The organism is Streptomyces narbonensis, assembly GCF_014649015.1.
Classification (GTDB): Bacteria; Actinomycetota; Actinomycetes; order Streptomycetales; family Streptomycetaceae; genus Streptomyces; species Streptomyces narbonensis.
The window spans coordinates 1-110,208 of sequence record NZ_BMSF01000018.1 but is presented as its reverse complement, the minus strand read 5'-3'; the positions used below and the strand labels follow the sequence as shown (position 1 = coordinate 110,208).

Genomic DNA, 110,208 nt, shown 5'->3' with positions numbered 1-110,208 from the left:
GTCACCACCGTGACACCCATGACGTCCATGACGTCCACGACGACACCAGACATGAAGGAACGTTTCTTCAGCGAGCGTTGAGCCTGTGACGGAACAGGCGTACCACTGACACGACCGCGCCCACGCGCGCGTGGCGCAGTGCCTACGCGCGCGTGGCGGCGCGGGTCAGCTCGGTGAGCGTGGCCGCGACGGCCGGCACCTGGGCCAGGTCCGGCAGGGTCAGGGCCACGATCTCCCGCTCCACGGCAGGCTCCACGGCCACGGTCCGCGCCCCCTTGGGGCGCACGGACTCGATGGCGAGCTCGGGCAGGACGGCGACGCCGAGCCCGGCGCCGACCAGGCCCACCACGGCCGGGTAGTCGTCGGTGGCGAAGTCGATGCGCGGGGTGAAGCCCGCCTCCTCGCACACGTCCACGAGCTGGCGGCGGCAGCGCGGGCAGCCGGCGATCCAGGACTCCTCCGCGAGCTCCGCGATGCCGACCGAACCGGCCTCGGCGAGCCGGTGCCCCTCGGGTACGAGGCCCACGAGCCGGTCCGCGAGCAGCGGGCGGACGACGAGGTCGTCCCACTCGGCCTGCCCCGCCCCGTACCGGAAGGCGAGGGCCACGTCGCAGTCGCCCTCCCGGAGCATCTCGATGGAGCGCGGGGGCTCCGCCTCGACGAGGGAGACGCGGGTGCCGGGGTGCGCGGCGCGCAGGGCGGCGAGCGCGGTGGGGACGAGGGTGGAGCTGCCGCTGGGGAACGAGACGAGGCGGACGCGGCCCGCGCGGAGTCCGGCGATGGCGGCGACCTCCTCCTCGGCGGCCGTGAGGCCCGCGAGGATGCCGGAGGCGTGGCGCACCAGGACCTCGCCGGCCTGGGTGAGGCGCATCTCGCGGCCCGTACGGATCAGCAGCGGGGTGCCGGCGGAGCTTTCGAGCGCCTTCATCTGCTGGCTGACGGCGGGCTGGGTGCAGCCGAGTTCGCGCGCGGCGGCCGAGAAGGAACCGGTGGCGGCGACGGCGCGCAGGACGCGGAGGTGGCGGGCCTCGATCATGGGGACAAGCATAAGCGAGTCTTGGGCGAAGCGGCGAATGCATAGAGCTTCCTTTGAGGTGGATATTCGCGGAAGCGCCCGCATCAGGTGCCTGCATAAGGTGCCTGCATGACCTTGTTGAGCGTGAACGCGGGCCGTGCCCGGCCTGCGGAGTACACCGAGTCCGCGTCGAAGAGGACGGCCATCGACAAGCGGCCCGTCGACGGGCCCGTACGGATCGAGGCCCCGGGGCCGCCGGGTGTCGGGGGCAGCGGGGTGGCCGGGGACGAGGTCTGCGACCTGCGGTTCCACGGCGGCCGCGACCGGGCCGCGTACGCCTTCGCCCGGGAGGACCTGGACCTGTGGGAGCGGGAGCTCGGGCGGGAGCTGACCAACGGCTCCTTCGGCGAGAACCTCACGACGCTCGGCCTCGACGTGAACGGGGCCCTGATCGGGGAGCGCTGGCGGATCGGCGAGGACGTCGTCTTGGAGGTGACCGGCGGGCGCATCCCCTGCCGGACGTTCGCGGGCTTCCTGGAGGAGAAGGGCTGGGTGAAGCGGTTCACGCAGTCGACGGCCGGACCCGGCGCGCTGCTGCGGGTGATCGTGCCGGGCGAGGTGCGGGCGGGCGACCCCATCACGGTCGTGCACCGGCCGGACCACGAGGTCACCGTCGCGCTGCTGCACCGCGCGGCGACCACCGAACGCACGCTGCTGCCGGGCACCTTGGTCGCCGCGGAGTGGATGGAGTCGGGGCTGCTCGCGCTCGCGCGCCAGTACGCGGAGAAGTACGGCCGGGCGGGGCACTAACGTGCCGGTATGACGACTGCACTGATTACGGGCGCCACCGCGGGCATCGGCGCCGCCTTCGCACGGAGGCTGGCGGCGGACGGTCACGACGTGGTGCTGGTGGCCAGGGACGTGAAGCGGCTCCGGGAGCAGGCCACCGAACTGCACGACCGGCACGGTGTGGAGGCCGAGGTCCTCTCGGCGGACCTGGCCGAGGAGAAGGGCATCGCGGCCGTCGAGGCGCGGCTCTCGGACCCGAGGCAGCCGGTCGACATGCTCGTGAACAACGCCGGCTTCGGCAACAAGGGCCGCTTCCTCGAGGTGTCCATGGCCGACGAGTTGAAGATGCTGACGGTGCACTGCGAGGCGGTGCTGCGGCTGACCTCGGCGGCGGCCGGCTCGATGAAGGAGCGCGGCCGCGGCGCGGTCGTGAACGTCGCCTCGGTGGCGGCCTTCGTGCCCCGCGGGACGTACGGGGCGTCGAAGGCCTGGGTCGTGCAGTTCACCCAGGGCGCGGCGCGGGACCTCGCGGGCAGCGGGGTGCGGCTGATGGCGCTCTGCCCCGGCTTCGTCCGGACGGAGTTCCACGAGCGGGCCGGGATGGGGACGGAGAACATCCCGGGCTGGATGTGGCTCGACGCGGACAAGCTGGTGACGGCGGCGCTCGGGGACCTGGAGCGGGGGAAGACGCTGTCGATCCCCGACCCCCGCTACAAGGCCCTCATGGGTGTGGTGAAGCTGGCGCCGCGCGGTCTGCTCGGCGGGGTCTCGTCCAAGGCGGGACGCAAGTACGGCCCCAAGTAGGGCCGTTCCGCCTGCGTCCGGGGTCGGTTCACGCCGGGACGAGGGCGTCGAGGTCCAGCCGGGTGGTGGTGCCGGGGGTCCCGGTGGCCGTGCTGTCGTGCTGCCAGGTCACGTGGAGGGTGTGGCCGGTGACCCGGACGTTCGCGAGGGCGGCCACGGGCGCCGGGGCCGGGTCCGCGGTCAGTGAGGCGAGGGCGACGAAGAGGGTGGCCGGGCCGGTCGTCGTGCCGTGGAGGGCCAGGGTGCGGGCCCCGGGGCCCTGGAGGGTCTCCCCGGTGGGGAGTTCGCCGGCCGCCGTGTCCTGCGGGTAGCCGTGGACCGGGTGGAGCTCGGCGCGCGGCCCTTCGGGAGTCGTGGCCCAGCCCGTCTGCCGTACGGGGGTCCCCTCCGGGGCGCCGAGCACGAGGTGGGCGCGGACCTCGGCGCGGCCGTGGGCGAGGGTCGCCGAGAGGACCCGGACGCCGGGGCGGGGGGTGTGCAGGGAGGCCGCCCAGTTCTCCCCCGCGCCCGCCGGGGCCGCGGGGCCGCGCGTGGTGGCCCGGCCGTCCGCCGCGAGCAGGGCGAAGTGGTTGTCGGCGGGGGCCGGGGCGATGCTGGGGCCGGTGCGGGTGGAGTAGGCGTGGCGGGCGTAGCCGGGGTCGTCCTCGGCGCCGGGTGCGCTGTGGACGTGGTTGCTGCCGTGGTTGTGGAGGCGTACGAGCCCGTCGGCGGCGGTCGTCTGGACGAGCAGCCCGGCGGGGGCGAAGGGGCGGACGGTGTCGGTACGTTCGGCGGGAAGGGCTTCCTCCGGATCGGTCCAGGCAGGATGGTCCGCGGGGAGCAGGAGGCCGAGGAAGCCCTTGGAGGCCCAGTAGGGGGAGCCGGGGCCCGAGTACTCCTGGACGAGGGGCGGGTACGGGCCGTGCCAGCCGAGGGTGAGGAGCCCGTTCGGGTCGGTGGCGCCGCGGTCGAGGAAGTGGCGCAGGGACCCGGAGGCGAGGCGGCGGGTGGCGCCGGGGGTGAGTGGGGTGTGGCCGGTGAGGGTGCCGAGCCAGGGGGCGGCGGCCGCGGCGAACCGGTAGATCAGGGAGCGCCCGTACGGGAGGGGGGAGCCGTTCGCGTCGAAGAGGTGGACGTGGTCGTCGAGGTGGCGGCGCAGGCGGGGGCCGTAGCGGTCGAGGAGGGTCCGGTCGCCGGCGAGGTAGGCGTGGAGGACGGGGTAGAAGTGCAGGGCCCAGGCGTTGTAGTGGTCGAAGGCGCGGTTGTCGCCGTCGCTGTACCAGCCGTCGCCGAGGTACCAGTCCTCGATGCGGGCGAGGGAGCGGTCGACGGTGGCGGCGGCCCGGTCGGTCTCGATGCCGGCGTCCTGGAGGAAGCCGGCGACGGTGAGGCCGAAGAGCCACCAGTTGTTGTCGACGGGGGACGGCCGGAGGGCGGGGCGGAGCCAGTCGACGACGCGGTGGCGGGTGCGCTCGTCGAGGCGGTCCCAGAGCCAGGGGCGGGTGAGGCGGAGGCCGAGGGCGACCGACGCGGACTCGACGACCGCCTGGCGGGTGTCGGTGGTGAGGGGCCAGGAGTCGGGGTCGTCGGTGCCGGGCTCCGCCGTGCCGGCCGCGAGGCCTTCGGCGTACCGGGCGAGGTGGCCGTGGGGGTCCTCGCCCTGGCTCCCCGCGACGCGGAGGGCAGCGAGGAGGAAGGTGCGGGCCCAGCCCTCCAGGCCGTCGGAGCGGGCGCCGGACCAGCTGGGGCGGGGTCCCGGGAGGTCGATCAGGGCGCCGCGGGGGGAGGCGTACGGGCGGACGGCCCGGAGGAGGCGGTCGGCCGTGGTCTCCCAGTGGGCACGGGTCCAGCCGGTGTACGGGCTGAGCTCACGGTTCTCGGGCGGGGTGGGCATGATGCTCCCTGAGGACTCCCTGGGTGACGTCTGCGTCGCCGGGAATCCTGAACAGGCTTCGATCGAACGTCAAGGGAATCAGAGCGAATGATCGAAACTCCCGTCGTTCGATCATTCGTGGACTAGAGTCGAGAGACCCGGTCCCGGGACCATCACCACCGCGAGGGGGAACCGCACCGTGCGCGAGAGTGCCGCCGAACGACACGACCGACTGCTGGCCCTGGTCCGCGAGCGCGGCACCGCCCGGGTCGCCGAACTGGCCGAGCGGCTCGGGGTCTCCCCCGTCACCGCCCGCCGGGACGTCGAGGCGCTGGCCGCGCAGGGCCTGCTCGACCGGGTGCACGGCCAGGTGTCATGGCCCGGCGGACAGGGCACCCCGGGCGCGGCACGGCCCGGCGAGGGCCTGGTCCTCGGCCTGCTCGCCCCCTCCGCCACGTACTACTTCGCCGAGGTCATCCGGGGTGCGCACGAGGCGGCGGCCCGGGCCGGCGCCCGGCTGGTGCTGCGGGTGTCGGACTACCGGCCGGAGGAGGACCGCGCCCGCACGGAGGGCCTGCTCGCGGCGGGCGCGGAGGGCGTCCTCGTCGCACCCGGCTGGCGCGGCCCCGAGGACCGGTCGGCCTACGGGGACTGGCTGGCCGAACTCCCCGTACCGGCCGTGCTCCTGGAGCGCAGGGCCGAGCCCGGCAGTCCGCTCGACGGCCTGGACCGGGTCGTCTCCGACCACGGCCACGGCGTGCTGCTCGCCCTGCGCCACCTGCTCGGACTCGGCCACGCGACGCCGCTGCTCGTGGCCCGCGGGGACTCCCCGACCGCGCTCGCGGTGCGCGCCGGGTACGCCGAGGCGCTGGGGACACTGGGCCTGAAGGAGCCCCGGCCGGTCATCGAGTCCGTACCGGCCGAGGCCGACCCGGAGGGCTTCGAGCGGGCCGTGCGCGCGCTGCACGAGGCGGTCCGCTCGGGTCTCGCGGGCGCGGCCCTCGTCCACAACGACGTGGACGCGATCGAGATCGTGCAGCGCCTGGCCGAGCTGGGCGTCCGGGTGCCGCAGGACCTGGCCCTGATCGCGTACGACGACGAGGTCGCGGCCCTCGCCGACACCCCGCTGACGGCGGTCGCCCCGCCCAAGCGGCAGGTGGGGCGGTACGCCGCGGAGCTGCTGGTGGAGCGCCTCACCGAAGAGGGCGCGGGCGCGGCGGGAGACGCGGGCTCCGGCGAGGAGGCGCCGCGGCGGCACCTGAGCCTGCTGCCGCGGCTGCGGGTGCGGGACTCGTGCGGGGTGCGGCTCACGCCCTCCGCCTGACTCCCCCCGGGGCGCACTTCACGCCCCACCGTCTGATCATTTTTCGATCAATCAATCTTTCGCTCTTGACTTCGGTCATGAACGGTCACAGGATCACGGCCACAACCTCCCCGCCGCCCTCAGGAGTCGTGTCGTGAGCCTCAGTCGGAGCAGAACGTCCTGTGTCATAGCCGCCACCGCCAGCGCCCTCGCCGTCCTCACGGCCTGCGGCGGCAGCGGTGCGGACTCCGCGAACAAGCCCGCAGGGCCCGTGACCATCACCTTCTGGGGCTGGGCCAAGGGCTCCAAGGACGTCGTGGACGCCTTCAACGCCTCCCACACCGACATCCAGGTCAAGTTCGAGGAGATCCCCTCCGGCACCGCCGGCGGCTACGCCAAGATCTCCAACGCCGTGAAGGCGGGCAACGCCCCCGACCTGGTCTCCATCGAGTACTCCTCGCTCCCCGAGTTCGTGAGCTCCGGCGCCCTCCAGGACATCGGCGACCAGTTCACCGAGGCCGACCGGGCCAAGCTGCTCCCGCAGTCCGTCGAACTCACCACGCTCGGGGGCAAGTCCTGGGCCGTGCCCTTCGACGCCGCCCCGCAGGCCTTCTTCTACCGCAAGGACCTCTTCGCCACGTACAAGGTCCAGGCCCCCGCCACCTGGGACGAGTTCAGGAAGGCCGCCGAGCAGGTCAAGAAGGCCGACGCCAAGGCCCGTATCGCCACCTTCTTCCCCGACGACCCCACCACCTTCGAGGCGATGGCCTGGCAGGCCGGCGCCCAGTGGTTCAAGGCCGAGAACGACACCTGGAAGATCGACACGACCGACGCCGCCACCACCAAGGTCGCCGCCTACTGGCAGGGCCTCCTCGACGACGGTCTCGTCCACAAGAACGCCTCGTTCAGCCCCGAGTGGACCGGCTCCCTCAAGAACGGCACCACCATCGGCTACCTCGGCGCCTCCTGGGGCGCGGGCGTCCTCAAGGGCACCCTGCCCGAGCAGAGCGGCAAGTGGGCCGTGGCGCCCATGCCCAGCTGGGACGGCAAGCCCGCCAGCGGCATGCTCGGCGGCACCTCCTTCGCCGTCACCAAGGACAGCAAGCAGAAGGCCGCCGCCGTCACCTTCGCCGAGTGGATGTCCACCACCGAGGAGGGCGTGAAGGCCCGCATCGCCTCCGGCACCTCCTCCGCCTTCCCCGCCGCCGCGGCCCTGCGCCCCGTCGCCAAGAAGGCCTTCGACGCGAGCTACTACGGCGGCCAGGACATCTACGCCCTCTTCGAGGCCTCCGGCGCCTCCATCAACCCCAACTGGGCCTGGGGCCCGACCACCGGCACCACCAACACCACGATCAAGGACCACTTCGGCAAGATCACCCAGGGCGGCCCCGGCATCACGGACGCCGTCAAGGCCGGCCACGACGCCACCGTCGCCGAACTCACCAAGCGCGGCCTGAAGGTCGAGGGCTGACCGGATGAAGGCCCGCACCCGCGCCGCCGCGATCCTGCTGACCCCCTTCTTCGTCCTCTTCACCGCGGTGATGGTGGTGCCGATCGGCTACGCGGTCTGGCTCAGCCTCTTCACCGAGAAGCAGTCCGGACTGGGCTTCGGCGGCACCGAGACCATCTTCACCGGCCTCGACAACTACACGGCGGCGCTGGGTGACCGGGCCTTCCGCGAGGGCTTCGGCGTCCTGCTCGGATACTGCCTGTTCTACATCCCGCTGCTGCTCGTCGGAGCCCTCGGCCTCGCCCTTCTCCTCGACTCGGCCCTCGCCCGCGCCCGCCGCTTCTTCCAGCTCGCGCTCTTCCTGCCGCACGCCGTCCCCGGCATCATCGCCGCCCTGATCTGGGTCTACCTCTACACCCCCCAGCTCAGCCCGGTCGTCAAGGCGATGGAGGCGGGAGGCATCGGCTTCGACTTCTTCTCCCCCGAAGGCGCCCTGCCCTCCATCGTCAACATCGCCCTGTGGGAGTGGCTCGGCTACAACATGGTCATCTTCTACGCGGCCCTCCAGGCCATCGACCGCTCCGTCCTCGAAGCGGCCACCGTCGACGGGGCCGGCGCCTGGCGCATCGCCTTCTCCATCAAGGTCCCGCTGGTCAAGGCCTCGCTCGCGATGGTCGGCCTCTTCACGGTCATCGGCTCGCTCCAGCTCTTCACCGAACCGCTGATCCTCAACAAGGGCACCGGCTCCGCCGTCACCTCCACCTGGACGCCGAACATGTACGCCTACACCGCGGCCTTCGACCGCAACGACTACGGGCTCGCCGCCGCGGCCTCCGTACTCCTCGCCCTGACCGCCGCGCTGCTCTCCTTCGCGGTGACACGGCTGACGGCCCGGAACCGGAAGGGGAAGGCGGCATGAGCAAGCCTCGTACCGGCAACGTCTGGCTGTCCAAGGCCGCTGTCAACGGCGCTCTCGTCCTCGCCGTCGTCTACATGCTCTTCCCCCTCGTCTGGCTGCTGACCGCCGCCACCAAGGACGCCGGCGGCCTCCTCGCCGGCGACGCCTTCTCCTTCGACGGCTTCGACCTCGGCGGCAACCTCTCCCGGCTCGCCGAGTACAACGACGGCATCTACTTCCACTGGTACGCGAACAGCCTGCTCTACGCCGGATTCGGCGCCCTCGCCTGCTCGTTCGTCAGCGTCGCCGCCGGATACGCCTTCCACGTCTACGACTTCCGGGGCAAGGAACAGCTCTTCGGCGTCGTCCTCCTGGGCGTGCTCGTCCCCACCACCGCGCTCGCCCTGCCGATGTACCTCCTCGCCAGCGAGGTCGGCGTCGTCAACACCTACTGGGCCGTCCTGATCCCCGTCCTCGTCAACCCCTTCGGCGTGTACCTCTCCCGGGTCTTCTGCGCGGGCTACATCCCCGACGAGGCCCTGGAAGCCGCCCGGATCGACGGGGCCGGCGAGCTGCGCGTCTTCTGGTCCATCGGTCTGCGCATGGTCATGCCCGGCTTCGTGACCGTCTTCCTCTTCCAGTTCACCGCCATCTGGAACAACTTCTTCCTCCCCCTGGTGATGCTCTCCGACCAGAAGCTCTACCCCCTGAGCCTCGGCCTGTACGCGTGGAACAGCAACGCCCACGCCGAACCCGACTTCTACCCCCTCGTCGTCACCGGATCCCTGCTCGCCGTCGTCCCCCTCGTCGTCGCCTTCGTCTCCCTCCAGCGCCACTGGAAGGCGGGTCTGACCGCCGGCAGCGTCAAGTGAGGAGCACACGTCCCACGATGCACCCCGCCACTGACAACCGCCCCGCCCTCCTCCTCGCGATGGGCCCCGACACCGCGGACCGCCTGCTCACCGACGCCCACCGGCGGCGCCTCACGGCACTCACCCGCACCGACCCGCACCTCGTCGCCCACGACCTCACCACCCCCGACGCGCGCACCGCCGCCGCCCTCGCCGAGGCCGAACTCCTCCTCACCGGCTGGGGCGCCACCCCCCTCACCACCGAGGTCCTCGACCGCGCCCCCCGCCTGAAGGCCGTCGTCCACGCCGCCGGCTCCGTCAAGCACCACATCACCGACGCCTGCTGGGACCGCGGCCTCCGCGTCACCACGGCCGCCGCCGCGAACGCGCTGCCCGTCGCCGAGTACACCCTCGCCGCGATCCTCTTCGCCGGAAAGCAGGTCCTCCGCTCCGCCCGGCGCTACGCCGAACTCCGCACCGACGACGCCTGGCTCACCGAATCCGCCGCCTGGGGCAACCACCGCCGCACGATCGGCATCGTCGGGGCCTCCCGCATCGGCCGCCGGGTCATCGAACTCCTCCGCCCCTTCGACTTCGAGATCCTGCTGTACGACCCGTACGCCGAGGTCCCGCCACCCGGCGTGGAACTGACCGACCTCGACGACCTCTGCGCCCGCAGCACGGTCGTCTCGGTCCACGCGCCGCAGCTCCCCTCGACGTACCGCATGATCGGCCCGGCCCAGCTCGCCGCGATGCCCGACGGCACGACCCTGATCAACACGGCCCGCGGCTCCCTCATCGACGAGACGGCCCTCCTCCCCCACCTCCTCTCGGGCCGCCTCCACGCGACCCTGGACGTGACGGACCCGGAACTCCCGCCCGTCGGATCGCCGTTGTGGACCCTCCCCAACGTCCTCCTCACCCCCCACGTGGCCGGCTCCCTCGGCAACGAACTCCACCGCATGACCGACCAGGCGCTGGAGGAGGTGCGGCGGTACGTCCACGGCGAGCCGTTCGCGGAGGAGGTCCGGGCGTCAGACCTCCAGCACTCGGCGTAGGCGCGCCGCCTCGGTCTCGACGAGCTCCAGGGTCTCCGGAGCCACGTGGAGGACGGCGGGCAAGGTGTCGGCCCGGAGCCCGAGGCCCAGGGCGCAGGCGGCGAAGCGGCGGGCTCTGACGGGATCCGGGTGCATGCGGGCAAGGGCGGCGTACCCCGCACCGCACGGAGCGCCGAAGTGGTGCAGTTCGGCGAGCAGGGTCGCGGTGCGGTCGTACTCGCCGGCCCGGAGCAGCTCGGCGACGAGCCCGGGGAGGGCGACCCAGGCCTCGTCTGTCCCCAGAGTCCGTACGTGGTCGGCCGCTTCGTCGTACTCGCCGGCGACGGCCAAAGCCTCTGCGGCGTGGAGGGGCGAGTAGTCGGCCGCCCCGAATACGAGGCCCTTCGCGACGGCCCGCCCCTCGCTCAGCCGGGACCAGGCAACGGCGGACACCAAGTCCGAACCGGTCGCGCTTCCCTCGTCGGCGGCAAAACCCAACAGCCTCTGGGCCGCGTCCCGTTCCCCGGATCGAGCGAGCTGCAGCACCATCAGGACGCGCTTCGCCTCCAGGCCGGATGCAAGGGAGAGACGGGACAAGAGGTCCGCCGCGCGCGACCGTGCACCCGCCCGCGCGAACGCGACGGCCGCGGCCCCGACCACGTACGACGGCGTGGCGGGATGGCCGATCAGGCGGTCGACACCGTCGAAGTCCCCTTCGGCCACGTAGGCCGCCGCGACCTCGGAGAGCAGCGGGGCGAGGTGGAAGGAGTCGGCCCGCCGGGCACACCGTTCGGCCCGCTCGGCCTGCCCCGCGCCCAGCATCGCGGACACGACGGCCGGAACGTCGAGGATCCAGTCGTCACCGATGGCCCGGACAAGACGTGCCGCAGTCTCGCGTCGGCCGGCGGTTCCCACGGCACGAGCGATCCACGCGAGTTCGCCGACCAAGGCCGCACGGGTGGGCGCGCGATGCCTGCGTTCCTCCTCCACGAGCAGCTCCCGCGCCTCGGTCACGCGGCCGACGCGATGAAGGGCGTCCGCCAGAGCGACGGCTACCGCCGGGTCCCGGTTCTCGGCCATCAGGGCCCGGGCACGCTCGACCCGCCCCTCCTCGACCAGTCGCCGCATGAGGGCGCCCAGCACCCGCACTCCGGCGGCGCCGGCCACGAGGCGGTCGGCCAACGCCGCCACCCCGTCCAGCCTGCCGGACGCCATCAGGGCAGAGCCGATGGCCGCCCACGCCCCGAAATCCGCGTCCCCCGGCAAGCCGGCCGCGAGAGCCAAGGCCTCCTCGACCTCGCCCGCCGAGGCCAGCCTCCGGGCGAGCCTGCCCCGCACGCCCGCCGCGCTCGTGGCTTCCAGCGTCTCGGCCGCGGCCAGCGCACGCTCCCGCTCGCCCCGCTCCGCCAGCACCTCAGCGAACAGATCCGGGCCCACCTTGCGCGCGTGCTCACGTGCCGCGTCGAAATCCCCTGCCGCCACAAGGGCGACGACCCGCTCCCGCCATGCAAATCGGCTGGTCGTGATCGCGTCGGTCGCCCAGTGGACGCGCTCCTCTCCCAGGCGCAGAGCCGCCTCGGCCTGCTCCTGGCGCCCCGCGTCGCTCAGCACGACCGAGACACGAAGCGCGACCTCCCCCAGCACGTAACCGACCGGAACGCGGACGGCCCCCACTCCAGCCGCGATCCCGGCCCGGATCAGCGACTCACCGATGTCGGCCGCCGCCATGGCCCGGGTGGAACGATCGGGCTCCGCACCGGCCAGGGCGTGGGCCCACGCGTGTTCCCCCGCCGCGCACAACGCGCGAACCAGCGCCAGGAGGACCTCGGGCCGGGCGGACCCGACCGTCGGCACCAGTCCGGCGGCGCGCTCGTACGCGCCGAGCTCGATCCACAGCATCGTGGTGGTCCTCGCGGCCTCGTCGTACGTGTACCCCGACCGGAACACCCTGGTCGCGGCCTCCGCGTCCTCGGCCAGTCCGACGGCCCGCTCCCGCTCGCCGAGTTCCAGAAGCCGCGCCGCCATCGCGCACAGCGCCTTGACCGTGGGCAGGCCCCCCAAGCTCCGCGCCAGTCCCACCGCCCGGTCGAACTCACCGACCCCGACCCACCCGGCTGCCAGCACCGGCGGCACTCCACCGCTGCGGCGCTCCAGCTCCCCGCGGTGGAACGCCAAGCGCAGCGCCACCGTCACCAGGTCGGCCCGGTCATCCCCGGCCACGAGCACGGCCTCCGCGGCCCGCACTTCCCCCAGCGCCACCCCGTCCGCGCCGGTCCTGGCCAGCAACCGGTCATGTCGTACGACGTCCAGCGCGCAGCCCACCAGCCGGTCCACCTCGCTGGCCGCGCGCAGCATCGGGACGTACTCATGGAGCAGATAGGCCGGGCTCTCCTCGGGCCAGCCGCGGCCACGCCAGGTCCCGGCCCAGACGCCCAGCGCGCTCCTCCACCGGTCGAGCTCCCGGTCGCCGAGCATCTCCCGTGCCCGAACGGCCAGTTCCTCGTGCGCCAGCAGGCAGGCGTCGCCGCGCAGCGTGAAGGTGCGCGCGAGACCCGTGCGGAGCAGGTCCCGCACCCGGTAGGGCACGTCGCCGGTCAGCTCGGCGAGGTCGTCGGCGGTGAGACCGCCGCCCGCCGCGGTCACCAGACCCAGCAGTTCGTACGCCAGACCTCCCGACAGCAGCAGGGACTTCAGTTCCCGCTCGGCCTCGGCCCGGATCGCGCGGGCCCTCGGGGACGGGGTCAGGAACCGTACGGCCTCCGGGTCCCGGAGCGGGTGGTTCTCCGGCACGTCGGCCGGGAGGGGCGGGTTGAGGCGGCCCGAGACGATCACCCGGAGGTCGTGCGGCAGCAGGCTCGCGATCGAGTGGGCGTCCGGGCCCGTCGTCACGCCCCGGTCCTCGTCCAGGCCGTCGACGAGGAGGACCAGGCGCTCGCCGCGCGCGGCGCAGGCCGCGGCGGCCGAGGCGTACAGGCGTAGCAGATGGGCCTCGCGGGTGGCGGGGGTCAGGAGGGCGGGGAGGCCTTCGCCGGACAGTTCCGCCAGCTGCTCCAGGACGACGTCCACGTACGCGACGACGTCGTTCTGGGCGCCGAGGCGGGCCGTGATGAAGAAGGGGACGATCCGTACGCCCGGCGGTGGGTTGAGGGCGAACCAGGAGAGCAGCGCGGTCTTTCCGGCCCAGGCCTCCGCGCGCCACCAGGCATACAGGGGGTCGGAGTCGGCCGAGCAGAACGCCGCGAGCTCCGCCAACTCGGCCTTACGGTCGACGAGTTCCGCGGGGGCGATCCGGCGGACCTGCTCCCGGTACGCGGAACGCACCGCGATCGGCTCCGGCGGTCCGATCCGGTTGCCGTCGCCGATCACGACGACGCCCGCCCCGTTCTCGACCGTGATCGGCGCCCGCCGCTCTCCCCCTGCCCGCTCCATGCACCCAACCTAGACTGGAAGGGTCCTACCGGGGTCGGGAGGCGCCATGACCTTCGTACAGATAATCGACTGCAAGACGAGTCGGGTGGACGACCTGAACCGGCTCATGGACCAGTGGGTCGAGCAGACCGAGGGCAAACGGACGGCGACCCACAGCATCGTCGGCAAGGACCGTTCCGACGGCTCCCACATCGTGGAGATCGTCGAGTTCCCCTCGTACGACGTGGCCATGCGCAACTCGCAGCTGCCCGAGACCGACCGGATCTTCCGGGAGATGGTCGCGCTCTGTGACGAGATGCCGACCTTCACCGACCTGGACGTGGTCCGGGACGAGGCGCTGTACAAGACCAACGCCCGGCGGCTCATGGAGATGTTCTCCGACCAGCCGGAGCTGGCGCTGCTCGACGAGGTGCTGGCCGAGAGCTACCACGACCACGATCCGACCAACGAGCAGGACGTCATCGGCATGGACGCCGTCCGGCGCGAGGTGGAGATGTGGCGGGGCGGCTTCGACTTCGCCTTCACCGTCGACGACCAGATCGCCGAGGGCGACCGGGTCTGCACCCGGTGGACGTGGCGGGGCAGCCACACCGGCGACTTCATGGGGCTTCAGCCGACCGGCATGGACGTGAGCATGACCGGCACGGTCATCCACCGCTTCCGGGACGACGGGAAGATCGTCGAGGGCTGGTGGCAGTACGACCTGCTCGGGCTCATGGGGCAGCTCGGCGCCGTGGAGGGGTGAGACGGACGGAGACGCAGCGAGGCCCGGTGCCCCCGCGACGGGGGCACCGGGCCTCGGTGGTCAGCTACGAGCTAGGACACGCGTCAGTGCGAGTGACCGTGGCCGTGGCCGTGGCCCGCGTCCGCCGGCTCCTCTTCCTTCTTCTCCACCACGAGGGTCTCGGTGGTGAGCAGGAGGGAGGCGATCGAGGCGGCGTTCTCCAGGGCGGAGCGCGTCACCTTCACCGGGTCGATGACGCCGGCCTTGACCAGGTCGCCGTACTCGCCGGTCGCGGCGTTGAAGCCCTGGCCCTTGTCGAGCTCCGCCACCTTCGAGGTGATGACGTAGCCCTCGAGGCCGGCGTTCTCGGCGATCCAGCGCAGCGGCTCGACGGCGGCGCGGCGGACGACCGCGACACCCGTGGCCTCGTCGCCGGTCTTGTCGAGGTTGCCCTCGAGGACCTTGACGGCGTGGACCAGGGCGGAGCCACCACCGGAGACGATGCCCTCCTCGACCGCGGCGCGGGTCGCGGAGATGGCGTCCTCCAGACGGTGCTTCTTCTCCTTCAGCTCCACCTCGGTGGCGGCGCCGACCTTGATCACGCACACGCCGCCGGCCAGCTTCGCGAGGCGCTCCTGGAGCTTCTCACGGTCCCAGTCGGAGTCCGTGGACTCGATCTCGGCCTTGATCTGGCCGACGCGGCCCGCGATGTCCTCGGCGTTGCCGCCACCGTCGACGATGGTGGTGGAGTCCTTGGCGATGGTCACGCGGCGGGCGGTGCCCAGCACGTCCAGACCGGCCTGGTCGAGCTTGAGGCCGACCTCCTCGGCGATGACGGTGGCACCGGTGAGGGTGGCCATGTCGCCGAGCATCGCCTTGCGGCGGTCGCCGAAGCCGGGGGCCTTGACGGCCACGGCGTTGAAGGTGCCACGGATCTTGTTGACGACCAGGGTCGACAGGGCCTCGCCCTCGACGTCCTCGGCGATGATCAGCAGCGGCTTGCTGGCGCCGGCCTGGATGACCTTCTCCAGGATGGGCAGCAGGTCCTGGATCGAGGAGATCTTGCCCTGGTTGATCAGGATGTACGGGTCGTCGAGGACGGCCTCCATACGCTCCTGGTCGGTGACCATGTACGGGGACAGGTAGCCCTTGTCGAAGGCCATGCCCTCGGTGAAGTCGAGCTCCAGGCCGAAGGTGTTGGACTCCTCGACGGTGATGACACCGTCCTTGCCGACCTTGTCCATCGCCTCGGCGATGAGCTCGCCGACCTGCTGGTCCTGCGCGGAGAGCGCGGCGACGGCGGCGATGTCGGACTTGTCCTCGATCGGGCGCGCGGTGGCGAGGAGCTCCTCGGAGACGGCCTTGACGGCGGCGTCGATGCCCTTCTTCAGGGCGGCCGGGGAGGCGCCGGCGGCGACGTTGCGCAGACCCTCGCGGACCAGGGCCTGGGCGAGCACGGTGGCGGTGGTGGTGCCGTCACCCGCGATGTCGTTGGTCTTGGTCGCCACCTCCTTCACCAGCTGGGCGCCGAGGTTCTCGTACGGGTCCTCGATCTCGACCTCACGGGCGATCGTGACACCGTCGTTGGTGATGGTGGGGGCGCCGAACTTCTTGTCGATGACGACGTTGCGACCCTTGGGGCCGATCGTCACCTTCACCGTGTCGGCAAGCTTGTTGACGCCGCGCTCAAGGGCGCGACGGGCGTCCTCGTCGAACTTCAGGATCTTCGCCATGGGAGCGGTTCAGCCCTCTCGGAATGGGGTGGAAACGAACCGCGCCCCCGGACGCCCTGTGCGGGGTCAAGGGGCGCAGCTCAAAGCATCTGCTTCAGATACTTCGGTGAATTACTTCTCGATGATCGCGAGCACGTCGCGAGCCGAGAGGACGAGGAACTCCTCGCCGTTGTACTTCACCTCGGTGCCGCCGTACTTGCTGTAGAGCACGACGTCGCCGACCTGAACGTCGAGCGGCAGGCGCTCGCCGTTCTCGAAGCGGCCCGGGCCCACGGCGAGAACAGCACCCTCCTGGGGCTTCTCCTTCGCGGTGTCCGGGATGACCAGGCCAGAGGCGGTGGTCTGCTCGGCGTCGAGCGGCTGGACCACAATGCGGTCCTCGAGCGGCTTGATGGCAACCTTGGAGCTGGTGGTCGTCACGATCCGACCTCCCCCTTCGGAGATTACGGGGTCAACTGTCTGAGGTGGCGACCAGGTGGATCCGTCGTCGCGGGTGCCGGACCTGCCCGTCGCTGTGTTGGCACTCTCCAGTGGGGAGTGCCAGAGCCGAGACTATGACCGCGATTAGCACTCGGTCAAGCGGAGTGCCAATTCCACGCTGTCGCGCGTCGCCCTGGGTCGTCTCGCGTCGGGTCGCGTCGCCCTGGTCGCGTGGTCACGCGTCGCGCCGGTCCGGTCCCGCGTCGCCACGCGTCGCGTCGTTCCGGTCCCGCGTCGTTCCGGTCTCGGTACGGGTAACGCCGGGGCGGACCCCGCGGTTCCGTACGACGGTGCGGCCATGACGACCTCCCCTCCCCCGGTACGCCCGGCCGGCGACGCCCTGTTCGGCGTCCTCCTCCTCGTCCTGGAGGGCGCGATCGTCCTGATCGCCGCTTTCACCCTGGGCATGCGGCGGTGGGCCGGGAGCTACGACCCGCGCCCCGCCGGACCTCCCCCGATGGACTGGGTGCCGGTGCTGGTCTTCGGGGCGGTCACGGCCGGCGTCCTGCTGCTCGCCTGGGCCATGCTGCGCGGCGGCCTGCCCTGGACCGCGGGGGGCCAGTTCCTGGCGGCCGCGCTGCTCGGCATCGGCACGCTGGCCTTCGGGATCCAGGAGTGGGCGCGGGCGCACCCCGCACCGCCGGGGCCGACGGCCCCGGCGTCCCCGTCCGCGTCACGGTGCGTCTGCACCAGCGGGGGCGGGCCGTGCGAGTGCCCGGGAGGGTGACCCTCCGGTGTGGCCTGAGCGGGGCTCAGGGACCCGCTGAGATTCCCGTACGCCCTTCCGCGCCCTCCGCCACGGTCGCGCCCTCCGCCACGGCCGTCGAGTCCGCGCCCTCCACCACGGTCTTCGAGTCCGCGCCCTCCACCACTGTCTTCGAGTCCGCGCCCTCCGCCACTGTCTTCGAGTCCGCGCCCTCCGCCATCGTCGTCGAGTCCACGCCCGCGTCCCCGTCCCGCGTCCCCATCCGCTCCGCCGCCTTCCGCCCCAGCCGCTCGATCGGGTCGACCGAGGAGGCGCAGCCGGAGGCGGCGAGCAGGACGCCGGCCAGCGCCGCGCCTGCCGCGGCCCGGCGCAGCCGGTTCACGCTCCACCCTCGCGTCACACGTAGTCCTCGAGCTTCGCGACCGCGTATCCCTTGGCCGTGATCACGTTCATGACCCGCCGGATCATGTCGGGCATCGTGCCCTTCCAGTCGCCCTTGCCCCGGAAGTGGGTGAGCACGATGTCGCCGGGATGCAGGTCCCGGTCCCACTCGCGCCACTCCATGTGGTCGGGGAAGGCCTCGGAGGCCCACAGCGGGACCGCCTTGACCCCGCAGGACTTCGCGGCGCGCAGCGTGTCCTCGTTGTAGTTGCCGTACGGCGGACGGAAGAGCGGGGGCCGCTTGCCGAACCGCTTCTCGATGACGTCCTGCATCCCGCAGATCTCGCGCTTCTGCTGCTTGTACGAGAGTCCGGGCAGGTAGCGGTGGTTGAGGGTGTGGTTGTGCAGGGCGACCCCGGACTCCAGCGACTTCTGCATCCTCGCGAAGTAGCCGTAGTCGTCCTTGACGACGTAGTCGCTGAGGAAGGCGCTGTAGGGGATGCGGAGGTCCTTCATCATCCGCAGCAGCTCGGGGTCCTTCTCCGCGCCGTCGTCGATCGTCAGGAAGACGACCTTCTCCTTGGTCGGCACGGTGGTGAAGACGGGCGGCAGGCCCTCGCCGTCCGTCTCGAACCCCTTCCGGGTGGTGATCTTCGGCTTGACCTTCGGCGGGGCCGGCGCGTCGAGCGGGGTCTTGGCGAGGCCCCACTTCTTGGCGGCGAGCGCGCGGGCGGCCTTCTGCTGACGGACCCTCTCGACGTACGCGTTGAGCGCGCCGGCCGAACCCGGAGCCTGCGCCCGGCCCTGCTGGCCGGGGCCGGGCGCGGGGGCTTCGCGCTCGGCCCCGGCTGGCCCGGCTGGCCCGGCAGGCCCGGCAGGCCCGGAGTCGGAGCAGGCCGTGGCGGCGGAGGCGAGGGCTGCGACGACGAGAGCGGCCCCTAGGGTCCGCCGGAAAGGGTGCGCGCTGATCACCATAAATTCTTCCTCTTGTCGTACAAGCTGTATGGCGCCGCATACTGTCAGTGCTCACGCGCCCTCCGGACCACGACACCGCCGGACGGCCCCCACCGTCCCCCGACCGGCCCACAGCGCCGCAGGGCCCACAATGGGACGGGTGACCGACCTCGCCCAGTTCACCGCCCTGCTCACGCCCGAGGGGCAGGCCCTGCTCGCCGCCCTGCGCGACTACGACCCCGCCCAGGAGCTGGCGGTCGTCTCCCGGCTGCGCCGCGACCACCCCGCCGAGCTCGTCACCTCGGCGGTCGGCCAGGCCCGGCTGCGCCAGCGCGCGGTGGCGAAGTTCGGCGCCGAGGACGCGTACCGGATGTACTTCACGCCCAACGGCGTCGAGCAGTCGACCCGCGCCTCGGTCGGCACCTACCGGGCGTCCCGGCTCAAGGCGCTCGGCGTCGGCAGCGTCGCGGACCTCTGCTCCGGGATCGGCGGCGACGCGATCGCCCTCGCCCGCGCCGGGATCGCCGTCCTCGCCGTCGACCGCGACCCGCTCACCGCCGAGGTGGCCCGCGCCAACGCCGAGGCGCTCGGCCTCGCGGAGCTGATCGAGGTCCGGTGCGCGGACGTGACCGAGATCGACACCGGCCCGTACGGCGCGGTCTTCGTCGACCCCGCGCGGCGCGGCGGCCGGGGCAGGATCTTCGACCCCGAGGCGTACTCCCCGCCGCTCTCCTGGGCCGTCGAGGCCGCCCGCAAAGCCCCGCACGCAGCCCTGAAGGTCGCCCCCGGCATCCCGCACGAGGCCGTCCCGGAGGACGCCGAGGCCGAGTGGATCTCGGACGGCGGGGACGTGAAGGAGGCCGTGCTCTGGTTCGGCACGGAGCCGGGCGCCCGCCGCGCCACGCTCCTGCCCTCGGGCGCGGGCCTCACCGGCCGGGGACTGCCCGACCCGGCGGTCCGCCCCGTCGGCCGCTACCTGTACGAGCCGGACGGCGCCGTCATCCGCGCGCACCTCGTCGCCGAGGTGGCGGAGGAGCTGGACGGCGGCCTGATCGACGAGACGATCGCGTACGTCACGGCGGACGCGCTCACCCCCACCCCGTACGCGGCCGCATACGAGGTCACCGACGAACTCCCCTTCAACCTCAAGAAGTTGAAGGCCCTGCTGCGGGAGCGCGAGGTCGGCACCCTGACCGTGAAGAAGCGCGGCTCGGCGGTCGAACCGGAGGAGATCCGGCGGAAGGTGAAGCCGAAGGGCCCCAACTCCGCGACGGTGCTGCTCACTCGGGTCGCGGGAGCCCCGACGATGCTCATCGGCCGGCCGGCGGGCGGGGGCCGGTGACCTGGCGGCCCCTGGCTAGAGTTCCGTAGACGGAAGGATCCAGACCTGGGGGGGCGGAGCGCCATGGCGCTGCATCCGGAGGGCATGTTCACCACCGGTCCGATCGCTCACCTCGTCGGACTGGCCGCCGGCGGACCCGATCCGCTGGAGTGGGAGGTCCTGCGCTTCGACCGCGTCACGCGGACGGAGTACTGGGACCCCGCCTGGCGGCACACCCCGCAGCACCTCGCCTCCCAGCTGGACTACCTGTCGACCGTCTTCAGCGAGGAGTTCCTCGACACCTGCCCGGAGGCGGACCGCAGGACCTGGCGGGCAGCCGCCGGAGCGCAGGGCGTGCCCGCGTTCATGACCGGCCTCGCGACGCTGCTGCGGCTCGCGGACCGCCAGAAGGACGCCACGTACGAGGAGGTGCCGCTCGCCGCGTGGGAGGTGCGGGCGCGCTTCCCGCTGCTGCTGTCGCTGGACGGCTGGGCGTACGACGGCGAGTACACCTCGTACGAGGAGAGCCTGCGGGCGTTCGTCGAGGCCGAGCACCCGTACTGCTCCTACGAGGTGATGCCCCGCCTCAACCAGGCCCTGGAGGCGCGCACGCTCTGCGCGGAGTCGGCGGCCTTCGCCGCGTCCTTCCGGGTCCTCGCGCCACAGGCGACGCCGGAGACCCTGGCGGTCCTCACCCGCGTCACGTTCACCCACATGACGGAGCACCATGCCTGAGCAGCCGACGGCCACCCCCCGTGCGGTCTTCCACGAGGAACCCTTCCCCGAACTGTTCGGGCTCGCCACCGACGCCGCCGTCAGCGCCGACGGTCAGTGGATCGCGGTCAGTTCGGTGCTGTCGGATCTGAGCCGGGTGGCGGTCTACCGCGCCGCCGACCTCTCCTGCGCGCACGTCCTGACGGTGGCCATGGAGACGGACACGATGGCCTTCCACCCCGAGCTCCCGCTCCTCGCGATCGGCTTCGACAACAGCGACGCGTACATGCGCGAGGGACTCCTCGTCCTCCTCGACCCCTCAAGCGGCCACCGCGTGGACTTCGCCGATCCCCAATGGGGTGTCGAGCTGGTCCGCTGGACGGCCCCGATCTCCCTCGAACTCACCTTCTGCGCCATGCACGACGGGGCGGAGTTCGAGCGGTCCGGGGCCGTCGTGGCCCGCGAGGAATGGCTCGGCCTCGCCCCCGACGCCCTCGACCTGCCGGCCCTCCGGAAGCAGCCGGTCGACCTGGACGCCCCTCTCCCGTACCCCGCCGACCGGGATCCCGCGCCGCAGCTCCTCCAGGCGCTCGCCGAGCGGGCCGGCCGGAGCTACGAGGGCAGGGGCGGGGTCCGGGCCGTGGCGGGGCTGAGGGACGGCCGGGTGCTCGCCACCCGGAAGGACACCGCGCTCGAGTGCTGGGCCCCCGACGGGACGCTGCTGTGGAGCGTGCCCGCGCCGTCGGCGGCCGGCGGCCGCCGGATCGAGGTCTCGGCCGACGAGCGGACGGCCCGCGTCACGGTTCCCGGCCCCGACTCCCGTACTCGCACCGGCTTCCCTCGCGTCGACCTCTCCGACGGCACGGTCCTCGACGACCCGTCGGTGCCCTTCGCTGCGGCGCTCTCGGCCCGTACGGACGGGGTGTGGGCGATCAGGGACACGTACGACCGCAGCAGCGAGAAGGAGGATCCCGCCCCCAACACCCGGATCTTCGCCGCCGACGGCACCCCGCTCGTCACGGTCCACGAGCCGGACCGGTACGACCTCGTCCCGGTCGACGCCCGCCGCTGCCCCGAGCTGCTGTACGGCCGGCGCCGCCGGGACGTGATCGCGCTCGATCCCCGCACCGGCGCCGAGACGACGCTCTTCCCGCTGGAACCCTTCTGGGTCGACCGCCCGCTCGGCCGTGCGGTGTACGTCTCCGACGACGGCGGTCCCGCGCTCCTGCACGGCCGGACGGAGCTGGTCCGCCGGGCCTTCCCCGCCGGGAACGTCGTCTGGACCCTGCCCCTGGGGCCCGAGGACGGGCCCGGGTCCGTCACGGTGGTCGACCTCGACGCGCACGCCGGCGTCCTGCACTCCCTCTGCACCGACGGCACGCTGCTCTCGGTCGACGCCGCCGACGGCACCGTCCTCGACCGGCGGCTCCTGCCCCCGCACGGTCCGCTCTCGGTGCACGCGGCCCCCGACGGCACTGTCCTCGTCGGCACCGCCGCCGGCCGGATCCTGCGCTACTGAGCGCCCGGCCCGCCGTCCGCCCGGCGCGCCCGCCCGAGGAGCAGCTCCCGCTCGCGCGCGTTCCGGGTGAGCGAGGCCGCCCGCTCGAACTCGGCCCGGGCCTCCGCCGTCCGCCCCAGCCGGGCCAGCAGGTCGCCGCGCACGCTCGGCAGCAGGTGGTAGCCCGCCAGGGCGGACCCGTCGGCCAGGGCGTCGACGAGCGCGAGACCGGCCTCCGGGCCGTCGGCCATCGAGACGGCGACCGCGCGGTTCAGCTCGACCACCGGGGAGGGCGCGACGGCCGCGAGCCGCCCGTACAGGGCGGCGATGGTCCGCCAGTCCGCTCCTCGTAGGTCACCGCCCGCGCGTGGCAGGCGGCGACGGCGGCCTGGAGGGCGTACGGGCCGTAGGTCCGCCCGTCGCCGGCGCGCTCCAGGGCGGCGAACCCGCGCCGCATCAGCAGGCGGTTCCAGCGGCTCCTGTTCTGGTCGGCGAGGAGCACCGGCTGCCCGTCGGGCCCGGTCCGGGTCGCGAAGCGGGAGGCCTGGAGCTCCAGCAGGGCCGCCAGGCCGTGGACCTCGCCCTCCCCGGCCATCAGCCCTTCGAGCACCCGGGCGAGCCGCAGCGCGTCCTCGCACAGCGCGGGCCGCAGCAGGTCGTCGCCCGCGGTGGCCGCGTACCCCTCGTTGAAGATCAGGTAGACGACCTCCAGGACGGAGCCGAGCCGGGCGGCCCGCGCCGCCCCGTAGGGCACCTCGAACTCCACGCCCGCCTTAGCCAGCGACCGCTTGGCGCGGGTGATCCGGGCCGCGACCGTCGCCTCCGGGACGAGGAAGGCACGCGCGATCTCGTCGGTCCGGAGCCCGCCGACGAGCCGCAGGGTGAGCGCCGCGCGGGCGTCGGCGGAGAGCACCGGATGGCAGGCGGTGAAGACGAGCCGGAGGACGTCGTCGTCGATGTCGCCGGGACCGGACGGCTCGGGGTCGTACGACGCCTCGTCGAGCGTCCGGCCGACCTCGGCGAGCTTGCGCGCGTACGTCTCGCGCCGCCGCACGAGGTCGACGGCGCGGTGCTTCGCCGCGGCCGTCAGCCAGGCGCCCGGACGGTCCGGGACCCCTGACCGCGGCCACTGTTCGAGGGCGGAGACGAGCGCGTCCTGGGCGATCTCCTCGGCGATGCCGACGTCCCTGACGATCCGCGCCACCGTGGCGATGATCCGCGCCGACTCCATCCGGAAGACCGTCTCAAGCGTGCTCTCCACCGTCACATCCCGTAGGAAAGCACAGCGAGGGTCAGCCCTCCGGCATCTCCTCGACCTCGCGGACCTCCAGTCCGACCTTCCACTGCGGCGGGTGGACGGCCAGGAAGCGCCGACCCCACTCGACGGCCTCGGCCATGTCCTTGCACTGGAGCATCGCGTAGCCGCCGACGACCTCCTTGGTCTCGGTGAACGGCCCGTCGGTGTACGACAGCTGACCGTCCGACCAGGTGATCCGGGTGGCCTCGGCGGTCGGCCGGAGTCCGGCGGTGTCCACCATGGCGCCGGCCTTGGTGATCTCCTCGAAGAGCGCACCCATCCGCTGCTCGAAGCCGGGGTCGGCGCTCTCCATGTCGATCGTGTTCTCCTCGATGCGGACGAGGGACAGGAAGCGGGGCATGACGACTCCTCGGTGGTGCGGTGGCGGGGCCGTTCCCCGCCTTCCACACATACGTCGAACGGCCCGGCCCCGCATCGACACCGCGCCGAAGAATCTTCCCGACGGTCCCCGGGCGCCTACACGTAGTCCTCCAGACGGGCGACGGTGAAGCCCTGCTCCTGGATCCTGCGCAGCATCGTGGCGGTCATCTCGGTCATCGTCCGGCCCTTGAGCTCGGACGGGCCCCGGAAGTGGGCCAGGATGATGTCGCCGGGGTGCAGCTTCCTGTCCCCGCGCTGGTACTGCATGTTCTTGATCTGCATGGACTCGCGCCAGAGCACGATCGCGTCCACCCCGCAGGTGCCGGCCGCGGCGCGGGTGTCCTCGTTCCAGTTGCCGTACGGCGGGCGGAAGAGCCGCGGGGGCGTGCCGTACTCCTTCGCCAGCCTGGTCTGCTGGCCGCAGATCTCCCGGCGCTGGGCCTCCCGGGAGAGGGTGCGGAGGTTGGGGTGGGTGAGTGTGTGGTTGGCGACGCCGTGGCCCTGGGCGGCGAGCGGGGCGAAGTAGCGGTAGTCCCCGCGGATCGCCGAGTCGGTGAGGAACATCGTCACCGGGACCTCGAGGTCCTTCATCATCCGCACGAACTCGGGGTCCTTCTCGGCCCCGTCGTCGATCGTGATGAAGACGATCTTCTCGTTGGTGGGGATGTCGCTGATGACGGGTACGGGGCCGCCGGCGGCGCGGACGACCGGCTTGACGGCCGGCGGCGCGGGCGGGGCCGCGAAGGGCTTGAGGCCCCATTTCCGGTACGCGGCGGCCGCGGCGCCCCCGGGCACTCCGGGCGCCTTGTGCCCGGCCTCCCCGGCCTGCCCTGCATCCCCGGCCTGCCCCGCTTCCCCGGCCTTCCCCGCGCCCCCGGCGTCCTGGGAAGCCCTGGGAGCCGCCGGGGCGGGAGCGTCACCGGGTTCCTCCGCCGAGCAGCCGGTCACCAGGAGGGCGACGGCGGTCAGGGCCGCCCACAGCGCGATCGTCTTCTTCACGCGCTGTGGGATGCCCGATCCGGTCGAAAGGTTGCTCTACTTTCGACCTGGTGTCCCTCTTTCGATCGATTATTCGACCGGTTCGAAGCGCCAGCGGTGGACCGGACGGGTGATCAGCTCCGCGTCCGGTTCGGGCAGCTCGGGCAGCTCGGCGTCGAAGGCCCCCGCCTCCCACCAGGTGAGGACCAGGACCCGGTCCTGCGGGGCGCGGAAGATCTCCCGGCGCAGCGGCTCATGGGCCAGGACCTGGGCCCTGGCCCACTCCAGGAGCTCGGCGCCCCGCCCCTGGGCGGCCCGCGCCTCCCACATGAGGGTGAGCCTCACGAGTACAGGTTCTCCTTGCTGACCTCGTGCACGTGATCGTGGTCGTGGGAGTGGCCGTGCGCGTGGCCGTGGCCCTGCGCGCCGGGCACGTGCGGGTCCGTCACCGGCAGGGACGAGTCCGCCGACAGCTCCAGGTCCGAGGCCGGCCGGTTGCGGGCGACCATCTCGGCACCGAGCGCCGCGACCATCGCGCCGTTGTCCGTGCACAGGCCCGGGCGCGGCACGCGCAGCCGGATGCCGGCCCGCTCGCAGCGCTCCTGCGCGAGGGCCCGCAGCCGCGAGTTGGCGGCGACGCCGCCGCCGATCATCAGGTGGTCGACGCCCTCGTCCTTGCAGGCCCGGACGGCCTTGCGGGTGAGCACGTCCACGACGGCCTCCTGGAAGGACGCGGCCACGTCCCGGACGGGCACGTCCTCGCCGGCCGCCCGCTTCGCCTCGATCCAGCGGGCCACGGCGGTCTTGAGACCGGAGAAGGAGAAGTCGTACGCGGGATCCCGCGAGCCGCTGAGCCCGCGCGGGAAGGCGATCGCCTTCGGGTCGCCCTCCTTGGCGAGCCGGTCGATGACCGGTCCGCCGGGGAAGCCGAGGTCGAGGACGCGGGCGATCTTGTCGAAGGCCTCGCCGGCCGCGTCGTCGATCGTGGCGCCCATCGGCCGCACGTCGGAGGTGATGTCGGAGGAGAGCAGCAGCGACGAGTGCCCGCCGGAGACCAGCAGGGCCATCGTCGGCTCGGGCAGCTTGCCGTGCTCCAGCTGGTCGACGCAGATGTGCGAGGCCAGGTGGTTGACGCCGTACAGCGGCTTGCCGAGGGCGTAGGCGTAGGCCTTGGCGGCCGAGACGCCGACGAGCAGCGCGCCCGCCAGACCGGGCCCGGCAGTGACGGCGATGCCGTCGAGGTCCTTCGCGGAGATCCCGGCCGTCTTCAGGGCGCGCTCGATCGTCGGGACCATCGCCTCCAGGTGCGCGCGGGAGGCGATCTCGGGCACGACACCGCCGAAGCGGGCGTGGGTGTCGACGCTGGAGGCGACGGCGTCGGCGAGGAGCGTGGTGCCGTGGACGATGCCGACTCCGGTCTCGTCGCAGGAGGTCTCGATGCCGAGTACGAGGGGTTCGTCAGCAGCCATCAGAATCAGTCTCAGTTCCTTGAACGGTCAGTCGCATCACGAGCGCGTCCACGTTTCCGGGCTGGTAGTAGCCGCGCCGGAAACCGATGGGCTCGAAGCCGAAGCGCTCGTAGAGCTTCTGGGCCCGGGTGTTGTCCACGCGCACTTCGAGGAGGACCTCGTCGCACTCGAAGGCGGTGGCGTGGTGGAGCAGGTCGGTGAGGAGCCGGGCGCCGAGGCCCGTACCCCATTGGTCGCGGGAGACGGCGATCGTCTGTACGTCCCCGAGTCCGCCGGCCGCGGCGAGTCCCGCGTACCCGACGAGCTTCCCCTCGCCGTCCTCCGCCACGATGTAGCGGCGGGTGGCCCGGGGCCCGCGCGCGTGCGCGAGCTCCGACCAGAACATCCCGGCCGACCAGGCGTCCTCGGGGAACAGCTCGTCCTCGAGGGACAGCACCGGGGCGATGTCCCACCAGCGCATCTCGCGCAGTTCCACGCCGCCGGTCACTTGGGCGTGACCACCTTGTAGTTCTTGGGCACCTGCGCGTCGGGGCGGCGCAGGTACAGCGGCAGCGGGTCGAGGAAGCCCTCGCCGCCGGCCGCGAGCTTCTCGGCCGCGAGCGCGGCGAGCGCCGCGGCCGACTGGTGCTCGGGGTCACGGGCGTCGGGGAAGGCCTCGGGGTAGAGACGGGCGCCCGCGCCGACGACGGGCAGGCCCGCGAGGCGCCCGGCGATCTCGGCGGGCCGGTCGACGGCCGCGTCGGTCACCCGGGTCCGGTGGTCCTCGTACCGCGCCCAGTAGACCTCCTTGCGGCGCGCGTCCGTCGCGACGGCGAAGGGCTCGTCGATCCCGGAGGCGTACGCGAGGCCGTCGAGGGTGCACAGGCCGTGCACGGGCACGCCGAGCGCGGACGAGAAGGCCGCCGCCGTGACGAGACCGACGCGCAGGCCGGTGTACGGGCCGGGGCCGACGCCGACGACGACGCCGGTGACCGCGTCGAGGGCCAGACCGGCCTCCTTGAGGACCCGGTCGACGGCGGGCAGCAGCAGCTCCCCGTGGCGGCGGGCGTCGACCTGGCTCGACGAGGCGAGGACGGTCTCGCCGTCGTGGAGGGCGACGGTGACGGCGGGGGTGGCGGTATCCAAGGCGAGCAGCAGCACGCGAACAGCCTACGGCTCCTGGGACGGGCGGCGCCCCGGGAGCCGCGGGCGGGCGCCCACGGGCACGGCGCCCGGCCCGCGGGGGCACCGGCTGCTACCGTCACCCTTCGATACGTTCGTACGAGAGGTGGGCACGGTGGCAAGGAGCAGCTCGGGATTCGTGGCCGGGCTCACCGCGGCGGCCGTCGTCGCGGTCGGCGTCCTCGCGTACCAGGCTTCGGCCAACGCCCCCGCCGATGTGTCGGCGAAGCCGACGAAGCCGGGGACGGCCGTCCCCTCCGTCTCCCCGAGCGGCGGCCCGAAGCAGCCGTCGAAGGACCCGCTGGCGGTCCCGGCGGCCTCCGGCAGCGGCGAGCGGGTCGTGTACGCGCTCGCCGACCGCAAGGTGTGGCTGGTGAACGCCAAGGGCAAGGCCGACCGGGCGTTCTCGGTGATGCCGAGCACGGTGGACCCGCTGCCGGGCTCCTACACGGTGACGTCCCGCTCGGGCTCGGTCACCGGCTCGGACGGGGTGCGGATCGAGCACGTGGTGCGGTTCGCGACGAACCAGGACGTGGTGATCGGCTTCAGCGCGGCGGTGGACGGCTCGACGCCGAAGCCGGACCCGTCGAAGAAGACCGGCGGCATCCGCATGAAGAGGGCGGACGGGGACGCGCTGTGGACGTTCGCGTCGATCGGCGCGAAGGTCGTCGTCGTCGCCTGACCACCCGACGACGGCCCCCTCCGGACCGCTGTCGGACAGCAACGGCTACGAACCACTGCGGACGGCTACGAGTCACTACGGACGGCTACGGACCGGTCCGAACCGCCATCGGCCAGACACCCCCCTAGGCGGCGGCACCCCGCCGCAGGACGGCCTCGACGACTTCATCCTGCGTCTGCTGCTGCCTCTGCCCTTGTCTCTGCCCCTGCTCCTCGGCACCGGGGCCGGGGCGGCGCGGCGGGGTGGACAGGGCGCGCGCGGCGGCGCAGGACGCCAGGAGCTCACCCATCGGTACGTGGTTCCGGCCGTGTGCCGCTTCCACTCCCGCTTCCGCGCGCTGTGGCGTGGCCATGCATGCCTCCCGTAGGTTAGGTACACCTAACCAGCTCGTGCATCCATGTCACCACGGCACGTACGACCCACGCAATATCTTCCCGACACGTTGTCGGAAGCTCCTACGATCAGACGTACGCGCCGCCGCCGGGCACCGCCGCGCTTCCTCAGCCGAGGTCGAGGTCCTCGTCGGCCCAGCGCGAACCGATCCCGCGCAGCACGACCGTGCGCCGGTCGTCGTCGGTGTCGCCGGTGACGCGGTGGATGAGGACGTGCAGCCGGTCGTCGGTCAACTCCTCGACCTTGCCGTCACCCCACTCCACGACCACCACGGACTCGGGCAGCGAGACGTCCAGGTCGAGGTCCTCCATCTCGTCGAGACCACCGCCCAGGCGGTACGCGTCGACGTGGACCAGGGCCGGGCCGCCGACCAGGGACGGGTGGACGCGGGCGATGACGAAGGTCGGGGAGGTGACGGCGCCCCGCACGCCCAGGCCCTCGCCGAGGCCGCGGGTCAGGGTGGTCTTCCCGGCGCCGAGCTCGCCGGTGAGCATGACGAGGTCGCCGGGGCGGAGGAGTTTCGCGAGCCGGCGGCCGAGGTCCCCCATCTGCTCGGGGGAGTCGATGGCGAGGGTGGCGCCGGAGACGGGCGGGTGCGCTGCTTCCATACCCGTCAACCTAACTCTTGCGGGCGTCGGTCCTCACCGTCGCGGGGCCCTGTCCGAGGACGACACCGGCCCGGACGAGCAGGTCGGCGAGGCGGTCGGTGACGGCCTCGGGGTGCTCCAGCATCACCAGGTGGCCGCCGTCCGGGACGATGACCAGCTCCGCGTCCGGGAGGAGACCGGCGATGGCCTCGGTGTGCGAGCTGGGGGTGACGAGGTCGTTGTCCCCGGCGAGCGCGAGCACCGGCAGCTCCGCGAAGGCGGCGAGGGCGGCGGCCTTGTCGTGCTCGGCGAAGGCCGGGTAGAACTCCGCCACCACGTCGATCGGGGTCGCCTCGATCATCCGCTCCGCGAAGCGGGCGACCGCCGGGTCCACGTCCTTCGAGGAGAACGAGTACTTCTTGATCAGCCCCGCGAACAGGTCGGCGGTCGCCCGCCGCCCCCGCTCGACCAGCTCCGCCTGCGAACCGAGCGCCCGGAGGACCCCCGGCAGGACCCGCCGGACGGCGTTGACGCCGGCGAGCGGCAGCCCGTACGACACCTCGCCCAGCTTCCCCGCGGAGGTGCCGACGAGGGCGACGCCCACGACCCGGTCGCGCACGAACTCCGGGTACTGCTCGGCGAGCGCCATCACCGTCATGCCGCCCATCGAGTGCCCGACCAGGACGAGCGGGCCCTCGGGTGCGGCGGCATCGAGGACGGCCTTGAGGTCGCGGCCGAGCTGCTCGATGGAGACGGGCACCGCGTCGGGCCCGGACTGGGCGACGCCGTGGCCGGAGCGGCCGTGGCTGCGCTGGTCCCAGTGGACGGTACGGACGAGGCCGCGGAGCGCGGCGCGCTGGAAGTGCCAGGAGTCCTGGCTGAGGCAGTAGCCGTGGCTGAAGACGACGGTGCAGGGGGCGGGCCGCTTACGCCCGAAAAGCCGCCGCAGACGCCCGTCGGAGCCGGCGGGTGCACCACCGCCCACGCCGCCGGCCACCTCGGCCTCGTCGGCCTCGTCGACCTCGTCGACCTCGTCGACCTCGTCGACCTCGTAATGAAGAACGGTCGAGTCGTCGGCGAGCGCGCGGCCGGAGGCGCCGCGGAGGCTGCCGTAGGGCCCGGTGGCGTCCAGGGCGAGCCGGGCCTTCTGCCGCACGGAGCGGCCGACGGTGAGCCGCTCGACGGCGACGCCGGCGGCGGCTCCGGCGGCGAGGACGCCTATCGCGGCCCCGGCGAAGCCGGCCCGCCGCCAGTTGGTGGTGCCGCTGGACTCGCCCACGCCGTGCCCCCTCGGTCGGTTACTCGCCCAGGTAGACGCGCGGGACGCGCGCGCCGATCCGGGTGACGATCTCGTACGCGATGGTGTCGGCGGCCACCGCCCAGTCCTCGGCGGTCGGCTCGCCCCGGTCGCCGGGACCGAAGAGCACGGCCTCGGAGCCCGGCTCGATGTCGTCCCCGCGGAGGTCGACGACGAACTGGTCCATGGCGACGCGCCCGGCGACCGTCCGGACGGTGTCGCCGACGAGGACGGGACCGCGGCCGGAGGCGTGCCGGGGGACGCCGTCGGCGTACCCGAGGGGGACGAGACCGAGGGTGGTCTCCTCGCCGGTGACGTAGTGGTGGCCGTAGCTGACGCCGTGCCCGGCCGGTACGTGCTTGACCAGGGCGACGCTCGCCTTCAGCGACATGACGGGCCGGAGCCCCAGCTCGGCGGAGGTGCCGAGCTCGGGGCTGGGCGAGACGCCGTACATGGCGATGCCGGGCCGGACCAGGTCGAAGTGGGCCTCGGGCAGGGTGAGGGTGGCCGGCGAGTTCGCGATGTGCCGGACCTCGGGACGGACGCCCGCCTCCTCCGCGTGGGCGAGCATCGAACGGAAGACGTCGAGCTGCGCGGCGATGGAGGGGTGGTGGGGCTCGTCGGCGCAGGCGAGGTGTGACCAGAGCCCGGTCACCTTCACGAGCCCCTCGGCCTCGGCCTTGAGGGCGGCGCCGACCAGCTCGGGCCAGTCGGCGGGCTGGCAGCCGTTGCGCCCGAGCCCGGTGTCGGCCTTGAGCTGGATCCGGGCGGTCCTCCCGACCGCCTTGGCGGCCGCGACGACCTCCTCCAGCGCCCACATCCCGCTCACGGACATGTCGAGACCGGCCTCGATGCCCTGGTCCCAGGGGTCGCCCGGGGTCCAGAGCCAGCACATGACGGGGACGTCGGTGATCCCGGCGGCCCGCAGGGCGAGCGCCTCGTGCGGGGTGGCCGTACCGAGCCAGTCCGCGCCCGCGTCCAGGGCGGCGCGGGCACAGCGCACGGCGCCGTGGCCGTACGCGTCGGCCTTGACCACGGCCATGATCCGGACGTGGGGGGCGACGCGGGCGCGCAGCGTGCGGACGTTCGCACGCAGCGCACCGAGGTCGATCTCGGCGCGGGCTCTGCGGGGCGGAGGTGTCTCAGTCATCGCGCCCAGTCTCTCAGGTGTCAGCCACCGGGCCGCTTACCCCAGATGTAGACCCGGTCACCCTGTCGGAGGACATCCCAGAGTTTCCGGGCGTTGCCGTAGCCGAGATTGACGCAGCCCCGGCTGCCGGTGGGCGTGGCGATCTGCCCGTAGACGGCGTGGAAGGCCTGGCCGCCGCTGAAGAACTGGGAGAAGGGCATGGGGGTGTTGTAGATGGAGGACCAGTGGTCCTTGTGGCGCCAGTAGACGGAGTGCCAGCCGGTCCGGGTCGCGTACCCGGGGCGCCCGCTCCTGATGTTGACCACCGGGAAGGTGATCTTCTTGTCCTTCCGCACCCACATCAGCTGCCGGTCGAGGTCGACGCAGGCGACGGCGTACTTCTTGACGGGGCAGCGCCGCCCCGGGTCGAGGGCTTTCCGCGCGGCGAGCAGCTCGGCCCGGGCCCAGGTGACGGGCCCGGCGTACCCGTTGGCGGGCTTGATCTTCTCCCGCACCTGGAAGGCCCTGATCGCCTGGCAGTCGGCGGTCGACTGCCTGCCGTCCACCCTCAGCTTCAGCAGCCGCTCGACCTGCCGCTGATGGGTCCCGGCGGTGGCGGTACAGGCGGCACCGACGACACTGCGGGGCAGATACTCGACCAACTCGTCGACGTCCTCCTCCGGCTCGGGCACGGGCACGTCGTCCTCGGACTGCAGCGGAGGCAGCACCTGATCGGGAGTGTCCATCGGATACTCGGCCCGCCCGCCCCCGGCCACCCCGGGCACGAGGGGATCGTCGGGCCCGGCGGCCGGCGACGGCGGCGGGGCGGGCTCGACGGCTGCGGACCCCGACGGAACGGTCCCGGGCGAATCGGCGAGGGCCACCGTCGGCCCGAGGGCCAGGACGGCGGCAAGACCGAGCAGCAACGGCGCGGCGGTACGGCTTCTTCGGCAACTGATCACCCACCCACCCAATCCGCGCCGAGCGCTCCCAGCGCGCCGGATCCCACGCCTGGTCCAACGGGTTCGCCCGACTGGCTGCCGCCGAGCTCCACGCCAGGGGGCCGCGAAGCGGGCGCGGCGGGGGGGTTCGGGGGCGGAGCCCCCGGGAGCGGCCTGGCTGCCCACCAGCCCCCGGCAGGGTTCCGGGAAGGGGCGGGGTGGGGGAAAGGGAACCGCCCACCTACGACGTCGGCGCCACCACATCCCGCCAAGCCCCCCGCAGGGACTCCGCCACCTCTCCCGCCGTCACCGGCCCCGCCCCCACCGCAGCTCCCCGCCCCGCCGCCGCCCGTCGCGCCGCCAGGCCGTGCAGGTACGCGGCGGCCGAGGCCGCGTCGACCGCCGGGAGCCCCGCCGCGAGGAGGGAGCCCGCCAGGCCCGAGAGGACGTCCCCGCTCCCGGCCGTCGCGAGCCACGGCGTACCGGTCGGGTTGACCCGTACGGGCCCGCCCTCCGGCCCGCACACCAGCGTCGTCGACCCCTTGAGCAGCACCGTCGCCCCGAAGCGCCCCGCCAGCTCCCGTACCGCCGCGAGCCGCCCCGCCTCCACCTCCTCCCGGGCGACGCCCAGCAGCGCCGCCGCCTCCCCAGCGTGCGGCGTGAGCAGGGTCGAGGCGGGGCGGCGGGCCCGTACGACCGCCGGGTCGAGTCCCCGCAGGCCGTCGGCGTCGACGAGCACCGGCACGTCGGAGGCGAGGACCTCGGCGACCGCGACGACGGGCCCGGGCCCCTCGCCGAGCCCGGGCCCGACGACCCAGGCCTGGACGCGCCCGGCCTTCTCGGGCCGCCCGGAGTGCACGAGGGTCTCGGGGTGCCGCGCGAGCACCGCGTCCCCGGCGGGCCCGACGTACCGCACGGCCCCCGCCCCGCCCCGCAGCGCCCCGGACACCGCGAGGACCGCCGCGCCCGGGTAGCGGGCGGAGCCGGCGACGACGCCGAGGACCCCGCGCCGGTACTTGTCGCTCTCGGCCCCCGGCACGGGCAGCAGCCGCGCGACGTCCTCGTGCTGGAGTGCCTCCAGCTCCGGCACCCCGGGGAGGTGGGGGTCGATCCCGATGCCGACGAACCGCAGCGCCCCCGCGTACTCCCGCGCAGGGTCGACGAGCAGCGCCGGCTTGTACGTCCCGAAGGTCACCGTCACGTCGGCGCGCAGCGCCTCCCCCGTCACCTCGCCCGTGTCGGCGTCGACGCCGCTCGGCAGGTCGACGGCGACGACGACGGCGTTCGAGCCGCGCGCGGCCCGGGCGATCGGGACGGCGTCGGGCCGGAGCCCGCCCCGCCCGCCGATACCGGTGATGCCGTCGAGGACGAGGTCGGCGGCGGCGAGCGCCTCGAAGGGGTCGTCGGGGGTCCGCCCGCCCGCCGCCCGGAAGGCCGCGAGCCCGCCCTCATGGGCCCGGCCCCCGAGCAGTACGGCCGTGACGCCGGCGCCCCGCCGGGCGAGCCGGGCCCCTGCGTGGAGAGCGTCGCCGCCGTTGTCGCCGCTGCCGACGAGCAGCACGACCCTCGCCCCGTACACCCGCGGCAGCAAGCCCGCGCAGGCGGCGGCAAGTCCGGCGGCGGCGCGCTGCATGAGGGCGCCTTCCGGGAGGCGGGCCTGGAGTGCGGCCTCGGCGGCCCGGACGGTCTCCACACGATGAGCGGTACGCATGGTCAGCAGTCTGCCGCAGTCCTCAAGCCGCCGCCCGGGGGCGAGGGTTGACGCCCCCTCATCGATCAACTTAGGTTTGCCTTACCTAACTAGCCACCGCCTGGAAAGGCAGCTTCGCCATGCGCACCAGCCCCCGCAACCGCACCACCCACAACACCCGCACCCTCGCCCGCACCGCCCTCACCCTCGCCTCCGCCGCCGCCCTCACCGTCGGCCTCGCCTCCACCGCCTCCGCCGCCACCGCGAACCGCACGGTCACCGACGGCACCCGCACCTACGACCTCTCCCTCACCGCCCCGAACACCGCCCCCGCCACGGGCGCCAACGTCACCGTCACCGGCTCCGGCTACAACCCCGACCAGGGCGTCTACGTGAGCCTCTGCGCGATACCCGCGGGGGTGAACACCTCCGACCCGGCCACCTGGAACAGCAAGCCCACCCCCTGCCTCGGCGGCCAGGACGAGACCGGCACGACCGGCGCCTCCCACTGGGTGAACAGCGACTGGTACTGGATGTCCCCGTCCAACTCCTCCCCGTTCACGGAGTCCGGCGGCCTCGGCTCCTTCTCCGTCCAGATCCACGTCAAGGCGAAGCTCTCCGACACCGTCACCTGCGGCACGTCGGGCGTGACCTGCGCGATCGTCACCCGCGCGGACCACTTCGACAGCTCCGACCGGAAGTACGACGTGTACGTCCCGGTGACCTTCCAGTGAGAGTGAGAGCACCCCTCCTGACGGCCGCCGCCGTGCTCGCGCTCACGAGCACGGCGGCGACGCCGCCGACGTCACCGCCACCGCCACTCCACGAGACCCTCCGCACCCTCACCCCGCCCTCCGGCAGCGCCCTCGACGCCGAGGTCGACCCGGCCGCCGACCGCCTCTACGTGAGCAGCAGCGACGGCACGGCCCACCGCCTCACGACCTACTCCACGACCACCGGTGACCCCGTCGGCGAGCCCGTCGCCCTCCCGGCACCGGCCACGGTGATGGCCCTCGGCGCCTCCGGCACGCTCTACCTCGGCCTCTCCACCCGTATCGCCGCCTACGACACCGCGAGCGGCACCCTCACCGACCACCGCATCACGATCGACGGCAGCGTCAGCCACCTCGCCGCCGACCCGGGGCAGGGACGGCTGTACGTCGGCAACCAGGCCGCCAAGTCGGTGACGGTGTACGACACGGCCACCGGCGCACCCGTCGGCGAGCCCGCCGTCCTCCCCTTCCACCCGGCCGGCCTCGCCGTCGACACCACCCACCACACGGGATACGCGACCTACGTCGGCGGCGCCGTCGAGAACGGCTCCGTGGTCTACCGCAACGTCCTCAACGCGGTGGACGGCACGACAGGCCGCCTCACGGGCACGGTCAGCCTGGGCTCCACCGCCCTCGGCAGCATGGGCGTCACGGTCGACCCGGTGGGCCGCACGGGGTACGTGGCCAACCTCGCCGCCGGCACGGTCTCCGTCGTCGAACTGCGGGAACAGAAGGTCACCGGCACGCTCACCGTCGACGGCAACCCGAAGGCCCTCGCGTACGACCCGGGGACGTCGACCCTCTACGCGGCACGGACCGGCGCCTCGTCCGTGGCGGTCGTCGACCCGGCGAAGGGCGAGGTGACGGAGACGATCACGACGGGCGAACGGCCCGCCGCACTCGCCCTGGACCCGCAGGAGCACACGCTCTACACGGTGGCGGGCGGAGCGGTCACACAGACGGTACGGAAGGCACCCCCGGAACCGACCCCGACCCCGACTCCGACCCCGACCCCGACGAACCCCACCCCCACGGCGACCGCGACAGAACCGACGACCGAACCGACGACCGAACCGACCGATCCCCCCACCCAGGAGCCGACGGACACTCCCGAACCCCCCACGCCCTCCCCCACCTCCACACCCACGTCCCCCACCTCCCCGACGCCGACCGCCCCGCCCGCCGAACCGACGCCGACGGACTCGACCTCCCCGGAGCCCGTCACGGGAGAGACCACCGGAAGCGAAGGCACCACTGGCACCACCGGCACCACGGGGGCCACCGACACCACCGGCACCACCACTGCCGGCGGCGCCAACCCCCGTACCCCCGACCAGCCCGCCTCCTCCGGTGGCCCCGCCCCCACCGGCGGCCTCGCCGCCACCGGCAGCCGTACCCTCCCCGTCGCCCTCACCGCCGCGGGACTCACCGCCCTCGGCGGCGCGGCCCTGGTCCTGAACCGCCGCCGAGCGGCCCGACAGGACACCCCCTAGACGCGCACGGCACACGCAACCCGCCGCCGGCCCTGGCAGCCGTGCGCACACGGCCAGGGGCCCGACCGTCTTCCGGCGGCCGGGCCCCTGGTCCGTACGAGCGCCTCACGGCGCGCACCTCACCCCTCCGCGATCACCACCGCCGAGGCCACTCCCGCGTCATGGCTCAGCGAGACGTGCCAGTGCTTCACGCCCAGCTCCGCCGCGCGCGCCGCCACCGTCCCGCGCACCCGCAGCCGCGGCTGCCCGGTCCCCTCGACGTACACCTCGGCGTCCGTCCAGAGCAGGCCGCCCGGCGCGCCGAGCGCCTTCGCGAGGGCCTCCTTCGCGGCGAACCGCACCGCGAGCGAGGCGACCCCGCGCCGCTCGCCGCTCGGGAGCAGCAGCTCGCTCTCGACGAAGAGGCGCTTGAGCAGCCCCGGTGTGCGCTCGATCGACGCGGCGAAGCGGTCGATCTCCGCCACGTCGATCCCCACCCCAATGATCATTTCCCACTCACTCCACGGTCACCGACTTGGCCAGGTTGCGCGGCTGGTCGACCTCGTTGCCCCGCGCGGTGGCGAGCTCGCAGGCGAAGACCTGGAGCGGCACCGTGGAGACCAGCGGCTGGAGCAGCGTAGGCGTCGCCGGGATCCGGATGAGGTGGTCGGCGTACGGGACGACCGCCTCGTCGCCCTCCTCGGCGATCACGATGGTCCGCGCACCGCGCGCCCTGATCTCCTGGATGTTGGAGACGATCTTGTCGTGGAGGACGGACCGGGCCTTGGGCGAGGGCACCACGACGACGACCGGCAGGTCCTCCTCGATGAGGGCGATCGGCCCGTGCTTGAGCTCTCCGGCGGCGAAGCCCTCGGCGTGCATGTACGCGAGCTCCTTGAGCTTCAGCGCGCCCTCCAGGGCCACCGGGTAGCCGACGTGCCGGCCGAGGAAGAGGACGGTGTCCTTGTGGGCGAGGGAGCGGGCGAGGGCCCGGACGGGCTCCATCGTCTCCAGGACCCGCTCGACCTCGTCGCCGATCCTCGCCAGCTCGCGCACGACGGCGTGGATCTCGTCGCCCCACTTGGTGCCGCGCACCTGCCCGAGGTAGAGCGCGAGGAGGTAGCAGGCGACGAGCTGCGTCAGGAAGGCCTTGGTCGACGCGACGGCGACCTCGGGCCCGGCGTGGGTGTACAGCACGGCGTCGGACTCGCGGGGGATCGTCGACCCGTTCGTGTTGCACACGGCGAGCACCTTGGCGCCCTGCTCCCGGGCGTGCCGCAGGGCCATCAGCGTGTCCATGGTCTCGCCGGACTGCGAGATGGCGATGACCAGGGTCTTCTGGCCGAGGATGGGGTCCCGGTAGCGGAACTCGCTGGCGAGCTCGACCTCGCAGGGGATGCGGGTCCAGTGCTCGATGGCGTACTTGGCGATGAGCCCGGCGTGGAAGGCGGTGCCGCAGGCGATGATGACGACCTTGTCGGCCTCGCGCAGTACGGCGTCGGGGATGCGCACCTCGTCGAGGGTGAGCCGTCCGGAGCCGTCGATCCGCCCGAGGAGGGTGTCGGCGACGGCCTTGGGCTGCTCGGCGATCTCCTTGAGCATGAAGTAGTCGTAGCCGCCCTTCTCGGCGGCGGAGGCGTCCCAGTCGACGTGGTAGGCGCGGACGTCGGCGGGGGCCCCGTCGAAGTCGGTGACGGTGACGCCGTCCCGGGTGAGCTCGACGACCTGGTCCTGGCCGAGTTCGATCGCCGAGCGGGTGTGGGCGATGAAGGCGGACACGTCGGAGGCGAGGAAGTTCTCGCCCTCGCCGACGCCGACGACGAGCGGGGAGTTCCGGCGGGCGCCGACGACGACGTCGGGCTGGTCGGCGTGGACGGCGACCAGGGTGAAGGCGCCGTCGAGCCGGCGGCAGACGAGCCGCATGGCCTCCGCCAGGTCTCCGGCGGAGGAGAACTCCTCGGCGAGGAGGTGGGCGACGACCTCGGTGTCGGTCTCGGAGGCGAGGTCGTGGCCGCGGTCGGCCAGCTCCTCCCTGAGGGCGGCGAAGTTCTCGATGATGCCGTTGTGGACGACGGCGACGCGCCCGGCGTTGTCGAGATGGGGATGGGCGTTGACGTCGGTCGGCCCGCCGTGGGTGGCCCAGCGGGTGTGTCCGATGCCCACGGAGCCGCCGGCCAGCGGCCGGTTCACGAGCTCCTTCTCCAGGTTGACGAGCTTGCCCGCCTTCTTGGCCGCGGCGAGTCCCCCGTCGGAGAGCACCGCGACACCGGCCGAGTCGTAGCCCCGGTATTCGAGCCGCTTCAGGCCCGCGACCACCACATCAAGTGCCGACTGCCCGCCGGCGTATCCCACGATTCCGCACATGTCGGAAGCCTAGGGGTGAAGGTGCCGGGAAGGGAGGAGTCGGCCGGGTTCGGCGGCTGCGCGTCGGCAGCCGCCGAACCCGCGATCAGCCGAGCTTGGCGGCCTGCGCGTCGACGATGGCCTTCGGCAGGGCCTTGACCGTGCCGCCGAAGCTGAGCGTGGAGAACGAGGCCAGGGTGCCGCCCTGACGGAAGACGACCGCCTTGGTGACGAACGGCTTGCCGTCCAGGTCGGTGGTGATCGTCCAGGCGAGCGCCTCCTCGCCCGCGGTCACCGTCTCCGGCGCGACCGCGGAGATCTTCGTCCGCTCGCCGCCGCCGATCAGCGTGAAGCCGCCCGCGCAGTCGGCGCCGGCCTTCTTCAGCGAGGCGAAGGCCTCCTGGGCGCCCTGCCCGTCGTACGAGCCGAGGGTCACCCCCGTCACGGGCGCCGCCAGCGCGCCCAGGGCGTCCTCCGGCGAGCCCGTCGCGCCCTCGGCCTTCGGCACCTCGATGGCCTTGCGGGTCGCGGTGGCGCCCGGCTTTCCGGGGGCGACGTACGACATGACGTCGGCGAGCGGCTTGCAGGACGGCTTGTCGGTGGAGACCGCGGCGGCCAGGGGGATCTCCCCGGCCTTCGCCTTCTGCACCTGGTGGCCGGGCAGGTCGGCCTGCGCGACGATCAGCTTCTCCAGCGCGGCGGCGGACAGCGCCTCGGCCGGGGGCGCGCTCGTGGCGGAGGCGCTGGGAGCTCCCTTGCCGGCGTCCTTGCCCTGGTCGCCGTCGCCGCTCTTCTCCCCGCCACCGCAGGCGGTGACGAGCAGCGCGAGGGAGACTGCGGTGACGGCGACGGCGGCGCTTCTCTTGGACGTACGCATGTGTGGTGTCTCTCTGCTTCTCTTCGCGTGCTCTACGTGTGCGGCATGAGCATGATCGCCCTCCCCCGACGGCGGGACAAAGGCTTTTGTCGCGTGACCGACCCCACGGTCCACGGAGGCCCCGGACCCACGACAATGGCTGGGTGATCACTTCGCCGCCACGAAGCGCCAACGGAGACGGCCCCGGAGACGGCCCCGGGCAGTTCCCCGGGCACGGGACCCCCCGGAACGGAACCGGCACCCGCCGCCCGTCCGAGCCGACCCCGTACGTCGACTTCACCCGCGCCGAGTGGAGCGACCTCCGCGACAAGACGCCCCTCCCCCTCACCGCCGACGAGGTCGAGCGGCTCCGCGGCCTCGGCGACGTCATCGACCTCGACGAGGTACGGGACGTCTACCTCCCGCTCTCCCGGCTGCTCAACCTCTACGTGCAGGCCACCAGCGGCCTCCGTGGCGCCCTCAACACCTTCCTCGGCGAGAGCGCGGAGCAGCGCGGCACGCCCTTCGTCATAGGGGTCGCCGGATCCGTCGCCGTCGGCAAGTCGACGGTCTCCCGGCTCCTCCAGGCCCTCCTGGCCCGCTGGCCGGAGCACCCGCGCGTGGAGCTGGTGACCACGGATGCCTTCCTCTACCCGATGGAGGAGCTGAAGGCGCGCGGCCTCATGGCCCGCAAGGGCTTCCCCGAGTCGTACGACCGGCGGGCGCTCACCCGGTTCGTCGCGGACGTCAAGGCGGGCAAGGAGGAGGTCACGGCCCCGGTCTACTCGCACCTGATCTACGACCGCGTGCCCGGCGAGCGGCTCGTCGTCCGGCGTCCCGACATCCTCATCGTGGAGGGGCTGAACGTCCTCCAGCCGGCCCTGCCCGGCAAGGACGGCCGCACCCGCGTCGGTCTCGCCGACTACTTCGACTTCTCGGTGTACGTGGACGCGCGGCCGGAGGACATCGAGCGCTGGTACCTCAACCGCTTCCGCAAGCTGCGCGACACCGCGTTCCAGGACCCCGACTCCTACTTCCAGCGGTACACCCGGGTCTCCGAGGAGGAGGCCCTGGACTACGCCCGCACCATGTGGCGGACCATCAACAAGGTGAACCTGCTGGAGAACGTGGCCCCGACGCGCGGCCGGGCGACGCTCGTGGTCCGCAAGGGCCAGGACCACAAGGTGCAGAGGCTGAGCCTCCGCAAGCTCTGACGTCCGTAAGCTCTCCCCATGCTGCACCTCCGGATGATCGTCCCGCCCGGGCGTACCGCGGCCGCCGTCGAACTGATCACGTCGACGGTGGGCACCACGCACCTGGTGGTGCTGCCGGGTGCGGCCCGTGACCCGGCCGGCGACGTCGTCATGTGCGACGTGGCCCGCGAGGCCGGCGACGAACTCATCGGCGGGCTGCGCGAGCTGAAGATCGATCAGGACGGCTCGATCGCCGTCGAGAACATCGACCTCTCGCTCTCCCGGCGCGCCGAAGCCGCCGAGGAGGAGGCCCCGGGCGAGCCCGCGGACGCGGTCATCTGGGAGCAGCTGACGGGCGCGACGCACGAGGAGTCGACGCTCTCGATCACGTACAGCGCGTTCATGATCCTTGCGACGATGATCGCCGCCTGCGGTGTCGTCCTCGACAACGCGATCCTGATCGTGGGCGCGATGGCGGTCGGCCCGGAGTTCGGCCCGCTGGCCGGAGTCTGTACGGCGGTGGTGCAGCGCGCCCCGAAGCTGGCGGGGCGCTCGCTGACCGCCCTGCTCGTTGGCTTCGCGGCGGCGATCGCGGCCACCACGGTCTTCAGTCTGGGGATGGACGCGCTGGACCTGTTCAGCAGGGAGCAGCTGGACGCGGACCGCCCCAACACCAGCTTCATCTGGCAGCCGGACCCGTTCTCCTTCGTCGTGGCGCTGCTCGCGGGCGTGGCCGGCACGCTCTCCCTCACGTCCTCGAAGTCGGGTGCCCTGGTGGGCGTGGCGATCTCGGTGACGACGGTCCCGGCCGGCGCGAACGCGGCGGTGGCGCTCAGCTACGGCGAGATCGGCCAGATGTGGGGCTCGATCGAGCAGCTGCTGCTCAACCTCTTCGGCATCATGCTGGCCGGCGTGCTGACCCTGTACGGCCAGAAGTTGCTGTGGCGCACCCAGCGCGGCCGCTGGCGGCGCGACACACCAGCGGCCCCGAAGCCCTGAGGGCCCGGGAGAGAACGAGAAGGGCCCAACCGCTCCCAACGGGTGCGGCGGGGCCCATCCTCTGCATGACGGTGCTTCAGAAAGCCTAGCCCAGCGCGGACTTCACGACATCCGCGAGGCGCTGCGCGACGGCACGGGCCTGCTCGATGTCCGCGGCCTCGACCATGACGCGGACCAGCGGCTCGGTGCCGGAGGAGCGCAGCAGCACGCGGCCGGTGGAGCCCAGCTCGCGCTCGGCCTCGGTGACGGCGGCGGCGAGCTCGCCGGAGGTGTTCACCCGCGACTTGTCGACGTCCTTGACGTTGATGAGGATCTGCGGCAGGCGCTCCATCACGCCGGCGAGGTCCGCGAGGGACTTGCCGGTGGCGGCGACCCGGGCGGCGAGCATCAGGCCGGTGAGGGTGCCGTCACCGGTGGTGGCGTGGTCGAGCACGATGACGTGCCCGGACTGCTCGCCGCCGAGCGCGTAGCCGTTCTCCTTCATGGACTCCAGGACGTAGCGGTCGCCGACCGCGGTCTGGACGAGGTTCAGGCCCTCGCGCTCCATGGCGAGCTTGAAGCCCAGGTTGGACATGACGGTCGCGACGACCGTGTCACCGCGCAGCGTCCCGGCCTCGCGCATGGCGAGGGAGAGGACGGCGAGGATCTGGTCGCCGTCGACCTCGTTGCCCGCGGCGTCCACGGCGAGGCAGCGGTCGGCGTCGCCGTCGTGCGCGATGCCGAGGTCGGCGCCGTGCTCGACGACGGCGGCGCGGAGCAGCCCCAGGTGGGTCGAGCCGCAGCCGTCGTTGATGTTGAGGCCGTCCGGCTCGGCGCCGATGGTGACGACCTGGGCACCGGCCCGGGCGAAGGCCTCGGGCGAGACGTGGGCGGCGGCGCCGTGGGCCTCGTCGAGGACGACCTTGAGACCGTCGAGCCGGTTGGGGAGGACGGCGAGGAGGTGGGAGACGTAGGTCTCGAAGCCCTCGTCGTAGTCGCGGACCCGGCCGACGCCGGCACCGGTCGGGCGCGCCCAGGGAGCGCCGGTGCGGTGCTCCTCGTACACGGCCTCGATCTTGTCCTCGAGGTCGTCGGCGAGCTTGTGGCCGCCGCGGGCGAAGAACTTGATGCCGTTGTCGGGCATCGCGTTGTGGCTGGCGGAGAGCATCACGCCGAGGTCGGCGCCGAGGACGCCGGTGAGGTGGGCCACGGCGGGGGTCGGAAGGACGCCGACGCGCAGGACGTCGACACCGGCGCTGGCGAGACCGGCGACGACCGCCGCTTCCAGGAACTCTCCCGACGCGCGCGGGTCCCGTCCGACCACGGCGGTCGGCCGGTGTCCCTCGAAGGTGCCCGCTTCGGCCAGCACGTGCGCCGCCGCGACCGAGAGGCCGAGCGCGAGCTCCGCCGTCAGGTCCGCGTTGGCGACGCCGCGTACGCCGTCCGTGCCGAAGAGTCGTCCCACAGCTGTCCTCCGAGAAATACGTGCCCAAGCTGACGAAAGATGAAGAAGGTTATGAAAAAACGTACGCCCCGACGGCACGGGCAGTGCCGCCGGGGCGTACGAGAACAGTCCGAGCAGGCGTGATTAACGCTTGCTGTACTGCGGGGCCTTACGGGCCTTCTTGAGACCGGCCTTCTTGCGCTCGACCGCACGGTCGTCGCGGGAGAGGAAGCCGGCCTTCTTCAGCGCCGGGCGGTTGTTCTCGACGTCCGCCTCGTTCAGCGCACGGGCCACACCGAGGCGCAGGGCGCCGGCCTGGCCGGAGACACCGCCACCCGCGATGCGGGCGATGACGTCGTAGCGGTTGTCGAGCTCGAGCACCTTGAAGGGCTCGTTGACTTCCTGCTGGTGCACCTTGTTGGGGAAGTAGTCCTCAAGGGTGCGACCGTTGATCTTCCACTTGCCGGTGCCCGGAACGATCCGGACGCGGGCGATGGCGTTCTTGCGACGGCCCAGGCCGGCGGCCGGCTGCGGGTCGCCGAAGCGGGACGCGAGCGACTCGGAGGTGTACTCACCCTCGACGAGCTCGGTCTCGGTGGTGTACTCCTCAACGCCCTCGAACTCGTCGACGGGGGTCTCGGGGGTGGTCTCGGCCACGATGCTCCTCAGATTTCTTTCGTTCTTAGGGGGTGTGGCCGGAACTACTGCGCGACCTGGGTGATCTCGAACGGGACCGGCTGCTGCGCAGCGTGCGGGTGGTTCTCGCCCGCGTAGACCTTCAGCTTCGAGATCATCTGACGGCCCAGGGTGTTCTTGGGGATCATGCCCTTGATGGCCTTCTCGACGGCCTTCTCGGGGTTCTTCGCCAGCAGCTCGTCGTAACGGACGGAGCGCAGACCACCCGGGAAGCCGGAGTGGCGGTACGCCAGCTTCTGGGTCTTCTTGTTGCCGGACAGGTGGACCTTGTCAGCATTGATGATGATGACGAAGTCGCCCATGTCCATGTGGGGCGCGTACACGGGCTTGTGCTTGCCTCGCAGGAGGTTCGCAGCCGTGGTCGCCAGACGGCCCAGGACGATGTCCTGCGCGTCGATGATGTGCCACTGGCGAGTGACATCGCCGGGCTTGGGGCTGTACGTACGCACTTCGTAGCCTTCGCTTCTTCAGTGGATGGAGTCCAGACACACCTGAAGCGATCATGCAGCTGGGGCCTGCACTGCCGGGACACCGCCCGTATGCGAGCCACTGGTAACTGCTCCAGGGAACCTGCGTAAGGGCCTTCGCGCGAGAACGGCGAAGCCAATACGCATAACAAACCGCAACACTACCCGCGCCACCCCCGAAGGGTCAAAACGCCGCGGGACACCAGGTCAGCGCACCCGCTCGACCCGCCGCTCGTCCCACACCGGCTCGGGCGACCCCACTCTCCACGCCCCCCTCGCGCGGCTCGGCCCCGAGGGGCCTCCCCGGCTTCGGCAGGCTGCGTCGGACTCCGTCCGCCGACGGGCGATCCGACGCCCACCACCGCCCCGGGTCAGCGCGCCCGCTCCACCCGCCGTTCGTCCCACACCGGCTCGGGAGTCTCCCGCACGACCCCGTCGGAGCCGAAGACCAGGTACCGGTCGAAGCTCTTCGCGAACCACCGGTCGTGCGTGACGGCCAGCACGGTCCCGTCGTACGACTCCAGACCGTCCTGAAGGGCCTCGGCCGACTCCAGGTCCAGGTTGTCCGTCGGCTCGTCCAGGAGCAGCGCCGTCGTGCCCGCCAGCTCCAGGAGCAGGATCTGGAAGCGGGCCTGCTGCCCGCCCGACAGCTTGTCGAAGGGCTGGTCGCCCTGCCGCTCCAGCTCGTACCGCCGCAGCATCGACATCGCCGCGCCCCGGTCCTTGGCGTGCTCGGTCCACAGGATGTCGACGAGCGGCCGCCCGGTCAGCTCCGGATGCGCGTGGGTCTGCGCGAAGTGTCCGGGCACGACCCGGGCGCCCACCTTCCAGTCACCCGTGTGGGCGACCGTCGGGTCCCCCGCGAGCAGCCGCAGGAAGTGCGACTTCCCGGAGCCGTTCGACCCGAGGACCGCGACCCGCTCCCCGTAGAAGATCTCCAGCGAGAACGGCTTCATCAGCCCGGTCAGCTCGAGGTTCTCGACGGTCACGGCCCGTACGCCCGTCCGGCCACCGCGCAGCCGCATCCGGATGTCCTGCTCGCGCGGCGGCTCCGGCGGCGGACCCGCCTCTTCGAACTTCCGCAGCCGGGTCTGCGCCGCCGCGTACCGCGAGGCCATGTCGTGGCTGACCGACGCCGCCTGCCGCAGGTTGAGGACCAGCTTCTTCAGCTGGGCGTGCTTCTCGTCCCAGCGTCGCTTCAGCTCCTCGAAGCGCGCGAACCGCTCGCGCCGCGCCTCGTGGAAGGTGTCGAAGCCGCCGCCGTGCACCCACACGTCCGAGCCGGCCGGGCCGGGCTCGACCGCGACGATCTTCTGCGCGCCCCGGGAGAGCAGCTCCCGGTCGTGGGAGATGAAGAGCACGGTCTTACGGGTCTCCCGCAGCCGCTCCTCCAGCCACCGCTTGCCGGGCACGTCGAGGTAGTTGTCCGGCTCGTCGAGGAGCAGGACCTCGTCGGGGCCGCGCAGCAGGTACTCCAGGACCAGCCGCTTCTGCTCGCCGCCGGAGAGCGTCCGCACCTCCCGGAACTGCGCCTTCTCGTACGGGACGCCCAGCGCGGCCACGGTGCAGATGTCCCAGAGGGTCTCGGCCTCGTAGCCCTGCACCTCGGCCCAGTCGCTGAGGGCCTGCGCGTACTTCATCTGCGCGGCCTCGTCGTCGACCGTCATGATCAGGTGCTCGGCCTCGTCGACCGCCTTCGCGGCCTCCCGGATCCGCTTCTGCGCCACCGAGACCAGCAGGTCGCGGACGGTGGACGCGTCCCGGACGGAGCCGACGAACTGCGGCATCACGCCCAGGCCGCCGCTGACGGTGACCGAGCCGCCGTGCGGCTGGAGCTCCCCTGAGATCAGCCGGAGCAGTGTGGTCTTGCCGGCGCCGTTGGCCCCGACGAGGGCGACGACCGCGCCCTCCCCGACCCGGAAGGAGACGTCCCCGAGCAGGACCCTCCCGTCCGGAAGGTAGTACTCAAGATGTGCGGCCTCGACATGTCCCATGAGGTGCATTGTCACCGCTCGCATCCCCTTCGCCCAAGCGGATTAGGATGCGCGGCATGAGCTTTGGGGGACCGCAGTGGCCACAGGAGCCGCAGCAGCAGGGGCAGGGACAGCAGGGCCACGGGCAGCAGCCGGGGTACGGGCAGCAGCCCGGCTTCGGCGGGCAGCCCGAGTACGGGCAGCAGCCGTACGGGGGCGGGCAGCCGTACGGCGGGCAGCCCGGCCCCGGGCAGCAGCCGGCGCAGCCGAACCCCTTCCCCGGGGCGCAGGGCGGCGACACCCCTGACTGGGGCGCCCTCGCCGACGCCTCCGCGAACCGCAACCGCCGCAAGCGCTGGCTGCTGATCGGCGGCGGGACGCTGGCCACGCTCGCCGTGGGCGCGATCGTCGCCACCGCGATCGTCAGTACGAACAAGACCGGCGACGAGGCGAAGAACGGCGGGGTCCCCACCGTCTCGGTCTCCCCCACCGGCTCCCCCACACCGGATCCGACCTTCTCGTCGGTGGCGCCCCCGCCCCCGCCGAACCCGAAGGACTACATCTCGGACCCGAAGAAGGACAAGGCCCCGCTCTCCGCGGAGAGCCTCTTCCCGGGCAAGAAGATGAGCATGAACGGCCGCCCGTACAAGAAGGGCGCGACCTCCGCGACCGCGAACTGCGCGGCCGTCACGCAGGGCGGCCTCGGCGCCGTCCTCAAGAAGAACGGCTGCCAGAAGCTTCTGCGCGCCACCTATGTGAAGGACGGTGTGGCGATCACCGTCGGCGTCGCCGTCTTCCCCTCCGAGGCCGCGGCCCTCAAGGCGAAGGCCCAGGCCAGCGGCGGCATCGCGCCGCTCGCGGGCGCCGGCGTGCGTGAGTTCTGCCGCGCGACGGTCTGCCTGCGCCGCTCGAACTCGATCGGCCGCTACGCCTACTTCACCCAGGCCGGCTTCGCCAACGGCAAGAAGGTCACCAAGGCCGACAAGCCGATCTTCCAGGCCAGCGACGACCTCGGGACCTTCGCCTTCAACCAGATCTACGCCCGCGGCCGGACGCAGGCCTCAGCAGCAGCCAACGCTCCCGGGGAGTGACCGCTTGTTGCGCGCCTCCTTGCTGCGGGCGGCGAGCAGCGCGTCCTCCGGGTAGCCGACCTCTTCGAGGGTGAGGCCGTGCGGCCGCACGACGTGGACGGCCGAGTCCCGCACACCGGCGGCGAGCACCTTGCCGGGCCAGTCGACCGGCCGGTGCCCGTCGCCGACGAAGAGCAGGGCGCCGACGAGCGAGCGGACCATGTTGTGGCAGAAGGCGTCCGCCTTCACGGTCGCTTCGAGGACGCCGTCCGGCCGCCGGTCCCAGCGCAGCACCTGAAGGGTCCGGATGGTCGTGGCCCCTTCCCTCTTCTTGCAGTACGCGGCGAAGTCGTGCTCGCCGACGAGCGCGGTCGCCGCCTCGTTCATGGCGTCCATGTCGAGGGCCCAGTCGTGCCACAGGACGTGCCCGCGCAGGAGCGGGTCGACGCCCCCGGGGTTGTCGGTGACGCGGTAGGCGTAGCGACGCCAGATCGCCGAGAACCGGGCGTTGAAGCCGCTGGGGGCCTCCTCCACCTTCCACACCCGCACGTCGTGCGAGAGCCGCCCGGCGAGCCGCCTGACCAGCTTGTCGCGGTGCTCGGCCCACAGCTCGACGGGCAGGTCGACGTGGGCGACCTGCCCGCGCGCGTGGACGCCGGAGTCGGTCCGGCCGGCGACGGTCAGCTCGTACGTCTCCGTGGACCGCGTCACGGTCCGCAACGCGGCCTCGATCTCACCCTGCACGGTGCGCCGCCCCTGGGGCTGCTTCGCCCACCCGGAGAAGTCCTTGCCCTCGTACGAGAGATCAAGGCGTACCCGCACGAACCCGTCCTGCACGTCATCGCTCACGGAGAAATCCTCTCAAACACACGGGAGCGGGCCCGCACCCCAGAGGGATGCGGGCCCGCGCACGAGAAACTCGTCGGAACGCTTACGCGTCCTTCGACTCCTCGGCCGGAGCCTCGGCGGCCGCGTCGGCCTCCTTGACGGCGCGCACGGTGGCGGCCTCGGCCTCGGCGACGGTCGCCTTCTTGGCGATCTCGCCCTCGACCAGCTCGATCACGGCCATCGGGGCGTTGTCGCCACGACGGTTGCCGATCTTGGTGATACGGGTGTAACCACCGGGACGCTCCGAGTAACGCGGGGCGATCTCGGTGAAGAGGGTGTGGACGATGCCCTTGTCGGTGATCGTCTGCAGCACCAGGCGACGGTTGTGGATGTCGCCCTTCTTCGCCTTGGAGATCAGGCGCTCGGCGACGGGGCGCAGGCGGCGGGCCTTGGCCTCGGTCGTCGTGATGCGGCCGTGCTCGAAGAGCGACTTCGCCAGGTTGGCGAGGAGCAGCTTCTCGTGCGCGGCGGAACCGCCGAGGCGGGCACCCTTCGCGGGACGCGGCATGGTGTTTCTCCTTGCGTTCTGCCCCGGCCGTATCAGGTACCGGAGTCAGTATCCGAGCGGGCGGTCGCCCGTCGAAGACCCCGCGCCCCCATCAGGGGCGCGGGGAACTGCGCGACCGGCCGGAGCCGGTCCGCAGCAAAATCTGGACCGTCGGTCCCGAGCTCTCAGTACTGCTCGGTCTCGACGAACCCGGCGTCCGCGTCGTCGTCGGCGCCGAAGGCGTCGGCGGCGGCGGTGGGGTCGAATCCGGGCGGCGAGTCCTTCAGCGCGAGGCCCATACCGGCCAGCTTCGCCTTGACCTCGTCGATCGACTTCGCACCGAAGTTGCGGATGTCGAGCAGGTCGGCCTCGGAGCGCGCCACGAGCTCACCCACGGAGTGGATGCCCTCGCGCTTGAGGCAGTTGTACGAACGAACGGTGAGCTCGAGCTCCTCGATCGGCAGCGCCAGGTCGGCGGCAAGGGCGGCGTCCGTGGGGGACGGGCCCATGTCGATGCCCTCGGCGTCGATGTTGAGCTCGCGCGCCAGACCGAACAGCTCGACCAGGGTCTTGCCGGCGGACGCCATGGCGTCACGCGGGCGCATGGCCTGCTTGGTCTCGACGTCGACGATCAGCTTGTCGAAGTCGGTGCGCTGCTCGACACGGGTCGCCTCGACCTTGTACGTGACCTTGAGCACCGGCGAGTAGATGGAGTCGACCGGGATACGACCGATCTCCTGGCCCACCTGCTTGTTCTGCACGGCGGAGACGTAGCCGCGACCGCGCTCGACGGTCAGCTCCATCTCCAGCTTGCCCTTGCCGTTGAGCGTGGCGAGGACGAGGTCGGGGTTGTGCACCTCGACACCGGCCGGGGGCGCGATGTCGGCGGCGGTGACCAGACCCGGGCCCTGCTTGCGCAGGTACATCACGACCGGCTCGTCGTGCTCCGAGGAGACGACCAGCTGCTTGATGTTGAGGATGAGGTCGGTGACGTCCTCCTTGACGCCCGGCACGGTGGTGAACTCGTGCAGGACACCGTCGATGCGGATGCTGGTGACAGCGGCACCCGGGATCGAGGAGAGGAGGGTACGGCGGAGGGAGTTGCCGAGGGTGTAACCGAAGCCCGGCTCCAGCGGCTCGATCACGAACCGGGAGCGGAACTCGTCGACGACCTCTTCGGTCAGCGACGGACGCTGAGCGATCAGCATGTCTCTTTGTCCTTCAGTCGTGGACGCCCACTATTTGACGCCCGACGGATCACTTCTGTACTGCAAGGGTACGGGCGGCACGGTCCGAAGAGCCGTACCGCCCGAAGTCCTCAGGTCAAGCAGCCGTGCGTCAGACGCGGCGGCGCTTGGGGGGACGGCAGCCGTTGTGCGGCGTGGGGGTGACGTCCTGGATCGAACCGACCTCGAGGCCCGTGGCCTGGAGGGAGCGGATCGCGGTCTCGCGGCCGGAGCCCGGACCCTTGACGAAGACGTCGACCTTGCGCATGCCGTGCTCCTGCGCGCGGCGAGCGGCCGACTCGGCGGCCATCTGCGCGGCGAACGGGGTGGACTTGCGCGAGCCCTTGAAGCCGACGTGGCCGGCGGAGGCCCAGGAGATCACGTTGCCCGAGGGGTCCGTGATCGAGACGATCGTGTTGTTGAACGTGCTCTTGATGTGCGCGTGGCCGTGAGCGACGTTCTTCTTTTCCTTGCGGCGCACCTTCTTGGCAGCGCCCTGACGACCCTTGGGGGGCATCTATAACTCCTACGGGAGGTGGTCGGTCCTACAGCGAAGACCGCTTGGTCAAGCGTCCGCTGAGGACTACTTCTTGCCCGGCTTCTTCTTGCCGGCGATGGCGCGACGCGGGCCCTTGCGGGTACGAGCGTTCGTGCTGGTGCGCTGACCGCGAACGGGCAGGCCACGACGGTGGCGCAGGCCCTGGTAGCAGCCGATCTCGACCTTGCGGCGGATGTCGGCGGCGATCTCGCGGCGGAGGTCACCCTCGGTCTGGAGGTTGGCGTCCACGTACTCACGGATCTTGACGAGGTCTTCCTCGGCAAGGTCACGGACACGGGTGGACGGGTTCACGCCGGTCGAGGCGAGAATCTCCTCGGACCGGGTGCGCCCGATGCCGAAGACGTAGGTGAGTGCGACCACCACACGCTTTTCGCGCGGGATGTCAACACCGGAAACGCGTGCCATTCAATGGCTCCTGTGTTCTCGGGGGTCTGCTGCAGAACCGCTCCCGACTGCCGTATGAGGTACAGATCGGGTCCCCGGCCCCCGCCGGAGGTGCCGTCAACCGTGGAACACGGCCCGACGGGCTCTGCGTATGTACGTATTGCTATGCGTCGCGCGAAGAACTGCGAAATGCAGGTCGGTCGGCGTGCGTCAGCCCTGGCGCTGCTTGTGGCGCAGGTTGTCGCAGATGACCATGACCCGGCCGTGACGGCGGATCACCTTGCACTTGTCGCAGATCTTCTTGACGCTCGGCTTGACCTTCATGGGATGTGAGGTTCTCCGGGTCAGTGCCACCACCCGCGCGCGGAGGCGGGGTGCGGGCAAGATCTACTTGTACCGGTAGACGATCCGGCCACGCGTCAGGTCGTACGGAGAGAGCTCCACGACGACCCGGTCGTCCGGGAGGATTCGGATGTAGTGCATCCGCATCTTGCCGGAGATGTGCGCGAGGACCTTGTGACCGTTCTGGAGCTCCACCTTGAACATGGCGTTCGGGAGGGACTCGATCACGGTGCCCTCGATTTCGATGGCACCTTGCTTCTTGGCCACGCTTCGCCTTTCGAATCGGCTACCTTGATCGACTCTCGCCGCCGCATGAGGACACACGGGTACACGAGAGCCGACGCATCAGTCTACGTCAGGCCCCTGGAAAAGACGAATCCGGGAAGTTTGCCCACAGTAGAAGATCCTTAAGCGAACGACTATGCGAGGGGATCCGGCGCCGCCGCGATGCCCAGCTCCGCCAGTTTCGCCTTGCCCCCGTCGACCGCCGTGAGGACCAGCGGGCCCTCCTCGGTGAGCGCGATCGAGTGCTCCCAGTGGGAGGACCACGTGCCGTCCGTCGTGACGACCGTCCAGTCGTCCTTGAGGACCTCGGTGTGCGGGGTGCCCAGGGAGACCATCGGCTCGATCGCCAGGCAGAGGCCGGGGACCAGCTTCGGGCCCTTGCCGCGCTTGCGGGAGACGTAGTTCAGCAGGTGAGGGTCCATGTGCATCTCGGTGCCGATGCCGTGGCCGCCGTAGTCCTCGACGATCCCGTACCGACCGAGGCTGTGCTCGCCGACCGAGGGACGGGGCTGCCGCTTGATGTACGTCTCGATGGCCTTCGAGATGTCGACGAGCCGGTTGCCGAGCTTCATCGCCGCGATGCCGGCCCACATCGACTCCTCCGTCACCCGGGAGAGCTCGACGAGCTCGGGCGCGTGCCCGGTGCCCACGAACGCCGTGTAGGCCGCGTCACCGTGCCAGCCGTCGACGATCGCGCCCGCGTCGATGGAGATGATGTCGCCGTCCTTGAGGACGGTCTTGTCGTCGGGGATGCCGTGGACGACGACCTCGTTCACCGAGGTGCAGATCGTCGCGGGGAAGCCGCCGTACCCGAGGAAGTTCGACTTCGCACCGTGCTCGGCGATGACCTTCCGCGAGACCTCGTCCAGGTCCCGGGTCGTGGCGCCCGGCACGGCCGCCTCACGGGTCGCCGCGTGGATGGCGGCGACGACCAGCCCCGCCTCGCGCATCTTCGCGATCTGCTCGGGGGTCTTGATCTGCACCATCTGGCCGCGGCCTTTCATCGAGTACGGGGAACAGAACAACGATACGGCCGCGGCACCCCCGAGGGGCACCGCGGCCGTATCGAACGAACCAGGGTTACTTCTTGAGCGCGGTCATCGCCTTCGCGGTGACCTCGTCCACCTTGCCGAGCGCCGAGATCGTCTCGACCAGGTTCTGCGCCCGGTAGTAGTCGATGATCGGCTCGGTCTCCGTGTGGTAGACCTCCAGGCGCCGGCGGACGGTCTCCTCGGAGTCGTCGTCGCGCTGGTAGAGCTCGCCGCCACAGGCGTCACAGACACCGGCGGTCTGCGGAGCGTTGTACGTCACGTGGAACACGTGAGAGGAGTCGTTGCGGCAGATGCGGCGACCCGCGATCCGCTTCACGACCTCGTCCTCGGGGACCTCGAGGTCCAGGACCGCGTCCAGCTGGACGTGCCCCGCCTTGAGGATCTCGTCGAGAGCCTCGGCCTGGGCCACGTTGCGCGGGAACCCGTCGAGCAGGAAGCCGTTGACGGCGTCCGACTGCTCCATGCGGTCCTTGGCCATCCCGATCGTCACGGAGTCCGGCACGAGCTGGCCGGCCTTCATGTACGACTGCGCCTCCACACCCAGCTCCGTGCCCTGCGAGATGTTGGCACGGAACAGGTCACCCGTGGAGATGTGCGGGATACCCAGGTTCTTGGCAAGGTACGCGGCCTGCGTACCCTTGCCGGCCCCGGGCGGTCCGACGAGGACGATTCGCATCAGCGGAGGAACCCTTCGTAATTGCGCTGCTGGAGCTGGCTCTCGATCTGCTTCACGGTCTCCAGCCCCACACCCACGATGATGAGGATGCTCGTCCCACCGAAGGGGAAGTTGGCATTGGCGCCACCGAAGCCTGCCAACGCCATCGTCGGCACAAGAGCGATCAGACCCAAGTACAGCGAGCCCGGCCAAGTGATCCGGTTGAGCACGTAGCTCAGATACTCAGCAGTAGGTCGACCAGCCCGGATACCCGGGATGAAGCCACCATACTTCTTCATGTTGTCGGCAACTTCCTCGGGGTTGAACGAGATCGCCACGTAGAAGAAGGCGAAGAACACGATCAGGAGGAAGTACGTAGCGATGTAGTAGGGGTGGTCACCCTTGACGAAGTGGGCTTCGATCCAGGTCTTCCACCCTGCGGTGGAGTTCGAGAACTGCGCGATCAAGGCCGGGATGTAGAGCAGCGACGACGCGAAGATGACAGGAATCACACCTGCCTGGTTCACCTTCAACGGGATGTAAGTGGACGTACCGCCGTAGGAGCGCCGGCCGATCATGCGCTTCGCGTACTGCACGGGGATGCGCCGCTGGGCCTGCTCGACGAAGACCACGAGGGCCACCATCGCGAAGCCGACGAGGATCACGGTGCCGAACTCGATCCAGCCGCCGGCCAACTCGCCCTCGACCTTGATCTTCCACAGCGCGCCCGGGAAGCCGGCGGCGATCGAGATGAACATCAGGATCGACATGCCGTTGCCGATGCCACGGTCGGTGATGATCTCACCGAGCCACATGACGACGGCGGTGCCCGCGGTCATCGTGATGACCATCGTGGCGATCGTGAAGATCGACTGGTCGGGCACGACCTGGTCGGCGACGACACAGCCGCTGAAGAGCGCGCCGCTCTTGGCCGTGGCCACGAGACCCGTGCCCTGGAGGACGGCGAGGGCGATCGTCAGGTACCGCGTGTACTGCGTGATCTTGGCGGTGCCGGACTGACCCTCCTTCTTGAGGGCCTCCAGACGCGGGATCACGACGGTCAGCAGCTGCAGGATGATGCTCGCCGTGATGTACGGCATGATGCCGAGCGCGAAGATGGTGATCTGCAGCAGCGCCCCGCCACTGAACATGTTGACCAGGCCGAACAGGCTGTTGTTGCCCTCGCTGGCCTGCTTGACACACTGCTGAACAGCCTCGTAGCTGACGCCGGGCACCGGGATGTGCGCGCCGAGGCGATACAGCACGATGATGGCGAGCGTGAAGAGCAGCTTCTTGCGCAGGTCGGGCGTCTTGAACGCCCGGGCGAACGCGGTGAGCACGGTGCCTCCTGCGACCCCCGCGCTATGCGTCAAGGGTGACGGTCTTGAGGTTCGACGATTGGTTTTCGGTCATCGAGCCCGTGCGGGCATACCGCACGGAGTCTAGACAGTGCACGCCACCTTACCGGCGACCATGCCCCCCTAGGAACGACCAACCGGGGATGCCCCTTTTGGGAGGTATCCCGGCGGATCCCGGCGGCGCGGCCCTCCCGATGCCGGGACAGTCGACTTTGGTCGGCCTCCCGTTCCGACCAAGAGCCGTCCTGACACCGCGACCCACCCCCAGAAGACTGATCGCGCCGTTCCGGACCGACCGCCCGGACCGGCTCGATACCCGTCGATCCCACTTCTGGGGGAACACCTGTGAAGACGTCACTCACCGTCGCGACCGCCGTGGGGGCCGCCCTCCTGATGGGCGCCGGCACCGCCGCCGCCCGGCCCGCCGCGCCGATCACCGCCCCTGCGGCCGCCTCCTCGGCCGCCGCCGCACCTCAGGCCGCCGCCGCGGGCTGCCACCTCCAGGTCTACACGCCGTGGAAGGAGAACATGGCGCCCAGCGGTAGGAGCGACCACGCCCGCGGCAAGTACAGGACGGCGAACAACTGCAGCGGCTGGTACAACACCGCGCTGCTCCAATACCACCGCTGGGACGGCTGGAACCGCATCGCCGGTACGGAATGGGTCGGCAACCGCGGCATGAGCCACCTCCAGTGGAAGTGCCAGGGCAAGGGCACGTTCACCTACCGCACCAAGGGCTCCGTCCGCGGCGGGAGCCCGGCCCGTGTCGGCTGGGCCACCAGCCAGGAACGCCGCTTCACCTGCTGAGATGAAGCACGTACGGATGGCCCTCGCGGGCTGTGCGGCGGTGGCGGCCACGATCGTGGCCGTCACCGTCGGCACCCCCGGCGCGGGAGGGAGCGCAGGTGACGACGGCCGGGCCGGGGCGAAGGCCGGGGCGGCCGTCACCCGGATCGAGTTCACGGAGGCGGCTCCGCTGGACACCGACCAGTCCGTGACGACGAACCGGAGGGTGGAGATGTACGCCGAGCACCGGGGCGACGCGGTGAGCAAGCTCCGCTTCGTGATCACTTTCGAAGGGCGGCTCGCGGAGGAGCGCGTCTGGCGTGCCGACCGCCCCGAATCCATCACCTTGCGGAACTGGCAGTCCTGCACGGCCGGGGAGGAAGCCACCCCCGCGCCGAGGCCGGACAGCCTGGACGTGATCCTGACGGGGTACTTCGGGCCACGCGAGGTCCCCCGGGACGCGGAGAGGATCGCCGGCGGCGCGAACCGGTGGGAGACGCCCACGGGCATGATGCTCATGACGTACACCGACCTCGGCGGCACGTATCCGCACCGGATCGTCGAGGTCAAGGGACCGGACGGCTCCCTCGGCTCCACGATCAGCGGTACCCGGATGAGTGAGCACCCCGCCTTCCCGGAGTGGAGGACGGGCTGGCAGGGCTGTCGCCCCTCCGCCGGGGCGCTCTGAACCGGAACATCAGGTACTGCTCAAAGTGGCTGTGCATGTGCAATCGGCGTGGATACAGTCGTGATCACCCAGGGGGGCGGCGGCGGGGGAACGCAGCGCCGTCCCCTGCCGCGATCGCGAAGTGGGGGAAATGAGCACGCAACGCCATGCACATGCCCATGTCCTTGTCGCCGATGACAGCCCGACCCGCACCCTCGGCCTCATCCAGGTCGTCCAGCGATTCTCGTACGTGAAGACGATCAGCACCTGCACCTTCGACGGCCTGGCCGAGGCGGTCGACCGCGCCGCCCCGGATCTCGTCCTGCTCAGCACCGCAGACTCGCCGGAGGAGGACCTGACCACCGTCCTCCGGCCCCGGGCAGGGGACCGCGTGGTCCGCTTCATCTCCGTCGGGCACCCGGCGCGGACCCGGATCACCCCGTCCAGCGTGTCGGCGGGTCTCCACGGGTTCCTGCCCGACACGGCGACGCCCGAGGACTTCAACCGCGCGTTGTCCGCGGCGCTCGCGGGCTTCACCTACTTCCCCCGTGACATGACGGAGGAGCTGACGGAATACCGCAGGCGGTTCCCGCAGCTGACCCCTCGGGAACAGCAGGTGCTGGATCTGCTCTCCGACGGGATGAGCAATCACCGCATAGCGAGCTCCCTGGGAATCAAGGAAGCCACGGTGAAGATGTACGTGACCCACGTGCTGGCCAAGCTCGAGGTCGAGAGCCGGCTCCAGGCCTGCCTCAAGGCCCGCGGCCTCACCGCGGCCGCGGCCTGAACTCCGGCACACGACACGACGACACCGACTCCGACACCGACACCGACACACAAAGAAGCCCGGCCGGCTCCCCCGAAGGGAAACCGGCCGGGCTTCTTCAGTGCTGTCTACCGGGCTCAGACGAGCTCGGTGACGGTGCCACCAGCGGCGGCGATCTTCTCCTTGGCGGAGCCGGAGACGGCGTCAACCGAAACCTGCAGCGCCACGGTGATCTCGCCGGTGCCGAGCACCTTGACGAGGCTGTTCTTGCGAACCGCGCCCTTGGCGACCAGGTCGGCCACCGTGACCTCTCCACCCTCGGGGTAGAGAGCGCCGAGCTTGTCCAGGTTCACGACCTGGAACTCGGTGCGGAACGGGTTCTTGAAGCCCTTGAGCTTCGGCAGACGCATGTGGAGGGGCATCTGCCCACCCTCGAAGCGCTGCGGAACCTGGTAACGGGCCTTCGTACCCTTGGTACCACGACCGGCCGTCTTACCCTTCGACGCCTCACCACGACCGACACGGGTCTTGGCGGTCTTGGCGCCGGGGGCCGGACGGAGGTTGTGGGCCTTCAGCGGGCTGTTCTCCGCCATTTTACTCAACCTCCTCGACCGTCACGAGGTGGCGGACGGTGTGCACCATGCCGCGGAACTCGGGACGATCCTCCTTGACAACCACGTCGTTGACCTTCTTGAGGCCAAGCGAGCGCAGGGTGTCGCGGTGGTTCTGCTTGCTGCCGATGTACGACTTCGTCTGCGTGACCTTGAGGCGAGCCATTACGCACCCGCCCCAGCACGCGCACGGAGCAGAGCCGCGGGAGCGACATCCTCGAGGGGCAGACCACGGCGAGCCGCGATCTCCTCGGGACGCTGCAGGCCCTTCAGGGCCTCCACGGTCGCGTGCACGATGTTGATCGCGTTGTCGGAGCCGAGCGACTTCGACAGGATGTCGTGAACGCCGGCGCACTCGAGCACCGCGCGCACCGGGCCACCGGCGATAACACCGGTACCGGGGGAAGCAGGCTTGAGCAGGACGACGCCCGCGGCCTTCTCGCCCTGGATCGGGTGCGGGATGGTGCCCTGGATGCGGGGAACCTTGAAGAAGTTCTTCTTGGCTTCCTCGACGCCCTTGGCGATGGCCGCGGGAACTTCCTTGGCCTTGCCGTAACCGACACCTACGGTGCCGTCACCGTCGCCCACCACGACCAGCGCGGTGAAGCTGAAGCGACGACCACCCTTGACAACCTTGGCGACGCGGTTGATCGCGACAACGCGCTCAACGTACGCGGTCTTCTCGGCGGCAGCGCCACCGTCGCGGCCCTTCCGGTCCCGCCGCTCGCCGCCACCGGCACCGCTTCCGCGGCGCTGGGGTCCAGCCATTGGATTACCTCTCTCTGTTACGTCCGTTAGTCCCGGAACCGGGGCTTAGAACTTCAGCCCGGCTTCGCGGGCGGCGTCAGCCAGAGCGGCAATGCGCCCGGCGTACCTGTTGCCACCACGGTCGAACACGACAGCCTCGACACCGGCGGCCTTGGCGCGCTCGGCGACCAGGGAACCGACCTGCTTGGCCTGCGCGGACTTGTCACCCTCGCCGCCGCGGATCGACGCGTCCAGGGTCGACGCAGACGCAAGGGTGTGGCCCTTGAGGTCGTCGATGACCTGAGCGGTGATACCGCGGTTGGAACGCGTCACGACGAGGCGCGGACGCTCCGCCGTACCCGACACGTTCTTGCGGATGCGGATGTGGCGGCGCTTCTTGGCGGCACCCTTGTAGGCGTCACCCTTGGCGATCTTCACACCGTATGCCATGGCTTACTTACCAGCCTTTCCGACCTTGCGGCGGATGACCTCACCCGCATACTTCACGCCCTTGGCCTTGTAGGGGTCAGGCTTGCGAAGCTTGCGGATGTTGGCGGCGACCTCGCCGACCTTCTGCTTGTCGATGCCCTCGACCGAGAACTTGGTCGGCGACTCGACCTTGAACGAGATGCCCTCGGGCGCCTCGACCAGGATCGGGTGGCTGTAGCCGAGCTGGAACTCCAGGTTGGAGCCCTTCGCGGCGACGCGGTAACCGACACCGCTGATCTCGAGCGCCTTCACGTAACCCTGGGTCACACCGGTGATCATGTTGGCCACCAGCGTGCGGGACAGGCCGTGGAGGGCCTTGTTCTGACGCTCGTCGTTCGGACGGTTGACGTTGAGCACGCCATCCTCGCCCTTAACGATCTCGATCGGAGCGGCGACGGTGTGGCTCAGGGTGCCCTTGGAACCCTTCACCGTGACCGTGCGGCCATCGATGGTGACGTCCACGCCGGCGGGAACCGGGATAGGCAGCTTGCCAATACGCGACATGAGCTTTCCTTCCTTTCCCGACTACCAGACGTAGGCGAGGACTTCCCCACCTACGCCCTTCTTGCCTGCCTGCTGGCCGGTCAGGAGACCGTGGGACGTGGAGATGATCGCCACGCCCAGGCCGCCGAGGACCTTCGGCAGGTTGGTGGACTTCGCGTAAACCCGGAGACCGGGCTTCGAGATCCGCTTGATGCCCGCGATGGAGCGCTCACGGTTCGGACCGAACTTGAGCTCGAGGACGAGGTTCTTGCCGACCTCGGCGTCCTCGACCTTCCAGCCCGTGATGAAGCCCTCCTGCTGGAGGATTTCCGCGATGTGAGACTTGATCTTGCTGTGCGGCATCGTCACGGAGTCGTGGTATGCCGAGTTCGCGTTACGCAGACGAGTCAGCATGTCCGCGATCGGATCAGTCATGGTCATGAATTGGCCTTCGGCCTCTCTCGCCGGGGTTTCCTGTATGCGCCATCCCTCTCCCCACACAGGGGCGGGACGGGTGCGGCGCGGGGACCTACGGCGTAGTAAGTCGTACGGGCGGCGGACGCCCAACCCTCCTAGCCTAAGCCATGGAGGGATGGGCGACCGACAACCCAGTGCTTACCGAGAGACTCCGGTCATCCCAAGTAAGGGATTACCAGGAGCTCTTGGTCACGCCCGGCAGCTCGCCACGGTGAGCCATCTCACGGAGGCACACGCGGCACAGGCCGAACTTGCGGTACACGGAGTGGGGACGACCACAACGCTGGCAGCGCGTGTAGCCACGCACGCCGAACTTGGGCTTGCGGGCAGCCTTCGCGATGAGAGCCTTCTTCGCCATCTCGCTTACGCCTCCTTGAAGGGGAAGCCGAGGTGACGGAGAAGGGCGCGGCCCTCAGCGTCGTTGGTCGCCGTGGTCACCACGGTGATGTCCATACCCCGGACACGGTCGATCTTGTCCTGGTCGATCTCGTGGAACATGACCTGCTCCGTGAGACCGAAGGTGTAGTTGCCACGCCCGTCGAACTGCTTGGGGGACAGACCACGGAAGTCGCGGATGCGCGGAAGCGCGAGCGACAGGGTGCGGTCCAGGAACTCCCACATGCGGTCGCCACGGAGGGTGACGTGCGCACCGATCGGCTGGCCCTCACGCAGCTTGAACTGCGCGATGGACTTGCGAGCCTTGGTGACGGCCGGCTTCTGACCGGTGATCGTGGTCAGGTCGCGGATCGCACCGTCGATCAGCTTCGAGTCACGGGCGGCGTCGCCGACACCCATGTTGACCACGATCTTCACGAGGCCGGGAACCTGCATGACGTTCTCGTACGAGAACTCCTCACGCAGCTTGCCCGCGATCTCCTCGCGGTACTTCGTCTTGAGACGCGGAGTGGTGGTAGCCATCAGATGTCCTCACCCGTCCGCTTGGCAACGCGGATCTTGTTGCCCTCGTCGTCGAAGCGGTAACCGACACGCGTGACGACCTTCTTGCCGTCCTTCTCCACGACCAGCTGGACGTTGGAGACGTGGACCGGAGCCTCGGTCGTGACGATGCCACCGGCCTGCGACGGGCCGGCCTTGGTGTGCTTCTTGACCCGGTTGACACCCTCGACGAGGACGCGGTTCTCGCGGGGGAAGGCCGTGATGACCTTGCCCTGCTTGCCCTTGTCCTTACCGGTGATGACCTGGACCAGGTCGCCCTTCTTGATCTTCATGCTTACAGCACCTCCGGCGCGAGCGAGATGATCTTCATGAACTTCTTCTCGCGCAGCTCACGGCCGACCGGGCCGAAGATACGGGTGCCACGAGGGTCGCCGTCGTTCTTGAGAATGACAGCGGCGTTCTCGTCGAAGCGGATGTACGAGCCGTCCTGGCGGCGGCGCTCCTTGACGGTGCGAACGATGACCGCCTTGACGACGTCACCCTTCTTCACGTTGCCACCGGGGATCGCGTCCTTGACGGTGGCGACGATGACGTCACCGATGCCCGCGTAGCGGCGACCCGAGCCACCGAGAACACGGATGCAAAGGATCTCCTTGGCACCAGTGTTGTCGGCGACACGCAGTCGCGACTCCTGCTGGATCACGTCTATCTCCTGATTGTCTGCCGGTTCCCGGCCGGGGCTTCAGAAGAAGCCCCGGCCGAGCCTGGCGGAACTGACCCGAGGGAAACCCCTCGAGTAATTACTTGGCCTTCTCGAGGATCTCGACGACGCGCCAGTGCTTCGTCGACGACAGCTTCCGGGTCTCCATCAGGAGGACGCGGTCACCGATGCCGGCAGCGTTCTGCTCGTCGTGAGCCTTGAGCTTGTTCGTACGGCGGATGACCTTGCCGTACAGCGCGTGCTTGACGCGGTCCTCGACAGCGACGACGACGGTCTTGTCCATCTTGTCGCTGACGACCAGGCCCTCGCGGACCTTGCGAGCGTTGCGCTCGGTCTTCTCAGTCACGTTGCTCTCGCTCATCAGGCGTTCTCCACCGTCTCGATGCCCAGCTCACGCTCACGCATCAGGGTGTAGATCCGGGCGATGTCCTTACGGACGGACTTGAGCCGACCGTGGTTCTCGAGCTGGCCCGTCGCCGCCTGGAAGCGGAGGTTGAACAGCTCTTCCTTGGCCTCGCGGAGCTTGTTGAGAAGCTCCTCGTTGCCCAGCTCGCGCAGCTCGGACGCCTTGGTACCGGCCGACATCACAGCTCACCTGCTTCGCGCTTAACGATCTTGCACTTCATCGGCAGCTTGTGGGCCGCACGGGTCAGGGCCTCGCGCGCGATCTTCTCGTTCGGGTAGGACAGTTCGAACATCACCCGACCCGGCTTGACGTTCGCGATCCACCACTCCGGAGAACCCTTACCGGAACCCATGCGGGTCTCGGCGGGCTTCTTCGTCAGGGGGCGGTCCGGGTAGATGTTGATCCAGACCTTGCCGCCACGCTTGATGTGGCGGGTCATCGCGATACGAGCCGCCTCGATCTGGCGGTTGGTCACGTACGCCGGCGTGAGGGCCTGAATGCCGTACTCGCCGAACGCAACCTGCGTACCACCCTTGCTCATACCCGAGCGCTTGGGGTGGTGCTGCTTGCGGTGCTTGACCCTACGGGGGATCAGCATTTCGGTCAGGCCTCCGTTCCGGTGCTCTCAGCCGGAGCGGCAGCGGCGGCGGGAGCGTCGGCCTTGGGGGCCTCGGCAGCCGGCGCGGACTGCTGCTGCGGCTTGCGGCCGCGGCCGCCACGCTCGCCACCACGGCCACCACGGCCGGCCGGGCGGTCGCCAGCGCCGGCGCCACGGGCCGGGCGGTTACCCGCACGGGCCGCAGCGTTCTCGGCGCGGACCTCGGCGATGTTCTTGACGTCGCCCTTGTAGATCCAGACCTTGACGCCAATGCGACCGAAGGTCGTCTTGGCCTCGAAGAAGCCGTAGTCCACGTTCGCGCGGAGCGTGTGCAGCGGCACACGACCCTCGCGGTAGAACTCCGAGCGGGACATCTCGGCGCCGCCGAGACGACCGCCACACTGGATCTTGATGCCCTTGGCGCCGGCCTTCATCGTGCCCTGCATGCTCTTACGCATGGCGCGACGGAAGGAGACGCGGGAGGAGAGCTGCTCGGCAACGGCCTGAGCAACCAGCTGAGCGTCCATCTCGGGGTTCTTGACCTCGAGGATGTTCAGCTGGACCTGCTTGCCCGTGAGCTTCTCGAGGTCACCGCGGATGCGGTCGGCCTCGGCGCCACGGCGGCCGATGACGATGCCGGGACGCGCGGTGTGGATGTCCACCCGCACGCGGTCACGGGTGCGCTCGATCTCAACCTTCGAGATGCCGGCGCGCTCCATGCCGGACGTCATCATCCGACGGATGGCGACGTCTTCCTTGACGTAGTCCTTGTACAGCTTGTCGGCGTACCAGCGGGACTTGAAGTCCGTGGTGATGCCGAGCCGGAACCCATGCGGGTTAACCTTCTGGCCCATTACCGGGTTCCTTCCTTGCTGCTGACGACCACGGTGATGTGGCTGGTCCGCTTACGGATCCGGAATGCACGGCCCTGAGCACGCGGACGGAACCGCTTCAGGGTCGGGCCCTCATCGACGTACGCCTCGCTGATGACCAGCGAAGAGGCGTCAGTGTGGTCGTAGTTGTGTGCAGCGTTGGCAATGGCGCTGTCCAGCACCTTGCCAACCGGCACGCTCGCGGCCTGCGGGGCGAAACGCAGGACCGCCTGAGCCTCCGTGGCATCCATGCCACGGATAAGGTCCACCACGCGGCGGGCCTTCATGGGCGTGACGCGGATGTACCGCGCCTGGGCCCTGGCTTCCATGGTTGTCCTTCCAGTGTCTGTCATGGTCATTCCACCCCGCTACTAGCGGCGCTTCGACTTCCGGTCGTCCTTCACGTGACCCCGGAAGGTGCGCGTCGGCGAGAACTCGCCGAGCTTGTGGCCGACCATCGACTCGGTGACAAACACCGGAATGTGGGTCTTGCCGTTGTGCACCGCGATCGTGTGGCCGAGCATGGCCGGGATGATCATCGAGCGACGGGACCAGGTCTTGATGACGTTCTTGGTACCGGCTTCGTTCTGGGCGTCCACCTTCTTGACGAGGTGGCCGTCGACGAAGGGTCCCTTCTTGAGACTGCGCGGCATCTAAACCCGCTCCTAGCGCTTCTTGTTCGTCTTGCGGCGGCGGACGATGTACTTGCTCGAAGCCTTCTTCGGCGAGCGAGTACGACCCTCCTTCTGACCCCACGGGGAGACCGGGTGGCGACCACCGGAGGTCTTGCCCTCACCACCACCGTGCGGGTGGTCGACCGGGTTCATCGCCACACCGCGAACGGTCGGGCGAACGCCCAGCCAGCGCTTACGGCCGGCCTTGCCCCAGTTGATGTTCGACTGCTCGGCGTTGCCGACCTCGCCGATGGTGGCACGGCAGCGGGCGTCGACGAGACGGATCTCACCGGACGGCATACGAAGGTGGGCCATCGTGCCCTCCTTCGCCAGCAGCTGCACGGAGGCACCAGCGGAGCGCGCGAACTTGGCGCCGCCACCGGGACGGAGCTCGATCGCGTGGATCGTGGTACCGACCGGGATGTTGCGGAGCGCCAGGTTGTTGCCGGGCTTGATGTCCGCGCCGGGGCCGTTCTCGACCCGGTCACCCTGCGTCAGGTTCTTCGGGGCGATGATGTAGCGCTTCTCGCCGTCCGCGTAGTGGAGCAGCGCGATGCGCGCGGTGCGGTTGGGGTCGTACTCGATGTGAGCGACCTTCGCCGGCACGCCGTCCTTGTCGTGACGACGGAAGTCGATCACGCGGTAGGCGCGCTTGTGTCCGCCACCCTGGTGGCGAACGGTGATCCGACCGGTGTTGTTACGGCCGCCCTTGCTGTGCAGGGGGCGAACCAGCGACTTCTCCGGCGTGGACCGCGTGATCTCGACGAAGTCGGCTACGGAGGAGCCACGACGGCCCGGCGTAGTCGGCTTGTACTTGCGGATTCCCATTTCTCAGTCCTCGTCCGATTCCGGACGATCCAGACCGCCGTTAGGCGGTCGGACCGCCGAAGATGTCGATACGGTTGCCCTCAGCAAGGGTCACGATGGCGCGCTTGGTGTCCTTGCGCTTGCCGAAACCGGCCTTGGTGCGCTTGCGCTTGCCCTGGCGGTTGATCGTGTTGACCCCGGTGACCTTGACCGAGAAGACCGCCTCGACGGCCTGCTTGATCTGGGTCTTGTTGGAGCCAGGCGCGACGATGAACGTGTACTTGTTCTCGTCCAGCAGGGCGTAGCTCTTCTCCGAGACAACCGGCTTGACGAGAATGTCACGCGGGTCCGAGAAGGTCTTGCTGGTGACGACGGCGTCAGTCATCAGGCGTCGCTCCCTTCGGTCTCAGCGGTCTGGGGGCCAGACACGAAGGACTCGAGGGCGGCCTGGGTGAAGACCACGTCGTCGGAGACGATCACGTCGTACGTGTTGAGCTGGCCCGGCTCCAGGATGTGCACCTGGGGCAGGTTACGAGCGGACAGCCACGCGGCCTCGTCGGAGCGCTCGGCGACCAGGAGCACGTTCTTGCGCTCCGAGATCTTGCCGAACAGCGTCTTGGCGGCCTTGGTGGAGATGCCACCCTCGACCACGCCGGTGACGACGTGGATGCGGGAGTGGGTGGCCCGGTCCGAGAGGGCACCGCGGAGGGCGGCGACCTTCATCTTCTTCGGGGTCCGCTGCGAGTAGTCACGCGGCACGGGACCGTGCACGACGCCACCACCGGCGAACTGCGGGGCGCGGGTCGAACCCTGACGGGCGCGGCCGGTGCCCTTCTGGCGGTAAGGCTTCTTGCCACCACCGCGGACTTCGCCACGGCTCTTGGTCTTGTGCGTGCCCTGACGGGCCGCGGCCAGCTGCGCGACGACGACCTGGTGGATCAGCGGAACGCTGACCTTGGCGCCGAAGATCTCCGCGGGGAGCTCGACGGTCCCGGTCTTGTCGCCTGCCGGCGAAAGGATGTCAATGGTGCTCATCGGTTCCTCAAACCCCCTTGGCCGCGGTGCGGACCAGGACGAGGCCACCGTTGGGGCCGGGGACGGCGCCCTTGATGAGCAGCAGACCCTTCTCGGCGTCAACGGCGTGGACGGTCAGGTTCTGGGTGGTCACACGCTCGTTACCCATGCGACCGGCCATCTTCATGCCCTTGAAGACACGACCCGGAGTGGCGCAGCCACCGATGGAGCCGGGCTTACGGTGCACGCGGTGGGCACCGTGCGACGCCTTGCCACCACGGAAGTTGTGGCGCTTCATGACACCGGCGAAGCCCTTGCCCTTGCTCTTACCGGTGACGTCGACCTTCACGCCGGCCTCGAAGAGCTCGGCGGTGATCTCCTGGCCGAGCGTGTACTCGGAGGCGTCAGCGGTGCGGAGCTCCACCAGGTGGCGGCGCGGGGTGACGTCAGCCTTGGCGAAGTGACCCTTGAGGGGCTTGTTCACCTTGCGAGGGTCGATCTCGCCGAAGGCGATCTGGACCGACTCGTAGCCGTCGACGTCGTTCGTACGGACCTGGGTCACGACATTCGGGCCGGCCTTGACGACGGTCACCGGGACGACCCGGTTGTTCTCGTCCCAGACCTGCGTCATGCCGAGCTTCTCGCCCAGGATGCCCTTGATGTTCTTAGCCATCTCGCGCGCCCTCAGAGCTTGATCTCGATGTCAACGCCCGCCGGGAGGTCGAGACGCATGAGCGAGTCAACCGTCTTCGGCGTGGGGTCGAGGATGTCGATGAGGCGCTTGTGCGTGCGCATCTCGAAGTGCTCGCGAGAGTCCTTGTACTTGTGCGGCGACTTGATGACGCAGTACACGTTCTTCTCAGTGGGCAGCGGCACCGGGCCCGCGACCGACGCACCAGTGCGGGTCACCGTCTCGACGATCTTCTTCGCCGAGGAGTCGATGACCTCGTGGTCGTAGGCCTTGAGCCGGATGCGGATCTTCTGTCCCGCCATGGCTACTAGTAGTCCTTTGTCTCGTAACGCTCTGGTCCCCCGGTCGGTTCGCGTCCTACCTCCGACCCACGCGGTCGGGCGTGTCGCACTCCCTCTACGCAGAAATCCCTAAGGATTTCCCAACCAAGGGGGTGCGGTCACCATGACCGCGAGTCGGGGGTGGAACACCCACCGGGAGCCTGGCCGGCGCCCCGCTGACGCTTCCCAGAAGATTCCCGTACGTCCGCCCGACGCCTCTCAGCAGAGAGGTGTGAAGCGACGAGTACTGTGGGACTCGCTTCCGGTCCTCCCGACGGGAGGCGCGCAGCATCGGCACTCAACCGAGCAACCCCGACAGTCTGCCATACGGGACCTTCCGGCCGCCAATCGGGGTCGAAGACTGTACCCCACGTCACGTACGGGCAAGCGCCGGGGCGCACGCGTGTTCCCGGGCGCCCCCTCTCGGCGCCCTTCACCCCAACCGGCGTGCCCGCTCCGTCAGATGGCGGCGCTCGGGAGCGCTCGTCGTGTGCCGGGCCGCCTCTCGGTAGGCCGCCGCCGCGCCCTCCTCGTCGCCGAGAAGTTCGAGCAGGTGCGCGCGGGTCGCCAGGAGCCGGTGGTGATGGGCCAGGCGCTTGTCCTCCGCCAGGCCGGCGAGCAGCTCCAGGCCCGCCTCGGGGCCGTGGACCATCGCGACCGCGACCGCGCGGTTGAGCGTGATCACCGGGTTGTCCCCGGTCCGCTCCAGGAGCTCGTACAGGGCCAGGATCTGCGGCCAGTCCGTGGCCGCCGCGGACTCGGCCTCGTCGTGCACGGCCGCGATCGCCGCCTGGAGCTGGTACGGCCCGATCTCCCCCTTCGGCAGGGTGCGGCTGATCAGCTCGACGCCTTCCCCGATCAGCCGCACGTCCCAGCGGCCCCTGTCCTGCTCGGCGAGCGGCACCAGCTCGCCGTGCGGGCCCGTACGGGCCGGGCGGCGGGCGTCGGTGAGCAGCATCAGCGCGAGCAGGCCCGCGGTCTCGGTGTCCTCGGGGACGAGCCGGTGCAGGAGCCGGGTGAGCCGGATCGCCTCCGTGGAGAGTGCGGGCGCGGTGAGCTCATCGCCGCCGCTGGCCGTGTAGCCCTCGTTGAAGGTCAGGTAGAGGACGTGCCGCACCTCGGCGAGCCGCGCCGCCCGGTCCGCCCCCTCGGGCTGGGCCAGCCCTCCCCCGGCGGCCTTGATCGCCTGCTTGGCCCGGCTGATGCGCTGCGCCATGGTCGACTCGGGCACGAGGAAGGCGGCGGCGATCTGGGCGGTGGTGAGGCCGCCGACGGCCCGCAGGGTGAGCGCGATCCGGCTGGGGGACGACAGGTCCGGGTGGCAGCAGAGGAAGAGCAGGGACAGGGAGTCGTCGCCGCTCGCGGCGGGGGTGTCCGCGGCCTGGGCGACGAGCTCGGCGTCGGGCGTGGCGAAGGCGAGCGCGTCCTCGCGGCGCCGGCGTGCGACGTCGGCACGCAGCTGGTCGATGTACTTGCGGGTCGCGACGGTGAACAGCCACGCGCGGGCGTTGTCGGGGACGCCGTCATCCGGCCACTGCCGCGCGGCGGCGATCAGGGCCTCCTGGAGGGCGTCCTCGCAGGCGTCGAAGCTGCCGTGCCGCCGGACGAGCAGGCCGAGGACCTGCGGCGCGCACTCACGCAGCAGGTCCTCGATCTCGCGGGTTCCGGTCACACGTCCGCCGCGGACTCGTGCAGGACCGGCCAGAGCTCTACGGGGTCGACGTCCGCGAAGGGCATGTCCGCGGCGATCTGCTGGGCGCGCTCGGCGCTGTCGCAGTCGAGCAGGTAGAAGCTGGCCAGGTACTCCTTGGTCTCCAGGTACGGCCCGTCGGTGACGGCGGGGGCGCCGTCCTCGCGGCGGACGAGCCGGGCGGCGGCCGCGTCGGCGAGTCCGTACGCGCCGAGCAGCTCACCGGTCTCCCGGTACTTCCGGTTGAAGGCCTCCTGCCGGGCGATCGCCTCGGGCCAGGCCTCGACCGGGAAGGACTCCCACTTGGCCTGGTTGCCGTAGATCATCGCGACGTACTTCATCTCGGGTGTCCTCCCCGTCCCGCGCGCCCCTGTGGCGCGCTGTCACCCATGAGTCGGAGCCGTCCGTACGGCCTCGACATCTCCGACCCTACGAATTTTTCCGGGCGGATACGCGAGAAGGCCCCGCACCGAATGGTGCGGGGCCTTCTGCTGCAGCTACTTGAGCTACCAGGTCAGATCACAGATCAGGCAGTGATCTTGACGACCTGGCCGGCGCCGACGGTCCGGCCACCCTCACGGATGGCGAACTTGAGGCCCTCCTCCATGGCGATGGGCTGGATCAGCTCAACGCTCATGGCGGTGTTGTCGCCCGGCATGACCATCTCGGTGCCCTCGGGGAGGGTCACGACGCCGGTCACGTCCGTGGTACGGAAGTAGAACTGCGGGCGGTAGTTGTTGAAGAACGGGGTGTGACGGCCACCCTCGTCCTTCGACAGGATGTACGCCTGCGCCTCGAAGTTGGTGTGCGGCGTAACCGAGCCCGGCTTGATGATGACCTGGCCGCGCTCGACGTCCTCGCGCTTGATGCCACGGAGGAGCAGACCGACGTTCTCACCGGCCTGGCCCTCGTCGAGCAGCTTGCGGAACATCTCGATACCGGTGACCGTGGTGGTGGTCTTCTCGGTCTTGATACCGATGATGTCGACGGTCTCGTTGACCTTGAGGATACCGCGCTCGATACGACCGGTGACGACGGTGCCACGACCGGTGATCGTGAAGACGTCCTCGATCGGCATCAGGAACGGCTTGTCGACGTCACGCTCGGGCTGCGGGATGGACTCGTCCACCGCGTGCATGAGGCCGAGGAGCTTCTCGCCCCACTCCTTGTCGCCCTCGAGGGCCTTGAGCGCCGAGACACGGACGACCGGAAGGTCGTCGCCCGGGAACTCGTACTCGGAGAGGAGCTCACGGACCTCGAGCTCGACGAGCTCCAGGATCTCCTCGTCGTCCACCATGTCGGCCTTGTTCAGGGCGACGACGATGTACGGAACGCCGACCTGGCGGGCCAGGAGCACGTGCTCCTTGGTCTGCGGCATCGGGCCGTCGGTGGCGGCGACCACGAGGATGGCGCCGTCCATCTGCGCGGCACCCGTGATCATGTTCTTGATGTAGTCAGCGTGACCGGGGCAGTCGACGTGCGCGTAGTGACGCGACTCCGTCTGGTACTCGACGTGCGCGATCGAGATGGTGATACCGCGCTGGCGCTCCTCGGGAGCCTTGTCGATCTGGTCGAAGGCCGAGGCCTCGTTCAGGTCCGGGTACGCGTCGTGCAGCACCTTGGTAATGGCGGCCGTGAGGGTCGTCTTACCGTGGTCAATGTGACCGATGGTGCCGATGTTGACGTGCGGCTTAGTCCGCTCGAACTTTGCCTTCGCCACTGAATCCTCCTGCGGAGTGGTTCTGTACGCCTTGCTTCATCGGCGCCAGGTGATCTTTGCTGGGATGCCATCCACCGGGGCCCGATTCCTCGGGTTTCGGGGGTCGAGCCCCGGTGACTGGTGTCAAGCCTAAAGCGTGAACTCGGGAGAGTTACTCGCCCTTGGCCTTCGCGATGATCTCCTCGGCGACGTTCCGCGGAACCTCGGCGTAGGAGTCGAACTGCATCGAGTAGCTTGCGCGACCCGAGGTCTTGCTGCGGAGGTCTCCGACGTAGCCGAACATCTCCGAGAGGGGCACGAGGCCCTTCACGATGCGAGCACCGTGACGCTCCTCCATGGCCTGGATCTGGCCACGGCGGGAGTTGATGTCACCGATGACCTCACCCATGTAGTCCTCGGGCGTGGTGACCTCGACGGCCATCATCGGCTCAAGGATGACGGGAGAAGCCTTGCGCGCGGCCTCCTTGAAGGCCTGCGAGCCGGCGATCTTGAACGCGAGCTCGGAGGAGTCGACCTCGTGGTAGCCACCGTCGAGAAGGATGACGCGGACGCCAGTCATCTCGTAGCCGGCCAGGATGCCGAACTGCATGGCCTCCTGCGCACCCGCGTCGACCGAAGGGATGTACTCCTTCGGGATGCGGCCACCGGTGACCTTGTTCACGAACTCGTACGAGGCGTCGCCGCCCTCGATGGGCTCGATCGCGATCTGCACCTTGGCGAACTGACCGGTACCACCGGTCTGCTTCTTGTGGGTGTAGTCCACGCGCTCGACGGCCTTGCGGATCGTCTCGCGGTACGCGACCTGCGGCTTGCCGACGTTCGCCTCGACCTTGAACTCGCGACGCATACGGTCGACGAGGATGTCGAGGTGAAGCTCGCCCATACCACCGATGATGGTCTGGCCGGTCTCCTCGTCCGAGTGCACCTGGAAGGAGGGGTCCTCCTCCGCGAGACGCTGGATGGCAACACCCAGCTTCTCCTGGTCACCCTTGGACTTGGGCTCGATCGCGACCTGGATGACCGGCGCCGGGAAGTCCATGGACTCCAGGATGACCGGGTTCTTGTCGTCGCACAGCGTCTCACCGGTGGTGGTCTGCTTCAGGCCCATGACGGCGACGATGTCGCCGGCGCCCACCGAGTCGATCTCCTCACGCTTGTTCGCGTGCATGCGGTAGATCTTGCCGATGCGCTCCTTCTTGCCCTTGACGGAGTTCAGCACCGCGGTGCCGGCCTCCAGGCGACCGGAGTAGATCCGGACGAAGGTGAGCTTGCCGAGGTGCGGGTCGCTCGCGATCTTGAACGCGAGGGCCGACAGCGGCTCCTCGTCGGACGGCTTGCGCTTCACGACGACCTCGGCGTCCTTGACGTCGTGGCCCTCGATGGCCTCGACGTCCAGGGGGGAGGGAAGGTAGCGCACGACCGCGTCGAGCAGGGGCTGGACGCCCTTGTTCTTGAACGCGGTACCGCAGAAGACGGGGGTCACCGTGGTGTCGCCACCCTTGCCGGAGGCAATGGTGATGCGGCGGACGGCGGCGTAGAGCTGCTCCTCGGTGGGCTCGGTGCCCTCGAGGAAGAGCTCCATGAGCTCCTCGTCGTTCTCCGCGATGGCCTCGACCATCTTGGCGCGGTACTCGTCGGCGAGCTCGGTGTGCGAGGCCGGGATGTCGACGACGTCGTACATCTCGCCCTTGGACGCCTCGGCGGACCAGACCAGGGCCTTCATGCGGACGAGGTCCACAACACCCTGGAAGTCCATCTCGGCACCGATCGGGAGCTGCATGACGATCGGGGTCGCGCCGAGGCGGTCCACGATCATGTCGACGCAGCGCAGGAAGTCGGCACCGGTGCGGTCGAGCTTGTTGACGAAGCAGATACGCGGAACGCCGTAGCGGTCCGCCTGACGCCAAACGGTCTCGGACTGCGGCTCGACGCCGGCCACACCGTCGAACACGGTGACAGCACCGTCGAGCACGCGCAGCGAACGCTCCACCTCGACGGTGAAGTCGACGTGGCCCGGCGTGTCGATGATGTTGATCGTGTGATCGACATTCTCGAGCGGCCAGTGGCAGGTCGTCGCGGCGGACGTGATCGTGATGCCGCGCTCCTGCTCCTGCTCCATCCAGTCCATCGTGGCAGCGCCGTCGTGGACTTCACCGATCTTGTACGAGACGCCGGTGTAGAACAGGATCCGCTCGGTGGTGGTCGTCTTGCCCGCGTCGATGTGAGCCATGATGCCGATGTTGCGCACCTTGGCAAGGTCAAGCGAAGTGGTAGCCATATCGGCTCAGTCTTCTCTCGGTCTCGATGTGGGTTGCGACTACCAGCGGTAGTGCGCGAAGGCCTTGTTGGACTCGGCCATCTTGTGCGTGTCCTCACGCTTCTTGACCGAAGCACCGAGGCCGTTGGAGGCGTCGAGGAGCTCGTTCAGGAGGCGCTCGGTCATGGTCTTCTCGCGACGGGCGCGGGAGTAACCGACGAGCCAGCGGAGGGCCAGCGTGGACGCGCGGCCCGGCTTGACCTCGATCGGCACCTGGTAGGTGGCGCCACCGACACGACGGGACTTGACCTCGAGGGACGGCTTGACGTTCTCAAGCGCGCGCTTCAGCGTGATGACCGGGTCCTGGCCGGTCTTCTCGCGAAGACCCTCCATGGCGCCGTACACGATGCGCTCGGCGGTGGAACGCTTGCCGTCCAGCAGGATCTTGTTGATCAGCGAGGTGACAAGAGGAGAGCTGTAGACCGGGTCGATGATGACCGGGCGCTTCGGGGCGGGGCCCTTACGAGGCATTCTTACTTCTCCTTCTTGGCGCCGTAGCGGCTGCGAGCCTGCTTACGGTTCTTGACGCCCTGCGTGTCGAGGGAACCGCGGATGATCTTGTAACGAACACCCGGCAGGTCCTTCACACGGCCACCACGCACGAGCACGATGGAGTGCTCCTGCAGGTTGTGACCCTCACCCGGGATGTAGGCCGTGACCTCGATGCCCGAGGTCAGACGCACACGCGCGACCTTACGGAGGGCCGAGTTCGGCTTCTTCGGGGTGGTCGTGAACACACGCGTGCAGACGCCGCGACGCTGAGGGGAACCCTCGAGTGCGGGCGTCTTGTTCTTCTCGACCTTGTCCTGCCGGCCCTTACGGACCAGCTGCTGGATCGTAGGCACTACTTCTCCGGTTTCTGTGTGCCGTCGGTGAAACTAACCTGGAACACGCGCCGACCCACGCGGTCGGGTGTGTCGAATCTCGCGAACCTCCGCCGAAGGCGGAAAAGGCGGCGCGGATCACGGTGGCCGTTTCGCGGACTCGCTGTGCGGCGGAAGACACGCACGCGAGCCCAGGCACACCCCAGGCACAAGGCTTGAGCGTACCTATCGCACGGACTCCGGTCAAAACAAATGGCCACGCGCGCGGACCCCGGGCGCGGCGGAGACGCGGCGGGGGCGTGACCGGGGCGCGGCGGGGGCGCGGTGGGCCGCCCCGTACCGCCGCGCCGGCGGTGGTCAGTCGCGTGCGGTGCGCCGCGCCTCCACGGCGGCGGCGTCCTCCAGGCCCTCCTCGTCGGGCTCCAGGAACTGGTTCACGACCTTGACGAAGACGCCCAGGCGCTCGTCGGGCACGCCGAGCCAGCGGGCGAAGTCCTCCATGGTCGGCTGCCAGTCGTCGGGCGGCAGGAGGTCGTCCGCCAGCGGCAGCTCCTCGGGGGTGACCCGGCCGGACCGGATCAGCATGTCCCGCACGGAGACCCCGAGGAGCGGGGCGATCCGGCGCATGGTCTCCAGGTCGGGCATGCTCTGCCGCTGGAGCAGGCGCGTCACGGCGGCGCGGTGCACCCCCGCCTCGTCGGCGATCCGGGACTTCCCGCCGCCACGAGGACTGTCGATGTCGTATCCGCGCGCTCTCATCAGGCCTTCGACCCAGCCCGCGAATTCGTCGAGCCCTTGACTGGTCATGTGTACCGCTCCCTCACTCCCCACCCTTCCGAATGCCTTACTTTAGCGTGCTTGCGCGCACAGAATTACGTGCTTTCGGGCACGCAATCGTGTCGAATCGATGAAGACCTGGTCGGGACGCCCTCCACAAGTTTGTTGCGCGCTCGCACGCAACGTGTAAGGCTGCTCATCGCCGCACTCGTCGGCCCCCTGAGCCCCAGAAGCCCCACCGGCCCCATGGACGCCCCGGTGGCCCCGGACCGTGGAGAACCCTCTTGTTCCCGACCGACCCGTCCCCCTGGCAGGCCTCCGCCGCGTGCGCCGGCCTCTCCCCGTCCGTCGTCTTCGCCCGTCGGCCCAAGGACGCCGCCCCGGCGCTGCGCGCCTGCGCCGACTGTCCCGTCCGCCGTGAGTGCGAGGCGGCCGTGGCCCCGGCCGAGAGCTACTTCGACGGCGTCTGCGCGGGCCGCCTGTGGCGCAACGGCCGCGCGGCGGACGCAGAGCGCGTAGCGAAGGCGGTCGCGAAGGCCGTCGCGAAGGCGGGGGGCCGCCGCCGTGGCTGACCTCACCGACCACGCAGACCACGCAGACCGCGCAGGTCACACTGACCGCGCAGACAGCACGTCCCGCACCGCCGTCGCCGCCGAGCGCGCCGACCGCTCGGACCGCACGGACCGCACCGTCGAGCTCGTGCTGCGGGACATCGCCCTCTGGACCGCCTCCCTCGTACGGCAGTTCCCCGAGCTCTCCGACGAGCTGGCGCCCGGCCGCCGCTCCCCCGCCGGGACCGCCCCCACCGCCCCGCACCCCGGCCGCGACGAGCTGATCCGCGAGGAGCGGCGCGAGGCCCTGCTCCTCGAACAGCGGCACGGCCTCTCCGTCCCCGGGCACGGCGCCGCCCCGATCCGACTCCACATCTCCGACGCCATCCGGGACATCACCGACGGCGTGGTGGAGCTGGAGGAGGCGGTCTGCGCCCGGCTCGCCCTCCCGAGGCCGCGCCGCGCCGGGGTGATCGAGCGACTGCGGCGCATCGTCGGACTGCTCGACGCCGTCGCCGCCCATCCGGTCCTCGCCCGGCACGTCCGGGACGAGATCCGGCGGATGGCCCGCCGGTGCGCGCGGACGCTGGGCGACGCGGAGACGATCGTCCGGGTCTCGGGGCGCTGCCCCTGGTGCGACTCGGTGTCGCTGCGGGCGTTCCCCGACCGGCGGGCGGTGCTGTGCGTGAACCCGGCGTGCGTGTGCACGGACGCCGCGTGCGGCTGCCAGGACGACCCGGCCTACCGGCACCTGTGGCCGGAGGGCGCGTGGACGGAACTGACGGAGGCCTCGGGGACGCGCACCGAGGAGATCGAAGCGGCGATGGACGACACGAAGGAGACCTCATGCTGAGCTCGCCCGCGATGCCGGCTCTGCCGGTGGCGGCCGCCCTGCCCGCGCTGATCCCCGGGCCGCTCGCCGCCGAAGAGGCCGGGGTCGCCCCCGCGACCATCCGCAAGTGGGTCCAGCTGGGACACCTGCGGGCCGCGGGCAAGGCGGGCCGCGCGCAGCTCTTCCGCCTGGAGGACGTCTTCGCGGCGGAGCGGCTGGCCCGCCGGCGTACACGTACCGCCTGATCGTCCCTCACCTGAGCGCCCCGATTCCGGATCCGGAATCGGGGCGCTTCGTCATGTCCTCAGGAAGGCGTGGAGGGAGCGGACCAGAGTCTCGGCGAAGCGCTCGCGCACCGGCTCGGCGACGCGGTCGAGGGAGAGGTACGGATTGAGGTCCTCCAGCTCGACGAGGAGGAGCTCGCCCTCCGGGGTCCGGCAGGCGTCGACGCGCTGGATGCCGTGGTCGAGGGTGTTCCACTCGACGAAGCGGCGGGCGAAGGCGAGGTCCTCGGCGGTCGCTTCGTACGGCTCCAGGACCCAGCGGCGCTCGGGGTCGGGGGCGTACAGGGCGTACTGGAAGAGGTCGTCGACGAAGTAGAAGGAGACCTCGTACCGGAAGTGGACGCGCGGCTGGACGAGGAGGTCGCCGTACGGGAGGGCGTCGAGCTCCTCGCGGGTCACGAAGCGCAGTCCTATGGAGTCGGCGCCGGCCTTGGGCTTGACCGCGTACTCCGTGGCGTCGGGCAGCCGGTGGAGGTCCTCGGGGCGGTCGGCGGTGGGGATGACGGGGTACCCGGCGGCGGTGAGGTCGAGCAGGTACTGCTTGCCGGCCATGTCGCCGCGGCCGTGGAGCGGGTTGTAGACGCGGGTGCCGAGGGCGAGGGCGCGCTCGCGGAAGGCCTCGTACTCCTTCTCGTACGCGAGGACCGGGCCGCTGTTGCGGACGACGACGGCGTCGAAGCCCTCCATGAGGGCGGCGGCGTCGAGCGGGTGGCAGAGGGCGAGGTCGAAGTCGGCGCGCAGCCGGGCGGTGAGCCGGACGTCCTCGTCGCCGTAGCGCCGGCCCTTGGCCGGGTAGGCCAGGTCGGTCACGTACAGCAGGCGGGGGCGGCGGGGGCGGGTGGCGGACACGGGCGGCTCCCTGGGTCTGGTCGGGACAACCTATCGAGGCGGCTTCCGGCGGGGGTCGGGGGAGCCCGGCACATCCCCCGCTTCCGGCCGGGGGCCCGGGAGCCGGGCACATCCCCCGCTTGCGGCCGGGGGCCGGGGAGCCGGGCGCATCCCCCGCTTGCGGCCGGGGGCCGGGGAGCCGGGCGCATCCCCCGCTTGCGGCCGGGGGCCGGGGAGCCGGGCGCATCCCCCGCTTGCGGCCGGGGGCCGGGGAGCCGGGCGCATCCCCCGCTTGTGGCCGGGGGGGGCCGGGGAGCTCGGCGCATCCCCCGCTTCCGGCGGGCTTTCCCGGGAGCCCGGCACATCTCCGCCCGTTCTAGTTGCGTGCGCGCACGATCGCTGTCACAGTTGGTGCAGCGGCGGAGCTGCGCCCGCAGGACGGGACGCGGCTCCGCCGTCCGCCGTCCGGGCGCGCTGCCGCGCCCCGCCCCTCTCCTGCCGGAGCGCCCCGGGCGGCACCCCGTCCCGCCATCCCTCCCCTCCACCGAGGAGAACCGTCATGACCACTCCCCCGAGTGCTTTCCCGGACGTCGAGAAGCTGGTCGTCGACGTCCTCAAGGCCGACCCCGCCCTCGCCGGCGCCACGATCGCGGTCAACGCCCCGGCCGGCTTCGACGGCACGACGAGCGCCGTCCTGGTGAACCGCCGCGGCGGCGCCTGGATCGGCGACCAGCACGTCGACATGCCGCTGATCGAGTTCGAGGTCTACGGGCCGAGCAAGACCGCCGCCCACGTCCTCGCCAACGCGGCCCGGCGGGCGCTGCTCGCCACCATCGGCAAGCAGATCGGCGCCGACAACGTCGTGCACGACGTCGAGGAGCAGGACGGGCCGCGCTGGTTGCCCGACTACCTCTACCGGGGCGCGAACCGCTACCTCTGCGTGATCCGCCTCTCCCTGAGCGTCTTCTAGCCGCTCACCGCGAGCGTCTTCCGGTCGCTCGCCGCCCTGAGCGCCTTCCGAGCCGGTCCGGCTCCCTGACGGGCACTCACCCCACAGACCAGGCCTCGCCGTCCGGCGGGGCCTTTGCCGTACCCGGACTCCCCGTCCGGTGCGGTCAGCCCTCTCATCACAAGGAGAAACACCACCATGGCTGGAAACAACTCTGCCGAGATCCGCGTCGCAGGTACCGGCAAGCTCTACGTGGCCGACGCCGGCACGTCCGCCCCGGCCACCTTCGGCACCGACGCCGCCGCCGACTGGACCGGCGCGGGCTGGAAGGACCTCGGCTTCACCACCGGCGACGGCGTGACCTTCTCCAAGAAGGACAAGCTGGAGGCCATCGACTCGTGGCAGTCGGTCTCCCCGGTCCACTACATCTACTCGGCCCGTGACCTCTCGCTGAAGTTCTCGATGCTCCAGTTCAACGAGCTGACGCTGCCCTTCTTCATGGGCGGCGGCGAGGTCAAGGCCGAGCCCACCCCGGCGGTCGACACCTACCGCTACGAGATCGCCGAGCGCCCGTTCTCCGACGTGCGCGCCCTCGGCCTGGAGTTCACCGACGTGAAGGCCGGTGGCACGACCGCGGTCACGTACCGCTTCATCATCCCGCGTGGCCAGGTCACCGCCTCCGACGACATCAAGCTGGCCCGCAAGGCGGCCTCCCAGCTGGGCGTCACCTTCTCCGCCATGTCGAAGGGCGACGGCAAGCCGCTGGCGACCTTCCTCATGAAGGACAGCCAGTACGGCGCGGCGGTCTGATCCCCCTTCCCCACCCGGGGCGGGACGGAGAACTCCGTCCCGCCCCACCCCTCTCCTCTTCACTCACTCGAACAAGGAGTACGCATCACCATGGCCCGTTTCGACGTCAACGCAGCCCGCGCCCAGCGACAGGAGGCCCACGGACGCAAGTGGTCCTTCGAGCTGGACGGCGAGACCTACACCCTTCCGACCGAGCTCAGCCGCGCCACCGCCAAGGGGCTGCGCAAGCTCGACGACAACGACGTGGACGGCCTGCTCGCGCTCCTGATGGGTGAGGAGCAGTTCAACCGCTTCGAGCAGCACGACATCACCATGCAGGACATCGCCGCCATCCTGGAGGCCTACGGCAAGGAGACCGGGCTCGGCCTGGGGGAAGACTGAGCCTCGTCGAGTTCATTGACGAACACGCCGAGGCCCTTGAGGCGGACCTCATCCGCTATTACGGGCTCGACATCCTCGACTGGCACCGCGAGGAGCTCTCCAGCAGGCGGGTCCTGGCGCTGATCAAGCATCTGCCGCGGGACAGCGCCCTCCAGCGCGAGATCCACGGCGAGGCGGCCGAGTGGTCGATCACCGACCACCTCCTCGCGGCGACGGTGGACCATCTGGCCGTCTCGAACTGGATGTTCCAGTGCGTCAACGGATCCGAAGACGGCGACCAGCCGGACCCGCCCAAGCCCGTACCCCGTCCGGGCGTCGAGGACGAGGACGAGGAGACCGAAGGGCAGGACGAGCACTCCTCCGAGGCGGAGACCCCCGAGGTCTCCCCCGAACGGCTCGCCCGGTTCTTCGGCTGAAGCCGAAGAGTCACGCCCCCGCGGCCCCCGGAGTCCGTTCCCGTCAGGGAGCGGACTCCGGGGGCGCTTCCCGTGCTCGCTCGGAGGTCAACTCCTCTTCCAGGGCCCGGGCCCGCTCGGAGAGGCGGCGTCGCCGGCCCGCGCGCGTCTCCCCTCCGGTGGACTCGGCGGCTCGGCGCTCGCTGCCGGTCGTCGTCTGCACGGGTACGCCCGCCAGCGGCGGGACGATCGGGCGTCCGCCTTTGCCGCGGACGACCTTCCGTACCGGCTGGGCGTTCCTGCGGGTACGGCTCTCCTGGGCGGTGACGAGGACGTCCGAATCCGGCTCCGACTCCGACTCCGGCCCTGGCTCCCTCTGGTGCTCGGGCTCAGGCTCGGGTTCGGGATCCGGCACGAGCAAGGGAGCGGTGGGCTCGGTCTCCAACTCGGAGCGCTGTTCGAACAGTTCACGCTCCCTGCGGACCCGGCTCTCGGCCTCGACGACGGCGGCCGGCGGTTCCAGGAGACGAGCGAAGGGCAGCGCTATGACCCGGGCACCCTCCTGGCTCCCGTCCGTACGGCGCTGGGGGCGGCGGATTCCCCGCGCGTCGCCCTGTCCCTGGGCGTAGGCGTCCGCCACGCGCCTCTCGTACTCCCGGCGTATTCGCGGGAGTTCGTCCGACACGGCCTCGGCCCAGCCGGAGGTGAAGGCGGTCGTCTCGCGACGGTCCAACTCGCTCCGGGGAATCACGACGAGATCCTCGGGAGCGTACCCATGGACGTGCACGAGCTCGGAAAGATACGCGAAGAGGTGGGGCAGGTCAGGGTGGTTCGCAAGCCAGTCGACGACTTGCCCCCGCCGGCTCGCGCCCGGCTCCGTGTCCATGCGTCAGTACTGCCTTCCAGCCCCCTGGGGTCCCCGCGCGCCCCTCGCGCCCCTCGCCCCCCGGAGTGGTCGGGCCGAGGAACGCGTCCTCCAGGTTACCCGGTCGAACAGAAGCTCTGATTCGGCCACTGCTTCGTTCGGGGGACCTGCCAAACGACACGCCGTCGAGCGTTTCCCGCTCGACAAACATCGAACAGATGTTCCACACTCTGTTCGCACAGAAGTTCGAACACGTGGTGCCCCCGCTTCTCAACTCCGCGGCGCCGCCACACACGCACGGGCAAGCAAACGGAAGGCAGGCGTCCATGACTCAGCAGGCCGAGGCATCCCGACCGCACACCCCGCTCCAGGACCGCCTCCGCCAGCTCCTCGACGGACCCGTCGCCCTCGACAAGAGAGCGTTGCTCGGCACGTTGTACGCCGAGGTCTCCCGCTGCGAGACCGTCGCGTACGCGGCGGGCTGGAACGACGCCCTCGCGACGACGCGCCGCAACTCCCGCCGGGACGAGGACGCCTGACCGTCTCCGGACGCCCCCGCACGAACGAGCCCTTGCCGCGACCGGCAGGGGCTTTTCGGCGCTTGGCCGACATCGGCCGGAAGCGGAGTAACCCATGGCAAAGACCCCCGACGAGCTCTCCACTGAGATCGCGGACCTCAAGAAGGCCCTCCTCACAGAGAAGAAGGAGGAGCTGCAAGAGGTCAAGTACCTGGTCGCCAACACGAATAAGGAGACCAAGGAGAAGGAACCGTTCGTCGAAACAACCCAGGCGGTCGCCTCCGCGCTGAAGAAGCACCTGATCGACGTCGTTCCGAAGATCACCACGGAGAACTTCTTCCTCCCCATCGTCGAGCAGATCAAGGAAATCCACACAGAGGTCACGAAGAACAAGGGTGTCGAACTCCTGGAGGCCACGCCGTTCCTCGGCGGCATCGCCGCAGCGTGGGAGAAGTGGTACGAGAGCAAGGAGGCAGGCGCCGATGTCCAGTGGCAGCACTGGCTCCTCGCGGCTCTCGGAGGCATGGCACTGGTCACCCTGCTGCCCGCCATCAGGGGCCTGATCGTCAACGCATGGCGCGGGGCGCAGGCTCGCGGCGACGACACCCGGCGGGTCTGGACCAAGAACGCTGACGGAGGCTGGGGGCGGGAGGCGCTCGGCGACGTCAAGAAGCGCGAGCAGCGGGTCTGGAACGGCGGCACCAGCCTCGCCGACCTCGTGAGCGACCCTGCCAACGCCCAGCGGGCCGAGGCTCTGCGCCAGAAGCTCGACCCGCTGAACGTCTCGGTGGAGAAGTTCAACCGGCTGGCGCCCGATTTCCTGCAGTCCTTCAGCAAGCTGCCGCGCGAGTCCAAGGCCACCAAGATGGCGAGGGCCGTCAAGACCATCAGCGACGCCATCGGGCTGGTCAACCTCACGACGCTGAAGAACGTCGCCGAGGGCATCGAGAAGCTCAACAAGGCCGTTCTCGACTACCAGCCGACCAAGATCCCCAAGCCGACGGAGCTGGACGGTGTCGCCACGAAGATGGGCGAACTCGCCACCAAGACCCAGACCCTCCGCGAAAAGTTCGAGGGCCTCCAGACCACGGTCCGCACCCTCGACACCGTGATCGCCGGCGCCACCGGCTGACCCCCACTTCCCAGAAAGGAGGTACCCCATGTCTCTCGTCAGCTCCGCCAAAAAGGCTTCAGACTCCCTGCGCGCCCTCAAGTCGCAGGCATCCGGCGCCGGCACCTCGGTCAAGAAGGTCGGCGACGCCGGCCGGGCGGCCAACGGCCAGCTCAAGAACCTGAAGACCGCCGCCCAGGGCTCCACCGGTCAGCTCAAGAACCTCAAGACCGCCTCGGACCAGGCCGAGCGCTCCATGAAGAAGGCCGGCGACACCGCGCAGTCGGCCGGCGGCAAGCTCGGCAAGTACGAGTCGGGCGCCGGCAAGGCGGCCAAGGGCCAGGACAAGCTCAACAAGTCCATGAAGGGCAACATCCTCGCCCGGCTCCTCGAACTCTTCATGCCGCTCATCGAGAAGATCGTCGAGATGGCGATGCGCTCGAAGACGATGCAGACGGTCATGAAGAAGGCGTTCGACGCCATCAAGACCGTCATCAGCGCCGTCATGAAGGCCATCGGCCCGATCATGAAGAAGGCCGGCGCCCTGATCAAGACGGTCTGGAACGGCATCAAGACGGCCATCTCGACCGTCGTCAAGGCCGTCGCGACCGTCATCAAGACGTACGTGAACATCTGGAAGTCGGTCATCACCACGGTGATGAACGCGATCAAGAGCGTCATCAGCGGCGTCTGGAAGGGCATCAAGGCCGTCATCACGCCGGTCGTCGACTGGATCAAGGAGGCGATCCCGAAGGCGTTCACCGCCGTCAAGGACAAGATGTCGTCCATCTGGAACGGCCTCAAGGACATCGCGTCCCGGGCGTTCGACGGCATCAAGAGCGGCGTGAAGGGCCCGATCAACTCCGTCATCGGGCTCATCAACTCGATGATCAGCAGCCTCAACCGGGTCAAGGTCAGCGTCCCCGGCTGGGTCCCCGTCGTCGGCGGCAAGACCTTCGGCGTCAACCTGCCGACCATCCCCATGCTCGCCACCGGTGGTGTCGTCATGCCCCGCCACGGCGGTGTCCCGGCGATCCTCGCCGAGGCCGGCGAGGCCGAGGCCGTCCTCCCGCTCTCCAAGCTGGACCGGCTGCTCGCCATGACCGCGAAGCGCGCCCGTATGAACGCCGGCACCCAGGCCGGGCAGGGCGGCACCGGACTGCACATCGAGCACTACCACGCCGCCCGCGGCAGTGACCCGCAGTCCACGGCCGACGCCCTGATGTACCTGGCGAAGGCACGCGGATGATCGCCGTCGTCGCCATGCCCCGATTCAGGGTCGCCGTCCCGGCGATGAGCTCCCTGCAGCGGGGTGTCGGCGATGCGGACACCGCGATCCGGAAGCTCAGGCAGAACGTCCAGCAGGCGTCCGGCGGCGTCGGCGTCCTCGCCACCGGCGTGCGCACCGCGGGCACCACCCTCCGCACCCTCGGCACCGCCGCGTCCGGCGCTGCCACCTCCGTCACCAAGATCCGCCGGTCCACCGCGCCCGCCGGCGTCAAGCGGTTCGGCACCGCCGCCGGCAAGGCCCGTACCGCCGCCGCCAAGATCGGCACCGGTCTCGGCGCCATCCTCGGACTGCTCCTGCCGATGCTCCCCATCGCCGACGTCATCACCGGCCTGATGGGCACCTTCGGCACCGTCATGACCGTCGCCTCCGTCGCGATGACCGCCGTCAACGTCGCCATGCGGGCCAACCCGCTCGGCTTCATCGTCGGCATCCTCGTGCCCGTCGCGGCGGCCATCATCGAGTTCGCGCTGAACTCCGAGACCGGCCAGCAGCTCATGCAACAGGTCTTCGACCACGCCCTCAAGATCATCCTGGAGATCTGGAACTTCCTGGCCCCGTTCGTGGAGATGATCGGGACGGCGGTCGGGACGTACTTCGAGGGGTACCTGGCCCTGATCACCGGAGTGATCACGGGCATCGGCGTCGCCATCAAGGGCGTCGAGCGGCTCGGCTCCGCCGTCTCCTCCGCCTGGAACTCCCTCCGAGGGATCGCCTCGGGCGCGATGGACGGCATCAAGAACGCCGTACGCCCCGTCGTCTCCTGGATCACCGACTCCGTCCCCGGCTTCTTCCGTACCGCGAAGGACGCGGTCTCCGGAGCCCTGCGCGGTATCGGTGACCTGATCAAGGGCGCTCTGAGCTCGGTGATCGGGGTCGTCAAGGGTCCGATCAACGGCATGATCGCCTTCGTCAACTGGATCATCGACGGTCTCAACAAGCTCAGCTTCGAGATCCCCCTCACCGACAAGAAGTTCGGTGTCGACCTCGACAAGATCCCCATGCTCGCCGACGGCGGCATCGTCTTCCCGGGCGGCGACGCGGACGAGTACCGCATCGACCCGCTCTCCCAGCTGGAGAACCGCCGCGTGCCGGCGCTCACCGAGCCGCTCCCGAAGCCGCACTACGTACGGGACTTCCACGAGAAGCCGGGCGCCGGCCCCCGGGCGGTCGCCGAGGACCTGCTCTTCCTCGCGACGGCCCACGCGGCCGCGTGAGCGAGCGACCTCCCGCACGGATGCCTGAGCGACCTCCCACACGGCCACCCGAGCGACGACCCACGCGGCGGCGGCTGAGCGACCGCCCGCACGACCGCATGAGCGACCGCCCACGCCGCCGCCCGAGCGACCGCCCACGCCGCCGCCCCGGCGACGGCCGCTCCCCGACACCCGCCGACCTCCCATCAGAAGTGAGGTGACGGCCCCCATGGCCGAGACCACAACCGCATACGCCGGAAGCACCTACACCGCCGACCTCGCGCCCGGCTCACTGATCACCCAGGACGGGCAGATCCAGTGGGCCGGGCTTCTCATCGGGCCCGGCACGCCGTTCAACATCGACAAGTCCGGCCTGTCGGGCTGGGAGGACCTGCCCGAGTACGACTCCTCCGACGCCGACCGGCCGACCTCCCACGGCGCCTGGCCGGGCTCCCGGTTCGCCAAGCCGCGCAAGGTCGGCGGCACGGTCGTCCTGATTCCGGAGTTCAACCAGGCCTCGGAGGCCATCCGCGCGCTGCGCCAGGCCCTCGCCCTCCTCGACGAGGAGCGCTGGCTCACCGTCCGGCTGCACGGCGAACTCCTCACCGTGCGCGCCCGGATCGCCCAGCGCGTCGTCCCCGCCGACCAGGGCTTCGCCACCCAGGGCAGCTCGCGCATGTCCGTCCAGTGGCTGGCGTCCGACCCGCGCCGGTACGTCGTCACCGAGCAGATGGTCAGCACGACGGCACCGCAGCCCGAGCGGGGGCTCGAATGGCCGCTCACCTGGCCGCTCACCTGGGGCGAGGCGAAGAGCACCGGTGACGTCGTCGCCGTGAACAGCGGCTCGGCCCCCTGCCACCCTGTGATCGTCTTCCGCGGCCCGTGCTCCGTCCCCACCGTCACCGAGCGGACCACGCGCCGCCGGCTGCGGTACGCGATCGACCTGGCCGCCGGCGACGAACTCGTCGTCGACACCGGCGCGGGCACGGTCATGCTCAACAACTCCGCGTCGCGGCGGCACACCGCGATGGCCGACTCCAACCCGGAGGAGCTGTTCGCGCTCGAACCGGGCCGTACGGAACTGTCCTTCCGGCCCGACTCGGCCACTCCGGACGCCCAGATGACGGTCCGCTGGCGCAGCGCCGAATGGTGACCCGCCACCGCTGACCGCCCGGCCCCGGCCGCCGATCCGGCGCTGACCAGCGCCGCTGACCGTCGGCCAGGGCCGCTGATCCCGGCTCCTGACCCGCGCCGCTGTCGTCGGCCCGCCGCTGATCCGGCTCTGCCCCGCGGCGCCGATCGCCCGCCCCCGCCGCTGATATCCCGGCCCCTGACCCGCGCCGCGGATCCGCGGCCTCGGCCGCCATCCGCGGCCTCGGCCGGCGATCCCGGCCTCCTGCCACCAGGCCCAGGCCAGGCAAGGCCCAAGCCCAGGCCCAGGCATCGCGCCCAGGACCCGGCCCCGGCCCCACCCCACCCCAGATCCCACCGCCCCGACCCTCACGGAGAGGTGACCCATGACCGTACGCGCCGCTTGGCTCCAGACCACCGGCCAGACCCGCGAGGACACCCGGCTCACCCTCGCCGCCCTGCTCACCCCCAGTGGCCAGAGCGCCGAGGAGGCCCAGCTGCGCTCGCGGGCGGGCGTCGTGCCGGGCGGTCTCGTCCTGACCGGCAGCTCGCCCATGCAGTGCACCATCGGCGCCGGACGGGCGATCGTCCAGGGCAAGGACACCGCCCAGGGCGCCTACCTCGTCGCCGTCACCTCCCCGGAGCTCCTCACCATCGCCGACGGCGACCCGATGTACGACCGGATCGACCTGATCGAACTGGCCGTCCTCGACGACGCCTACGACCGCACCGGTGTCACGGAGGCGGTGGTACGCCTGGTCAAGGGCGTCCCCGCCGCCTCCCCCGTCGCGCCGGCGACCGGGCCGGGCAGCTCGATCCCGCTCTACACGGTCCTGGTGCCGAAGGGCATCTCGGCCGGCGCCGGCGGCATCCAGTGGAACACCTCGGCGGTCACCACCCTGCACTGGCCGGTCGTCGCCCTCGGCGGCATCCTGCCCGCCAGCGGTTTCAAGGGCGCGTACGTCGGCCAGTACCGCGACACCGCCGGGCTCCTCCAGCGCTGGGACGGGACGACCTGGGTCTCCTACCCCAAGCCCGTCGGCGGCATCGCGCCGAGCACCACGACCAACGGCGCCTACACCGGCCAGTACCGGGACAACGGTGGCGGACTGCAGCGCTGGAACGGTTCTTCCTGGCAGTACGTCGAAGGCGCCTCGACCGTGCTGTTCAGCGCCACACAGTGGCTGACCACCCAGGCGCAGAGCGTCGCCCCCAACACCTGGACCGTGCTCAACCTGCCCACCGTCGAGGTCGACGAGGCCACCGGCTGGACCACGAACAACACCTACACCGTGCCGCGCACCGGCTGGTGGCGGGTCTCCGCACACGCCACCTGGGCCAACGACGCCCAGACCGGCATGCGCGGCGCCCGCGTCATGGTCGCCGGCGTCGGCCAGGGCCGACTGACCTGGCTCACCCCCGCCGGCAACGGCGCCATATCCGTGGGCGGCAGCAGCCTGATCAGGCTCGTCGCCGGCGAGACCCTCCAGCTCGCCGGCTACCAGAGCCACACCGCGGCGATCAAGACCCTCGGCGGTTCGGGCTACGCCTGCACCCTCTCCGCCGAATGGATCAAGTCCTGACACCCCCGAACGCTGAACCGTCGCCCGACTCTTCGAACGGAGAAACCCCATGAACCTGCGCAGCAGCTGGGTCGCCGAGACCGGCCAGACCCGCGAGGACACCCGCCTCACCCAGACCGGCGTGACGACGCTGGCCAACCCCGTCCAGGTCCGCTCGGGCGTCCTGCCCGGCTCGTACACCGGCGAGCACCGGCTCGCCGGCTTCTGGACCTTCGGCGCCTCCGCCATGACGGCGACCGTCTCCGAGGGCCGGGCCGTGATCCAGGGCGAGATCTCCCAGGGCGTCTACCCGGTGACCCTGCCGAGCTCCGTGGACGTCACCTTCGATCCGGGCGACGCCCAGTACGGCCGCATCGACCTGATCGTCATCCGGGTCTACGACAACCTCTACGACTCCTCGAACCGCAACGAGGCGAAGGTCGAGATCATCAAGGGCGTCCCCGCCCAGGCCCCGCAGCCCCCGGCCGTCCCGCCGCGCTGCCTCGCGCTGTACCAGGTGACCGTCCCGGCCACCGTCAGCGCGGGCAACGGCGGCATCCCGTGGGCGACCGCCCTCAACGACCTGCGCACCCCGGTCGTCGCCCTCGGCGGCATCCTCCCGGTCGAGGGGCCGGTCCACGACGGCGCCTACCCCGGCCAGTACCAGGATTCCGGCGGCGCCCTCCAGCGCTGGGACGGCAGCGCCTGGGTCCCGTACCCGTCCGCGCTCGGCGGCATCGCCCCGTCCGGCATGGTCACCACCGCCAGCTACACGGGCCAGTACCGGGACGGCGCCGGCACCCTCCAGCGCTGGGACGGCAACGCCTGGGTGCCGCTCGGCGGCATCGCCCCGTCCGGCACCGTCACCACCGCCGGCTACACGGGCCAGTACCGGGACACCCCGAACGGCCAGCTGCAGCGCTGGAACGGCACGGTGTGGGCGCCGGTGGTGGCCGGGCCGTACTTCATCGACAACAGCGACTACGGCGACACCACGTCGCTCACCTGGACCTCGACGCTCGCGGGACGCGCCACGAACCCGCTCGCGCTCAACTTCGTCGCCCCGGCGTCGAGGGCCGTCGTGGTCAGCTTCGGCGCTCGTATGAAGTCGCACAGTGCCGACCACTACGCCTTCATGGCGCTCAAGCTCACCCAGGGAGCCACGGTCGTCGGCGACCTCGACGACGAGTACGCGACGGTCGCCGCCAGCCCGCACCTGATCTCGGTGGCCACCACGCGCCGGCTGTCGAACCTGACCGCCGGCGCGACGTACACCCTCACGGCCTTCTTCAAGATGGTCACCAACTCCACCTCCCTCAAGGGCGGCTTCGACAACACGTTCATCAAGGTCGACCCGCTTCCGTAACCCGTCGCCCGCCACCACCCTTCGGGAGAACCCATGACCTTGCACACCGGCTGGCTCGCCACCTCGGGACAGACCCGCCAGGGCACCCGCCACATCTCCGTCGGTGCCACCACCCCGGCCGCCCCGCTCACCGCCCGCTCCGGCATCCTGCCCGGCACCGGCGACGGCAAGTTCCGCGTCGGCGGCCTGTGGATGAGCGGCAACGGCCCGATGACCGCCACCGTCTACGCCGGCCGGGCGGTCGTCCAGGGACCCGCCGCCCAGGGCACCTACCCCGTCACGCTCGACCAGGACACCGTCGTCACCTTCGCCGACGGCGACCCGCTCAACGCCCGGATCGACCTCGTCGTCCTCCGCGTGTACGACGACCAGTACGACAGCTCGAAGCGGAGCGAGGCCGCCATCGAGATCATCAAGGGCACCCCTTCGGCCGCCCCCGTGGCCCCGGCGGCACCCCCGGTCTCCCTCCCCCTGTTCAGCGTCAAGGTGGTGGCCGGTACCTCCGCCGGCTCCAACGGCATCCTCTGGTCGGGGACCGGCATCGTCACCGACCTGCGCGTGACGACGGCGAGCGTCGGCGGCATCCTGCCCGTCTACAACAACGCCGCCGTCCCCGGCTCCTACCCGGGCCAGTACCAGGACAACGACAACGCGCACTTCCTCCAGCGCTGGGACGGCACCGGCTGGGTCGCGTACCCCAAGGAGGTCGGCGGCATCGCCGCCAACGGCACACTGCCCACCGGCAGTTACGTCGGACAGTTCCGCGAGACGAACGGCGTGCTCCAGCGCTGGAACGGCACCACCTGGGCGAACTACCACCCGCCGTACGACCACGAGACCATCACCACCGGCGCAAGCGCGCTGACCGGCTGGACCCTGTCGTCGTTCTGGGCCCGCCGCACCCGCAACGGCGTCGTCACGCTGCGCTTCAGCGTCAACCGCGTCGGTACGGACATCACCGCCAGCTCCATCGGCGGCATCGCCGACTTCCCCCTCGTCACCCTGCCGGCGGGCTGGGCCCCGGGCACGACGTTCGACGCCGTGGCCTCCAACTCCCTCGCTTCCGGCACCGCCACGATCTACCCCTACACCAACGCGCAGATCACCCTGCGCGACTGGAGCCCCAACGCCACCATCGCCAACACGTCGGGGCTGAACGTCTCCGCCACCTACATCCAGTAAGGGAGGACACACGATGGCACTCGACACCCCCTACCGGGCGATCTTCTGCGACCTGCTCTCGGATCAGACCATCGACATCCTGCCCCTGCGGGACGTCCAGTTCGACGACTACATCGGCAAGGCCGGCTCCCTCTCCGGCACCATCCCCATCCCCGACCGGGCGATCGCCTCGCGCGTCCGCCAGGTCGAGGAGGGCCGCACCGCGGTCTACCTGGAGCGCGGCGGCGACCTGTGGTGGGGCGGCATCATCTGGACCAGCACGCTGCAGAGCAACGAGCGCGGGGTGATGACCCTCTCCATCCAGGCCGCCACCTTCGACTCGTACGCCGCCCGCCGCCGCATCCGCTCGAAGATCGAGATCAAGACGGCCACCGACCAGCTGGCGATCGCCCGGAAGCTCTGGGAGGAGCTCCAGAAGCCGCTCGGCGGCAACATCTCCGTCGAGGGCGGGGAGGAGACCTCCACGACCAAGCGGACCGCGAGCTGGCGCGCGGGCGACGAGACCCTCTACTCGGAGGCGCTCGAACAGCTCGCCTCCCTCGACGAGGGCTTCGAGCACCAGATCATGGTCTACCGCGACCCGGTCGACGGGCGACGGATCCGGCAGCTCCGGCTCGGCGCCCCCAAGATCCGTACCGGCGCCACCGACCTGGTCTTCGACCGGCCCGGCACGATCCTGTCGTACTCCTTCCCGCGCGACGCGACCCGCGGCGGCACCACCGCCGTGGCGCGCGGCGCGTCGACCAACACCAACGCCGCCGCCGAATCCCGGCCGCTGTTCTCGGCCGAGAAGGAATCCCCGCTGATCAAGGGCGGCTGGCCGCGGATCGACCTGTCCTCGGACCACAACGAGATCACCTCCCAGGACACCCTGGAGAAGCTCGCCGAGAACGAGCTCGCGGCGGTGGCCGGCGCCGTCGTGATCCCCGAGATCACCATCCGGCTCGGCGGCGTCGTACCGCCGGCCCTGCTCGGCCGCTCCGCCCGGATCCGGATCACCGACGAGTGGCACGACCCCGGCCTCGACGCCCGCTACCGGATCATCGGCGTCAAGGTGAAGCCGCCGGAGCGCGGCCGCCCCGACACCGCCGAGCTCTACCTTGAGGAGGCCTGATGCCCCAGCTGCCCGAGGACATCATCGACCGGCTCACCCAGATGGAGCGCCGGATCCAGGCGCTGTCCACCGCGGTCAACACCCGGCCCGCCCAGAACGAGGTCACCGACGGCGCGTTCAACGTCAGGCTGCCGAACGGCACGTCCGTCCTCCAGGTCGGCAAGTGGGACGAGGACCCGGAGAAGAGCGAGTACGGGGTGGCCATGCGCCGCCAGACCGGCGAGCTGGCCATCGCGCTCTACAACGGCAGCGGCAGCGACACCACCCGGCAGGTGCTGCGGCTGTACGACTCGTACGGTCACGAGGTCTTCTCCGACGACATCGTCAAGGGCGGCCTCGCCAGGCCGTGGCTCGCGATGCTGCCGCCGCAGGACCTCGCCTCCGCGAACTGGCCGGCGACGAGCTCCCTGAACAACTGGGCCACGATCGCCCGCTCCTACAACCCGGTCTGGCAGCCGCGGATGCGCCTGCTGATGGAGACCCGCGCCAGCTCGGGTGCCACCGGCGAGGTGAAGGTGATCATCGACGGCACCACCCAGTTCGGCGGGACCGTCGCCGCCGGCAGTCAGTTCGACGTCACCGACGCCATCGTCGCCGACATCACGACGCGCTTCGGCACCACCGCCAAGATCGAGATCCAGGCCCGGGTCACCAGTACCTCCGGCACCGTCTACGCCAAGCCGGTGCTGATGTACGGCACCCAGAGCTGAGCCGTCCCGCCCCCATGGAGAGGAATCCCGCATGATCATCGACCCGGCCCAGCCCTGGGGCGTGGCCATCGACTACGCCGGTCGCGCCACCGTCACCGACGGCGGCCACACCATCGACATCCGCATCCACGACACCACGATGGGCGGCCCGCTGGAGGTCGACCCGATGACCGGCGAATACCCGCAGGTGTACGTGACCGCCCAGCTCGGCAAGGCCGGCACGGCCGGTTCCTCGCTGCGCGGCAGCGGGCTCGTCATCCTCAACGCGCAGGGCGGCCTGCCGGTCGTCCCGAGCCAGGAGGCCGTACGCGACGCCGTCGCCGCCGCGCTCGCCGACTTCGAGACCCGTCGGACGGCCTACGCCGCGCTCTGCGCCGCCTGGGCACCCCCGGCCCCGGACCCGGCCCCGACGCCGGAGCCCACGCCCGAGCCGACCCCGGAACCCACGCCGGAGCCGACACCCGAGCAGCCCAACCCCGAGCCGACCAACCCAGAGCCGACCAAGCCGGAGCCGAGCCCGGAGCCGACCCCGGAGCAGCCCGCCCCGGAGCAGCCCGCCCCCGAGCCGACCAAGCCCGAGGCGGACCCGGCCCAGTAGTCCGCGGCCCCGCCCCACCCGTACGTACGCCCGCCCGAGTGCGGGCCTTCTTCATGTCCGGAGGAACACCAGATGGCCACTCCCCTCCCCGCGGACCGGCTCCTCGCCGCGCTCCGCGCCGAAGGCGTCACCGTCGTCGAACACCCCGGCTGGCGCAGCCACAACCGCAACCACACCGGCGCCTGGGGCCCCGTCACCGGCGTGATGATCCACCACACCGTCTCCACCGGCACCCGCTCCTCCGTCGAGCTCTGCTTCAACGGTTACGAGGGCCTGCCCGGACCGCTCTGCCACGGCGTCATCGCCAAGGACGGCACCGTCCACCTCGTCGCCAACGGCCGCGCCAACCACGCCGGCGGCGGCGACCCGTCCGTCCTCCAGGCCGTGATCAGCGAGACGTACGGGGACCGGCCGCCGGCCCCCCGCGCCCACCAGGGCAGCCCGAACGCCGTCGACGGCAACTCCCGCTTCTACGGCTTCGAGTGCATCAACCTCGGCAACGGCAGCGACCCCTGGCCGGCCGCCCAGCTCGACGCGATCGAGCGGGTCTCCGCCGCCCTCTGCCGGGCCCACGGCTGGGGCGCCCGCTCCGTCATCGGCCACCTGGAGTGGTCCGACTGGAAGAGCGACCCCAAGGGCTTCGGCATGCCGACGATGCGCGACCGCGTCCAGGCCCGCCTCGGCAAGGCCCCCTCCAAGACGCCCGCCCCCGGCAACCCGACGAGCGGCAAGCCCGCCCCGCCCCGCCTCCAGCCCTTCCCGGGCACCTCGTTCTTCCGCAAGGAGACGAGCTCCCCGATCATCACCGCGATGGGCCGCCGGCTCGTCGCCGAGGGCTGCTCCGCGTACGGAGTCGGCCCCGGCCCCCGCTGGAGCGAGGCCGACCGGCGCAGCTACGCCAAGTGGCAGCACAAGCTCGGCTTCCGCGGCTCCGACGCCGACGGCATGCCCGGCGCCGCCTCCTGGAACGCGCTGAAGGTCCCGTACACGAAGTAGCGGGCGCCCCGTACGCCCCGCACGAGAGGAGACCCCGATGTCCGATGCCGCCAAGCGCACGGCCCGCACCGTCCTCCAGTCCGCCGTCGGCATCGCCGTCGTGCTCCCCGCGATCGTCGACGCCTCCGGCGTCCCCGCGACCCTCCCCTGGGTCGCCGGGGCGCTGGCCGTCGCCGGTGGACTGGCCCGGGTGATGGCCCTCGACGTGGTGCAGATCCTGCTGCCGTCCTGGCTGCGCAGCTCCCCGGGCGGTGCCGATGACCGAGTCTGATCCGAACGACCCGGTCGCCGTCGCCCTCGAACTGGAACGCCTCCGCGGCACCCTGGAGGCCGGCTTCGCCCGCGTCGACGGCTCGCTCGCCCTGCTCGTGCAGCGCAGCGACCAGACCGACAAGCAGCTGGCCGACCACGAGGCCAGGCTCGACGCCCTGGAGCGCAACCGCTGGCCGCTCGCCAGCATCGCCGCGCTCACCGCGAGCGCCGGCGTGCTCGTCGCGGTCTGGGAACTGGCCGCCCGCTAGGAGGCCGGGCCGGGTACGCCGAAGGGCGGCCACCCCGAGAAATCGGGGTGACCGCCCTTCGGTCAAGCGACTCGCTTACTGGTTGTACGGACCGTAGTCGTAGTCCTCCAGCGGAACGGCCTGGCCGGAGCCCGAGCCGAACGGCGAGTAGTCGATGTCGTCGTAGCCGACGGCCGAGTACATCGCGGCCTTGGCCTCTTCGGTCGGCTCGACCCGGATGTTGCGGTAGCGGGCGAGACCCGTACCGGCCGGGATGAGCTTACCGATGATGACGTTCTCCTTGAGGCCGACCAGGGAGTCCGACTTGGCGTTGATCGCCGCGTCGGTCAGAACCCGGGTCGTCTCCTGGAAGGACGCCGCCGACAGCCACGACTCGGTGGCGAGCGAGGCCTTGGTGATACCCATCAGCTGCGGACGGCCGGAGGCGGGGTGACCGCCCTCGGTGACCACACGACGGTTCTCGGTCTCGAACTTCGAGCGCTCGACGAGCTCGCCCGGCAGCAGCTCCGCGTCGCCGGACTCGATGATCGTCACGCGGCGCAGCATCTGCCGGATGATGATCTCGATGTGCTTGTCGTGGATCGACACGCCCTGCGAGTTGTAGACCTTCTGGACCTCGGCGACCAGGTGGACCTGGACCGCACGCTGACCGAGGATGCGCAGCACGTCGTGCGGGTTGGTGGCACCCACGGTGAGCTTCTGGCCCACCTCGACGTGGTCGCCCTCGCCCACGAGCAGACGGGCACGCTTCGAGATCGGGAACGCCGTCTCGTCGGTGCCGTCGTCCGGGGTGACGACGATCTTCTTGGTCTTCTCGGTCTCCTCGATACGGATGCGGCCGGCCGCCTCCGAGATCGGGGCGACACCCTTGGGCTGACGAGCCTCGAAGAGCTCGACGACACGGGGCAGACCCTGGGTGATGTCGTCACCGGCCACACCACCGGTGTGGAAGGTACGCATCGTCAGCTGGGTACCGGGCTCACCGATGGACTGGGCGGCGATGATGCCGACCGCCTCACCGATGTCCACCAGCTTGCCGGTGGCGAGCGAACGGCCGTAGCAGAACGCACACGTACCGACCGCGGACTCACAGGTCAGGACCGAGCGGGTCTTGACCTCCTCGACGCCCGCGTTGACGAGGGCGTCGATGAGCACGTCACCCAGGTCGACGTTGGCCGGCGCGATGACCTTGCCGTCGACGACGACGTCCTCGGCGAGCATCCGCGCGTACACGGAGGTCTCGACGTCGTCCGTCTTCCGCAGGACACCGGCCTCGTCCTTGGCCGCGATCCGCAGCTTCAGACCGCGCTCGGTGCCACAGTCCTCCTCGCGGATGATGACGTCCTGCGAGACGTCGACCAGACGACGGGTCAGGTAACCCGAGTCGGCGGTACGCAGGGCGGTGTCGGCGAGACCCTTACGGGCACCGTGCGTGGAGATGAAGTACTCGAGGACGGTGAGGCCCTCACGGAACGACGCCTTGATGGGACGCGGGATCGTCTCGTTCTTGGCGTTCGACACCAGACCACGCATACCGGCGATCTGACGCATCTGCATCATGTTTCCTCGGGCACCCGAGTCAACCATCATGAAGATGGGGTTCGTCTTGGGGAAGTTCGCGTTCATCGCCTCGGCAACCTCGTTGGTCGCCTTGGTCCAGATCGCGATGAGCTCCTGCGTGCGCTCTTCCTTGGTGATCAGGCCGCGCTCGTACTGCTTCTGGACCTTCTCGTCCTGCGCCTCGTAGCCCTTGACGATCTCCTTCTTCGCCTCGGGAACGACGACGTCGGAGATGGCCACGGTGACGCCGGAACGGGTCGCCCAGTAGAAGCCCGCCGCCTTCAGGTTGTCGAGCGTCGCCGCCACGATGACCTTGGGGTAGCGCTCGGCGAGGTCGTTGACGATCTCGGAGAGCTGCTTCTTGCCGACGGAGTAGTCGACGAACGGGTAGTCCTCGGGCAGCAGCTCGTTGAAGAGCGCGCGGCCCAGGGTCGTCCGCAGACGGAACGAGTCGCCCTGCTGCCACTCACCGGCGGCGACGCTGTCGTCACCCTCCTCCGTGACCGGGGGAACCCAGCCGCGGGGAGCGACGGTGCCGACGGGGAAGCGGATGTCGATCTCGGACTGCAGAGCCAGCTCGCCGGCGTCGAACGCCATGATCGCCTCGGCCGTGGAGCCGAACGCGCGGCCCTCGCCCTTGGTGTCACGGAGCTCACCGTCGGTGGTCAGGAAGAACAGACCGAGGACCATGTCCTGGGTCGGCATCGTGACCGGACGGCCGTCGGCGGGCTTCAGGATGTTGTTCGAGGACAGCATCAGGATGCGGGCCTCGGCCTGCGCCTCCGCGGAGAGCGGCAGGTGCACGGCCATCTGGTCACCGTCGAAGTCCGCGTTGAACGCGGTGCAGACGAGCGGGTGGATCTGGATGGCCTTGCCCTCGACCAGCTGGGGCTCGAAGGCCTGGATGCCGAGGCGGTGCAGCGTGGGCGCACGGTTCAGCAGAACCGGGTGCTCGGCGATGACCTCTTCGAGGACGTCGTACACGACCGTGCGGCCGCGCTCGACCATCCGCTTGGCGCTCTTGATGTTCTGCGCGTGGTTCAGGTCGACCAGGCGCTTCATCACGAACGGCTTGAAGAGCTCCAGCGCCATGGCCTTCGGCAGACCACACTGGTGCAGCTTCAGCTGCGGACCGACGACGATGACGGAACGCGCGGAGTAGTCCACACGCTTACCGAGCAGGTTCTGACGGAATCGACCCTGCTTACCCTTCAGCATGTCGCTGAGGGACTTCAGGGGACGGTTACCGGGACCGGTCACCGGGCGACCACGACGACCGTTGTCGAAGAGGGCGTCCACGGCCTCCTGAAGCATGCGCTTCTCGTTGTTCACGATGATCTCGGGCGCGCCGAGGTCAAGGAGTCGCTTCAGACGGTTGTTGCGGTTGATCACGCGGCGGTACAGGTCGTTCAGGTCGGAGGTCGCGAAGCGGCCACCGTCCAGCTGCACCATCGGACGCAGGTCCGGCGGGATGACCGGCACGCAGTCGAGAACCATGCCCTTGGGGCTGTTCGCGGTCTGCAGGAACGCGGAGACGACCTTGAGGCGCTTGAGCGCACGGGTCTTCTTCTGGCCCTTGCCGGTGCGGATGATCTCGCGGAGGCGCTCGGCCTCCTCCTCCAGGTCGAAGGACTCCAGGCGCTTCTGCAGCGCCGCGGCACCCATCGAACCGTCGAAGTACGTGCCGAAGCGGTCACGCAGCTCGCGGTAGAGGAGCTCGTCGCCCTCCAGGTCCTGGACCTTGAGGTTCTTGAAGCGCGACCAGACCTCGTCCAGACGGTCGATCTCGCGCTGCGCACGGTCGCGCAGCTGCTTCATCTCGCGCTCGGCACCCTCGCGCACCTTGCGGCGCACGTCGGCCTTGGCACCCTCGGCCTCGAGCTCGGCCAGGTCGTTCTCGAGCTTCTTGGCGCGGGCCTCCAGGTCGGAGTCGCGACGGTTCTCGATCTGCTGGCGCTCGACGGAGACGTGCGCCTCCAGGGAGGGCAGGTCACGCGTACGACGCTCGTCGTCGACGAACGTGATCATGTACGCCGCGAAGTAGATGACCTTCTCGAGGTCCTTCGGGGCGAGGTCGAGCAGGTACCCGAGGCGCGACGGGACGCCCTTGAAGTACCAGATGTGGGTGACGGGAGCGGCGAGCTCGATGTGGCCCATCCGCTCACGGCGCACCTTCGCGCGGGTGACCTCGACGCCACACCGCTCACAGATGATGCCCTTGAAGCGGACACGCTTGTACTTGCCGCAGTAGCACTCCCAGTCCCGGGTCGGACCGAAGATCTTCTCGCAGAAGAGTCCGTCCTTCTCGGGCTTGAGCGTGCGGTAGTTGATGGTCTCCGGCTTCTTGACCTCGCCGTGGCTCCACTGACGGATGTCGTCAGCGGTAGCCAGACCGATCCGGAGCTCGTCGAAGAAGTTGACGTCGAGCACTATGCGTCAATCCCTCTCAGGGTTGTAAGTCTTGGGGTCTGGAACGGGGGTCCTGGGGCCGGCGGGGGGACCATCACTGGTCCCCCTGCCGGAACTCCCGTCAGACCTCTTCGACGCTGCTCGGCTCGCGCCGGGACAGGTCGATGCCGAGCTCCTCCGCTGCGCGGAAGACGTCCTCGTCGGTGTCGCGCATCTCGATGGACATGCCGTCCGAAGAGAGCACCTCCACGTTGAGGCACAGGGACTGCATCTCCTTGATGAGCACCTTGAAGGACTCGGGGATGCCGGGCTCAGGGATGTTCTCGCCCTTGACGATGGCCTCGTAGACCTTCACGCGGCCGGTCACGTCGTCGGACTTGATCGTCAGCAGCTCCTGGAGGGCGTACGCGGCGCCGTATGCCTCCAGCGCCCACACCTCCATCTCACCGAAGCGCTGGCCACCGAACTGGGCCTTACCACCCAGCGGCTGCTGGGTGATCATCGAGTACGGGCCGGTCGAACGCGCGTGCAGCTTGTCGTCGACCAGGTGGTGCAGCTTGAGGATGTACATGTACCCGACCGAGATCGGGTCCGGGAACGGCTCGCCGGAGCGGCCGTCGAACAGCCTCGCCTTACCGGTCGGGAGCACCATGCGCTCGCCGTCGCGGTTCGGGATGGTGTGGTTCAGCAGGCCCGCGAGCTCGTCCTCACGCGCACCGTCGAAGACCGGGGTGGCGACGTTGGTGCCGGGGGCGACCTGGTCGGCACCGATGGCCTGGAGGCGCTGCGCCCACTCGTCCGCGAGGCCGGAGACGTCCCAGCCGCGGCTGGCGAGCCAGCCGAGGTGGATCTCCAGGACCTGTCCCGGGTTCATTCGGGACGGGACACCCAGCGGGTTGAGGATGATGTCGACCGGGGTGCCGTCCTCGAGGAAGGGCATGTCCTCGATCGGGAGGATCTTGGAGATGACACCCTTGTTGCCGTGACGGCCGGCGAGCTTGTCACCATCGGTGATCTTGCGCTTCTGGGCGACGTAGACGCGGACCAGCTGGTTCACGCCCGGGGGAAGCTCGTCGCCCTCCTCGCGGTCGAAGACGCGGACGCCGATGATCTTGCCGATCTCGCCGTGGGGCACCTTCAGCGAGGTGTCACGGACCTCACGGGCCTTCTCACCGAAGATCGCGCGGAGCAGGCGCTCCTCCGGGGTCAGCTCGGTCTCACCCTTGGGCGTGACCTTGCCGACGAGGATGTCGCCGGCGACGACCTCGGCACCGATACGGATGATGCCGCGCTCGTCGAGGTCGGCGAGGACCTCCTCGGAGACGTTCGGGATGTCCCGGGTGATCTCCTCCGGGCCGAGCTTGGTGTCACGGGCGTCGACCTCGTGCTCCTCGATGTGGATCGAGGAGAGGACGTCGTCCTGCACGAGGCGCTGCGACAGGATGATCGCGTCCTCGTAGTTGTGACCCTCCCACGGCATGAACGCCACGAGCAGGTTCTTGCCGAGCGCCATCTCGCCGTCTTCGGTGGCGGGACCGTCGGCGAGGACCTGGCCCTCGATGACGCGGTCGCCCTCGTCCACGACGACCTTCTGGTTCACAGAGGTGCCCTGGTTGGAGCGCGAGAACTTGTGCAGGCGGTACGTGATGTACGTGCCGTCGTCGTTGGCGACCGTGACGTAGTCGGCCGACAGCTCCTGGACGACACCGTCCTTCTCGGCCTTGAGCACGTCGCCGGCGTCGGTGGCGCAGCGGTACTCCATGCCGGTGCCGACGAGCGGGGCCTCCGACTTGATCAGCGGCACCGCCTGACGCATCATGTTCGCGCCCATGAGGGCACGGTTGGCGTCGTCGTGCTCGAGGAACGGGATCATGGCGGTCGCGACCGACACCATCTGGCGCGGCGAGACGTCCATGTAGTCCACCTCGGACGGCAGGACGTAGTCGACCTCGCCGCCACGCTTACGCACCAGGACGCGGTTCTCGGTGAGCTGCATGTCGTCGTTGAGCGCGGCGTTGGCCTGCGCGATGACGAAGCGGTCCTCCTCGTCGGCGGTGACGTAGTCGACCTCGTCGGTGACCTGGCCGTCGACGACCTTGCGGTACGGCGTCTCGATGAAGCCGAACGCGTTGACGCGGCCGTACGAGGCGAGCGAACCGATCAGACCGATGTTCGGGCCTTCGGGGGTCTCGATCGGGCACATGCGTCCGTAGTGGGACGGGTGCACGTCTCGGACCTCGAAGCCGGCCCGCTCACGGGACAGACCACCAGGGCCCAGCGCCGAGAGACGACGCTTGTGCGTCAGACCCGACAGCGGGTTGTTCTGGTCCATGAACTGGGACAGCTGCGACGTACCGAAGAACTCCTTGATCGACGCCACGACCGGGCGAATGTTGATCAGGGTCTGCGGGGTGATCGCCTCGACGTCCTGCGTGGTCATGCGCTCGCGCACGACGCGCTCCATACGAGCCAGACCCGTGCGGACCTGGTTCTGGATGAGCTCGCCGACGTTACGCAGACGACGGTTGCCGAAGTGGTCGATGTCGTCGGTCTCGACGACGATCTCGTTGCCGTTCTCGCCGATCGTCTCGGTCTCGCCCGCGTGGAGCTTGACCAGGTACTTGATCGTGGCGATGACGTCGTCGGTGGTGAGCACGCCGGCGTCCAGCGGCTCGTCGGCGCCGAGCTTCTTGTTCACCTTGTAGCGGCCGACCTTCGCGAGGTCGTAGCGCTTCGGGTTGAAGTAGAGGTTCTCGAGCAGCGTCTGAGCGGCCTCACGGGTCGGCGGCTCGCCCGGACGCAGCTTGCGGTAGATGTCGAGCAGCGCGTCGTCCTGGCCCTGGGTGTGGTCCTTCTCCAGGGTGGCGCGCATGGACTCGTACTCGCCGAACTCCTGCAGGATCTGCTCGGTGGTCCAGCCGAGAGCCTTGAGGAGGACGGTGACGGACTGCTTGCGCTTGCGGTCGATGCGAACACCGACCAGGTCGCGCTTGTCGATCTCCATCTCCAGCCAGGCACCCCGGGACGGGATGATCTTGGCGGAGAAGATGTCCTTGTCGGACGTCTTGTCGATCGAGGAGTCGAAGTAGACACCCGGCGAGCGGACGAGCTGCGACACGACGACACGCTCGGTGCCGTTGATGACGAAGGTGCCCTTGTTGGTCATGAGCGGGAAGTCGCCCATGAAGACCGTCTGGGACTTGATCTCGCCGGTCTCGTTGTTGGTGAACTCGGCGGTGACGAAGAGCGGGGCGCCGTACGTGAAGTCACGGTCCTTGCACTCGTCGATCGAGTTCTTCGGCGGCTCGAAGCGGTGGTCGCGGAAGGTCAGCGACATCGACCCGGAGAAGTCCTCGATCGGGGAGATCTCCTCGAAGATCTCCTCCAGACCGGACTTCGTGGGGACGTCCTGGCCCGACTCAAGGGCAGCCTCGACGCGAGCCTTCCAGGCGGCGTTGCCGAGCAGCCAGTCAAAGCTCTCGGTCTGCAGCGCGAGGAGGTTCGGAACCTCGAGGGGCTCCTTGATCTTTGCAAAAGAGATGCGCAGCGGGGCGGTGCTTGCGCCGTTGTTCGTATTGGTCGAGGCGTTGCGCGAGGCGGCCAAGAGGGGGTCCTTCCGAGGGCTCGGACTCACTACGCGCGTACCGGTCCCCAGCATCGCTTCACGGCAGACGTTTCCTGAGATGACCAAAAGGCCAGGTCAGACGGGGTCGGTCCGAGTAGCGGATGCGAAGGTATGCCCCTGGTGACGGGCAGGGGGCAGCTAACAGGCAGCGCAAAGGGTCAGTGTAGCCACTTGGCTCACTGATGTCCAGGGCGAGTAATTCGCGACCCTCGTTGCTCTCAACTCCGCGGTACCTCGCGCCGTGTGGCGCACCTCGATACTGCCCGTTCAGCCGTCGATCCATGCCTCGGATACGGATCGTTGTGACGACGCGTCCTGAGAATTGCGCGCTGCGTGCGGTTCGTCAAGGCCCCCCGGTGTGCGGGGCGCACGGCGAAGATCACCATACTCCGCTCCCGGCAGCCCTCAGGCCCCCGCCACGCCCTTCCCGGGAACGCCGAAAGGCGACCACCCACAAGGGTGATCGCCTTTCGGTGCTCCCGCGTTACACGGGGGCAGGAGTCAGCTCAGCGAGCCGAAACGGTCTTACTTGACCGTGACGGAGGCGCCGGCGGCCTTGAGGGACTCGGCGGCCTTCTCGGCAACGTCCTTCGCGACCTTCTCGAGGACGGCCTTCGGGGTGCCGTCGACGAGGTCCTTGGCCTCCTTGAGGCCCAGGGAGGTGAGCTCACGCACGACCTTGATGACCTGGATCTTCTTGTCGCCGGCACCCTCGAGGATGACGTCGAACTCGTCCTGCTCGGCCTCGGCCTCGGCGGCCGGGCCACCCTGCGCGGGACCGGCAACGGCGACGGCCGCGGCGGCGGTGACGTCGAACTTCTCCTCGAAGGCCTTCACGAACTCGGAGAGCTCGATGAGGGTCATCTCCTCGAACTGGGCGAGGAGGTCGTCCTGAGAGAGCTTCGCCATGATGGGCGATCCTTCCACTAATTCGGCAGGTGCCGATGTGTCTATAGAGGCGGGCGTAACGGCCCGCTACGACCCACGCACTAGGCGGCGTGGATCAATGCGCGAGCCGAATTACTCGGCACCGCCCTGCTCGGCGAGCTTGACGCGAAGCGCTTCCGCGGTGCGGACGAACTTCGACGGCAGCGCCTGGAAGAGCGAGGCAGCCTGAGACTGCTTGCCCTTGAAGGCACCGGCCAGCTTGCTGAGCAGAACCTCGCGGGACTCGAGGTCCGCAAGCTTCTTGATGTCGTCGGCGGAGAGAGCCTTACCGTCAAGGACACCGGCCTTGATGATGAGGTTCGGGTTCTCCTTGGCGAAGTCACGCAGGGCCTTCGCCGACTCCACCGGGTCACCGGTGACGAAGGCGACCGCGGTCGGACCAGCGAAGTGCTCGTCCAGTGCGGTGATCCCGGCCTCGTTGGCCGCAATCTTGGTCAGCGTGTTCTTCACCACGGCGTACTGGGCGTTCTCACCGAGCGAACGACGCAGCGTCTTGAGCTGCGCAACGGTGAGACCCCGGTACTCGGTCAGCACGGCGGCGTTGGAGCTCTGGAACGCGTCCTTGAGCTCGGCCACCGATGCAGCCTTGTTGGGCGTCGGCATAGTGCTTCGGCCTCCTTCCGGGTGATGAGGACCGCTCAGAAGGTGGCTGAACAAAACAAAACGCCCCGGCGCAGGCGCACGGGGCTTAGCTCGACCGATTCACAAGGAGTCGGGAACTCTTCCACAGTCACCTGCGCGGGTCGTCCGTTGTCAGCGGATCCTTCGGCCACCGCACCCGGTAAGGGCACAGCAACGACCAGCGGTCTTTGGCTTCTGTGGAAGCTTACGTGACGGGTTCCGGTTCGGGCAAATCAGCCCTGAGCGCCGCCCTCTTCAAGGCCCTTGCCGAGCTCCTGGAGCATCTTGAACAGGTCCACGGTGTCCTTGGCCGGCGGCGCCTGGACGGCGGCCTGGGTGCCGTAGTCGCTGTAGTCGGCCCGCATCTTCATCTTGCCCTCGGCCATGGTCATGCCGACGTCCATGCGCGCCGGGAGGCCGTCCTCGTTGACCCAGACCTGGGTGTCGTACCCCTTCAGGCCCATCTTCTTGACGTTGGCGATGAGGGCGTCGTGGTCCTTCTTGGAGAGGAGCTTGGACGACTCGTTGGCGGCGAGCATCTGCTCGACGGTGAGCGTGCCCTTGTAGTGCTGGGTCTCCATGCCGTTGATCTTCTCGGCCCCGACGTGCTTCAGGTTCGGGGAGTCGAGGAGCAGCGCGAGCTGCTGGGCCGGGTCCTGGTTCATGCTCTCCAGGCCACCGGTCATCTGCTTCTGCAGCGCCTTGTCGCCGGAGGCGTCCGCGGCCGCCTTCATGTCCAGCTTCATCCAGCGCTTGCCGTCCATCTCGACGGCCTGCTTCGCGCCCATGTCCAGGTACATGACGTTGTCGGTCATGATCATGCGGACCTGCTGGGGGGCGCCGGGGTCGCCCGCGGCGAGCATCGAGCCCTTCATGGTGATGTCCATGACGGCCGGGTTCCAGCCCTGGACGCCGGTCAGCTCGGCGGTGCCCGAGTCCGCGCCGACGCCGGACATCGACATCGTCATCTTGACCTTGGCGGCCTTGGCCGCGGAGGTCTTCTCGTACGCGGCCTGGATGACCTTCGTGACGTCCCCGTGGCTCTTCACGCCGGCACCGGCCTTGGCGTCCCCGTCGTCCTGACATCCGGCGACACCCACCACGACGGCCGTGGCCGTCAGGGCGACGCCCGCGCGCTTCCATACGGACATGCTCATGGTGTTCCCCACCCCTTTGCTACTTCTTTGCGGTCCTTCGAACCGTAACAAAGAACAGACCCCCGCCTCCCCGAGGGGGAGGCGAGGGCCTGTTGACCACTCAGTGAACCGGTGAGGTTCAGACCGCGGCCGGGTCCTCCTCGACGAGGAGGTTACGGGTGCGGTTGGAGTCCAGCGGGATGCCGGGGCCCATCGTCGTCGTCAGGGTCGCCTTCTTGATGTAGCGACCCTTGGCGGCGGACGGCTTCAGACGAAGGATCTCGTCCAGGGCCGCGGCGTAGTTCTCGACCAGCTTCGTCTCGTCGAAGGAGACCTTGCCGATGATGAAGTGCAGGTTCGAGTGCTTGTCGACGCGGAACTCGATCTTGCCGCCCTTGATGTCGTTGACAGCCTTCGCGACATCGGGGGTGACGGTGCCGACCTTGGGGTTCGGCATGAGACCACGCGGGCCGAGGACGCGGCCGAGGCGGCCGACCTTGCCCATGAGGTCCGGGGTGGCCACAACGGCGTCGAACTCGTTCAGGCGGTTGCCCTTGGAGATCTCGTCGATGAGCTCGTCGGAGCCGACGATGTCGGCGCCAGCGGCGATCGCGGCCTCGGCACGGTCACCGGTCGCGAAGACCAGGACCCGGGCGGTCTTGCCGGTGCCGTGCGGGAGGTTCACGGTGCCGCGGACCATCTGGTCGGCCTTGCGCGGGTCGACACCCAGGCGGAAGGCGACCTCGACGGTGCCGTCGAACTTCGTGGTGGCGGTGTCCTTGGCGAGACGGACGGCCTCGAGGGGCGCGTAGTTCCGCTCGCGGTCGACCTTGGCGTCCGCGGTGCGGAGAGCCTTGCTGCGCTTCACTGCTTCTCCTGTTGGTTCAGGTATGGAGTCGTGGTGCGGGCCGCGCCGGCCCTACCACTGAGGTCACGAGGGGGGTGATCAGCCCTCGACCGTGATGCCCATGGAGCGGGCGGTGCCAGCGATGATCTTGGACGCGGCGTCCAGGTCGTTGGCGTTCAGGTCGGGGAGCTTGACCGTGGCGATCTCGCGGACCTGGGCGGCCGTGAGCTTGGCGACCTTGGTCTTGTGCGGCTCGCCGGAGCCCTTGTCCACACCAGCGGCCTTGAGGATCAGCTTGGCGGCCGGCGGAGTCTTCGTGATGAAGGTGAAGGTGCGGTCCTCGTAGACCGTGATCTCCACCGGCACGACCATGCCACGCTGCGACTCGGTCGCGGCGTTGTAGGCCTTGCAGAACTCCATGATGTTGACGCCGTGCTGACCGAGCGCGGGGCCGACCGGCGGGGCCGGGTTCGCCGCACCGGCGTTGATCTGGAGCTTGATAAGCCCCGTGACCTTCTTCTTCTTGGGAGGCATTGCTCTCTCCGGGTCCTAGTGAGAGTGTTCAGCCCGCCTTCCGGTCATCCGGATGCAGGCATACCGCACAACGATAACGGGTATAGGCGCGCGGCCAAAAACCGAGCAGGTCAGAGCGGCTTTTGACAGCCACTCTGACCTGGTCGGAAGACGGTGAGATCAGTTCTTCTGGATCTGGTCGAAGCTCAGCTCGACCGGGGTCTCGCGACCGAAGATCTCGACGAGGCCCTTGACCTTCTTCGAGTCCGGGTTGATCTCGTTGATCGTGGCCTGGAGGGTCGCGAAGGGACCGTCCGTGACCGTGACCGAGTCGCCGACCTCGAAGTCCAGAACCTGGACCTCCAGCTTGCGGGCGGGAGCGGGCTTGCCCTCGGCCTCTGCGGCCTCGCGGGCGGCCTTCTCCTCGGCCTCCGGGGCGAGCATCTTGACGATCTCGTCCAGGGTCAGCGGGTACGGGTCGTAGGCGTTGCCCACGAAGCCGGTGACGCCGGGGGTGTTGCGGACGACGCCCCAGGACTCGTTCGTCAGGTCCATGCGGACGAGAACGTAGCCGGGAAGCTTGTTCTGCTTGACGTTCTTGCGCTCGCCGCCCTTGATCTGGACGATCTCTTCCTCGGGGACCTCGGCCTGGTAGATGAAGTCCTCGACGTTGAGCGAGACGGCACGCTGCTCGAGGTTGGCCTTCACGCGCTTCTCGTAGCCCGCGTAGGTGTGGATGACGTACCACTCGCCGGGGAGGGTGCGGAGCTCCTCGCGAAGCGCGGCGACCGGGTCGACCGGAGCGGCCGGCTCGGCCTCCTCCTCGGTCTCGTCCTCGGCGTCCTCGACCTCTTCGGACTCCTCGGCGTCGGACTCGTCCGACTCCTCGTCCTCGGTGTCCTCGTCGGAGGACTCCTCGGCGTCGGCCTCGTCCTCGTCAGCCTCGGCGTGGAGAGCGGCTTCCTCGGCGGCCTCGCCCGCAGCGTCGTCAGCAGCGTCGGCCTGGTCCTCGTCGGCGGCCTCGACGATGTCCAGCTCGTCCTCGACGGACTCGGACTCGAAGGCGTCGTTCAGGTTCGCGTCAGACACGGTGGCTGCTTCTTCCTGCGATACAGATGGGGTGGAACAAAAAGTCAGCCGAAGACGTACTTGACTGCTTCCTGGAAGCCATAGTCAATCACGGTGACAAGGCCGATCATGATGACGACGAAGATAATCACCACAGTGGTGTACGACGTCAGCTGGCTGCGAGTGGGCCAGACGACCTTGCGGAGTTCCGCGACGATCTGGCGGTAGAAGAGCGCGAGCCGGCCCAGAGGGCCCTTCTTGCCGCGCTTGCCGCCCTTACGAGCCTTCTTCTTGGACTCGGAGGCTTCGTCGTCGGCATCAGGCATGTCGATGGAGCCTACGGCGTCCGTCACGATCTCTCACCTGATTCCGGGTCGGCCGTGCCGCGCCCGGGATGGAGCCGCACGGCGGTGCAATGAAGTACGTACATGCGCACAACACCTGGCGGTGTGTGTAGCAGGGCCGGAGGGACTTGAACCCCCAACCGCCGGTTTTGGAGACCGGTGCTCTACCAATTGAGCTACGACCCTTTGTTGGTGTCCCTCAACCTACCGCATCGTGAGATGTGGTCGGTGCGGGCCAACGAGCAGTGAGCATACGTGGTCATGGGGGTCCGCGTCGAACAGAAACCACGCCGACCTGCCCTCGGACGGGCGTACGACCGGTAATGACCGTTCCTGTCCGGTCCGTGAAACCTGTGTGCCGGGCCCTGATCCGGTCTGGGACGATGGGCCGCATGAGCGCTGCTACCCCTCCCACCGAGCGTCGGGTCTCCGCCCGCATCGGTGCGATCTCCGAGTCCGCCACCCTCGCCGTCGACGCCAAGGCCAAGGCCCTCAAGGCCGCCGGGCGCCCGGTGATCGGCTTCGGTGCCGGTGAGCCCGACTTCCCGACCCCCGACTACATCGTCGAGGCGGCCGTCGAGGCCTGCAGGAACCCGAAGTTCCACCGCTACACGCCGGCCGGCGGCCTGCCCGAGCTGAAGGCCGCGATCGCCGCCAAGACGCTGCGCGACTCGGGCTACGAGGTCGACGCCTCCCAGGTCCTCGTGACCAACGGCGGCAAGCAGGCGATCTACGAGGCCTTCGCCGCGATCCTCGACCCGGGCGACGAGGTCATCGTCCCGGCGCCCTACTGGACGACGTACCCCGAGTCGATCCGTCTCGCGGGCGGCGTCCCGGTGGAGGTCGTGGCCGACGAGACCACCGGCTACCGGGTCTCCGTGGAGCAGCTGGAGGCCGCGCGCACCGAGAAGACGAAGGTCGTCCTCTTCGTCTCGCCGTCCAACCCGACCGGCGCCGTCTATTCGGAGGCCGACGCCGAGGCGATCGGCCGCTGGGCCGTCGAGCACGGCCTGTGGGTCCTGACGGACGAGATCTACGAGCACCTCGTCTACGGCGACGCGAAGTTCACCTCGCTGCCGACGATCGTCCCCGAGCTGCGCGACAAGTGCATCGTGGTCAACGGTGTCGCGAAGACATACGCGATGACCGGCTGGCGCGTCGGGTGGATCGTGGGCCCGAAGGACGTCGTGAAGGCCGCGACCAACCTCCAGTCGCACGCCACGTCCAACGTGAGCAACGTCGCGCAGATCGCCGCCCTCGCCGCCGTCTCGGGCAACCTGGACGCGGTCGCGGAGATGCGCACCGCCTTCGACCGTCGCCGCCAGACGATCGTGCGGATGCTGAACGAGATCGAGGGCGTGTACTGCCCGACGCCGGAGGGCGCGTTCTACGCGTACCCCTCGGTGAAGGGTCTGCTCGGCAAGGAGATCCGCGGCAAGCGCCCCGAGACCTCGGTGGAGCTCGCGGCCCTGATCCTCGACGAGGCCGAGGTCGCGGTCGTCCCCGGCGAGGCCTTCGGCACGCCCGGCTACCTGCGCCTGTCGTACGCGCTCGGCGACGAGGACCTGATCGAGGGCGTGTCCCGGCTCCAGAAGCTGCTGGCCGAGGCGAAGGCCTGACCACGCCTCTGACGGGCCCCGGTTCTTCGGAACCGGGGCCCGTTTTTGCGTTCTAGCAAGGTCCCGATCGGGGAAACGGGGTGTCTTCGTCCATTCGGGTGCGGCAGTATCAGTCGATGGAGCACGTTTCACGCGACATCACCCTGCTGCCCAAGGCCCATCTGCACCTGCACTTCACGGGTTCGATGCGGCCCACGACGCTCATCGAGCTGGCCGACAAGTACGGCGTCCATCTTCCCGAGGCGCTGAGCAGCGGTACGCCCCCGAAGCTACGGGCGACCGACGAGCGCGGCTGGTTCCGCTTCCAGCGCCTCTACGACATCGCCCGCTCCTGCCTGCGTGAGCCCGAGGACATCCGGCGGCTCGTCCGCGAGGCGGCCGAGGAGGACGTCAGGGACGGCTCGGGCTGGCTGGAGATCCAGGTCGACCCCACCTCGTACGCCCCGCTGCTCGGCGGACTCATCGCGGCCATGGAGATCATCCTGGACGCGGTCGACTCGGCGTCCCGGGAGACCGGGCTCGGGATGCGGGTGCTCGTCGCCGCGAACCGGATGAAGCACCCCCTGGAGGCGCGGACGCTCGCCCGGCTCGCGGTGCGGTACGCGGACCGGGGCGTGGTCGGTTTCGGGCTCTCCAACGACGAGCGGCGGGGCATGGCGCGCGACTTCGACCGCGCGTTCTCGATCGCCCGTGACGGCGGTCTGCTCGCGGCCCCGCACGGCGGCGAACTGACGGGCCCGGCTTCGGTACGGGACTGCCTGGACGATCTGCTGGCCTCGCGCGTCGGCCACGGGGTGCGCGCGGCGGAGGACCCGGGGCTGCTGCGGAAGCTCGCGGAGCGCGGCGTGACCTGTGAGGTCTGCCCCGCGTCGAACGTGGCGCTCGGTGTGTACGAGCGGCACGAGGACGTACCGCTGCGGACGCTCTTCGAGGCGGGGGTCCCGATGGCCCTGGGCGCGGACGACCCGCTGCTCTTCGGCTCGCGGCTCGCGGCGCAGTACGAGATCGCCCGCCGGCACCACGGGTTCACGGACGCGGAGCTGGCGGAGCTGGCCCGTCAGTCGGTGCGGGGCTCGGCGGCCCCGGAGGGCGTCCGGGCGAAGCTGCTGGCGGGGATCGACGACTGGATCGCCGACTGATCCGTCGCCACAGGCCCTAGCCGATCCCGCGCATGAGCGTGCGGGCGATCGAGCGGGCGAACTCGTCGAGCGGCTCGGGCGGCCCGCCGTCCTCGGTCATCTCGTAGGCGAAGGCCCGCTGGACGCAGGCGCCGAGGAGGAGCGCCGCCGCCGCCCGCGGGTCCGCTCCGGCGCCGACGCGGCCGAGGCGCTGCTCGGTGCGGAGGTAGGCGGTGAGCCCCTCGACGGGCTTGTGCGGGCCGGCGCCGAGTCTGCGCATGCCCTCGTCGTGGCGGGCCTTGAGCTGTGGCTCGGCGTAGAGCGAGGCGGCCATCGGGAAGCTCTCCTCGTAGAAGAGGGCGGCCTGCCGGGCGATGTCCGTGAGGTTCTCCTCGACGGTGCGGCTGCCGGGGTCGGCGGCGAGGGCGCCGAGCAGACCGCCGAGCCGGGGCAGCCGTTCGTCGAGGACGGTCAGGAACAGCTCTTCCTTGCTCGCGAAGTACTTGTAGAGCGCCGCCTCCGAGCATCCGGCGGCCTTGGCGATCTCCTTGGTCGTGGTGCGGGCGAGCCCCGCCGTCCGCATGAGGTCGCGCGCGGCGTCGACGATCCGTACGCGGGTCGGCTTCTGTTCCATGCATCCTCCACTCGCGCTTGACGCGTGAGTGAGTATCCACCCACCCTGGGGGTGAGTGAACACTTACCCACCCCGGGAGGGTGCGACATGAAGCTCACAGTCTTCGGCGCGACCGGCGGTATCGGCCGGGAGATCGTCCACCAGGCCCTGGCTGCGGGCCACGAGGTGACGGCGGTGGTGCGGGATCCCGCGCGGCTGGCGGTCACCGGGGAGCGGCTGGTGGTCCACCGGGCGGACCTCACCGACCCGGAGGCCCTGCGCCCGGCCGTCGCCGGCCGGGACGCCGTGCTCTCCGGTCTCGGCGCGCGGGGCCGGGCGAACGCGGGCGTGGCGGCGCGGCTGACCCGCTCGGTGCTCGCGGCGATGGAGGCGGAGCGGGTGCGGCGGCTCGTGGTGGTGAGCGCGGCGCCGCTGGGACCGGTCGCGGAGGGCGACGGGATGCTCGACAAGGCCGCCCTCGCGGTGATCAACCGTGTCCTGAAGGACATCTACGCCGATCTGCGGGTGATGGAGTCCGCGCTGGCGGCGAGCGCCACGGACTGGACCTCGGTCCGCCCTCCGAAGCTGACGGACAAGCCCCTCACCGGCCGGTACCGCACGGTAGTCGGCGGCAACCCGCCCCGGGGCCGCACGCTGGCCCGCGCGGACGTGGCCCACGCGATGCTCGCGATGATCGACGCCCCGACCACGGTCGGCCAGGGCGTCGGAGTCGCGTACTAGGGGGTGTCGTCACATTCCCGTCGTCGCCCGAAGGGCGGCCCCGCGGCGTCTGGTGCGTG

122 protein-coding genes, 1 tRNA gene and 1 pseudogene (1 of these 124 only partly in view) are annotated in these 110,208 nt (G+C 70.2%); 46 read left to right on the top strand and 78 right to left on the bottom strand.

Annotation, left to right across the window (positions count from 1 at the left end; translation table 11 throughout):
* Positions 1–81 carry the 3' portion of a WhiB family transcriptional regulator gene (locus tag IE124_RS28640; RefSeq protein ID WP_189511847.1) on the top strand. It extends 312 nt beyond the left edge of the window, so 81 of the gene's 393 nt are visible here — the last part of the coding sequence; its start codon lies beyond the left edge, outside the window; the stop codon is at positions 79–81.
* A gap of 61 nt (positions 82–142) precedes the next feature.
* Here IE124_RS28640 and IE124_RS28635 read toward each other — a convergent pair whose 3' ends face one another.
* Positions 143–1,036, bottom strand: coding sequence for a LysR family transcriptional regulator (locus IE124_RS28635; RefSeq protein ID WP_189511845.1), 894 nt, complete (start codon positions 1,034–1,036; stop codon positions 143–145).
* A gap of 108 nt (positions 1,037–1,144) precedes the next feature.
* On the opposite strand from IE124_RS28635, the gene IE124_RS28630 reads away from it, so the two are divergent.
* Both IE124_RS28630 and IE124_RS28625 read left to right on the top strand, forming a co-directional pair.
* Complete coding sequence (locus IE124_RS28630) at positions 1,145–1,825, top strand: MOSC domain-containing protein (RefSeq protein WP_189511843.1); 681 nt, start codon at positions 1,145–1,147, stop codon at positions 1,823–1,825.
* Positions 1,826–1,834: 9 nt separating this feature from the next.
* The gene (locus tag IE124_RS28625) at positions 1,835–2,608 is read left to right on the top strand and encodes an SDR family NAD(P)-dependent oxidoreductase (protein WP_189511841.1); all 774 of its coding nucleotides are present in this window, start codon (positions 1,835–1,837) and stop codon (positions 2,606–2,608) included.
* A gap of 28 nt (positions 2,609–2,636) precedes the next feature.
* Here the strand turns inward: IE124_RS28625 and IE124_RS28620 are convergent, their stop codons facing one another.
* Positions 2,637–4,481 carry a DUF2264 domain-containing protein gene (locus tag IE124_RS28620; RefSeq protein ID WP_189511839.1) on the bottom strand — a complete coding sequence of 615 codons (1,845 nt, stop codon included), beginning with the start codon at positions 4,479–4,481 and terminating at the stop codon, positions 2,637–2,639.
* 178 nt (positions 4,482–4,659) lie between these two features.
* Here IE124_RS28620 and IE124_RS28615 point away from each other — a divergent pair, with 178 nt between their 5' ends.
* The 5 genes from IE124_RS28615 (at position 4,660) to IE124_RS28595 (ending at position 10,020) form a co-directional block, all read left to right on the top strand.
* Positions 4,660–5,784 (top strand): substrate-binding domain-containing protein, encoded by a 1,125-nt coding sequence (locus IE124_RS28615; RefSeq protein WP_189511837.1) that lies wholly within the window; start codon positions 4,660–4,662, stop codon positions 5,782–5,784.
* Positions 5,785–5,917: 133 nt separating this feature from the next.
* Entirely contained in the window at positions 5,918–7,234 is a 1,317-nt protein-coding gene (locus tag IE124_RS28610; RefSeq protein WP_189511835.1) for an ABC transporter substrate-binding protein, read from the top strand.
* Positions 7,235–7,238: 4 nt separating this feature from the next.
* Positions 7,239–8,132 carry a carbohydrate ABC transporter permease gene (locus IE124_RS28605; RefSeq protein WP_189511833.1) on the top strand — a complete coding sequence of 298 codons (894 nt, stop codon included), beginning with the start codon at positions 7,239–7,241 and terminating at the stop codon, positions 8,130–8,132.
* Positions 8,129–8,983: a carbohydrate ABC transporter permease gene (locus tag IE124_RS28600; RefSeq protein ID WP_189511831.1), complete on the top strand. Its 855-nt coding sequence runs from the start codon at positions 8,129–8,131 to the stop codon at positions 8,981–8,983. The genes IE124_RS28605 and IE124_RS28600 overlap by 4 nt, the downstream gene beginning before the upstream one ends.
* A 17-nt stretch (positions 8,984–9,000) precedes the next feature.
* The gene (locus IE124_RS28595; protein ID WP_189511829.1) at positions 9,001–10,020 is read left to right on the top strand and encodes a hydroxyacid dehydrogenase; all 1,020 of its coding nucleotides are present in this window, start codon (positions 9,001–9,003) and stop codon (positions 10,018–10,020) included.
* Here the strand turns inward: IE124_RS28595 and IE124_RS28590 are convergent.
* A complete protein-coding gene (locus tag IE124_RS28590) occupies positions 9,997–13,428 on the bottom strand; it encodes a hypothetical protein (RefSeq protein WP_189511827.1) in 3,432 nt (1,143 codons plus the stop codon). The genes IE124_RS28595 and IE124_RS28590 overlap by 24 nt on opposite strands.
* Before the next feature lie 46 nt (positions 13,429–13,474).
* Here IE124_RS28590 and IE124_RS28585 point away from each other — a divergent pair, with 46 nt between their 5' ends.
* Positions 13,475–14,173 (top strand): ester cyclase, encoded by a 699-nt coding sequence (locus IE124_RS28585; RefSeq protein ID WP_189511825.1) that lies wholly within the window; start codon positions 13,475–13,477, stop codon positions 14,171–14,173.
* A gap of 83 nt (positions 14,174–14,256) precedes the next feature.
* Here IE124_RS28585 and groL read toward each other — a convergent pair whose 3' ends face one another.
* Positions 14,257–15,885 carry a chaperonin GroEL gene (gene groL / locus IE124_RS28580; protein WP_189511823.1) on the bottom strand — a complete coding sequence of 543 codons (1,629 nt, stop codon included), beginning with the start codon at positions 15,883–15,885 and terminating at the stop codon, positions 14,257–14,259.
* A 111-nt stretch (positions 15,886–15,996) separates the two neighbouring features.
* The gene (gene groES / locus IE124_RS28575; RefSeq protein WP_024756677.1) at positions 15,997–16,305 is read right to left on the bottom strand and encodes a co-chaperone GroES; all 309 of its coding nucleotides are present in this window, start codon (positions 16,303–16,305) and stop codon (positions 15,997–15,999) included.
* Positions 16,306–16,663: 358 nt separating this feature from the next.
* Here groES and IE124_RS28570 point away from each other — a divergent pair, with 358 nt between their 5' ends.
* Complete coding sequence (locus IE124_RS28570) at positions 16,664–17,092, top strand: DUF6234 family protein (RefSeq protein ID WP_189511821.1); 429 nt, start codon at positions 16,664–16,666, stop codon at positions 17,090–17,092.
* A gap of 25 nt (positions 17,093–17,117) precedes the next feature.
* Here the strand turns inward: IE124_RS28570 and IE124_RS28565 are convergent, their stop codons facing one another.
* Together IE124_RS28565 and IE124_RS28560 are read right to left on the bottom strand one after the other, a co-directional pair.
* Positions 17,118–17,453 carry a hypothetical protein gene (locus tag IE124_RS28565; protein ID WP_189511819.1) on the bottom strand — a complete coding sequence of 112 codons (336 nt, stop codon included), beginning with the start codon at positions 17,451–17,453 and terminating at the stop codon, positions 17,118–17,120.
* Positions 17,454–17,467: 14 nt separating this feature from the next.
* A complete protein-coding gene (locus tag IE124_RS28560; protein WP_189511818.1) occupies positions 17,468–18,427 on the bottom strand; it encodes a polysaccharide deacetylase family protein in 960 nt (319 codons plus the stop codon).
* Between the two features lie 130 nt (positions 18,428–18,557).
* Here IE124_RS28560 and IE124_RS28555 point away from each other — a divergent pair, with 130 nt between their 5' ends.
* From IE124_RS28555 to IE124_RS28545, 3 genes are all read left to right on the top strand, one after another.
* Positions 18,558–19,748, top strand: coding sequence for a THUMP-like domain-containing protein (locus tag IE124_RS28555; RefSeq protein ID WP_229832948.1), 1,191 nt, complete (start codon positions 18,558–18,560; stop codon positions 19,746–19,748).
* Positions 19,749–19,811: 63 nt separating this feature from the next.
* A complete protein-coding gene (locus IE124_RS28550; protein ID WP_189511814.1) occupies positions 19,812–20,462 on the top strand; it encodes a hypothetical protein in 651 nt (216 codons plus the stop codon).
* Positions 20,455–21,960, top strand: a complete 1,506-nt coding sequence (locus IE124_RS28545; protein ID WP_189511812.1) for a PQQ-like beta-propeller repeat protein — start codon at positions 20,455–20,457, stop codon at positions 21,958–21,960. The genes IE124_RS28550 and IE124_RS28545 overlap by 8 nt, the downstream gene beginning before the upstream one ends.
* Here IE124_RS28545 and IE124_RS28540 read toward each other — a convergent pair.
* From IE124_RS28540 to tsaB, 7 genes and pseudogenes are all read right to left on the bottom strand, one after another.
* A pseudogene (locus IE124_RS28540) lies at positions 21,954–23,170 on the bottom strand (RNA polymerase sigma factor). The gene IE124_RS28545 and the pseudogene IE124_RS28540 overlap by 7 nt on opposite strands.
* Before the next feature lie 61 nt (positions 23,171–23,231).
* A complete protein-coding gene (locus tag IE124_RS28535; protein WP_189511810.1) occupies positions 23,232–23,597 on the bottom strand; it encodes a YciI family protein in 366 nt (121 codons plus the stop codon).
* A gap of 116 nt (positions 23,598–23,713) precedes the next feature.
* Positions 23,714–24,616: a polysaccharide deacetylase family protein gene (locus IE124_RS28530; protein ID WP_189511808.1), complete on the bottom strand. Its 903-nt coding sequence runs from the start codon at positions 24,614–24,616 to the stop codon at positions 23,714–23,716.
* A gap of 69 nt (positions 24,617–24,685) precedes the next feature.
* Positions 24,686–24,940, bottom strand: coding sequence for a hypothetical protein (locus tag IE124_RS28525; RefSeq protein WP_189511806.1), 255 nt, complete (start codon positions 24,938–24,940; stop codon positions 24,686–24,688).
* Entirely contained in the window at positions 24,937–26,064 is a 1,128-nt protein-coding gene (gene tsaD, locus IE124_RS28520; RefSeq protein WP_189511803.1) for a tRNA (adenosine(37)-N6)-threonylcarbamoyltransferase complex transferase subunit TsaD, read from the bottom strand. The genes IE124_RS28525 and tsaD overlap by 4 nt, the downstream gene beginning before the upstream one ends.
* Positions 26,054–26,524: a ribosomal protein S18-alanine N-acetyltransferase gene (gene rimI / locus IE124_RS28515; protein ID WP_189511909.1), complete on the bottom strand. Its 471-nt coding sequence runs from the start codon at positions 26,522–26,524 to the stop codon at positions 26,054–26,056. Before rimI ends, tsaD begins: the two co-directional genes overlap by 11 nt.
* Before the next feature lie 23 nt (positions 26,525–26,547).
* Positions 26,548–27,204 (bottom strand): tRNA (adenosine(37)-N6)-threonylcarbamoyltransferase complex dimerization subunit type 1 TsaB, encoded by a 657-nt coding sequence (gene tsaB / locus IE124_RS28510; RefSeq protein ID WP_189511801.1) that lies wholly within the window; start codon positions 27,202–27,204, stop codon positions 26,548–26,550.
* 160 nt (positions 27,205–27,364) lie between these two features.
* On the opposite strand from tsaB, the gene IE124_RS28505 reads away from it, so the two are divergent.
* On the top strand, positions 27,365–27,907 hold the full coding sequence (locus IE124_RS28505) for a hypothetical protein (RefSeq protein WP_189511906.1): 543 nt from the start codon (positions 27,365–27,367) through the stop codon (positions 27,905–27,907).
* Between the two features lie 124 nt (positions 27,908–28,031).
* On the opposite strand, the gene IE124_RS28500 is transcribed toward IE124_RS28505, so the two are convergent.
* The 6 genes from IE124_RS28500 to IE124_RS28475 all read right to left on the bottom strand — a co-directional run bounded on the left by IE124_RS28500 (position 28,032) and on the right by IE124_RS28475 (position 33,965).
* The gene (locus IE124_RS28500) at positions 28,032–28,259 is read right to left on the bottom strand and encodes a hypothetical protein (RefSeq protein WP_189511911.1); all 228 of its coding nucleotides are present in this window, start codon (positions 28,257–28,259) and stop codon (positions 28,032–28,034) included.
* A gap of 148 nt (positions 28,260–28,407) precedes the next feature.
* Positions 28,408–28,908, bottom strand: a complete 501-nt coding sequence (gene tsaE / locus IE124_RS28495; RefSeq protein WP_024756661.1) for a tRNA (adenosine(37)-N6)-threonylcarbamoyltransferase complex ATPase subunit type 1 TsaE — start codon at positions 28,906–28,908, stop codon at positions 28,408–28,410.
* Positions 28,909–28,918: 10 nt separating this feature from the next.
* Positions 28,919–30,166 (bottom strand): alpha/beta fold hydrolase, encoded by a 1,248-nt coding sequence (locus IE124_RS28490; RefSeq protein WP_189511799.1) that lies wholly within the window; start codon positions 30,164–30,166, stop codon positions 28,919–28,921.
* A gap of 19 nt (positions 30,167–30,185) precedes the next feature.
* Positions 30,186–31,334, bottom strand: a complete 1,149-nt coding sequence (alr, locus tag IE124_RS28485) for an alanine racemase (protein WP_189511797.1) — start codon at positions 31,332–31,334, stop codon at positions 30,186–30,188.
* A gap of 20 nt (positions 31,335–31,354) precedes the next feature.
* Positions 31,355–32,236 carry a L,D-transpeptidase family protein gene (locus tag IE124_RS28480; protein WP_189511904.1) on the bottom strand — a complete coding sequence of 294 codons (882 nt, stop codon included), beginning with the start codon at positions 32,234–32,236 and terminating at the stop codon, positions 31,355–31,357.
* Positions 32,237–32,495: 259 nt separating this feature from the next.
* A complete protein-coding gene (locus IE124_RS28475; protein WP_189511795.1) occupies positions 32,496–33,965 on the bottom strand; it encodes an NAD(P)H-hydrate dehydratase in 1,470 nt (489 codons plus the stop codon).
* Positions 33,966–34,084: 119 nt separating this feature from the next.
* On the opposite strand from IE124_RS28475, the gene IE124_RS28470 reads away from it, so the two are divergent.
* On the top strand, positions 34,085–34,678 hold the full coding sequence (locus IE124_RS28470; RefSeq protein WP_189511793.1) for a hypothetical protein: 594 nt from the start codon (positions 34,085–34,087) through the stop codon (positions 34,676–34,678).
* A 2-nt stretch (positions 34,679–34,680) separates the two neighbouring features.
* Positions 34,681–36,210 (top strand): YncE family protein, encoded by a 1,530-nt coding sequence (locus IE124_RS28465; RefSeq protein WP_189511791.1) that lies wholly within the window; start codon positions 34,681–34,683, stop codon positions 36,208–36,210.
* Positions 36,211–36,329: 119 nt separating this feature from the next.
* Here the strand turns inward: IE124_RS28465 and IE124_RS28460 are convergent, their stop codons facing one another.
* The 3 genes from IE124_RS28460 to IE124_RS28450 form a co-directional block, all read right to left on the bottom strand.
* Entirely contained in the window at positions 36,330–36,698 is a 369-nt protein-coding gene (locus IE124_RS28460; RefSeq protein WP_189511789.1) for a holo-ACP synthase, read from the bottom strand.
* Between the two features lie 7 nt (positions 36,699–36,705).
* Positions 36,706–38,553 (bottom strand): glutamine--fructose-6-phosphate transaminase (isomerizing), encoded by a 1,848-nt coding sequence (glmS, locus tag IE124_RS28455; RefSeq protein ID WP_189511787.1) that lies wholly within the window; start codon positions 38,551–38,553, stop codon positions 36,706–36,708.
* A gap of 85 nt (positions 38,554–38,638) precedes the next feature.
* A complete protein-coding gene (locus IE124_RS28450; protein WP_189511785.1) occupies positions 38,639–39,409 on the bottom strand; it encodes a hypothetical protein in 771 nt (256 codons plus the stop codon).
* Between the two features lie 143 nt (positions 39,410–39,552).
* Here IE124_RS28450 and coaA point away from each other — a divergent pair, with 143 nt between their 5' ends.
* Together coaA and IE124_RS28440 are read left to right on the top strand one after the other, a co-directional pair.
* The gene (gene coaA / locus IE124_RS28445) at positions 39,553–40,602 is read left to right on the top strand and encodes a type I pantothenate kinase (protein ID WP_189511783.1); all 1,050 of its coding nucleotides are present in this window, start codon (positions 39,553–39,555) and stop codon (positions 40,600–40,602) included.
* Between the two features lie 18 nt (positions 40,603–40,620).
* On the top strand, positions 40,621–41,580 hold the full coding sequence (locus tag IE124_RS28440) for a DUF389 domain-containing protein (RefSeq protein WP_189511781.1): 960 nt from the start codon (positions 40,621–40,623) through the stop codon (positions 41,578–41,580).
* 85 nt (positions 41,581–41,665) lie between these two features.
* Here IE124_RS28440 and glmM read toward each other — a convergent pair whose 3' ends face one another.
* The 4 genes from glmM to IE124_RS36080 all read right to left on the bottom strand — a co-directional run bounded on the left by glmM (position 41,666) and on the right by IE124_RS36080 (position 46,160).
* On the bottom strand, positions 41,666–43,024 hold the full coding sequence (gene glmM / locus IE124_RS28435) for a phosphoglucosamine mutase (RefSeq protein ID WP_189511779.1): 1,359 nt from the start codon (positions 43,022–43,024) through the stop codon (positions 41,666–41,668).
* Between the two features lie 123 nt (positions 43,025–43,147).
* On the bottom strand, positions 43,148–43,660 hold the full coding sequence (gene rpsI / locus IE124_RS28430; RefSeq protein ID WP_015035601.1) for a 30S ribosomal protein S9: 513 nt from the start codon (positions 43,658–43,660) through the stop codon (positions 43,148–43,150).
* Positions 43,661–43,704: 44 nt separating this feature from the next.
* Positions 43,705–44,148: a 50S ribosomal protein L13 gene (gene rplM / locus IE124_RS28425; RefSeq protein ID WP_189511777.1), complete on the bottom strand. Its 444-nt coding sequence runs from the start codon at positions 44,146–44,148 to the stop codon at positions 43,705–43,707.
* Between the two features lie 389 nt (positions 44,149–44,537).
* Positions 44,538–46,160, bottom strand: coding sequence for an ABC-F family ATP-binding cassette domain-containing protein (locus IE124_RS36080; protein WP_189511775.1), 1,623 nt, complete (start codon positions 46,158–46,160; stop codon positions 44,538–44,540).
* A 56-nt stretch (positions 46,161–46,216) separates the two neighbouring features.
* Between IE124_RS36080 and IE124_RS28415 the strand changes: the two genes are divergently transcribed.
* Entirely contained in the window at positions 46,217–47,230 is a 1,014-nt protein-coding gene (locus tag IE124_RS28415) for a hypothetical protein (protein WP_189511772.1), read from the top strand.
* On the opposite strand, the gene truA is transcribed toward IE124_RS28415, so the two are convergent.
* The 10 genes from truA to secY form a co-directional block, all read right to left on the bottom strand.
* The gene (gene truA / locus IE124_RS28410; protein ID WP_189511770.1) at positions 47,201–48,058 is read right to left on the bottom strand and encodes a tRNA pseudouridine(38-40) synthase TruA; all 858 of its coding nucleotides are present in this window, start codon (positions 48,056–48,058) and stop codon (positions 47,201–47,203) included. The genes IE124_RS28415 and truA overlap by 30 nt on opposite strands.
* Positions 48,059–48,140: 82 nt before the next feature.
* Positions 48,141–48,605: a 50S ribosomal protein L17 gene (rplQ, locus tag IE124_RS28405; RefSeq protein WP_189511768.1), complete on the bottom strand. Its 465-nt coding sequence runs from the start codon at positions 48,603–48,605 to the stop codon at positions 48,141–48,143.
* A 164-nt stretch (positions 48,606–48,769) separates the two neighbouring features.
* On the bottom strand, positions 48,770–49,792 hold the full coding sequence (locus IE124_RS28400; RefSeq protein WP_003966937.1) for a DNA-directed RNA polymerase subunit alpha: 1,023 nt from the start codon (positions 49,790–49,792) through the stop codon (positions 48,770–48,772).
* A gap of 130 nt (positions 49,793–49,922) precedes the next feature.
* A complete protein-coding gene (gene rpsK / locus IE124_RS28395; protein WP_003956432.1) occupies positions 49,923–50,327 on the bottom strand; it encodes a 30S ribosomal protein S11 in 405 nt (134 codons plus the stop codon).
* Between the two features lie 66 nt (positions 50,328–50,393).
* Positions 50,394–50,774, bottom strand: a complete 381-nt coding sequence (gene rpsM, locus IE124_RS28390; protein ID WP_017239590.1) for a 30S ribosomal protein S13 — start codon at positions 50,772–50,774, stop codon at positions 50,394–50,396.
* 189 nt (positions 50,775–50,963) lie between these two features.
* A complete protein-coding gene (gene rpmJ, locus IE124_RS28385; protein ID WP_003956441.1) occupies positions 50,964–51,077 on the bottom strand; it encodes a 50S ribosomal protein L36 in 114 nt (37 codons plus the stop codon).
* 63 nt (positions 51,078–51,140) lie between these two features.
* On the bottom strand, positions 51,141–51,362 hold the full coding sequence (infA, locus tag IE124_RS28380) for a translation initiation factor IF-1 (RefSeq protein ID WP_003956442.1): 222 nt from the start codon (positions 51,360–51,362) through the stop codon (positions 51,141–51,143).
* A 152-nt stretch (positions 51,363–51,514) separates the two neighbouring features.
* The gene (gene map / locus IE124_RS28375) at positions 51,515–52,366 is read right to left on the bottom strand and encodes a type I methionyl aminopeptidase (protein ID WP_189511766.1); all 852 of its coding nucleotides are present in this window, start codon (positions 52,364–52,366) and stop codon (positions 51,515–51,517) included.
* A gap of 94 nt (positions 52,367–52,460) precedes the next feature.
* Positions 52,461–53,108, bottom strand: coding sequence for an adenylate kinase (locus IE124_RS28370; protein WP_189511764.1), 648 nt, complete (start codon positions 53,106–53,108; stop codon positions 52,461–52,463).
* Positions 53,108–54,427 (bottom strand): preprotein translocase subunit SecY, encoded by a 1,320-nt coding sequence (gene secY, locus IE124_RS28365; RefSeq protein WP_189511762.1) that lies wholly within the window; start codon positions 54,425–54,427, stop codon positions 53,108–53,110. Before secY ends, IE124_RS28370 begins: the two co-directional genes overlap by 1 nt.
* Before the next feature lie 363 nt (positions 54,428–54,790).
* On the opposite strand from secY, the gene IE124_RS28360 reads away from it, so the two are divergent.
* From IE124_RS28360 to IE124_RS28350, 3 genes are all read left to right on the top strand, one after another.
* The gene (locus IE124_RS28360; protein ID WP_189511760.1) at positions 54,791–55,252 is read left to right on the top strand and encodes a hypothetical protein; all 462 of its coding nucleotides are present in this window, start codon (positions 54,791–54,793) and stop codon (positions 55,250–55,252) included.
* Position 55,253: 1 nt separating this feature from the next.
* Positions 55,254–55,919 carry a hypothetical protein gene (locus tag IE124_RS28355; RefSeq protein WP_189511758.1) on the top strand — a complete coding sequence of 222 codons (666 nt, stop codon included), beginning with the start codon at positions 55,254–55,256 and terminating at the stop codon, positions 55,917–55,919.
* 130 nt (positions 55,920–56,049) lie between these two features.
* Positions 56,050–56,685 carry a LuxR C-terminal-related transcriptional regulator gene (locus tag IE124_RS28350; protein WP_189511756.1) on the top strand — a complete coding sequence of 212 codons (636 nt, stop codon included), beginning with the start codon at positions 56,050–56,052 and terminating at the stop codon, positions 56,683–56,685.
* A gap of 116 nt (positions 56,686–56,801) precedes the next feature.
* Here IE124_RS28350 and rplO read toward each other — a convergent pair whose 3' ends face one another.
* From rplO to IE124_RS28210, 28 genes are all read right to left on the bottom strand, one after another.
* Entirely contained in the window at positions 56,802–57,257 is a 456-nt protein-coding gene (gene rplO / locus IE124_RS28345; protein ID WP_024755416.1) for a 50S ribosomal protein L15, read from the bottom strand.
* Position 57,258: 1 nt separating this feature from the next.
* Positions 57,259–57,441: a 50S ribosomal protein L30 gene (gene rpmD / locus IE124_RS28340; protein WP_024755415.1), complete on the bottom strand. Its 183-nt coding sequence runs from the start codon at positions 57,439–57,441 to the stop codon at positions 57,259–57,261.
* Positions 57,441–58,043: a 30S ribosomal protein S5 gene (rpsE, locus tag IE124_RS28335; protein WP_015035588.1), complete on the bottom strand. Its 603-nt coding sequence runs from the start codon at positions 58,041–58,043 to the stop codon at positions 57,441–57,443. The genes rpmD and rpsE overlap by 1 nt, the downstream gene beginning before the upstream one ends.
* A gap of 45 nt (positions 58,044–58,088) precedes the next feature.
* Complete coding sequence (gene rplR, locus IE124_RS28330; protein ID WP_056651228.1) at positions 58,089–58,472, bottom strand: 50S ribosomal protein L18; 384 nt, start codon at positions 58,470–58,472, stop codon at positions 58,089–58,091.
* Between the two features lie 3 nt (positions 58,473–58,475).
* Entirely contained in the window at positions 58,476–59,015 is a 540-nt protein-coding gene (gene rplF, locus IE124_RS28325; protein WP_055641839.1) for a 50S ribosomal protein L6, read from the bottom strand.
* 21 nt (positions 59,016–59,036) lie between these two features.
* Positions 59,037–59,435 (bottom strand): 30S ribosomal protein S8, encoded by a 399-nt coding sequence (rpsH, locus tag IE124_RS28320; protein WP_015035585.1) that lies wholly within the window; start codon positions 59,433–59,435, stop codon positions 59,037–59,039.
* Between the two features lie 208 nt (positions 59,436–59,643).
* The gene (locus IE124_RS28315; protein WP_003948630.1) at positions 59,644–59,829 is read right to left on the bottom strand and encodes a type Z 30S ribosomal protein S14; all 186 of its coding nucleotides are present in this window, start codon (positions 59,827–59,829) and stop codon (positions 59,644–59,646) included.
* Between the two features lie 5 nt (positions 59,830–59,834).
* The gene (gene rplE, locus IE124_RS28310; protein WP_099054322.1) at positions 59,835–60,392 is read right to left on the bottom strand and encodes a 50S ribosomal protein L5; all 558 of its coding nucleotides are present in this window, start codon (positions 60,390–60,392) and stop codon (positions 59,835–59,837) included.
* Positions 60,389–60,700 (bottom strand): 50S ribosomal protein L24, encoded by a 312-nt coding sequence (gene rplX, locus IE124_RS28305; RefSeq protein ID WP_015035583.1) that lies wholly within the window; start codon positions 60,698–60,700, stop codon positions 60,389–60,391. The genes rplE and rplX overlap by 4 nt, the downstream gene beginning before the upstream one ends.
* Before the next feature lie 2 nt (positions 60,701–60,702).
* Positions 60,703–61,071 (bottom strand): 50S ribosomal protein L14, encoded by a 369-nt coding sequence (rplN, locus tag IE124_RS28300; RefSeq protein ID WP_003956455.1) that lies wholly within the window; start codon positions 61,069–61,071, stop codon positions 60,703–60,705.
* 97 nt (positions 61,072–61,168) lie between these two features.
* Positions 61,169–61,450 (bottom strand): 30S ribosomal protein S17, encoded by a 282-nt coding sequence (gene rpsQ, locus IE124_RS28295; RefSeq protein WP_024755411.1) that lies wholly within the window; start codon positions 61,448–61,450, stop codon positions 61,169–61,171.
* Complete coding sequence (rpmC, locus tag IE124_RS28290; RefSeq protein WP_017239580.1) at positions 61,450–61,674, bottom strand: 50S ribosomal protein L29; 225 nt, start codon at positions 61,672–61,674, stop codon at positions 61,450–61,452. The genes rpsQ and rpmC overlap by 1 nt, the downstream gene beginning before the upstream one ends.
* Positions 61,674–62,093, bottom strand: a complete 420-nt coding sequence (gene rplP, locus IE124_RS28285) for a 50S ribosomal protein L16 (protein ID WP_015035580.1) — start codon at positions 62,091–62,093, stop codon at positions 61,674–61,676. Before rplP ends, rpmC begins: the two co-directional genes overlap by 1 nt.
* 5 nt (positions 62,094–62,098) lie before the next feature.
* Entirely contained in the window at positions 62,099–62,947 is an 849-nt protein-coding gene (gene rpsC / locus IE124_RS28280; protein ID WP_017239578.1) for a 30S ribosomal protein S3, read from the bottom strand.
* Complete coding sequence (gene rplV / locus IE124_RS28275) at positions 62,947–63,294, bottom strand: 50S ribosomal protein L22 (RefSeq protein ID WP_024755410.1); 348 nt, start codon at positions 63,292–63,294, stop codon at positions 62,947–62,949. Before rplV ends, rpsC begins: the two co-directional genes overlap by 1 nt.
* A gap of 42 nt (positions 63,295–63,336) precedes the next feature.
* Positions 63,337–63,618, bottom strand: coding sequence for a 30S ribosomal protein S19 (rpsS, locus tag IE124_RS28270; RefSeq protein ID WP_015035577.1), 282 nt, complete (start codon positions 63,616–63,618; stop codon positions 63,337–63,339).
* A 12-nt stretch (positions 63,619–63,630) separates the two neighbouring features.
* On the bottom strand, positions 63,631–64,467 hold the full coding sequence (gene rplB, locus IE124_RS28265) for a 50S ribosomal protein L2 (protein WP_189511754.1): 837 nt from the start codon (positions 64,465–64,467) through the stop codon (positions 63,631–63,633).
* A 40-nt stretch (positions 64,468–64,507) separates the two neighbouring features.
* Positions 64,508–64,831 (bottom strand): 50S ribosomal protein L23, encoded by a 324-nt coding sequence (gene rplW / locus IE124_RS28260; protein ID WP_141295699.1) that lies wholly within the window; start codon positions 64,829–64,831, stop codon positions 64,508–64,510.
* The gene (gene rplD, locus IE124_RS28255) at positions 64,831–65,481 is read right to left on the bottom strand and encodes a 50S ribosomal protein L4 (RefSeq protein WP_189511752.1); all 651 of its coding nucleotides are present in this window, start codon (positions 65,479–65,481) and stop codon (positions 64,831–64,833) included. Before rplD ends, rplW begins: the two co-directional genes overlap by 1 nt.
* Before the next feature lie 7 nt (positions 65,482–65,488).
* The gene (gene rplC, locus IE124_RS28250) at positions 65,489–66,133 is read right to left on the bottom strand and encodes a 50S ribosomal protein L3 (protein ID WP_024755405.1); all 645 of its coding nucleotides are present in this window, start codon (positions 66,131–66,133) and stop codon (positions 65,489–65,491) included.
* 11 nt (positions 66,134–66,144) lie between these two features.
* Positions 66,145–66,453: a 30S ribosomal protein S10 gene (rpsJ, locus tag IE124_RS28245; protein ID WP_003948644.1), complete on the bottom strand. Its 309-nt coding sequence runs from the start codon at positions 66,451–66,453 to the stop codon at positions 66,145–66,147.
* A 451-nt stretch (positions 66,454–66,904) separates the two neighbouring features.
* Positions 66,905–68,143: an RNA polymerase sigma factor gene (locus tag IE124_RS28240; protein ID WP_189511750.1), complete on the bottom strand. Its 1,239-nt coding sequence runs from the start codon at positions 68,141–68,143 to the stop codon at positions 66,905–66,907.
* Positions 68,140–68,502, bottom strand: coding sequence for a YciI family protein (locus IE124_RS28235; RefSeq protein WP_189511748.1), 363 nt, complete (start codon positions 68,500–68,502; stop codon positions 68,140–68,142). Before IE124_RS28235 ends, IE124_RS28240 begins: the two co-directional genes overlap by 4 nt.
* Positions 68,503–68,687: 185 nt before the next feature.
* Complete coding sequence (gene tuf / locus IE124_RS28230) at positions 68,688–69,881, bottom strand: elongation factor Tu (RefSeq protein WP_026058274.1); 1,194 nt, start codon at positions 69,879–69,881, stop codon at positions 68,688–68,690.
* A gap of 151 nt (positions 69,882–70,032) precedes the next feature.
* Complete coding sequence (fusA, locus tag IE124_RS28225) at positions 70,033–72,159, bottom strand: elongation factor G (RefSeq protein ID WP_189511746.1); 2,127 nt, start codon at positions 72,157–72,159, stop codon at positions 70,033–70,035.
* A 39-nt stretch (positions 72,160–72,198) separates the two neighbouring features.
* On the bottom strand, positions 72,199–72,669 hold the full coding sequence (gene rpsG, locus IE124_RS28220) for a 30S ribosomal protein S7 (protein ID WP_055641845.1): 471 nt from the start codon (positions 72,667–72,669) through the stop codon (positions 72,199–72,201).
* A 2-nt stretch (positions 72,670–72,671) separates the two neighbouring features.
* A complete protein-coding gene (rpsL, locus tag IE124_RS28215) occupies positions 72,672–73,043 on the bottom strand; it encodes a 30S ribosomal protein S12 (RefSeq protein ID WP_003948652.1) in 372 nt (123 codons plus the stop codon).
* 336 nt (positions 73,044–73,379) lie between these two features.
* A complete protein-coding gene (locus tag IE124_RS28210) occupies positions 73,380–73,829 on the bottom strand; it encodes a helix-turn-helix domain-containing protein (protein WP_189511744.1) in 450 nt (149 codons plus the stop codon).
* Positions 73,830–74,083: 254 nt separating this feature from the next.
* Between IE124_RS28210 and IE124_RS28205 the strand changes: the two genes are divergently transcribed.
* Genes IE124_RS28205 through IE124_RS28195 form a run of 3 tightly spaced genes read left to right on the top strand, consistent with a single transcriptional unit; the run spans position 74,084 to position 75,427 of the window.
* The gene (locus IE124_RS28205; RefSeq protein ID WP_189511742.1) at positions 74,084–74,371 is read left to right on the top strand and encodes a WhiB family transcriptional regulator; all 288 of its coding nucleotides are present in this window, start codon (positions 74,084–74,086) and stop codon (positions 74,369–74,371) included.
* Positions 74,364–75,203 (top strand): hypothetical protein, encoded by an 840-nt coding sequence (locus tag IE124_RS28200; protein WP_370468832.1) that lies wholly within the window; start codon positions 74,364–74,366, stop codon positions 75,201–75,203. Before IE124_RS28205 ends, IE124_RS28200 begins: the two co-directional genes overlap by 8 nt.
* A complete protein-coding gene (locus IE124_RS28195) occupies positions 75,197–75,427 on the top strand; it encodes a MerR family transcriptional regulator (protein ID WP_189511740.1) in 231 nt (76 codons plus the stop codon). Before IE124_RS28200 ends, IE124_RS28195 begins: the two co-directional genes overlap by 7 nt.
* A 51-nt stretch (positions 75,428–75,478) precedes the next feature.
* On the opposite strand, the gene IE124_RS28190 is transcribed toward IE124_RS28195, so the two are convergent.
* On the bottom strand, positions 75,479–76,315 hold the full coding sequence (locus IE124_RS28190) for an ATP-grasp domain-containing protein (protein ID WP_189511738.1): 837 nt from the start codon (positions 76,313–76,315) through the stop codon (positions 75,479–75,481).
* A gap of 538 nt (positions 76,316–76,853) precedes the next feature.
* Here IE124_RS28190 and IE124_RS28185 point away from each other — a divergent pair.
* From IE124_RS28185 to IE124_RS35560, 4 genes are all read left to right on the top strand, one after another.
* Positions 76,854–77,264 (top strand): phage tail termination protein, encoded by a 411-nt coding sequence (locus tag IE124_RS28185; RefSeq protein WP_189511736.1) that lies wholly within the window; start codon positions 76,854–76,856, stop codon positions 77,262–77,264.
* 177 nt (positions 77,265–77,441) lie between these two features.
* Positions 77,442–78,053: a phage tail tube protein gene (locus IE124_RS28180; RefSeq protein ID WP_189511734.1), complete on the top strand. Its 612-nt coding sequence runs from the start codon at positions 77,442–77,444 to the stop codon at positions 78,051–78,053.
* 90 nt (positions 78,054–78,143) lie between these two features.
* Positions 78,144–78,434, top strand: a complete 291-nt coding sequence (locus IE124_RS28175; protein ID WP_017239563.1) for a hypothetical protein — start codon at positions 78,144–78,146, stop codon at positions 78,432–78,434.
* Between the two features lie 215 nt (positions 78,435–78,649).
* Complete coding sequence (locus IE124_RS35560) at positions 78,650–78,850, top strand: hypothetical protein (protein WP_306432434.1); 201 nt, start codon at positions 78,650–78,652, stop codon at positions 78,848–78,850.
* Between the two features lie 43 nt (positions 78,851–78,893).
* Here the strand turns inward: IE124_RS35560 and IE124_RS28165 are convergent, their stop codons facing one another.
* Entirely contained in the window at positions 78,894–79,715 is an 822-nt protein-coding gene (locus IE124_RS28165; protein WP_189511732.1) for a hypothetical protein, read from the bottom strand.
* Positions 79,716–80,020: 305 nt separating this feature from the next.
* Between IE124_RS28165 and IE124_RS28160 the strand changes: the two genes are divergently transcribed.
* The 14 genes from IE124_RS28160 to IE124_RS28095 all read left to right on the top strand — a co-directional run bounded on the left by IE124_RS28160 (position 80,021) and on the right by IE124_RS28095 (position 92,987).
* Positions 80,021–80,233 (top strand): hypothetical protein, encoded by a 213-nt coding sequence (locus tag IE124_RS28160; protein ID WP_189511730.1) that lies wholly within the window; start codon positions 80,021–80,023, stop codon positions 80,231–80,233.
* A gap of 94 nt (positions 80,234–80,327) precedes the next feature.
* Positions 80,328–81,344, top strand: coding sequence for a hypothetical protein (locus tag IE124_RS28155; RefSeq protein WP_189511728.1), 1,017 nt, complete (start codon positions 80,328–80,330; stop codon positions 81,342–81,344).
* Between the two features lie 28 nt (positions 81,345–81,372).
* Positions 81,373–82,572, top strand: coding sequence for a phage tail protein (locus IE124_RS28150; RefSeq protein ID WP_189511727.1), 1,200 nt, complete (start codon positions 81,373–81,375; stop codon positions 82,570–82,572).
* Positions 82,569–83,828 (top strand): phage tail protein, encoded by a 1,260-nt coding sequence (locus IE124_RS28145; protein ID WP_189511725.1) that lies wholly within the window; start codon positions 82,569–82,571, stop codon positions 83,826–83,828. Before IE124_RS28150 ends, IE124_RS28145 begins: the two co-directional genes overlap by 4 nt.
* Positions 83,829–84,036: 208 nt before the next feature.
* On the top strand, positions 84,037–84,960 hold the full coding sequence (locus IE124_RS28140) for a phage distal tail protein (protein ID WP_189511722.1): 924 nt from the start codon (positions 84,037–84,039) through the stop codon (positions 84,958–84,960).
* A gap of 364 nt (positions 84,961–85,324) precedes the next feature.
* Positions 85,325–86,521 carry a hypothetical protein gene (locus IE124_RS28135; protein ID WP_189511721.1) on the top strand — a complete coding sequence of 399 codons (1,197 nt, stop codon included), beginning with the start codon at positions 85,325–85,327 and terminating at the stop codon, positions 86,519–86,521.
* Positions 86,522–86,570: 49 nt separating this feature from the next.
* A complete protein-coding gene (locus tag IE124_RS35100) occupies positions 86,571–87,866 on the top strand; it encodes a hypothetical protein (protein WP_229832946.1) in 1,296 nt (431 codons plus the stop codon).
* 33 nt (positions 87,867–87,899) lie between these two features.
* On the top strand, positions 87,900–89,048 hold the full coding sequence (locus tag IE124_RS35440; protein ID WP_189511719.1) for a hypothetical protein: 1,149 nt from the start codon (positions 87,900–87,902) through the stop codon (positions 89,046–89,048).
* A gap of 13 nt (positions 89,049–89,061) precedes the next feature.
* The gene (locus IE124_RS28120; RefSeq protein ID WP_189511717.1) at positions 89,062–90,162 is read left to right on the top strand and encodes a hypothetical protein; all 1,101 of its coding nucleotides are present in this window, start codon (positions 89,062–89,064) and stop codon (positions 90,160–90,162) included.
* Complete coding sequence (locus IE124_RS28115; protein WP_189511715.1) at positions 90,162–90,872, top strand: hypothetical protein; 711 nt, start codon at positions 90,162–90,164, stop codon at positions 90,870–90,872. Before IE124_RS28120 ends, IE124_RS28115 begins: the two co-directional genes overlap by 1 nt.
* Before the next feature lie 31 nt (positions 90,873–90,903).
* Positions 90,904–91,470 carry an ATP-binding protein gene (locus IE124_RS28110; protein WP_189511713.1) on the top strand — a complete coding sequence of 189 codons (567 nt, stop codon included), beginning with the start codon at positions 90,904–90,906 and terminating at the stop codon, positions 91,468–91,470.
* 72 nt (positions 91,471–91,542) lie between these two features.
* Entirely contained in the window at positions 91,543–92,466 is a 924-nt protein-coding gene (locus tag IE124_RS28105; RefSeq protein ID WP_189511711.1) for a peptidoglycan-binding protein, read from the top strand.
* 37 nt (positions 92,467–92,503) lie between these two features.
* Positions 92,504–92,737 carry a hypothetical protein gene (locus tag IE124_RS28100; RefSeq protein WP_150267058.1) on the top strand — a complete coding sequence of 78 codons (234 nt, stop codon included), beginning with the start codon at positions 92,504–92,506 and terminating at the stop codon, positions 92,735–92,737.
* Positions 92,724–92,987 (top strand): hypothetical protein, encoded by a 264-nt coding sequence (locus tag IE124_RS28095; protein ID WP_150267060.1) that lies wholly within the window; start codon positions 92,724–92,726, stop codon positions 92,985–92,987. Before IE124_RS28100 ends, IE124_RS28095 begins: the two co-directional genes overlap by 14 nt.
* Before the next feature lie 75 nt (positions 92,988–93,062).
* Here IE124_RS28095 and IE124_RS28090 read toward each other — a convergent pair whose 3' ends face one another.
* From IE124_RS28090 to IE124_RS28045, 10 genes are all read right to left on the bottom strand, one after another.
* Positions 93,063–96,977: a DNA-directed RNA polymerase subunit beta' gene (locus IE124_RS28090; RefSeq protein WP_024755375.1), complete on the bottom strand. Its 3,915-nt coding sequence runs from the start codon at positions 96,975–96,977 to the stop codon at positions 93,063–93,065.
* 100 nt (positions 96,978–97,077) lie between these two features.
* Entirely contained in the window at positions 97,078–100,560 is a 3,483-nt protein-coding gene (gene rpoB / locus IE124_RS28085) for a DNA-directed RNA polymerase subunit beta (protein WP_189511709.1), read from the bottom strand.
* A gap of 546 nt (positions 100,561–101,106) precedes the next feature.
* On the bottom strand, positions 101,107–101,490 hold the full coding sequence (rplL, locus tag IE124_RS28080; RefSeq protein WP_189511708.1) for a 50S ribosomal protein L7/L12: 384 nt from the start codon (positions 101,488–101,490) through the stop codon (positions 101,107–101,109).
* A gap of 111 nt (positions 101,491–101,601) precedes the next feature.
* Positions 101,602–102,132 (bottom strand): 50S ribosomal protein L10, encoded by a 531-nt coding sequence (rplJ, locus tag IE124_RS28075; RefSeq protein ID WP_030687887.1) that lies wholly within the window; start codon positions 102,130–102,132, stop codon positions 101,602–101,604.
* A gap of 251 nt (positions 102,133–102,383) precedes the next feature.
* On the bottom strand, positions 102,384–103,307 hold the full coding sequence (locus tag IE124_RS28070) for an SCO4651 family lipoprotein (protein ID WP_189511706.1): 924 nt from the start codon (positions 103,305–103,307) through the stop codon (positions 102,384–102,386).
* Between the two features lie 118 nt (positions 103,308–103,425).
* Positions 103,426–104,154, bottom strand: a complete 729-nt coding sequence (gene rplA, locus IE124_RS28065) for a 50S ribosomal protein L1 (RefSeq protein ID WP_150267065.1) — start codon at positions 104,152–104,154, stop codon at positions 103,426–103,428.
* A gap of 78 nt (positions 104,155–104,232) precedes the next feature.
* Positions 104,233–104,667 carry a 50S ribosomal protein L11 gene (gene rplK, locus IE124_RS28060; protein WP_015035536.1) on the bottom strand — a complete coding sequence of 145 codons (435 nt, stop codon included), beginning with the start codon at positions 104,665–104,667 and terminating at the stop codon, positions 104,233–104,235.
* A gap of 159 nt (positions 104,668–104,826) precedes the next feature.
* Entirely contained in the window at positions 104,827–105,735 is a 909-nt protein-coding gene (gene nusG / locus IE124_RS28055; RefSeq protein WP_189511704.1) for a transcription termination/antitermination protein NusG, read from the bottom strand.
* 44 nt (positions 105,736–105,779) lie between these two features.
* Entirely contained in the window at positions 105,780–106,067 is a 288-nt protein-coding gene (secE, locus tag IE124_RS28050; RefSeq protein WP_024755368.1) for a preprotein translocase subunit SecE, read from the bottom strand.
* A gap of 104 nt (positions 106,068–106,171) precedes the next feature.
* Positions 106,172–106,244, bottom strand: a tRNA-Trp gene (locus IE124_RS28045).
* Positions 106,245–106,450: 206 nt separating this feature from the next.
* Here IE124_RS28045 and IE124_RS28040 point away from each other — a divergent pair.
* Entirely contained in the window at positions 106,451–107,677 is a 1,227-nt protein-coding gene (locus IE124_RS28040; RefSeq protein ID WP_189511702.1) for a pyridoxal phosphate-dependent aminotransferase, read from the top strand.
* 116 nt (positions 107,678–107,793) lie between these two features.
* Positions 107,794–108,816: an adenosine deaminase gene (locus tag IE124_RS28035; RefSeq protein WP_189511700.1), complete on the top strand. Its 1,023-nt coding sequence runs from the start codon at positions 107,794–107,796 to the stop codon at positions 108,814–108,816.
* 16 nt (positions 108,817–108,832) lie between these two features.
* Here IE124_RS28035 and IE124_RS28030 read toward each other — a convergent pair whose 3' ends face one another.
* Positions 108,833–109,429, bottom strand: coding sequence for a TetR/AcrR family transcriptional regulator (locus IE124_RS28030; RefSeq protein WP_189511698.1), 597 nt, complete (start codon positions 109,427–109,429; stop codon positions 108,833–108,835).
* A gap of 87 nt (positions 109,430–109,516) precedes the next feature.
* Here IE124_RS28030 and IE124_RS28025 point away from each other — a divergent pair, with 87 nt between their 5' ends.
* Positions 109,517–110,149 carry an NAD(P)-dependent oxidoreductase gene (locus IE124_RS28025; protein ID WP_189511696.1) on the top strand — a complete coding sequence of 211 codons (633 nt, stop codon included), beginning with the start codon at positions 109,517–109,519 and terminating at the stop codon, positions 110,147–110,149.
* Positions 110,150–110,208 lie beyond the last annotated feature (59 nt).

What these genes read in the sequence shown, in the direction of transcription:
- IE124_RS28185 (WP_189511736.1), top strand. Translation starts at nt 76,854, where the DNA reads ATGACCACTCCCCCGAGTGCTTTCCCGGACGTCGAGAAGCTGGTCGTC.
- rplL (WP_189511708.1), bottom strand. Translation starts at nt 101,490, where the DNA reads ATGGCGAAGCTCTCTCAGGACGACCTCCTCGCCCAGTTCGAGGAGATG.
- IE124_RS28590 (WP_189511827.1), bottom strand. Translation starts at nt 13,428, where the DNA reads ATGGAGCGGGCAGGGGGAGAGCGGCGGGCGCCGATCACGGTCGAGAAC.
- rplJ (WP_030687887.1), bottom strand. Translation starts at nt 102,132, where the DNA reads ATGCCGACGCCCAACAAGGCTGCATCGGTGGCCGAGCTCAAGGACGCG.
- IE124_RS28595 (WP_189511829.1), top strand. Translation starts at nt 9,001, where the DNA reads ATGCACCCCGCCACTGACAACCGCCCCGCCCTCCTCCTCGCGATGGGC.
- IE124_RS28415 (WP_189511772.1), top strand. Translation starts at nt 46,217, where the DNA reads ATGAGCTTTGGGGGACCGCAGTGGCCACAGGAGCCGCAGCAGCAGGGG.
- rplQ (WP_189511768.1), bottom strand. Translation starts at nt 48,605, where the DNA reads ATGCCGCGTCCCGCGAAGGGTGCCCGCCTCGGCGGTTCCGCCGCGCAC.
- alr (WP_189511797.1), bottom strand. Translation starts at nt 31,334, where the DNA reads ATGACTGAGACACCTCCGCCCCGCAGAGCCCGCGCCGAGATCGACCTC.
- IE124_RS35100 (WP_229832946.1), top strand. Translation starts at nt 86,571, where the DNA reads ATGAACCTGCGCAGCAGCTGGGTCGCCGAGACCGGCCAGACCCGCGAG.
- rpsG (WP_055641845.1), bottom strand. Translation starts at nt 72,669, where the DNA reads ATGCCTCGTAAGGGCCCCGCCCCGAAGCGCCCGGTCATCATCGACCCG.
- IE124_RS28035 (WP_189511700.1), top strand. Translation starts at nt 107,794, where the DNA reads ATGGAGCACGTTTCACGCGACATCACCCTGCTGCCCAAGGCCCATCTG.
- rpsK (WP_003956432.1), bottom strand. Translation starts at nt 50,327, where the DNA reads ATGCCCCCCAAGGGTCGTCAGGGCGCTGCCAAGAAGGTGCGCCGCAAG.
- IE124_RS28450 (WP_189511785.1), bottom strand. Translation starts at nt 39,409, where the DNA reads ATGCGTACGTCCAAGAGAAGCGCCGCCGTCGCCGTCACCGCAGTCTCC.
- rpsJ (WP_003948644.1), bottom strand. Translation starts at nt 66,453, where the DNA reads ATGGCGGGACAGAAGATCCGCATCCGGCTCAAGGCCTACGACCACGAG.
- IE124_RS28155 (WP_189511728.1), top strand. Translation starts at nt 80,328, where the DNA reads ATGGCAAAGACCCCCGACGAGCTCTCCACTGAGATCGCGGACCTCAAG.
- IE124_RS28600 (WP_189511831.1), top strand. Translation starts at nt 8,129, where the DNA reads ATGAGCAAGCCTCGTACCGGCAACGTCTGGCTGTCCAAGGCCGCTGTC.
- rplX (WP_015035583.1), bottom strand. Translation starts at nt 60,700, where the DNA reads ATGAAGATCAAGAAGGGCGACCTGGTCCAGGTCATCACCGGTAAGGAC.
- tsaD (WP_189511803.1), bottom strand. Translation starts at nt 26,064, where the DNA reads ATGGCTGCTGACGAACCCCTCGTACTCGGCATCGAGACCTCCTGCGAC.
- IE124_RS28150 (WP_189511727.1), top strand. Translation starts at nt 81,373, where the DNA reads ATGTCTCTCGTCAGCTCCGCCAAAAAGGCTTCAGACTCCCTGCGCGCC.
- IE124_RS28135 (WP_189511721.1), top strand. Translation starts at nt 85,325, where the DNA reads ATGACCGTACGCGCCGCTTGGCTCCAGACCACCGGCCAGACCCGCGAG.
- IE124_RS28140 (WP_189511722.1), top strand. Translation starts at nt 84,037, where the DNA reads ATGGCCGAGACCACAACCGCATACGCCGGAAGCACCTACACCGCCGAC.
- IE124_RS28040 (WP_189511702.1), top strand. Translation starts at nt 106,451, where the DNA reads ATGAGCGCTGCTACCCCTCCCACCGAGCGTCGGGTCTCCGCCCGCATC.
- IE124_RS28470 (WP_189511793.1), top strand. Translation starts at nt 34,085, where the DNA reads ATGCGCACCAGCCCCCGCAACCGCACCACCCACAACACCCGCACCCTC.
- glmS (WP_189511787.1), bottom strand. Translation starts at nt 38,553, where the DNA reads ATGTGCGGAATCGTGGGATACGCCGGCGGGCAGTCGGCACTTGATGTG.
- IE124_RS28315 (WP_003948630.1), bottom strand. Translation starts at nt 59,829, where the DNA reads ATGGCGAAGAAGGCTCTCATCGCGAAGGCTGCCCGCAAGCCCAAGTTC.
- rplK (WP_015035536.1), bottom strand. Translation starts at nt 104,667, where the DNA reads ATGCCTCCCAAGAAGAAGAAGGTCACGGGGCTTATCAAGCTCCAGATC.
- map (WP_189511766.1), bottom strand. Translation starts at nt 52,366, where the DNA reads ATGGTGCAGATCAAGACCCCCGAGCAGATCGCGAAGATGCGCGAGGCG.
- rplB (WP_189511754.1), bottom strand. Translation starts at nt 64,467, where the DNA reads ATGGGAATCCGCAAGTACAAGCCGACTACGCCGGGCCGTCGTGGCTCC.
- IE124_RS36080 (WP_189511775.1), bottom strand. Translation starts at nt 46,160, where the DNA reads ATGGGACATGTCGAGGCCGCACATCTTGAGTACTACCTTCCGGACGGG.
- fusA (WP_189511746.1), bottom strand. Translation starts at nt 72,159, where the DNA reads ATGGCTACCACTTCGCTTGACCTTGCCAAGGTGCGCAACATCGGCATC.
- rpsS (WP_015035577.1), bottom strand. Translation starts at nt 63,618, where the DNA reads ATGCCGCGCAGTCTCAAGAAGGGACCCTTCGTCGACGGCCACCTCGTC.
- IE124_RS28175 (WP_017239563.1), top strand. Translation starts at nt 78,144, where the DNA reads ATGGCCCGTTTCGACGTCAACGCAGCCCGCGCCCAGCGACAGGAGGCC.
- IE124_RS28570 (WP_189511821.1), top strand. Translation starts at nt 16,664, where the DNA reads ATGACGACCTCCCCTCCCCCGGTACGCCCGGCCGGCGACGCCCTGTTC.
- rpsQ (WP_024755411.1), bottom strand. Translation starts at nt 61,450, where the DNA reads ATGAGCGAGAGCAACGTGACTGAGAAGACCGAGCGCAACGCTCGCAAG.
- IE124_RS28100 (WP_150267058.1), top strand. Translation starts at nt 92,504, where the DNA reads ATGTCCGATGCCGCCAAGCGCACGGCCCGCACCGTCCTCCAGTCCGCC.
- IE124_RS28560 (WP_189511818.1), bottom strand. Translation starts at nt 18,427, where the DNA reads ATGGTGATCAGCGCGCACCCTTTCCGGCGGACCCTAGGGGCCGCTCTC.
- IE124_RS28160 (WP_189511730.1), top strand. Translation starts at nt 80,021, where the DNA reads ATGACTCAGCAGGCCGAGGCATCCCGACCGCACACCCCGCTCCAGGAC.
- IE124_RS28030 (WP_189511698.1), bottom strand. Translation starts at nt 109,429, where the DNA reads ATGGAACAGAAGCCGACCCGCGTACGGATCGTCGACGCCGCGCGCGAC.
- groL (WP_189511823.1), bottom strand. Translation starts at nt 15,885, where the DNA reads ATGGCGAAGATCCTGAAGTTCGACGAGGACGCCCGTCGCGCCCTTGAG.
- IE124_RS28025 (WP_189511696.1), top strand. Translation starts at nt 109,517, where the DNA reads ATGAAGCTCACAGTCTTCGGCGCGACCGGCGGTATCGGCCGGGAGATC.
- IE124_RS28095 (WP_150267060.1), top strand. Translation starts at nt 92,724, where the DNA reads ATGACCGAGTCTGATCCGAACGACCCGGTCGCCGTCGCCCTCGAACTG.
- IE124_RS28180 (WP_189511734.1), top strand. Translation starts at nt 77,442, where the DNA reads ATGGCTGGAAACAACTCTGCCGAGATCCGCGTCGCAGGTACCGGCAAG.
- rplP (WP_015035580.1), bottom strand. Translation starts at nt 62,093, where the DNA reads ATGCTGATCCCCCGTAGGGTCAAGCACCGCAAGCAGCACCACCCCAAG.
- rpmD (WP_024755415.1), bottom strand. Translation starts at nt 57,441, where the DNA reads ATGGCTCGCCTCAAGGTCACGCAGACGAAGTCGTACATCGGCAGCAAG.
- rpsE (WP_015035588.1), bottom strand. Translation starts at nt 58,043, where the DNA reads ATGGCTGGACCCCAGCGCCGCGGAAGCGGTGCCGGTGGCGGCGAGCGG.
- IE124_RS28070 (WP_189511706.1), bottom strand. Translation starts at nt 103,307, where the DNA reads ATGAGCATGTCCGTATGGAAGCGCGCGGGCGTCGCCCTGACGGCCACG.
- IE124_RS28555 (WP_229832948.1), top strand. Translation starts at nt 18,558, where the DNA reads ATGGGACGGGTGACCGACCTCGCCCAGTTCACCGCCCTGCTCACGCCC.
- IE124_RS28635 (WP_189511845.1), bottom strand. Translation starts at nt 1,036, where the DNA reads ATGATCGAGGCCCGCCACCTCCGCGTCCTGCGCGCCGTCGCCGCCACC.
- IE124_RS28105 (WP_189511711.1), top strand. Translation starts at nt 91,543, where the DNA reads ATGGCCACTCCCCTCCCCGCGGACCGGCTCCTCGCCGCGCTCCGCGCC.
- IE124_RS28355 (WP_189511758.1), top strand. Translation starts at nt 55,254, where the DNA reads ATGAAGCACGTACGGATGGCCCTCGCGGGCTGTGCGGCGGTGGCGGCC.
- IE124_RS35440 (WP_189511719.1), top strand. Translation starts at nt 87,900, where the DNA reads ATGACCTTGCACACCGGCTGGCTCGCCACCTCGGGACAGACCCGCCAG.
- IE124_RS28605 (WP_189511833.1), top strand. Translation starts at nt 7,239, where the DNA reads ATGAAGGCCCGCACCCGCGCCGCCGCGATCCTGCTGACCCCCTTCTTC.
- IE124_RS28585 (WP_189511825.1), top strand. Translation starts at nt 13,475, where the DNA reads ATGACCTTCGTACAGATAATCGACTGCAAGACGAGTCGGGTGGACGAC.
- rplR (WP_056651228.1), bottom strand. Translation starts at nt 58,472, where the DNA reads ATGGCATACGGTGTGAAGATCGCCAAGGGTGACGCCTACAAGGGTGCC.
- IE124_RS28460 (WP_189511789.1), bottom strand. Translation starts at nt 36,698, where the DNA reads ATGATCATTGGGGTGGGGATCGACGTGGCGGAGATCGACCGCTTCGCC.
- IE124_RS28145 (WP_189511725.1), top strand. Translation starts at nt 82,569, where the DNA reads ATGATCGCCGTCGTCGCCATGCCCCGATTCAGGGTCGCCGTCCCGGCG.
- rplV (WP_024755410.1), bottom strand. Translation starts at nt 63,294, where the DNA reads ATGGAAGCCAGGGCCCAGGCGCGGTACATCCGCGTCACGCCCATGAAG.
- rpmC (WP_017239580.1), bottom strand. Translation starts at nt 61,674, where the DNA reads ATGTCGGCCGGTACCAAGGCGTCCGAGCTGCGCGAGCTGGGCAACGAG.
- rplW (WP_141295699.1), bottom strand. Translation starts at nt 64,831, where the DNA reads ATGACTGACGCCGTCGTCACCAGCAAGACCTTCTCGGACCCGCGTGAC.
- IE124_RS28110 (WP_189511713.1), top strand. Translation starts at nt 90,904, where the DNA reads ATGATCATCGACCCGGCCCAGCCCTGGGGCGTGGCCATCGACTACGCC.
- IE124_RS28210 (WP_189511744.1), bottom strand. Translation starts at nt 73,829, where the DNA reads ATGACCAGTCAAGGGCTCGACGAATTCGCGGGCTGGGTCGAAGGCCTG.
- IE124_RS28120 (WP_189511717.1), top strand. Translation starts at nt 89,062, where the DNA reads ATGGCACTCGACACCCCCTACCGGGCGATCTTCTGCGACCTGCTCTCG.
- rplF (WP_055641839.1), bottom strand. Translation starts at nt 59,015, where the DNA reads ATGTCGCGTATTGGCAAGCTGCCTATCCCGGTTCCCGCCGGCGTGGAC.
- IE124_RS28625 (WP_189511841.1), top strand. Translation starts at nt 1,835, where the DNA reads ATGACGACTGCACTGATTACGGGCGCCACCGCGGGCATCGGCGCCGCC.
- rpsC (WP_017239578.1), bottom strand. Translation starts at nt 62,947, where the DNA reads ATGGGCCAGAAGGTTAACCCGCATGGGTTCCGGCTCGGCATCACCACG.
- IE124_RS28535 (WP_189511810.1), bottom strand. Translation starts at nt 23,597, where the DNA reads ATGCCCCGCTTCCTGTCCCTCGTCCGCATCGAGGAGAACACGATCGAC.
- IE124_RS28370 (WP_189511764.1), bottom strand. Translation starts at nt 53,108, where the DNA reads ATGCGAATCGTCCTCGTCGGACCGCCCGGGGCCGGCAAGGGTACGCAG.
- IE124_RS28440 (WP_189511781.1), top strand. Translation starts at nt 40,621, where the DNA reads ATGCTGCACCTCCGGATGATCGTCCCGCCCGGGCGTACCGCGGCCGCC.
- IE124_RS28235 (WP_189511748.1), bottom strand. Translation starts at nt 68,502, where the DNA reads ATGAAGTACGTCGCGATGATCTACGGCAACCAGGCCAAGTGGGAGTCC.
- rplC (WP_024755405.1), bottom strand. Translation starts at nt 66,133, where the DNA reads ATGGCTAAGAACATCAAGGGCATCCTGGGCGAGAAGCTCGGCATGACG.
- IE124_RS28475 (WP_189511795.1), bottom strand. Translation starts at nt 33,965, where the DNA reads ATGCGTACCGCTCATCGTGTGGAGACCGTCCGGGCCGCCGAGGCCGCA.
- IE124_RS28630 (WP_189511843.1), top strand. Translation starts at nt 1,145, where the DNA reads ATGACCTTGTTGAGCGTGAACGCGGGCCGTGCCCGGCCTGCGGAGTAC.
- IE124_RS28550 (WP_189511814.1), top strand. Translation starts at nt 19,812, where the DNA reads ATGGCGCTGCATCCGGAGGGCATGTTCACCACCGGTCCGATCGCTCAC.
- IE124_RS28115 (WP_189511715.1), top strand. Translation starts at nt 90,162, where the DNA reads ATGCCCCAGCTGCCCGAGGACATCATCGACCGGCTCACCCAGATGGAG.
- rpmJ (WP_003956441.1), bottom strand. Translation starts at nt 51,077, where the DNA reads ATGAAGGTCAAGCCGAGCGTCAAGAAGATCTGCGACAAGTGCAAGGTG.
- IE124_RS28195 (WP_189511740.1), top strand. Translation starts at nt 75,197, where the DNA reads ATGCTGAGCTCGCCCGCGATGCCGGCTCTGCCGGTGGCGGCCGCCCTG.
- IE124_RS28165 (WP_189511732.1), bottom strand. Translation starts at nt 79,715, where the DNA reads ATGGACACGGAGCCGGGCGCGAGCCGGCGGGGGCAAGTCGTCGACTGG.
- IE124_RS28400 (WP_003966937.1), bottom strand. Translation starts at nt 49,792, where the DNA reads ATGCTGATCGCTCAGCGTCCGTCGCTGACCGAAGAGGTCGTCGACGAG.
- IE124_RS28545 (WP_189511812.1), top strand. Translation starts at nt 20,455, where the DNA reads ATGCCTGAGCAGCCGACGGCCACCCCCCGTGCGGTCTTCCACGAGGAA.
- IE124_RS28350 (WP_189511756.1), top strand. Translation starts at nt 56,050, where the DNA reads ATGAGCACGCAACGCCATGCACATGCCCATGTCCTTGTCGCCGATGAC.
- rplO (WP_024755416.1), bottom strand. Translation starts at nt 57,257, where the DNA reads ATGGCGGAGAACAGCCCGCTGAAGGCCCACAACCTCCGTCCGGCCCCC.
- tsaE (WP_024756661.1), bottom strand. Translation starts at nt 28,908, where the DNA reads ATGGAAGCAGCGCACCCGCCCGTCTCCGGCGCCACCCTCGCCATCGAC.
- rplD (WP_189511752.1), bottom strand. Translation starts at nt 65,481, where the DNA reads ATGAGCACCATTGACATCCTTTCGCCGGCAGGCGACAAGACCGGGACC.
- IE124_RS28500 (WP_189511911.1), bottom strand. Translation starts at nt 28,259, where the DNA reads ATGGCCACGCCACAGCGCGCGGAAGCGGGAGTGGAAGCGGCACACGGC.
- rpsH (WP_015035585.1), bottom strand. Translation starts at nt 59,435, where the DNA reads ATGACCATGACTGATCCGATCGCGGACATGCTGACTCGTCTGCGTAAC.
- rpsM (WP_017239590.1), bottom strand. Translation starts at nt 50,774, where the DNA reads ATGGCACGCGTTTCCGGTGTTGACATCCCGCGCGAAAAGCGTGTGGTG.
- IE124_RS28620 (WP_189511839.1), bottom strand. Translation starts at nt 4,481, where the DNA reads ATGCCCACCCCGCCCGAGAACCGTGAGCTCAGCCCGTACACCGGCTGG.
- rimI (WP_189511909.1), bottom strand. Translation starts at nt 26,524, where the DNA reads ATGCGCTGGTGGGACATCGCCCCGGTGCTGTCCCTCGAGGACGAGCTG.